The 115,343-nt window shown below is 53.7% G+C and carries 94 protein-coding genes, 2 tRNA genes, 1 pseudogene, 1 CRISPR repeat array and 1 riboswitch (2 of these 99 cut by a window edge); of the genes and pseudogenes, 23 read left to right on the top strand and 74 right to left on the bottom strand.

What is annotated here, in order from left to right; all coding sequences use genetic code 11:
* The 21 genes from DESAC_RS06725 to DESAC_RS06605 form a co-directional block, all read right to left on the bottom strand.
* Positions 1-1,227, bottom strand: the beginning of a protein-coding gene (locus tag DESAC_RS06725; protein ID WP_013706317.1) for a helicase-related protein. 2,703 nt of this gene lie to the left of the window's left edge; 1,227 of the gene's 3,930 nt are visible here — the first part of the coding sequence; the start codon lies at positions 1,225-1,227; the stop codon falls past the left edge of the window.
* Positions 1,228-1,385: 158 nt separating this feature from the next.
* Entirely contained in the window at positions 1,386-1,715 is a 330-nt protein-coding gene (locus DESAC_RS06720; RefSeq protein WP_013706315.1) for a hypothetical protein, read from the bottom strand.
* Between the two features lie 119 nt (positions 1,716-1,834).
* Complete coding sequence (locus tag DESAC_RS06715; RefSeq protein WP_013706314.1) at positions 1,835-5,059, bottom strand: DUF1156 domain-containing protein; 3,225 nt, start codon at positions 5,057-5,059, stop codon at positions 1,835-1,837.
* Positions 5,060-5,138: 79 nt separating this feature from the next.
* Positions 5,139-5,375 (bottom strand): hypothetical protein, encoded by a 237-nt coding sequence (locus tag DESAC_RS06710; protein WP_013706313.1) that lies wholly within the window; start codon positions 5,373-5,375, stop codon positions 5,139-5,141.
* A 24-nt stretch (positions 5,376-5,399) separates the two neighbouring features.
* Positions 5,400-6,017, bottom strand: a complete 618-nt coding sequence (locus DESAC_RS06705; RefSeq protein ID WP_013706312.1) for a DUF7680 family protein — start codon at positions 6,015-6,017, stop codon at positions 5,400-5,402.
* An 11-nt stretch (positions 6,018-6,028) separates the two neighbouring features.
* Positions 6,029-9,283, bottom strand: a complete 3,255-nt coding sequence (locus DESAC_RS06700) for an ATP-binding protein (RefSeq protein WP_013706311.1) — start codon at positions 9,281-9,283, stop codon at positions 6,029-6,031.
* Between the two features lie 306 nt (positions 9,284-9,589).
* Entirely contained in the window at positions 9,590-12,766 is a 3,177-nt protein-coding gene (locus DESAC_RS06695; RefSeq protein ID WP_013706310.1) for a cation-translocating P-type ATPase, read from the bottom strand.
* A 562-nt stretch (positions 12,767-13,328) separates the two neighbouring features.
* Positions 13,329-15,209: an alpha-L-arabinofuranosidase family protein gene (locus DESAC_RS06690; RefSeq protein WP_013706309.1), complete on the bottom strand. Its 1,881-nt coding sequence runs from the start codon at positions 15,207-15,209 to the stop codon at positions 13,329-13,331.
* Entirely contained in the window at positions 15,206-17,521 is a 2,316-nt protein-coding gene (locus DESAC_RS15180) for an alginate lyase family protein (protein ID WP_013706308.1), read from the bottom strand. Before DESAC_RS15180 ends, DESAC_RS06690 begins: the two co-directional genes overlap by 4 nt.
* A complete protein-coding gene (locus DESAC_RS06660; protein ID WP_013706307.1) occupies positions 17,518-18,696 on the bottom strand; it encodes a glycosyltransferase family 4 protein in 1,179 nt (392 codons plus the stop codon). The genes DESAC_RS15180 and DESAC_RS06660 overlap by 4 nt, the downstream gene beginning before the upstream one ends.
* Entirely contained in the window at positions 18,693-19,466 is a 774-nt protein-coding gene (locus DESAC_RS06655; protein ID WP_013706306.1) for a WecB/TagA/CpsF family glycosyltransferase, read from the bottom strand. The genes DESAC_RS06660 and DESAC_RS06655 overlap by 4 nt, the downstream gene beginning before the upstream one ends.
* A gap of 6 nt (positions 19,467-19,472) precedes the next feature.
* On the bottom strand, positions 19,473-20,348 hold the full coding sequence (locus DESAC_RS06650; protein ID WP_013706305.1) for a glycosyltransferase family 2 protein: 876 nt from the start codon (positions 20,346-20,348) through the stop codon (positions 19,473-19,475).
* Positions 20,345-22,246 (bottom strand): asparagine synthase (glutamine-hydrolyzing), encoded by a 1,902-nt coding sequence (gene asnB / locus DESAC_RS06645; RefSeq protein WP_013706304.1) that lies wholly within the window; start codon positions 22,244-22,246, stop codon positions 20,345-20,347. Before asnB ends, DESAC_RS06650 begins: the two co-directional genes overlap by 4 nt.
* Before the next feature lie 159 nt (positions 22,247-22,405).
* Positions 22,406-23,647 carry a glycosyltransferase family 4 protein gene (locus tag DESAC_RS06640; protein ID WP_013706303.1) on the bottom strand — a complete coding sequence of 414 codons (1,242 nt, stop codon included), beginning with the start codon at positions 23,645-23,647 and terminating at the stop codon, positions 22,406-22,408.
* Positions 23,648-23,675: 28 nt separating this feature from the next.
* Positions 23,676-25,244 carry a flippase gene (locus tag DESAC_RS06635; RefSeq protein ID WP_013706302.1) on the bottom strand — a complete coding sequence of 523 codons (1,569 nt, stop codon included), beginning with the start codon at positions 25,242-25,244 and terminating at the stop codon, positions 23,676-23,678.
* 7 nt (positions 25,245-25,251) lie between these two features.
* A complete protein-coding gene (locus DESAC_RS06630; RefSeq protein WP_013706301.1) occupies positions 25,252-26,721 on the bottom strand; it encodes an O-antigen ligase family protein in 1,470 nt (489 codons plus the stop codon).
* A gap of 1 nt (position 26,722) precedes the next feature.
* Positions 26,723-28,192, bottom strand: a complete 1,470-nt coding sequence (locus DESAC_RS06625) for a GumC family protein (protein WP_013706300.1) — start codon at positions 28,190-28,192, stop codon at positions 26,723-26,725.
* 41 nt (positions 28,193-28,233) lie between these two features.
* On the bottom strand, positions 28,234-28,836 hold the full coding sequence (locus DESAC_RS06620; protein ID WP_013706299.1) for a hypothetical protein: 603 nt from the start codon (positions 28,834-28,836) through the stop codon (positions 28,234-28,236).
* Between the two features lie 43 nt (positions 28,837-28,879).
* Positions 28,880-29,869: a polysaccharide biosynthesis/export family protein gene (locus tag DESAC_RS16270; protein WP_013706298.1), complete on the bottom strand. Its 990-nt coding sequence runs from the start codon at positions 29,867-29,869 to the stop codon at positions 28,880-28,882.
* Between the two features lie 121 nt (positions 29,870-29,990).
* Entirely contained in the window at positions 29,991-30,782 is a 792-nt protein-coding gene (locus DESAC_RS06610; protein ID WP_013706297.1) for a tyrosine-protein kinase family protein, read from the bottom strand.
* 188 nt (positions 30,783-30,970) lie between these two features.
* Positions 30,971-32,377 (bottom strand): sugar transferase, encoded by a 1,407-nt coding sequence (locus DESAC_RS06605; RefSeq protein ID WP_169311512.1) that lies wholly within the window; start codon positions 32,375-32,377, stop codon positions 30,971-30,973.
* Positions 32,378-32,999: 622 nt separating this feature from the next.
* Here DESAC_RS06605 and DESAC_RS06600 point away from each other — a divergent pair.
* Positions 33,000-33,503: an OmpH/Skp family outer membrane protein gene (locus DESAC_RS06600; protein ID WP_013706295.1), complete on the top strand. Its 504-nt coding sequence runs from the start codon at positions 33,000-33,002 to the stop codon at positions 33,501-33,503.
* On the opposite strand, the gene DESAC_RS06595 is transcribed toward DESAC_RS06600, so the two are convergent.
* The 8 genes from DESAC_RS06595 to DESAC_RS06560 all read right to left on the bottom strand — a co-directional run bounded on the left by DESAC_RS06595 (position 33,491) and on the right by DESAC_RS06560 (position 45,004).
* Positions 33,491-34,219: a response regulator gene (locus DESAC_RS06595; RefSeq protein WP_013706294.1), complete on the bottom strand. Its 729-nt coding sequence runs from the start codon at positions 34,217-34,219 to the stop codon at positions 33,491-33,493. The two genes, DESAC_RS06600 and DESAC_RS06595, sit on opposite strands and share 13 nt — an antisense overlap.
* The gene (locus DESAC_RS06590) at positions 34,209-36,242 is read right to left on the bottom strand and encodes a DUF4118 domain-containing protein (protein WP_013706293.1); all 2,034 of its coding nucleotides are present in this window, start codon (positions 36,240-36,242) and stop codon (positions 34,209-34,211) included. Before DESAC_RS06590 ends, DESAC_RS06595 begins: the two co-directional genes overlap by 11 nt.
* Before the next feature lie 102 nt (positions 36,243-36,344).
* Entirely contained in the window at positions 36,345-38,105 is a 1,761-nt protein-coding gene (locus DESAC_RS06585; protein WP_013706292.1) for an ArsB/NhaD family transporter, read from the bottom strand.
* Positions 38,106-38,393: 288 nt separating this feature from the next.
* Complete coding sequence (locus tag DESAC_RS06580) at positions 38,394-40,157, bottom strand: ArsB/NhaD family transporter (RefSeq protein WP_013706291.1); 1,764 nt, start codon at positions 40,155-40,157, stop codon at positions 38,394-38,396.
* 86 nt (positions 40,158-40,243) lie between these two features.
* Complete coding sequence (locus tag DESAC_RS06575) at positions 40,244-41,761, bottom strand: SLC13 family permease (protein WP_013706290.1); 1,518 nt, start codon at positions 41,759-41,761, stop codon at positions 40,244-40,246.
* A gap of 40 nt (positions 41,762-41,801) precedes the next feature.
* Positions 41,802-42,308, bottom strand: coding sequence for a CBS domain-containing protein (locus DESAC_RS15175; RefSeq protein WP_013706289.1), 507 nt, complete (start codon positions 42,306-42,308; stop codon positions 41,802-41,804).
* A 544-nt stretch (positions 42,309-42,852) separates the two neighbouring features.
* Positions 42,853-43,686, bottom strand: coding sequence for a hypothetical protein (locus tag DESAC_RS06565; RefSeq protein ID WP_013706288.1), 834 nt, complete (start codon positions 43,684-43,686; stop codon positions 42,853-42,855).
* 634 nt (positions 43,687-44,320) lie between these two features.
* Complete coding sequence (locus DESAC_RS06560) at positions 44,321-45,004, bottom strand: Crp/Fnr family transcriptional regulator (RefSeq protein WP_013706287.1); 684 nt, start codon at positions 45,002-45,004, stop codon at positions 44,321-44,323.
* A gap of 364 nt (positions 45,005-45,368) precedes the next feature.
* Here DESAC_RS06560 and hcp point away from each other — a divergent pair, with 364 nt between their 5' ends.
* The 3 genes from hcp (at position 45,369) to DESAC_RS06545 (ending at position 49,081) form a co-directional block, all read left to right on the top strand.
* Entirely contained in the window at positions 45,369-46,997 is a 1,629-nt protein-coding gene (gene hcp / locus DESAC_RS06555) for a hydroxylamine reductase (protein ID WP_013706286.1), read from the top strand.
* 468 nt (positions 46,998-47,465) lie between these two features.
* A complete protein-coding gene (locus DESAC_RS06550) occupies positions 47,466-48,224 on the top strand; it encodes an HD domain-containing protein (protein ID WP_013706285.1) in 759 nt (252 codons plus the stop codon).
* A 110-nt stretch (positions 48,225-48,334) separates the two neighbouring features.
* Positions 48,335-49,081 (top strand): 4Fe-4S binding protein, encoded by a 747-nt coding sequence (locus tag DESAC_RS06545; protein ID WP_013706284.1) that lies wholly within the window; start codon positions 48,335-48,337, stop codon positions 49,079-49,081.
* A gap of 12 nt (positions 49,082-49,093) precedes the next feature.
* Here DESAC_RS06545 and DESAC_RS06540 read toward each other — a convergent pair whose 3' ends face one another.
* From DESAC_RS06540 to DESAC_RS06530, 3 genes are all read right to left on the bottom strand, one after another.
* Positions 49,094-50,272, bottom strand: a complete 1,179-nt coding sequence (locus DESAC_RS06540; protein ID WP_013706283.1) for an MFS transporter — start codon at positions 50,270-50,272, stop codon at positions 49,094-49,096.
* A gap of 42 nt (positions 50,273-50,314) precedes the next feature.
* Complete coding sequence (locus DESAC_RS06535; protein WP_013706282.1) at positions 50,315-50,737, bottom strand: NIL domain-containing protein; 423 nt, start codon at positions 50,735-50,737, stop codon at positions 50,315-50,317.
* Between the two features lie 107 nt (positions 50,738-50,844).
* On the bottom strand, positions 50,845-53,826 hold the full coding sequence (locus tag DESAC_RS06530; protein WP_013706281.1) for an AIR synthase-related protein: 2,982 nt from the start codon (positions 53,824-53,826) through the stop codon (positions 50,845-50,847).
* A 451-nt stretch (positions 53,827-54,277) separates the two neighbouring features.
* Here DESAC_RS06530 and DESAC_RS06525 point away from each other — a divergent pair, with 451 nt between their 5' ends.
* Both DESAC_RS06525 and DESAC_RS06515 read left to right on the top strand, forming a co-directional pair.
* Positions 54,278-55,798 carry a tetratricopeptide repeat protein gene (locus DESAC_RS06525; RefSeq protein WP_013706280.1) on the top strand — a complete coding sequence of 507 codons (1,521 nt, stop codon included), beginning with the start codon at positions 54,278-54,280 and terminating at the stop codon, positions 55,796-55,798.
* 534 nt (positions 55,799-56,332) lie between these two features.
* On the top strand, positions 56,333-57,643 hold the full coding sequence (locus DESAC_RS06515) for a FecR family protein (RefSeq protein ID WP_013706279.1): 1,311 nt from the start codon (positions 56,333-56,335) through the stop codon (positions 57,641-57,643).
* A gap of 87 nt (positions 57,644-57,730) precedes the next feature.
* Here the strand turns inward: DESAC_RS06515 and DESAC_RS06510 are convergent, their stop codons facing one another.
* The 6 genes from DESAC_RS06510 to DESAC_RS06490 form a co-directional block, all read right to left on the bottom strand.
* Entirely contained in the window at positions 57,731-58,060 is a 330-nt protein-coding gene (locus DESAC_RS06510; RefSeq protein WP_013706278.1) for an RNA recognition motif domain-containing protein, read from the bottom strand.
* A 78-nt stretch (positions 58,061-58,138) separates the two neighbouring features.
* Complete coding sequence (locus tag DESAC_RS16265; RefSeq protein ID WP_013706277.1) at positions 58,139-58,285, bottom strand: hypothetical protein; 147 nt, start codon at positions 58,283-58,285, stop codon at positions 58,139-58,141.
* 76 nt (positions 58,286-58,361) lie between these two features.
* A complete protein-coding gene (locus tag DESAC_RS06505) occupies positions 58,362-58,568 on the bottom strand; it encodes a cold-shock protein (protein WP_013706276.1) in 207 nt (68 codons plus the stop codon).
* 230 nt (positions 58,569-58,798) lie between these two features.
* Positions 58,799-59,038: a hypothetical protein gene (locus DESAC_RS06500; RefSeq protein ID WP_013706275.1), complete on the bottom strand. Its 240-nt coding sequence runs from the start codon at positions 59,036-59,038 to the stop codon at positions 58,799-58,801.
* Between the two features lie 2 nt (positions 59,039-59,040).
* A complete protein-coding gene (locus DESAC_RS06495; protein ID WP_013706274.1) occupies positions 59,041-59,352 on the bottom strand; it encodes a hypothetical protein in 312 nt (103 codons plus the stop codon).
* A 2-nt stretch (positions 59,353-59,354) separates the two neighbouring features.
* Entirely contained in the window at positions 59,355-60,617 is a 1,263-nt protein-coding gene (locus DESAC_RS06490) for an MFS transporter (RefSeq protein ID WP_041283838.1), read from the bottom strand.
* 158 nt (positions 60,618-60,775) lie between these two features.
* Between DESAC_RS06490 and DESAC_RS06485 the strand changes: the two genes are divergently transcribed.
* Positions 60,776-60,852 (top strand) — tRNA-Met (locus DESAC_RS06485).
* 138 nt (positions 60,853-60,990) lie between these two features.
* Positions 60,991-61,800 carry a DUF3786 domain-containing protein gene (locus DESAC_RS06480; protein WP_041284317.1) on the top strand — a complete coding sequence of 270 codons (810 nt, stop codon included), beginning with the start codon at positions 60,991-60,993 and terminating at the stop codon, positions 61,798-61,800.
* A gap of 25 nt (positions 61,801-61,825) precedes the next feature.
* On the opposite strand, the gene DESAC_RS06475 is transcribed toward DESAC_RS06480, so the two are convergent.
* Entirely contained in the window at positions 61,826-62,662 is an 837-nt protein-coding gene (locus DESAC_RS06475; protein ID WP_013706271.1) for an adenylate/guanylate cyclase domain-containing protein, read from the bottom strand.
* A gap of 207 nt (positions 62,663-62,869) precedes the next feature.
* Here DESAC_RS06475 and rfaE1 point away from each other — a divergent pair, with 207 nt between their 5' ends.
* From rfaE1 to DESAC_RS06455, 4 genes are all read left to right on the top strand, one after another.
* Positions 62,870-64,309, top strand: coding sequence for a D-glycero-beta-D-manno-heptose-7-phosphate kinase (rfaE1, locus tag DESAC_RS06470; protein ID WP_013706270.1), 1,440 nt, complete (start codon positions 62,870-62,872; stop codon positions 64,307-64,309).
* A gap of 194 nt (positions 64,310-64,503) precedes the next feature.
* Positions 64,504-65,754 (top strand): isocitrate dehydrogenase (NADP(+)), encoded by a 1,251-nt coding sequence (icd, locus tag DESAC_RS06465; RefSeq protein ID WP_013706269.1) that lies wholly within the window; start codon positions 64,504-64,506, stop codon positions 65,752-65,754.
* A gap of 239 nt (positions 65,755-65,993) precedes the next feature.
* On the top strand, positions 65,994-66,257 hold the full coding sequence (locus tag DESAC_RS06460; protein ID WP_013706268.1) for a coiled-coil domain-containing protein: 264 nt from the start codon (positions 65,994-65,996) through the stop codon (positions 66,255-66,257).
* Between the two features lie 14 nt (positions 66,258-66,271).
* On the top strand, positions 66,272-66,457 hold the full coding sequence (locus DESAC_RS06455) for a hypothetical protein (protein ID WP_013706267.1): 186 nt from the start codon (positions 66,272-66,274) through the stop codon (positions 66,455-66,457).
* A 444-nt stretch (positions 66,458-66,901) separates the two neighbouring features.
* Positions 66,902-68,138: direct repeats of the CRISPR family, unit length 37 nt; unit sequence GTCGCAATCGTCCGAAGACTCTTCTTATCGTTGTAAG.
* A 413-nt stretch (positions 68,139-68,551) separates the two neighbouring features.
* Here the strand turns inward: DESAC_RS06455 and cas2 are convergent.
* The 10 genes from cas2 to cas6 form a co-directional block, all read right to left on the bottom strand.
* On the bottom strand, positions 68,552-68,830 hold the full coding sequence (cas2, locus tag DESAC_RS06450; protein WP_013706266.1) for a CRISPR-associated endonuclease Cas2: 279 nt from the start codon (positions 68,828-68,830) through the stop codon (positions 68,552-68,554).
* A gap of 3 nt (positions 68,831-68,833) precedes the next feature.
* The gene (cas1, locus tag DESAC_RS06445; RefSeq protein ID WP_013706265.1) at positions 68,834-69,835 is read right to left on the bottom strand and encodes a CRISPR-associated endonuclease Cas1; all 1,002 of its coding nucleotides are present in this window, start codon (positions 69,833-69,835) and stop codon (positions 68,834-68,836) included.
* A gap of 114 nt (positions 69,836-69,949) precedes the next feature.
* Complete coding sequence (locus DESAC_RS16970; protein ID WP_013706264.1) at positions 69,950-70,210, bottom strand: type II toxin-antitoxin system RelE family toxin; 261 nt, start codon at positions 70,208-70,210, stop codon at positions 69,950-69,952.
* Positions 70,197-70,397 carry a hypothetical protein gene (locus DESAC_RS06435; protein ID WP_013706263.1) on the bottom strand — a complete coding sequence of 67 codons (201 nt, stop codon included), beginning with the start codon at positions 70,395-70,397 and terminating at the stop codon, positions 70,197-70,199. Before DESAC_RS06435 ends, DESAC_RS16970 begins: the two co-directional genes overlap by 14 nt.
* A 76-nt stretch (positions 70,398-70,473) precedes the next feature.
* Entirely contained in the window at positions 70,474-71,433 is a 960-nt protein-coding gene (locus DESAC_RS06430; protein ID WP_013706262.1) for a reverse transcriptase domain-containing protein, read from the bottom strand.
* The gene (locus DESAC_RS06425; protein ID WP_013706261.1) at positions 71,423-72,457 is read right to left on the bottom strand and encodes a hypothetical protein; all 1,035 of its coding nucleotides are present in this window, start codon (positions 72,455-72,457) and stop codon (positions 71,423-71,425) included. Before DESAC_RS06425 ends, DESAC_RS06430 begins: the two co-directional genes overlap by 11 nt.
* 338 nt (positions 72,458-72,795) lie before the next feature.
* Positions 72,796-73,185 carry a hypothetical protein gene (locus DESAC_RS06420; RefSeq protein WP_013706260.1) on the bottom strand — a complete coding sequence of 130 codons (390 nt, stop codon included), beginning with the start codon at positions 73,183-73,185 and terminating at the stop codon, positions 72,796-72,798.
* 256 nt (positions 73,186-73,441) lie between these two features.
* On the bottom strand, positions 73,442-73,678 hold the full coding sequence (locus DESAC_RS06415; protein ID WP_013706258.1) for a DUF4926 domain-containing protein: 237 nt from the start codon (positions 73,676-73,678) through the stop codon (positions 73,442-73,444).
* A 20-nt stretch (positions 73,679-73,698) separates the two neighbouring features.
* Positions 73,699-74,031, bottom strand: coding sequence for a DUF6883 domain-containing protein (locus DESAC_RS06410; RefSeq protein WP_013706257.1), 333 nt, complete (start codon positions 74,029-74,031; stop codon positions 73,699-73,701).
* Positions 74,028-75,017 (bottom strand): CRISPR system precrRNA processing endoribonuclease RAMP protein Cas6, encoded by a 990-nt coding sequence (gene cas6, locus DESAC_RS06405; RefSeq protein ID WP_013706256.1) that lies wholly within the window; start codon positions 75,015-75,017, stop codon positions 74,028-74,030. Before cas6 ends, DESAC_RS06410 begins: the two co-directional genes overlap by 4 nt.
* Before the next feature lie 499 nt (positions 75,018-75,516).
* On the opposite strand from cas6, the gene DESAC_RS06400 reads away from it, so the two are divergent.
* Positions 75,517-75,591, top strand: a tRNA-Val gene (locus DESAC_RS06400).
* Between the two features lie 193 nt (positions 75,592-75,784).
* On the opposite strand, the gene DESAC_RS06395 is transcribed toward DESAC_RS06400, so the two are convergent.
* The 10 genes from DESAC_RS06395 to DESAC_RS06350 form a co-directional block, all read right to left on the bottom strand.
* The gene (locus tag DESAC_RS06395) at positions 75,785-76,450 is read right to left on the bottom strand and encodes a potassium channel family protein (protein WP_013706255.1); all 666 of its coding nucleotides are present in this window, start codon (positions 76,448-76,450) and stop codon (positions 75,785-75,787) included.
* Complete coding sequence (locus DESAC_RS06390) at positions 76,447-77,850, bottom strand: TrkH family potassium uptake protein (protein WP_013706254.1); 1,404 nt, start codon at positions 77,848-77,850, stop codon at positions 76,447-76,449. Before DESAC_RS06390 ends, DESAC_RS06395 begins: the two co-directional genes overlap by 4 nt.
* A 7-nt stretch (positions 77,851-77,857) precedes the next feature.
* On the bottom strand, positions 77,858-79,828 hold the full coding sequence (locus DESAC_RS06385) for a potassium transporter Kup (protein WP_013706253.1): 1,971 nt from the start codon (positions 79,826-79,828) through the stop codon (positions 77,858-77,860).
* Between the two features lie 58 nt (positions 79,829-79,886).
* A riboswitch (cyclic di-AMP (ydaO/yuaA leader) is annotated at positions 79,887-80,025 on the bottom strand.
* Positions 80,026-80,121: 96 nt separating this feature from the next.
* A complete protein-coding gene (locus DESAC_RS06380; protein WP_013706252.1) occupies positions 80,122-80,610 on the bottom strand; it encodes a hypothetical protein in 489 nt (162 codons plus the stop codon).
* A 192-nt stretch (positions 80,611-80,802) separates the two neighbouring features.
* The gene (gene pth / locus DESAC_RS06375; protein WP_013706251.1) at positions 80,803-81,402 is read right to left on the bottom strand and encodes an aminoacyl-tRNA hydrolase; all 600 of its coding nucleotides are present in this window, start codon (positions 81,400-81,402) and stop codon (positions 80,803-80,805) included.
* A gap of 261 nt (positions 81,403-81,663) precedes the next feature.
* Complete coding sequence (locus DESAC_RS06370) at positions 81,664-82,602, bottom strand: ribose-phosphate diphosphokinase (RefSeq protein ID WP_041284312.1); 939 nt, start codon at positions 82,600-82,602, stop codon at positions 81,664-81,666.
* Entirely contained in the window at positions 82,599-83,471 is an 873-nt protein-coding gene (locus DESAC_RS15725; protein WP_013706249.1) for a 4-(cytidine 5'-diphospho)-2-C-methyl-D-erythritol kinase, read from the bottom strand. The genes DESAC_RS06370 and DESAC_RS15725 overlap by 4 nt, the downstream gene beginning before the upstream one ends.
* Positions 83,471-83,908, bottom strand: a complete 438-nt coding sequence (locus tag DESAC_RS15720) for a DUF1844 domain-containing protein (RefSeq protein ID WP_013706248.1) — start codon at positions 83,906-83,908, stop codon at positions 83,471-83,473. Before DESAC_RS15720 ends, DESAC_RS15725 begins: the two co-directional genes overlap by 1 nt.
* Before the next feature lie 60 nt (positions 83,909-83,968).
* Positions 83,969-85,549, bottom strand: coding sequence for a phosphoglycerate dehydrogenase (gene serA / locus DESAC_RS06355; RefSeq protein ID WP_013706247.1), 1,581 nt, complete (start codon positions 85,547-85,549; stop codon positions 83,969-83,971).
* 3 nt (positions 85,550-85,552) lie between these two features.
* On the bottom strand, positions 85,553-86,698 hold the full coding sequence (locus DESAC_RS06350) for a pyridoxal-phosphate-dependent aminotransferase family protein (protein ID WP_013706246.1): 1,146 nt from the start codon (positions 86,696-86,698) through the stop codon (positions 85,553-85,555).
* Positions 86,699-87,108: 410 nt separating this feature from the next.
* Between DESAC_RS06350 and DESAC_RS16385 the strand changes: the two genes are divergently transcribed.
* A complete protein-coding gene (locus DESAC_RS16385; RefSeq protein ID WP_013706245.1) occupies positions 87,109-87,612 on the top strand; it encodes a class I SAM-dependent methyltransferase in 504 nt (167 codons plus the stop codon).
* A gap of 418 nt (positions 87,613-88,030) precedes the next feature.
* Here DESAC_RS16385 and DESAC_RS16255 read toward each other — a convergent pair.
* From DESAC_RS16255 to DESAC_RS15170, 4 genes and pseudogenes are all read right to left on the bottom strand, one after another.
* A pseudogene (locus DESAC_RS16255) lies at positions 88,031-88,444 on the bottom strand (efflux RND transporter permease subunit); the annotation flags it as partial.
* Between the two features lie 176 nt (positions 88,445-88,620).
* Positions 88,621-88,971, bottom strand: a complete 351-nt coding sequence (locus tag DESAC_RS16250) for a hypothetical protein (RefSeq protein ID WP_041283836.1) — start codon at positions 88,969-88,971, stop codon at positions 88,621-88,623.
* 142 nt (positions 88,972-89,113) lie between these two features.
* Complete coding sequence (gene tkt, locus DESAC_RS06330) at positions 89,114-91,168, bottom strand: transketolase (protein ID WP_013706244.1); 2,055 nt, start codon at positions 91,166-91,168, stop codon at positions 89,114-89,116.
* Between the two features lie 87 nt (positions 91,169-91,255).
* Positions 91,256-92,434: a GGDEF domain-containing response regulator gene (locus tag DESAC_RS15170; RefSeq protein ID WP_013706243.1), complete on the bottom strand. Its 1,179-nt coding sequence runs from the start codon at positions 92,432-92,434 to the stop codon at positions 91,256-91,258.
* Between the two features lie 629 nt (positions 92,435-93,063).
* On the opposite strand from DESAC_RS15170, the gene DESAC_RS06320 reads away from it, so the two are divergent.
* Together DESAC_RS06320 and DESAC_RS15165 are read left to right on the top strand one after the other, a co-directional pair.
* Positions 93,064-93,555, top strand: a complete 492-nt coding sequence (locus DESAC_RS06320) for a hypothetical protein (RefSeq protein ID WP_013706242.1) — start codon at positions 93,064-93,066, stop codon at positions 93,553-93,555.
* Complete coding sequence (locus tag DESAC_RS15165; RefSeq protein ID WP_013706241.1) at positions 93,530-94,930, top strand: terminase large subunit domain-containing protein; 1,401 nt, start codon at positions 93,530-93,532, stop codon at positions 94,928-94,930. Before DESAC_RS06320 ends, DESAC_RS15165 begins: the two co-directional genes overlap by 26 nt.
* 373 nt (positions 94,931-95,303) lie before the next feature.
* Here DESAC_RS15165 and DESAC_RS06305 read toward each other — a convergent pair whose 3' ends face one another.
* From DESAC_RS06305 to DESAC_RS06285, 5 genes are all read right to left on the bottom strand, one after another.
* The gene (locus DESAC_RS06305; RefSeq protein WP_013706240.1) at positions 95,304-96,059 is read right to left on the bottom strand and encodes a DUF3108 domain-containing protein; all 756 of its coding nucleotides are present in this window, start codon (positions 96,057-96,059) and stop codon (positions 95,304-95,306) included.
* Positions 96,060-96,062: 3 nt separating this feature from the next.
* The gene (locus tag DESAC_RS15160; protein ID WP_013706239.1) at positions 96,063-96,380 is read right to left on the bottom strand and encodes a DnaJ domain-containing protein; all 318 of its coding nucleotides are present in this window, start codon (positions 96,378-96,380) and stop codon (positions 96,063-96,065) included.
* 146 nt (positions 96,381-96,526) lie between these two features.
* Positions 96,527-97,018: a universal stress protein gene (locus DESAC_RS06295; RefSeq protein ID WP_013706238.1), complete on the bottom strand. Its 492-nt coding sequence runs from the start codon at positions 97,016-97,018 to the stop codon at positions 96,527-96,529.
* Positions 97,018-97,839 (bottom strand): TIGR02186 family protein, encoded by an 822-nt coding sequence (locus tag DESAC_RS06290; protein WP_013706237.1) that lies wholly within the window; start codon positions 97,837-97,839, stop codon positions 97,018-97,020. Before DESAC_RS06290 ends, DESAC_RS06295 begins: the two co-directional genes overlap by 1 nt.
* Positions 97,839-98,774, bottom strand: a complete 936-nt coding sequence (locus DESAC_RS06285; RefSeq protein WP_013706236.1) for a sulfite exporter TauE/SafE family protein — start codon at positions 98,772-98,774, stop codon at positions 97,839-97,841. Before DESAC_RS06285 ends, DESAC_RS06290 begins: the two co-directional genes overlap by 1 nt.
* A 142-nt stretch (positions 98,775-98,916) precedes the next feature.
* Between DESAC_RS06285 and DESAC_RS15155 the strand changes: the two genes are divergently transcribed.
* Together DESAC_RS15155 and DESAC_RS06275 are read left to right on the top strand one after the other, a co-directional pair.
* Complete coding sequence (locus DESAC_RS15155; protein WP_013706235.1) at positions 98,917-101,511, top strand: diguanylate cyclase; 2,595 nt, start codon at positions 98,917-98,919, stop codon at positions 101,509-101,511.
* A 769-nt stretch (positions 101,512-102,280) separates the two neighbouring features.
* Positions 102,281-103,960, top strand: coding sequence for an acetate--CoA ligase (locus DESAC_RS06275; RefSeq protein WP_013706234.1), 1,680 nt, complete (start codon positions 102,281-102,283; stop codon positions 103,958-103,960).
* A gap of 71 nt (positions 103,961-104,031) precedes the next feature.
* Here the strand turns inward: DESAC_RS06275 and DESAC_RS06270 are convergent, their stop codons facing one another.
* The 4 genes from DESAC_RS06270 to DESAC_RS06255 all read right to left on the bottom strand — a co-directional run bounded on the left by DESAC_RS06270 (position 104,032) and on the right by DESAC_RS06255 (position 107,895).
* The gene (locus tag DESAC_RS06270; protein WP_013706233.1) at positions 104,032-105,084 is read right to left on the bottom strand and encodes a class I fructose-bisphosphate aldolase; all 1,053 of its coding nucleotides are present in this window, start codon (positions 105,082-105,084) and stop codon (positions 104,032-104,034) included.
* A 280-nt stretch (positions 105,085-105,364) separates the two neighbouring features.
* Positions 105,365-106,504, bottom strand: a complete 1,140-nt coding sequence (lpxB, locus tag DESAC_RS06265; RefSeq protein WP_013706232.1) for a lipid-A-disaccharide synthase — start codon at positions 106,502-106,504, stop codon at positions 105,365-105,367.
* The gene (locus tag DESAC_RS06260; protein ID WP_013706231.1) at positions 106,501-107,445 is read right to left on the bottom strand and encodes a Gfo/Idh/MocA family protein; all 945 of its coding nucleotides are present in this window, start codon (positions 107,443-107,445) and stop codon (positions 106,501-106,503) included. Before DESAC_RS06260 ends, lpxB begins: the two co-directional genes overlap by 4 nt.
* Before the next feature lie 45 nt (positions 107,446-107,490).
* Positions 107,491-107,895: a DUF3568 family protein gene (locus DESAC_RS06255; RefSeq protein WP_013706230.1), complete on the bottom strand. Its 405-nt coding sequence runs from the start codon at positions 107,893-107,895 to the stop codon at positions 107,491-107,493.
* A gap of 425 nt (positions 107,896-108,320) precedes the next feature.
* Here DESAC_RS06255 and DESAC_RS06250 point away from each other — a divergent pair, with 425 nt between their 5' ends.
* Both DESAC_RS06250 and DESAC_RS06245 read left to right on the top strand, forming a co-directional pair.
* Positions 108,321-108,965, top strand: a complete 645-nt coding sequence (locus DESAC_RS06250; protein WP_013706229.1) for a nitroreductase — start codon at positions 108,321-108,323, stop codon at positions 108,963-108,965.
* Positions 108,966-108,976: 11 nt separating this feature from the next.
* Positions 108,977-110,101, top strand: coding sequence for a Clp1/GlmU family protein (locus DESAC_RS06245; RefSeq protein ID WP_013706228.1), 1,125 nt, complete (start codon positions 108,977-108,979; stop codon positions 110,099-110,101).
* A gap of 27 nt (positions 110,102-110,128) precedes the next feature.
* On the opposite strand, the gene DESAC_RS06240 is transcribed toward DESAC_RS06245, so the two are convergent.
* The gene (locus DESAC_RS06240; protein WP_013706227.1) at positions 110,129-111,157 is read right to left on the bottom strand and encodes a hypothetical protein; all 1,029 of its coding nucleotides are present in this window, start codon (positions 111,155-111,157) and stop codon (positions 110,129-110,131) included.
* A 283-nt stretch (positions 111,158-111,440) separates the two neighbouring features.
* Entirely contained in the window at positions 111,441-113,162 is a 1,722-nt protein-coding gene (locus DESAC_RS06235) for a YcaO-like family protein (protein ID WP_013706226.1), read from the bottom strand.
* A gap of 721 nt (positions 113,163-113,883) precedes the next feature.
* Here DESAC_RS06235 and DESAC_RS06230 point away from each other — a divergent pair.
* The 3 genes from DESAC_RS06230 to DESAC_RS06220 all read left to right on the top strand — a co-directional run.
* A complete protein-coding gene (locus DESAC_RS06230; RefSeq protein WP_148231199.1) occupies positions 113,884-114,720 on the top strand; it encodes a class I SAM-dependent methyltransferase in 837 nt (278 codons plus the stop codon).
* 4 nt (positions 114,721-114,724) lie between these two features.
* Positions 114,725-114,916: a ferredoxin gene (locus tag DESAC_RS06225; protein ID WP_013706224.1), complete on the top strand. Its 192-nt coding sequence runs from the start codon at positions 114,725-114,727 to the stop codon at positions 114,914-114,916.
* 169 nt (positions 114,917-115,085) lie between these two features.
* A protein-coding gene (locus DESAC_RS06220) for a phosphatase domain-containing putative toxin (RefSeq protein ID WP_148231197.1) crosses the window boundary here: on the top strand, positions 115,086-115,343 show its 5' portion. Its footprint extends 819 nt past the window's final position; the window shows 258 of its 1,077 coding nt (coding positions 1-258); its start codon is at positions 115,086-115,088; its stop codon lies off the right edge, out of view.

Here is a 115,343-nt window from a genome sequence, read left to right as displayed (position 1 = left end):
CGGTAAAAGATATTCATGGGTCAGAGGCGTTCCTCCCACGGCTCGGCCAAAGGGGAGAAAAAACTTGCTGGCCATTTCTCGGTGCCATTGTCTGGTTAAACTCGCCGGGGCGGCAATGAGGACCCGTTTCGCCAAACCGGACAGATAGAGGGAACGGATAATCAGCCCCGCTTCAATGGTCTTTCCCAAACCGACCTCATCGCAGAGGAGATAGCTAAAGGGCCAGGTGGAAATGACCCGCCTCGCCACGATTTGCTGATGCGGCCAGGGAGTAATGGGAGCAGTCTCCAGTCCGACAAACCTGCCTCCCGGTAAAAGAGGGCCATCCTTGATGAGGGCAAATTGGAGCCTTTCCAGAGCTGAAGGAGGAGAGATTTCCAGCGGCGCGGCGCTGGCGCCGTCAATTTCCCGGGGGCGGGACATGCCTGCGGAAATGTTAATCAAGCGTTGCTGGACGGCTTCTGGGAGGCTGAGCACCCGCAACCCGCCCGCCTGATCTTGCCAGAGATTTTGAAACTCCCGATCTGCTTCCTCCACTCTTTGCTGTTCCGTTTCCCCTCGCCATTCACAGTGGACATCAATGTTTTCGGCATTCAGGGTGAGGGCTGTCTTTGATTCGTTCAGGGAGCCACTGATATACATCCGATTACCCAGGGCATCGGCAAACACGCCCCATTTCATATGGACATAGCCATCTTCCACCGAATCAAAGGGCAGTGGCACACCGCTGCGGGCATGAACCCGCAGGGCCACCTTGATCTCCAAAACCTGCCTGGCGATAAGCCACCCCAAAAGCTGTACTCCGTGGCAGACATTTTCCGGCCAAGCTTCAGGGTGATCAAGGCTGCCATGGAGAGCCTGCTCCAACAAGTTGTCAGTTGGTGACCCATCAGTCCCCTGTTGGGCATAGGCATTGAGAATAGCCTGGACATCTTTGGGGTCTAAATCTGCCCCCACAATCAAACGGATTTTCCCCTTCCGGCCAGCAAAAGCGCTAAAGCCCTGGGAAGCCGCAGCCAGGGAGGTAGAACGAAAGTATCCCGCCACCCGGTCGTAGCGGACGGCCCACTGTAACACTGGAATATAGAAATCGTGGAGAATATTGATCGGTTTGCCGCCCGGGCCAGTGGCGGAACTGCGATAGGAAAGGCGCCAGGGATGGTCGCGAAAGTCGGTAGGGTGGGCGCTGCCCACCATAAAACGTTCAGTTCCAGGCTGATCGGTCATAATTGCATCATTCGCAGCACAGTGGATTCAAAGAGTTTATCATAGGGATGACCAAGTTATGAAAATCTAATAGATCAGCAAGGATTTGTGCCTCATCGTGGTAGCGATCTCTGCTATCATAGAGAGCGAACCAGAATCCGGAGTCCAGCAAGAGATTTTTAGCCATGCTGTTCCACTTCTTCGTCAATTTGTGGTTCTTGGGCGCCATAACCGAACCAGGGCGCGGCTTTGCGCTTACCAACAATAAATTTACCCTTGATCTTGCCACCTTCCCGCCAGATCAGATATATTCGATCCTGCTTACTTAAAGTAACGTTTTCGATTATGTCCTTTTGTAATTCCTCGATAAGATTTTGCTTAACGTCATATTCCAGAACTGCAATATTATGGCCGCACTCATTGGCCCCGTGATTATCAAGCCAAGAATAGAGACCCTCGTAATCACCTTTTACCCCTAAATCATAGGCAATCCAGACTGTTTTTTTCATAAGGACTCCTTTTTGACAATACCAACTTCAGATCTATTCTGGGACTCCAAGGAAATCTCAACAGAGCGTCCGGGCCATTTCGGCGCCATAGACAATGCCGGTCAGGATGTCGCCAACAATTATCTCAGCCCGAAAAGAATCGCTTCCCCTTCTTGCCGCAAAGCTTGATCATCCACCTCCGCGGCCCAGACCTGAAGCAGGTCTTTGATCTTGCCTTTCTTATCCGCGGCGCGCCTGTCCAGATAATCCCGCACCAGGGGGATGTCCCCCTGGCGGTAAGCCATGACGACTCCCTGCACCACATCCCAGTCAGTCAAGGGATCGGCCAGCCGCTGCGGGCTGCGCTCTTCCGGTTGGGCCAGCCGCAACTTAGAGCCTTTTTTTACCAAGGGGGCGCTGTAGCCGCTGGCCTCCTGGTGTTCTTGGCCCCGCGGCCTTTTGGCCCTTCCCGCCGCGGTTTCCTGATTGACGCCCGCCATGCGGCCTTCCAGACGATAACCGCCCGCTTTGGTTACCAGGGCGATATTCAGCGACTTGGAAAGGTTCAGGGCCTCGTCAAAGGCAAAGTCATGCAGACCCCAGATGCCGAAGGCGGTGAGCCCCAAGGCGGTTTCCGGGTCCAGGTCGTCGACGCTCAACCGCCCCTCGGTGAGCCGCCCTATCTGATGCTCCGCCACGACCCGGCTGGCTTCGTTCATGGCCCGCAACGGCGATACCGGCTCATCGCCGTCCATAACCGGCCACTGCTCCGACAACACCCGCAGGGCCCGGCCATAGCAGGCCACCATCTGATCCACCGGATTGAGCTGCAGCGGGGCGAACTCCTGCAACCCGGCCTCCACTGCCTGCCGGATCTGCACCTGCACCCCCTGTCCCCCCAAACCGGTCCACATGGCTGGTAAGGCCGGCTCCTCCTCCCGCTTGCGGCAGGAGAGAAAAATGGAGCTGGCGGCAGAAGAAAGGTTTTTTTGGTGCATTGATTCAGCGGCTTCCGATTCCACCGGAAATGAGGCGGAGATTATCCAGCCCGATTCTATCAGTGACCGGATGAGCGCCTCCCAGGCATCCTGACTCTTATGGGTGAACATGAGGGTCAGCAGCCCCTCATCTTTCAAAACCCGGCGGCATTCAGCGAAGATCTCTCCCATCATGCGTTCATACGCCGTCTTGGCACCCTTAGCGGAGCCGTCCCGGGCCGGGTTGGCCACTGCCTCCTCCTGCTTGTTGGTGAGGCGGCGGTTGAAAAGCTCAGGATAGAGGTCTTTCAGGGTGCGTTTCTGCCAGACATAGAAATAATCCGAAAGCTCGGCATACTGCACATTATTGTAATAGGGCGGGTCCATGCACACCAGGTCCACGGATCGGTCAGGTACCTGCGGCATATGGGCCGCGGTGCCGTGCAGAATGGTCAAGGGCAGCGAGTTAGAGTTATGGCGGTGAACCGGCTCCACCAGGGCGGCAATCCCGGCGTAGGCATCCAACACCTGTGACAAACCCCAAGATGCACCGGAATTGGGGCCGGTGAAAATCATTTCCCCAAAGGTCCATTTCAGGGAAAAATCATGGCGACCAAAGTTTCCTTTTACTATCCCTCTCGTATATTCCCACCTTGTCTGCCGACTATTATAATCCACTCCCTTATCAATGGCGAATTGCAGATAGGTCACCACGGCCCGGCCTTTCTCAAAGCCCAATGCCTCAATAATCTGAGGCTTGAGCGCATTCAGCCCCTCCACCAGGGTGAGGTGGCCCAGGAGCTGCCGGGGGGTGAACATGTCGCACCAGCGGGGCATGCCATAGGAAATAGGCCGGTTATCGTTGCCCTCAGGAAATTTCTCTGTGGGGATAAGCCCCTGAGCCTCCCACCGGGGCCATTTTTCCCTTAATCGCCGTTCGGCCTCCTTGAGGGCCTCCAGGTCCCCCTCGTTGGGGGGCCGAAAGAAGCGCACCTTGCGGGTCTTGATCTCGCCTTTTTTCCCGCCACTGGCATAACGCACCGGTTGGCCGGTTTTGTCCAACACCGGCTCCAGACGCTGGGCCACTACGCAATACAGCCGATCCTGCCATTGCCCCAAAGGCGACTCGCCCCGGGCCTGGGCCTTGATTTCATCGCCGTCAATGGCCTGGCGGCAGTGCACGCAAGTTCCCACCGCGTCCTTCACTGTGGCCAGGTTGGGGTCTTCGCCGTTGGGGCCTTTTCCCTTCTGTACCCGGTAGGTGGCAAAGCGAACCCTACCCTGTTTAAGACTGCCATCGGGAATAACCTGCACCCCCCAGGCATCGCCGGCTTCTTTGGACAGCCAACAGGAATTTAAGAGCGGCGCTTCCCCCCGGCAGTGGGGGCAGGTGACTTGCCGGGTGTAGAGGAAAGTTGTAACTTCTTCTTTATCGAACTTTAGTGAATATTCAGGGCAGTGCCATAGATAATTTTCTAATTCATTCTTTTCTTGTTTTGGCAATTTCCCTATTTTAGGAAAAATATTAGATAGTTGATCGTCCAAAGCTTCTAATAATATCTTTCCATAATTTTCGATCTTATCTAACAAACCAATGCCGTATTTGGCTGGATAATCTAATGTGCCGTAAAGAATTGTTGCTGCTATAGCATTGAGTTCGTTAGCAAAAACTTTATAGCCCAGTCGCAAAGCTTCAAAGGGTATCGAGCCACCTCCCGCAGTTGGGTCTAATATAATGATATCACGAGGTTCTAAATCGGTTGGATTGGTTGGATTGGCAAATGCTCTATCGTATCCATAGAGGTTAGGTATCCTCGTATTATATACTTTACAAATAGCAAGCAATTGTTTATACCACGCCGGGTCCCCCATCACCCTTTGCACCGGTAGTTCTTCTCCTTCCTCAGGCCATAGGTTGGCCAGAGGCTGACTTTCCCTATGCCACCGCTGCACCACCGGATCGCTGGCTATTCCTGGGTCTTTGGCCTGCAACTGGGCTATCAACGCCCGGTTTTCCAACCGTTGTTGGTTCTCTCGCGCCAAGGCCCGCACCACCGCGGCATCCACGGCGAGGAATTCCCGTCCTGCCCCGTCGCGTTGGATTTTTCCCAGAAGGCCCCCCGTCAACGTCCACGCCTGGCCGCGCACCAGGACCTGAACTTTTTCAATGCCCAGACGGCGGATGAACCTCTCCGGGTCGGTGTCCGCCGGGAGAAGGGACGCCAGGATGGCCGCCCGGCTGGGGGTCAAAGGCCGGCGGGCCCACCAGACATGCAAATAATAGAGAGGTGGCAAAGCAGAACTGGCTCCCCGTTCCCGTTGGGTCTCCGCCCCCACCTGGTGGCAGGGGAAGCCGTGTTCGATGAGGCGCTTGTCAGAAAAATTCATGTGATGATTCCCGTAGGGTGGGCAATGCCCACCCTACATTTTGCTACATTTTGCTCATCACCCTGAGAAACGGCGTATTTCATAGCCGCTTACCACTCCGGTAATCCTCCAAAGAAAGAAAGCGGCCGCCCTGCATATCTTCCTGACCGCGTCTAATGGCCTCTAAATCATCGGGGGATAGATATTGATCATCATTCTCTTGATCGGCAATTCTGGCATAGAGGATATCCAAGAGATTGATTAAAAGATCGCCATCCGGCCCTTGTGCTACTGCTTGAAATTTATTAAGTAATTCGATATTCAAGACGCTTTTCATAATAATTGCCTCCTTTGGCGAATGTTACCCCGAGATCCGCAACCTTGCCAGCATCTTTTCCACGGCCGGGTCGCCTGGCTGGCCGCCCAGCATCAGGCGCAGGCCGGAAATGGCCCAGCGGTTGGCGTCGGGGCCGAACCTCAGGGTGCGGGAGAGGAGATAAGCGGCCTCTTCCCGGCTGCAATTGGCCACCCGCCGGGCAATCAATTCCACCCGATCCAGTTCTTTCAGGCGCACCTGTAATCGGAAGATCAGTCCCAATTTCGCTCCGGCCTCTTCATCCAAAGGCAGGCTGAGCCGCAGCCGCAGGCCCTCGTTGGACAGAAAGCGGTGCAATTCCAGCGGAACATCCGCCTTATCCCGGACTTTCGCCACCAGATGACGGATGATGGGCAGACAGCGCCGTTGGGCGGCTCCCGCCAGATGACCGATTTCCAACAGTATCTTTCTAGTGGACCCATGGAGCGATGATTGATTTTTGCCATTGCCGTCGCTGATGAATTCACGCCGTTCTTTCACCACCAGGATGGGCACCGGATAATCCTTCCATTCCGCGAGGCGCAGAACAAAAGGATACGTTGTCACCAAAGAGGCCAGGTGCTTCTGGTAATAGGCTAACAGATCGGAATGGTGGTTTGCCATGCGCTTATGTTTCAACCGGAAATGGTCATGTTATGGAATCTTTTTTTCAACTCCTGCACCAGCGGACATGAGTCGTCCGGGTCCTCAATTTCTAAATATATCTCAGAGTCCTGGCCAGGGCTAATAATTCCTCCCAGCACCTCAAAGAATTCCTCGAGCCGCTTCATCCCTTCGGGCGGGATATTTTCCAGAGTCAAGCGCAAGGCGCCGCCGCCGGGAGTTTCATAATCCACCAGTTCCAAAGATTTTATGGTTGATTGGGCTCCCCTGGCATACAGACTGCCCAATCGCCCCAGTAACGGAAAGAAACGGTGCGCCCCGTCAGTTCCGGCTAATTTGAACGCATTCGGTCCTGCCGTCACCCAGCCCTTGACCGCCACAGCCGCCGGAGTGGTTAATACCAGGTCAGGCGTAATGGGCGGCGTTAGCGGAGTTTTGCCTAAATATAAACCCGGCGGTTTTTCCTGCTGATCGGCAACCCCAGGATAAGCCGCCAGTTTGCCATGGCGCAACTGGTCTTTAATAACATCGTAGAGGATTTCCTCCGGGACCTCACCAAAGTTTTTCAGGGTCTCAGCCTGGACGTCTTTAACAGTGACGGCTTCTTTCTCTTCAATCTGGTGAATCACTAAGTGTTCGAGCTTCTTTTTGTCTATAGCCGCCGGCCCCCAGCCCCGCTTCTTGGCCCCGGGCAGGGTAACCAGAGACCAACCTTCCTGGGTGAGGTCTAAATCAAAAGGGAGTTCGCCGGTGTCCCGACTAAAAAATTCTTCCGGTTTTACACTCTCACTACTGGCCAGGCGGAAGAGACACCAAACACCCCGATTGACGCCCGCCCGGATGATCTGCGGCAACAGCGCGGTCTGTTCCAGCACCGGCCAATGCCGTTGGCGGGTAAAATTGTCCTTCACAACGATTAAAGAGCTTGTGTCCTGGTTCTCAAAGAAGAGTTTTCCCAAAGCCAACAAATGCTCCTGGGTAACGGCCGCTTCCGCCGTCAGGAGTTCGCCCTCCGATATTAAGATCCGTTTGATCTCCTCGGCGATGGAAGCCCCACCTTCACCGACGCCGGCCTTGATTTCCCGGCGGATAATCTGTCGGGACGCCGAAGGAAACCACAGTCCATCATATGCCTGAGTCACGGTGGTAACCAAGCCTAATTCTTTTTCCTTGAGTTTTTTATCAAATTCCGCCTCCACCAGCTTGGCGGCGCTGATGCCAAAATTCTCCGGTTGGGCTTTTAGGGTTCGCATCGACAGCACTGTGGCCGCCATTGCCTCCATACGATTGAGCATTTCTTGGGACCGGGTAACCTTTTCCTCCCCCCAAGGTTCGGTGGCCTCTCTTACGGTTTGCGGCAACAGCAGAAAGACAACATTTTGATGAAAGCGAGGTTTGTTGGCACCGGCGGAGAGAATAAAATCTTCGGCTTTAACGTGGTCGGCATCCAGAGACACCACCGCCAGGATCGGCTGTTTATCAGTATCCGGGATATGCTCTGGCAACGTCACATCGTGAACGACGTGGAACACTGACTGGCTGCTGGTAATAATCTTTCGAGCTGTCGCATCCAATAAGCCCTGTATGTGCTCGGTTTTCAAAGAACGACGCACCGCGTTCAAAGTGGTGTTGATGGAAGGGTCTAAACTGGCATAATATCGGCCCTGATGAAAGCGCAAATAAAGGGCGCCATCCTCAATGTCTTCGATCTTATCCAAGGCCATCTTTACCTGTGGCGGGGTCAGACCAGGAAAGGTCACCGCCAGAGTCGCCTCTGCTTCCGTGATGCCGAAAAGATTGGAATTAAGTTGTTCCGTCCGTCCCACCAGACTGTGCAAAAAAACGGTCTTCCAGGTATATTCGTACAAAGGATAACCCAGAGGATGCGGATTCTTCTGATCAGCCATCTGGGCGTAACTCTTTCCTAAAGAAAGACTGGCCGAATCAGGTCCGCCCACGTCGGCATTGAGCACCGGCAAAAGATCGCCGCCTCCCGTCCGTCCCATAATTTCATTAACCACCCCGGGATCGTCAAGGGGAACATGACAGGTATGGATCAGCGGCGTCTCTAGTCTTTTTTGCCACAGACTTCGTATGACTAAAGCCAATACTCGCAGCACTCCTCTGGTGCCCTGAAACGTCTCCACCGTGGCCAGTTTTTCATTCAAAAAACGGATAAACGTGGGATGGAAGGGATAATGCGCCGTGATGAGGTCGTGAAAATCGTGCTGCGAGGCCCGAGGCGGCAGCACCGCCGCATGAGTGCCATACAGTTTAAGGTAGGCTTGGGCCGTTGCCGCCGCCGCTTCGGCATCCACCTGGTCAAATAATCTTTTGGCCAGAATACGGGAAATTTCCCCGGCCTGAATGGGGACCACCGTCGTGGCGTCCCGGGCAATTACACTGCGGATATCTTTCTCCGCTTTTTGCGCCAATTCCCACGCTTGGATCTCATCAACGTCTTCCCCCTTTACCGTCGCAATCAGTTCCCGAAGCTTTTCTGTGTTTTTGGCAAAGGCATCCGCGGCGCTGGCCAGCGTCAGCACCACCGCTACCCCGGCATGCGTTCTGGCATAACTATGGAGGGCCATGAGAAAAGCGGCCAACATTTCGGCCCCGTCCGGTCGGGCGGCCTGTAGCCTGGCGGCATATTGAGCCAGTTCATCCAGCATAATGAGAACCTTGCGCCCCCCGAAGACCTGTTCCAAGAAGTTCCTCCCCGGCGCGGCATAAGACCGGACTTCGGTTTCCCTCTCCCGGTATAAGGCTTCCCCGCCGATCTGAAAGGCCAACTCTCCCCAGAGGGTGTAAGGCGAGAGGACTGCCCCTTGGGGCTGATGAACCGGCAGTTCATCACCGGCTATGCCCACCACCTGTACCTGCCCCGGCGGAGGCAAGATCGTGGGATCAATAATGTCCTGCACCGCATCAACCAGTTCCTGCCCTCGAAAACTTAGATGCGCCAGGGCGATAAGCATGTGGGTCTTTCCACCCCCAAAGGCGGTTTCCAGTCGATGGATCGCCGGCAACGAATTGTCTCCGGCCAATCGTCCCAGGACATCCGCAAGCATCAATTTCAGGCTTTCGGTGGGATAGGTGGCGTCTTTAAAAAATTGCCTGGCGTCAGTATACAGAGAGTGAATAATGCTGCTTTTGCCTCGATAACTGTCCATTACCTGACTGAGATTAGCCGTGAAAATCTCCGGATTAAACGTCCCGGTGAGGATGTCATGGCGAGGCTTGCATGTCTGTAAGATTGATCTCATAGCACTTCTCCTTAACCGGATTAACGCTAACCAGTCTCCATCCAGGAAGTCCTTTTTTTGGGCTTATCCATTGTAGAGGCAGGGTAACCCCACTTCCACAAACAAGATTTCCGCTTTTCCCTTTGTGCTGCAAGGGGCACCGCCACAGTTTCCGGATGAACACTAACTAGTTAATATTTTAGCAATTAAAAGTGACGTTTTCCTAACATCATTATCATATTCTACCGAATCATATCCTGCCGAGGCTTTTTTTTAAACGTATATCAGTCAAATGCTAGACGGGTTAAAAACTCCTTCGCTCTGCTTCTAATGAGATTGATGCTGGCGGCGCCCCCAGGCCTTGCGCAGCTCATCGGCCAGCAGCATTACTGGGGGAAAGCTGAGAAGGAACATTAAGTCCTTTCCGGTGAGGGGAGCGGTGCCGAAGATACCCTGTAGAAGGGGTAGGTAGCTCAAGGCCAGGAGAATAAGGACCTCACTGACGATGCCGCCGATGAGCAGCCGGTTGGAAAACAGGCCTACTTTAAAGACGGATTCCCGGTCGGTGCGAATAGCCAGGCCATTGCCGATCTGGGAGGCGATAATCCCTGCCAGGCACATAGTAGTGGCGCGTTCGTAGAGGGGACCGCTGGCCGCCATCTCTAATCCCGGCCGCCAACCGGCCGACAGGTACACAAAGAAAAAGGCACAGAGGGCGGCGGCGGCGTTCAACAGCCCTAAAAAGGTGAAGCGCCGGGCCAGGGGCCAATCTATGAGGCGATCCCGGCGGGAACGGGGCGGACGGTTCATGATCCCCGGCTCCGGCGGTTCGACCCCCAGGGCCAGACCTGGCAGGAGGTCGGTCCCCAGATCCACCGCCAGGATTTGCATGATATTTAAAGGCAGCGGGATGCCAAGAAGCACGAACAGGACAAAGGGCACCGCCTCTGGAATATTGCTGTTGAAAATGTAAGTGATGAACTTCTTGATATTGGCATAAACGGCTCGCCCCTCTTCAATGGCAGCGACAATGGTAGCGAAGTTATCGTCCGTCAGTACGATACTGGCGGCCTCTTTGCTCACCTCGGTGCCCCGCTGGCCCATGGCCACCCCGATGTCCGCAGCCTTCAAAGCCGGGCCGTCATTAACCCCATCGCCGGTAACGGCTACAATCTCCCCCAGATTGAGCAGGGCCACAACGATTCGAAGTTTCTCCTGCGGGGAGATACGGGCAAACACCTTGTCGCCACTTCGCTTGAGCAACCCTCGGAGTTGGACTTCGGACAGGCGGGAGACTTCCTCACCGGTGAGAATGGCAGCTTTCCCCAGTCGCATACCGATCTCGGAAGCCACGGCGCCGGCGGTGCCGCCAAAATCTCCCGTGATCATCACAATGCGGATGCCAGCCTTATGACACCTGTCAATAGCTTCTGAAACCTCCGGCCGCGGCGGGTCCTCCATCCCGGTTATTGCCAGAAAGGAAAGGTTGCTCTCGGCTTCTTCCAGACCCAGATCCAAGGTTTCCACCGGTTTGTAGGCCAGGGTCAGGAGCCGGAGACCCTTTTGGGCCATCTCGCTTAATTCCTGACTCAGCCTGGCCCTATCCTGTTGGGTGAGCGGGCGGGTCTGCCCATCCCATTCAGTTATGGTGGTGCACAGGGGGATCACCGATTCCGGGGCCCCTTTCACCCAGCAACTCACCCCGCCGTCTGGCGCAGCGTGGAGGACGCTCATACGCTTGCGGACAGACTCAAACGGAAAGACCTTGAGGCGCGGCTGGCTGCGGCGGATTGCTTCAAAATCCTTTCCGATCTTGGCAGCCAGTACCAAAAGGGCGGCCTCGGTGGGGTCACCCGATACCTTCTCGTCCCCGGCGCTAAGCGAAGCGTTATTGCACAGGATGGCGCAATGGCTGATCCTGGTCAGGAGCGGCGATCCGAGCTTAGGAGGAGAAAGGGGACTGTTGTCTTGTTCCAGTCTTCCAGGAAGTTTAAAGCCGCTGCCGGTAACGGTTAAATGGTTGCCTGCCAGCCAGAGATGGGCCACCATAACCTCGTTGGTGGTGAGGGTGCCGGTTTTGTCGGTGCAGATAACCGTGGCCGCCCCCAGCGTTTCCACCGCTGACAGTCTTTTGACCAGGGCATTCTTACGGGCCATGCGCTGCACGCCCATAGCCAGGGCCAGGGTGAGGGTGGGCAGCAATCCCTCGGGTACGAAGGCGACGATCAGGCCGATGGCAAAGATCAGGCTGTTAAAGAAGGCGAGTTTGCCGGTCAGAACCGCCACCAGAAAAAAAAGCAGGCCAATGGTGACAGCCACTACCGCCTGAACTTTGACTACAAACTGCATCTCCCGCTGCAAGGGGCTGGGTTTTTCCTTCACTTCCTGGGTAAGGGCAGCGATGTTGCCCAACTGGGTGTCCATACCGGTGGCTAACACCACCCCGCGGGCGACGCCGGAGAGGGCAGCGGTACCGGCAAAAACCAGGTTGGGCATCTCGGTCCAGAGAAATTCCTGGCCATCCTCCACGGACTCCGCAGTTTTATAGGCCGGACGCGACTCTCCGGTCAGGGCGCTGTTGTCCACCCGGAAATCCTGGGCTTCGATGAGCCGGGAATCCGCCGGAACCTGGTCTCCCGCTTCCAGAACAATGATGTCACCCGGGACGAGTTCGGCTGCCTCCACTTCCCTGACCTCCCCACCCCTGCAAACCCGAGTCCTGGAGGGAAGCAATTTTCCCAGGACCTCGATGGCCTTCTCAGCTCGATATTCCTGCCAGAAACTGAAAATGGCATTGATCAGAATCACCAGAGGTATAGCCGCAGCCAACTCCTTTATCCCCGCCAGGTAGGCAAAGCCGGATGCGGCCCAGAGCAGGATAGCAAAAAGATTGACGAAATTAGTTCCAAAACGCAGGAAGAGAGGGCGGCGGCGGACTCGGGCGATGCGATTGGGACCGATTTCTTCCAGACGGTGCCGGGCTTCCTCCGGGGAAAGACCTTGGAAGCCGGTGGTGAGTTCCTTCAGGATTTCTTCCCGGGACAACACCCAGTAATTTTCGTAGCCTGATTCTTCCTCACGCCTGATGGCCCGCCAGATCTCCGTGGCGCTCTCTTTGGCCATCAATTCCTCGCGTAAGCGGCGGTTGCGCAACAGGGCAGTGAGCCTGGCAAGCAGTTGGAAGTGGGAACCGCTTTCTTTCAGGGGCGTGATCAGCACCGCCAGCACTTGACAGCTCTGCCCGTTCAATCCAACCCCCGCGGGAGACAGGACCAGTATTAGAAGTGTTTGCGCCACGGCCTCGGAAAGGTTATGAAGAATCGCCAGACCTTCGCCCAGATAGCTATGGAGCAGGTGCAATTCCTCTTCTTCGAAGGTCCCGGAATCGACCGCAAGTTTCGCTCGTGAGTAGACCAACCTGACGAGAGCCTTGAGTATTTTTTCTGGTGGGGGATTAAAATTCAGCTCGATATTTTCCGGCAATAAAAGCTTATGAACTAACATGGCTTCATAGAATCAGATAACCCCAAAGAGGACTGGGATATGGTTAAGGCGGAAAGATGTATCGTGAAACGTGCCGGTAGATATCCGAGAAGGATGAGTTGGATGTATTTGTATATCAGCATTAGGGATATGTGTTCCAACATAACCCGATTCTCAAGATATTGCAACAGTTCAGTTTTCTGAGGATTTAGGTACGCTACTATGTTTACCCCCTTTATCCCCCTATAAACGGGGGGGGGAAAGTTCCCTCCCGTTTACGGGGGGGGGAGGTAGGGTCAATACTGTTGAGTTAAGATTGTCATTCTGAACGGAGCTAAGCGGAGTAAAGAATATAACCTGCTATATTCCATGAGATTCTTCGCCGCCGGAGGCAGCTCAGAATGACCGAAGAAAAGTTGGCAGTCTTATTTCAACGGCATTGAGGGTTAGGGTGGGGTTGTCTTTCATATTTTCCTCAACCCGCTGCATTGTTATTTAATTATATAATGGCTCTAGAAGATGTGTTATATCTAATAAATTGATGAACTTGCGTTTTTTAAGGAATTATTGCAGCAATCCCGAACTATTTCTGTGCGGATTGACGTTGCAGATGAATGATAGTCAAGGAATGTGGGGGAAAATGATATTGAAAATTCTCGGCCACGTGGGAATAATCCCGAGTCTGCACCCTTACCCGACATGGTTCTCTTTCATTATGGGCGGCAGGAGAGTCTCCGTGGCAGGATTGAACCGTGGCAAGGGGTAGTGGCTGATACTCCCGGATGGTGATGTCGGCCTCCAGGCCGCTGACCAGGGAACGATTCAAGACCGCAAGAGCCAGGTGCCCCTGCAGGTCAAGGGTAGCCATAGCTTGTAGCTCGGGAACCGCCAACAAAGGACCGACGTTGCCCAGCCGTCCGATGGCTAACGTCGGGCAGGTCACCTGAACCGGCAAAATCCAGTTCCCTAAGGAATTCCGGAGTAGTTGCTGGGCCCAGAAATGCGGCCGCAAGGTTCTGGATTCAGTGTTAAAATCAAAGCGAATGGCTGCGGTTGGGTTATTGCCATGAATATTCCAGGCCGCCGCCAGGTCAACCCCGAGGTCCGATCCCTCGGTCATGAGCCCCATGAGCAGATCGGCGTCATACAATGCCCGAGCCAGATTTGCATAATCGCCTCCGGATTTTGATTCCGCCGGCCACACCCCGTATTCGGACACGACAATTGGAATCGTCTCCGAAGGCCCATAGATCGTATCGATCAAACGCCGGATTTCCTTCAGATCGGCCATCGCTTGCGAGGCCGCTCCCATCACGGCCATGAACCAGCACTGACTCTGGTAAGAATGCGGACAGGCCGAGGCGCTGGGATAATAGAGATGCACCGACAGAAAATCGAGATGGTTTTTTGCCCCTTGTAGGATAGTTTCATTCCAGGGTAATTCCTGGTCGGCATCCCCCCGGCCATGAGGCTCGGCCAATCCCACCGCTCCGATTTTTATTGTGGGGTCCACGGTTTTCATGGCCCGGACAAATTCGAGATAATCTGCCGCATAGGTTTGGGCCGAACAAAAACCTATGGCCTGGCGGTTAAAAACCTCGTTGCCAATCTCCCAATAGGTAACGCCGTATGGCGCCGGTCGCCCCCGAGCCACTCGCAGTCCGGCCCAATACCCGATGGTACGCCAGTCGCGGCCTTCTTCATCAATGCCGAGCAGCCGTTGATCTTCCGGGTTACCGTTCACCAAGGCCACCCAGGCAGCGGCGCGCTTAACTTTTTGGGATAAGGAAACGTAAGTACTCACCCTACCGTCTTTATTCAGGCCACTGCCATAGTTGACCGTGATTATGGGTTCGGCGCCCAGCAATTCGCACAACTGCAGATGCTCCATGATACCATAACTATGAGAATACCATTCCGGCTGGCCCAGGCGCTTTTCCGGACGTACCGAAGCGCCGGGAGGGTGCGTCGCCTTGAGGCCGACTACACCCCTCAAGAGAACCCCATCCTGAAAACTGAAGCATCCGAGATCCCCGTATTTACCATCGTGGCGATCCAGTATCCGGATATTCCGCACGCCGGTCCAATCCGGCTCGGCTTCGAGAGCAATATCAGTATCCTGCGGAGTTACCAGGGATGTATTGGACACCCCCAAACCATCTTCCCAGATATAAAGGTCGGAAATATCGCCCCCCGGGAACCGCAGGACCGAAGGTTGAAGCATCTTGATCAGGCATTCCGCCTCGGTCTCGAGATAATTCCGCCTGGCATCCCACATACCGTTGCCGGCAAACAGGACATTATGGCCAAACAACTTCTGGTTAATTATCTTCTTCGGGTCAACCGCTGCCGATACGATGATCTGTGCCTGAGTGCCGCCATGAACCGGACTGGCAGTCAACCACACCACCACCAGCATGATCAAATTTCGGCAGACAATCCGATAAAGCCGCAATAATTTCATCCCGACACCTGCAGCATCCGCCTCCTCCGGTCAAAGCGCGCCGCCACCGCCTCACCATTGATCGCAACCGGAAGTTCAATCGGACAGAAGAGCTCGAGGGGCAAGGGAACATCTCCATATATCGTAATGCCCCCCTTTTCTCGATTCACCAACAAACCGCCGCTTTCCCGTGGAAGTGAGAGCGTTAGGCTGTTCTTTCGGCTGACGGCTGCGCCGCCTGAAAGAATCATCGCTTCGCAATCCGGCGTTTGCTGGCAGACTAATACCCGCCCCGTGGCTGACCAAGGCGGATAGTCCAACACCGCCGCATTATCCGGACTAAACAACGCAATACCTGAGTTTGCCCCTATTTTGGCCTCCAGCGCCCAACTTCCGGCAAGTTCTTTCAACTGCAGGGATATTTTCTTTTTTGTTCTGCCGGGGACGAAAAGTGTGGCGACTAGGAGAGGCAGATTTCCTGTCCCGGAGGATACTAGAACCGGAGCGGGAATTTTCTGGCCTGCCTCTTCCGCCAGCCATCCCAAGGGCGGATCATAGATACCACATCCGACCATTGAGAGTGTTTCGAATGAAGACCGTTGATATATCTGGCATACCTCTCTGTCGCCGATACAGGCCGCAATCTGAGAGGACTTGATTCGCAGCAGGATATCAGGGTGAAAGTGCCAAAGCTCCTCCACCTCATGCCTCCCTTGACCGGTCACAAGATCGATTACCAGCCAACCCATATCCGGCAGGTCCAGAAGAAGGCGCCGGTGCTGAACCGATCCCCCGCAGCGCTGATAACCATCGTGACTGGCGTCAAAAAATCGCAGTCCGCCGCTGAGGATGGCGCTGTTAAGGCGGGGACGGGCGAACCGGCCAGCGCCGAACAGCCCGGGGATGTAGGTCTGATCGCAGCTATCGATAACCATGGTGTTGTGCGCCCGAGTGCCGCGAAATCCCTGCCGCCAATGCAGATCTTGGAAGGAGTAGGTCCCTGGATCAATCAAAATGGGGCGATCCGCTAGATCGAGGGTTATTCCGAGGCAATCAGCGTGGCCATGACCGGGCGCCGCGGCTAATCCGAAATCGCCGCAGTCAAAGATGAGCCGGTTCAACCCGCCACGATAGGGACGGTTCAGAACGGCATATCCCGCCTGCGGCCAGAAATGCGCCGCGGACGGCCGGGAGGCGTTGGTCTGCGGCCAGACGCCGTTCAGGAGCCATATTGTCCTTTCGTTCGGCCCCCCGCCTGAATAACCGTTACCGAGCAAAGTTGCCCCCACCACCTCAAGATCATAGCGCAGCAGGATATCTGATTGAAAACCATCGCCCAGAAGGGGATAGGTGCCATCCGGGCGGCGCAGCCGGGAAAGCGTCAGGACCATCTGGGCGGTGCGTTCCGGAATAATCTCCGGAAGCGACATATTATTCCTGTGGGCCAGAGCAATCATTTCGAGCAGGGCCTCGAGGACCAGACGGTGATAAAAAACCGACAGCTCACAATGGAACCCATCCGATAATACCTGACGCTCAACTTCCTGAGCCAGAAGGTTCACACTTAACTGCTGCCATTGCGCGGCTGCCGGGTATTCCGGCAGTAGTATGCTTAATTGATATAGTCGGATAATTTCGATAAGAAGATGATTATTGGGAGTTTGAAACTCCAAGGTGGTTTCCAGCCAGATGCCGCTGGCCAGGATGGCGCAGAGGGTGCATTCCAAAGCGGCGGCGGGAAAACACGGTGACCGAAGCCCCAAAAAGAGGAGCCAGCTTAAGGTATTAGCCCGCTGCGACACTTCGAAAGGTTCGGACCAGGGTCCGGTGCCGGGGGGATTTGTCTGCCACCAATGGCAGATAGCCTGACCGGCGGCGGCGGCATAGCGTTCTTCCCCGGTGTAATACGATGCCAACAGGGCGTCAACCAGCCAGTCCAGGCGATGCAAGTCCCGGTTCCAGTCCAGGTCGCGGTCAATTGCATACCACCAGTCAAACCCTTCCAAAAAAATTACCGGCTTGCTGCCGCGAAAACGAAAAATCTTCTCGACGGCCTGTCGCTTGGCCCGTTTAATGGTCCGCTGCCTCTGATTGTCCGGAATAGCGTCAATAATCTTGGGAATGTTGTCGAAGTCGAAGTAAAAAGCGGGGTGGCGGCGTTCCCGAAGATATGAGACCGAACTGCCGCTGCTCCGCAACACCTGATCCAACGTTGCCGGAGTGAGGTTTTTAAGGTGGCGCCGTGCCCGCTTTTGACGATGGTTGCCGGCCAGCAATGCCTTAAGGACGTGCAGTTTATAGGGATTGGCCAGAAAACGGCGCCAGCGGCTCATGATGAGACTAAAACTTGGGTGAGGGCCTTTGCCAGACGTTTAGCCTGATGCTCCCAGGTCCACCCTGCCTCGATAGTGCGGCGGGCGTTGGCTCCCAAATACTGGCGAAGTTGGGAATCCCGGATGAGCAGCTTCAATTTCTCGGCCATCCCCACCCAGTCATCCGGCTCATGGAGCATGCCGTTATAGCCGTCCTGCACCACCTCCTTGATCTGTCCCAGGGCCGGCGCTAACACCGCCTTGCCGGCGGCCAGGTATTCCAACAACTTCATAGATGAGCCATAAAAAAGGTAATCGCCCCGGTAGGGACTGACCACGATATCCATCAGACTTAAATACCTGGGGATCAAACCATGAGCCACCAGGCCAACAAACTGAAAGCGCGGCGCCGGCTGGACTGTCTGGTTGAGCCGCTGCAAAGTCTGGGCGGTTTCTCCGCCGCCGACAAACAAGAAGACCACCTCGGGATAGTCATTACATATGGTTTGAGCCAGTTTAACAAAATTATCCAACTGAGCAAAGAACTGAAACGAGCCCACGAACCCGATGACAAGTTTTTTTTGCAGTCCCAGGGCAAGTTGCAGCTCTTGATCAGGAGTTTGCGGCCTGATGCGGTGGTGGTCCACCCCGTTTGGTATAACGGCAAACTTCACTGCCGGGGCGCCATAGCGCATCAGGTAACCCTTTAAGACTTCGGAGATACAGACAACCCGTCGCGCCTGGCGGACTGTAACGCCTTCCAGCCAGCGCCCCAGACAGGGATAGGAATAATACTGCCTTAGGAAGAGGGAGTACTCATATTCCAAAGGCGCTTCACAAAAGAGGACCAGGGGAAGTCCCAACCGACGGGACGAGGACGCCATTGAAATCGTGCCATACGAGCTTACTGCAAGAACCACATCAGGCCGGAATTTCCTTAGATAGTCGAGCTCGCGCCGGTAGAAGGAGATGTTGCGGGCCAACAACCGGGGGACATGGCCATAGCGCCGCAGCCAGCGAATGTTTTTCAGGGTCGGCGGGGCGGCGGTTTCTCCCTGATGATACGCCGCCAGAAATCGCAGGTCCACCTGGTGGCCTAATTGCTCCAACCCCTTTGTTAGGGCCTGAATCTGTACCGCCGCACCCTGGGTCATACCCTGGATGTCGTGATGATAATTAAAGTAGGAGATCCTCATCGATGTCGCTCACCGGAACCCGGCAACCGGTTCGACGCCTGGGTAAGTCTCTGGGAGAGCACCCTCAGGCCAAAAAGCGGCAGACCCACGAGGTAACGCCGCCAGGCCTGGGGCTCCTGCCAGAGCCGATACAGCCATTCAAAGCCGCGTTCTCGCCAGGATCGGGGAAGACGCTTGAGCTCGCCAGACACAATCTTGAACATCCCCCCGCAGGTGATGATCACTTTCACCTGAAGCTGCGGCCGCATAACCTTGGCCCAATACCCTTGGAGCGGGTCTCCCATCCCCACCCAGAGGACATCCGGCTGCGCCGCGTTGATGGCCGCTGCCGTCTGTGGGCTGAAAATATCCGTATAGCCATCATGGGTGCCGACAATCTGTAAACCGGGGAATTGCTGACCGGCCTGGAGTCCGGCCCGCCGCGCCAATCCGGGCTCTCCTCCCAAAAGATAGAATTTCCAGTCTTTTTCGACGGCCAACTGGCACATCTCGGGCCACAGATCGGTGGTGGTGATCTTTGCCGGCAGGTGCCGACCCAATACCCGGGCTGCCAGCCGCAGGGAAGCACCGTCGGCGTATACCGCTTCGGCCCCGGCAACTATCTGCAGGAACTCGCGATCTACGGCTGCAAGGTTTAACGTGTGGGCGTTGACGCCGTAGATATAACTGCAGCCGGAGGCCTGAAGCAGCTCCTGCACCCGGGTCAGGAGAGTTGTCAGGGTGTAGCATCCCACCTCTACACCAAGGATAGAAACCGCAGGTCCTGTCATAGTTCCTCAAACGGGGTTAGGGGGAAGGCGGTTCCCATGCGTCAGTCGATAAAGTTGCTCCCGCCTCAGGTAACGGATGAACTCCTGATCTTGCACCCTTTTGATCTGCTTATTGAAATAACTGGAATAATATCCCCAGATAAAGGCCAGTCCACCGATGATCCAGGGTCGCTCCCACAACCTGAAGAGACCCCGGGCCAGGGCAAAGAGGGGATGGCTGCCGATGACATACGCCCCCCGTCCCCAGATAACCTTGCCCTGAACCGCCCCGAAGGAGGAGCCTTGCAGGCGATGGTGCATAAATACAATGCCGGGATCGCTTATGGTAGTCCAACCATGACGCCGGGCATCGGTCTCATCGAGGATATCCCAGCCATACACAGGCTGCAGACCACCGATATCCACAAAACATTCCCGACGGTAGAACTTGACGGCGCCTGGGACATGATACGTGACATAACGCTCTGATACGAGGCGGCCATCTACCTTAAGAAAGGTAGTGCCTCCCGCTATCCCAACCCTGGAGTCATCAAAATGTTTGAGAATCATCGCAAAACATTCCGGCCCGAACTCCAGATCACAGTCTAATTTAGCAATTACCTCGTAATCGGTCTCACTTAAAACTGCCAATCCGGCCCGGAAGGCGTTGACCACACCGGGTCCAAGCTGCCTCTGGCCGCTCCGTTCCCGGCGGACGGGCCTGATCCAGGGATGCAGGGCGGCATGGCGGGAAATGATCTTGAAGGAGTCATCCTGACTGCCGTCATCCACCACAATCCAGGCAACCGGCCGGATGCTTTGATTGATTACCGAGCGCACCATCCCCTCAAGAAATCTGGCCTCATCCCGGCAGGGACTAATGACTACCAGACGGCGGTTCATACCGGACATTCTCCTTTCCCCCTGATCCGGCGCCACCAGAGGGCGAACACAAGGATCGACCACAACTGGCGGGCGTAGTTGCGCCGGCCACTTACATGGGCGTCAATGAGCAGTTGTATGTAATCGGGGTTAAAATAGCCGCAGGCCGCCACGGTCGCCATCATCTCCTGCTCCCGGGCGTATTCTACCAGGCCTTTTTGCAGCCAGAATTCCAGGGGTGGATTAAATCCCCGTTTGCGCCGCTGTAAAATGCTCGCCGGCAGCCAGGGTTGCAGAGCCCGGCGCAAGATATATTTGGTCTCCAACCCCTTCATTTTGAAAGAGAACGGCAGGCTCAGGGCAAACTCCACCAGGGTATGATCCAGGATAGGAACCCGGACTTCAAGAGAACCGGCCATGCTCATGCGGTCGACTTTGACCAACATGTCCTCCGGAAGATAAATGAGGAGATCCGTTAGGTTGGCTTGGCTGACGGCATCCAGCTCCGGGTGATCTTGGGGTATCCGCCGGACTGCGCTCAAATAAGGAAAGTGGGCCATCTTTTCTTGAAAGGCCGGTGAAAACAGAAGCTGCTGCTCTTCAGGACTGAAAAACGCCACCTTCCGGGTATAACCCTCGAATAAAGGAAAAAAGGAACTCGAAACAATCCGGGCCAGGCGGTCCAGAAAATAGCCGGTTCGAGCTGAACCGCCGTAAGGGAGATGCTTCAGCCATGCCACCCCCAGACGCCGCCAGCTAACGGGAAAAAACTGCAAGAGGCGGTTGAGCTTCATCCCCTGATAGTGTGTATAACCGGCGAACAGCTCATCCCCCCCTTCCCCGCTCAGGGCAACAGTGACGTGGCGCCTGGTCATTAAGGACAGGATGTAGGTAGGAATGATAGTAGCGTCTGCCATCGGTTCGTCCAGGTGCCAGAGCAGTTTCGGCAGGATGCTGGTAGGCCATTCGTTCAGGCGAAAACTCTCGTGCCTGGTTCCCAGGTGTTGGCTCACCTGGAGGGCAAAATCGGTTTCGTCATAGCGCTTGACATCGAAACCGATATTAAAGGAACGAATTTCCTGCACCCCCGCCTGGCCCATGGCAGCCGTCACCGCGCTCGAGTCAAGCCCTCCGGAGAGGAAGACTCCCAAGGGGACATCGGCCACCAACTGCATCTTGACCGCGGCTAGAAGCCGCTGGCGCAATTCGTCAACGGCATCAGCCACAGATTGTTTAGCGTTGGGGATGACTTGAGGATGCCAGTATTTCCTGAGCCTGACGTCACCATCGGCCAAACGCAGCATCTCGGCAGGCTGCAGTTTATGAATATGGGAATAGAAAGTCTCGGACCCTGGGACAAAATGTTGGGAAAAATATTCAAACACCCCGCGGTCGTTGATGGCCGGGTCTAATTGCGGCCAGAGCAGGAGACTTTTGATTTCCGAGGCAAAGGCCAGGGAGCCGTCAATCAGGGAGTAGAACAGAGGCTTGATGCCTAAGCGATCACGGGCCAACAGGAGCCGCCGGGAACGACTGTCCCAGGCGGCGAAGGCGAACATGCCGTTTAAATGGTGCACGACGTCCTCGCCCCATTGCTCAAACCCATGCACAATGACTTCAGTGTCCGAAGCGGTGCGGAAGACATGGCCATAGGTTTGCAGCAGGAGGCGTAATTCTTTGAAATTATAAATCTCCCCGTTAAAAACCACCCAAACGGTCTGATCTTCATTGGTCATCGGTTGCCGACCGCCGCTCAGATCAATGATGCTTAACCGCCGAAAACCCAGACCGACGCCAGGCTCGTAATGGTAGCCCTCATCATCGGGACCGCGATGGCGCAGTACTGAGCTCAGGCGTTGCAGCACCCCCTTTTCCACCGGCTGGCCGTCCCGATTTATGATCCCACAGATGCCGCACATCACCCGCTCCAGTCAGCCCCTTGGGCGGAAAAGTGAAGCTCCTCCCGCCGCAGTTCCAAGTTCCAAGTTAACAAAAAAATATCTTCTGAACAGGTTAGAAAACCTGTGCTACCGGCAAATGATTTTCATGGTTCGCGGGCAACCGATCGGCAGTGAGCATTAGTCGAATAACTCCAGCAAGCTGGCGGCACTGTGATAAATATTAAACTCCCTTTCCACCAGCACCCGCCCCTGGCATGCCATTTTTTGAGCCAGACCAGGATCGGCCAACAGGGTTTTTATGGCTGCGGCCAGCGCCACCGGATCATCTGGCGGCACCAGCAGGCCGGTTTCTTGATGACGCACCAATTCCGGGATACCTGAGACATATGTGGATATCACCGGAATACCCATCGCCATGGCCTCTAACAACACATTGGGAATGCCGTCGCGGTCGTTGTGGCGTACACAACTGGGCATGATCAGGATATCCGTTTCGGCATAATACCCTTTCACCTCCTGAGGCAACCGTTTGCCCAGGAGGGTGACCCTGTCGGATACCTGGCGGGCTTTAATCATCTGCCTTAATCGCGGTAATTCAGGGCCCTCCCCGATGATGCGGCAGTCTACTGCCACTCCCTCATCGCGCAACCGGGCACAGGCTTCAATCAGGGTGTGAAATCCCTTGGTCTCAACCAACCGACCCACTCCCAAAAGCAACGGTATCCGGTTTTTCGGTTGTTCCCGCAGTGGGAAAGCAACCGGATCCAGGCCATAACGGATTACCTCCAGACGGGCCGCCGGCGCTGCCGGAAAATGAGCCTTGAGGTAGTTGACGTTGAAAAAACTGCACGTGGCGGCGAACTTGGCCGCTTTCAGCTTTTCCGGCAACAGCAGCGTGTCAACGAAGACATCATAGGCATGCGCCATGAAACTGAATGGCAGATCGGCCAGGTGAGCCGCCATCAACGCCAGGCTGGCGGGAGAGTTGGCAAAATGCGCGTGGATATGAGTCACCCTCCGGCAATGCAGACTCCAGGCGGCATACGGCGCCGCCACAAAATAGAGCAGGCTCCTGAGGCGGTCCCGCCAGGAAACTCTAACGACCAGGACGTAACGCCAGAAACAACCCCAGTAGCGGCGAGGGTGGACAACCGCGTACCATACCTGCGCCAGCCAGAAGAAGGGACACCTGGGACAGAAAATCGTCGTGACGTTTAGATTGAGACCCCTGGTTTCCGGGTGAACGGCCAACGATTCCGGCGGGTAGAGACTGAAGAGCTCAACCGTCGCTCCTAATCTCACTAGGGCGGCAATCTCGCGTACGACAAAGGTCTCCGACAGAGTGGGCAAAATTCGCCCTACATAGGCGATCACCCGAGGAGGTCTGGAGAGGGCCTTTTTTTTGTCAGCGGAGCACACAGGACATTTCCTTCAATGAAGCGGCTGATTATCCCACGATGCCGGTTTTCATCCGGCGAAACCGCCAGATTTCCTTAAAGCTGGCCAGTTCACCGGCAGTTATCGTCTTGGAAATCAACAATATGAGCATGTACACCACTATGCCGATCGGCACCACCACTCCAAGATACAGGTCCTGCAGCCATAGAACCGAGGCTCCCATGGTTGCCGCCGCCAGGCTGGGGCCCCAAATAAGCCGGATCAGGCCGGCAATGCTCAGATAACGCCTTATAAATCTAAATAATACAATAAAATAGAGTAATTGCGTTGCCAGGGTGGCCAATCCGGCTCCAAGATAACCGAATAACGGAATGAGAAGCAGATTGGCGGTTATATGGATAAGCGCCCCCAACCAGGTCAGTCGCAGCAACCTTTTTTCCCGGTTCCGGGCGATGAGCATATTGTCTCCCAAATAATTCCAGAAGCTGAAAATCAAAGCCAGACTCAGTATTTTAAATACCGCTGCGGTCGGCAAAAAGCTCTCGCCAAAGAGGGATACGGTAAGTTGCGGGGCAAGGCAATACATGCCGACTGCTAACGGCGCTGATAAAATAAATAAATATTTAACCGTAAAGCGCAGCGTGGTTGTGAAGGCGCCGATAGAGGTGCGATAATAGCGGCTCACCACCGGCAGAAAGGCGCCCATCACGGCTGCCGGAATGAGCGTCAGGTTGTCAAACAGACGCAACCCCGCCGATAAATAACCCACAGATGTCTTATCGGCAAAAAAGGACAACATCAAAATCCCCATCTGGTTACTGAAATACAGAGCCGTTACAATACCGGCAAAAGGAGCCGCCTTGATCAGATACTCCCGGAAGCCGTTGCCGAGACCGGCTGTCATGCATCCGGCCCAGTTTTCTGCGGGAAGAGAACCAGATGCGCCCGAAACATTGTTTCTGAAAACCGCCCCCATTCCCCTCCTGGGCTGGCAAGGCACATAAGCAATGCGACGTAAGACCGCCATAGCCAACACCAAGGCCGACAGCACGCATACTAACTGGCCTAAGACAACGGTACTCAGCCCCCAACCGGCGGCAAGGAGATAGACCCCCACCGCCAGATTGAGCAGAGAAAACCAGAGCCGCACCAATACTTCAAACTCCGACCGCTCCAAGGCCCGGAAAAAGGAATCGACATACTCTAAAAAGGAATACGAAAAAACGAAGCAGCCGACCAACAGCACCACGAAGCGCTCGGCTCTGGGAAGGACTAAAAACAACACGAGTGCCAACGCCAGCAGAGCGGTTAAGGACAGAATCAATTTCAGCATACTAATCAGGCGAAAATACTCCCAGGCTGTCCCCTTCTCTCGCCCCACCTCCCGTTGCACCAAACTTTCAAAGCCAAACTTCGGCAACAGGACAAACAGATTGGCCAAAGTACCGGCATAAGCGTATAAGCCCAGCTCCCTGGCGCCCAGATAACGCGCCAACATGACGAAGAAAAACAGTCCTAATACCTTGCTCCCCAGCTCGATGCTAATCAGGAAGACGCCGTTGCGGACCAGGCGGGACGATCTGGAAAAATCATCGGTTAACTCATCAGATGGTTTCAAATGAGGCTCAGACGGACTCAATCACTTCATCCCGGGCGCCAAAACGGCCCAGGGCCGCCGCCACACCGAACATAAACCAGAGTGTCGAGAAATGGGTCCAGTTGGCATAATCAAATTGACCATGAATGAAGAAGGCTATCAGCCCCAGCAATACCCCGAGGCTCAGACATCGGACAAATGAGTCTGGCGATCTGAGGGATGGCCAGAGGGCTTTAACTACGGCGAAAGTAAAGACAACGACCCATATCAAACCCACCAAACCTATTTCGCTGGCGATAAACAGATATAAATTGTGAGCCGGTGCCTGCCAGTAGGCCATGATCTGTTGCGGGGTGTTGTCGAATTCCGGCGCCGCTTCGCAATAATTGTTCAAACCGACGCCGAAGAGGGGATTGGCCCGGATAACATTTATTGCCACCAGAAGATGAGGAATGCGCCCGTAGGCAGTACCGTAATCGTGTTGAAAAAGTCGCCTTTCGATCGGATTGGAAGTTCCCAGAATCAGTCCCGAGGCCACCACTAATACTAACACCACATAAACCACGGCTTGGGCTAGCCCAAAGCGACGGAAGAAGTGAATCAGCAACAGGGTAATGCTGGCGAGACCGACCGCCAGGATGCCGCCACGCGACAGGGTAGCGGTTAATCCCGCCAGCCCAGCAGTAAAAGCCAGCAACAACAGGAACTTCCGCCCGAATTTCATGGGGTGGAAAAGCAGGCTGAAGGTTAAAGGCAGGGTTAAATCAAAAAACAAGGCCAGAGAATTGGGATGACCCAGAGTACCCCCGGCTCGGGAGAGCGCCGCCAGACTGGTGTAATCCCTTAATGCCTTCGTAGCCCCGAAAAAATCCAAACCGAGATTGGAATCGGTCAGATACTGCAGTAAGGCAAGAATCCCCTGGACGGCGACATTTATCACTGTTACCACGGCGACTAAGACCAACTCCTGCCTTTTCCGCACCTGATTGGCGACGTATATATAGAGCAGCACCGATGAGAAGAGCGCCCAGAGATCAAAAACTCCATACAGCCGGTTCGATGAGAACCACACGGAGACAGCACAGGAACACCACAAAAAGGCAAGGGCCAATAGTCCAGGGGAAGCAATGTCCGGGGACTCCCTCCCCTCAATAGCCCGCATTATCCAGATGAGATAAAGGACACAGAGCGGAATGGTAAACAGAATGACCTGAAAGCCATAGGTTGAGTGGCTGACGGCGCTCGGCTGATAATAAAGATTTATGTCTATAATTATAGGGAGGGAAATTACTAGGATAATAAGCGAGAATTGCTTCTTGTCATGAAAAGCTAAAGAAATGAAACCGATAAGCAGGCCTAAAAATAAAACGGTGAACCAGGCAAACTCCAACTCCGAAATCGCCAAAAAAACAGCCCCGAGGATCATTCCCAACCAGAACTGCCATCGTCCGGAAAACTGCCGAAAACCCGTTAATTTCTGACCTAACACCGAGTCCATACTAGAGTTCGGGAATAGAAGCGCATACCGGCAGATTCAGGTAGCGCTCCACGTCTTCCGGCAGGTTTATGGTATCGTCCCAATAGGTCAGGAAAAAGGCGACGCTTAAACTCACTACCACTGACAGAACCAGTCCCAGAATGGTGTTCAACACCAGATTGGGACTCACCGGCTTCAAAGGAGTGGCGGCGAAACTGACCACCTTGACGTTATCCAGGCGCTCGTCAGTATTTTGGGCAATAAGACTGTCTTGATATTTTTTCCACAGGATTGCCAGAGTCTCTTGTTTCGTATCGATTTCTCTGTTGAGATTGCTCAGCGCCACTTCTTGGGCCGGAAGCCGTTCAATCTCCTTCTTGAGCGAGGCAACCGTTTCCTCCACTGCCTGTTTTTCGGCTTCGAGGGCTTTGAGTTTGGCCAACTCCCGGTCCAAGATCTGATTCACCTGCTGGCGTATCTGTTTATCCAACTCTTTGATCTGAGATGACGCGGTCTCAACCTGCCGGCTGGCGCCAGTGTAGCGCTGATTGACCGAATTCAATTGATATTGCATATTAATAAGCTTGTTCTCCAGATCCTGCACCTGGACATCTTGGGCAATTTCCGGTAGTGGAATTAACAGCTTCGGATTCGTTCGGCGCAGATCCTGAATCTTTTCAATCTTCGCTTTAATGTTAATAATTTCCTTCTGAATGCTGGTGCGCGCCGTCTCATAGGTATCTAACTGCTTCAAAATCAGCCGGCTCTGCTCCTCAAACGCCAGGAGGCCGGTTTTCTCCTTAAGTTGAACGAGCTGGTCCTGCAATTTTTTCAAATCTGCCTTGACGATGTCGATCTGTTCGGCGAAAAATGAACACTGCGCCTTATTTAAATTGATCATCATGTGTTGCCGGAGATAATCCGAGGTCACCGTATTGACCACTTTCTTTGCCATGACCGGATCCCGGTCGCGATATTTCAGGCGAACAATCTGAGATTCAGCAGCAGGCTCGGCTCTTAAAGCTTTCTGTAATTTCAACACCGCCATTTCAATGGCCTGCTCCTCCGTCGGAGCGGAAACGAGACCGATTTTCGTCAAAACCCAGGTAAAGGCGCTGCGGACCTTCCGTATAATGGTGCGCACGGTTCCGAAAAAGCCGGTTTCCTGAATGATCGGCCGGTCATACAGCTTGAGTGTTTTGACCACCTTTTCCATCACCGGACGGCTTTTGACGATCTCGATTTCGGTATTCACCTCCTCCTTGGGGTTCATCATCACCGTACGGCTGCTGTCGGCCCGCGGCAAGGGCATCAGGATTTCCTGATTGATCCGACCCTGCACCATCACCGCCGTCGCCGCTTCGTAGGTAGGTGGCAGAAAGAGACTCCCCAAAATGATCGTCAGCAGCATGATGAGAATGAGGTGCAGGATCATTTTTTGCCGTTTGAAAAGGCTAAAGATAAGCAGACGTCCGGTAATTTTTACATCCATAGTACGATCTCCATCATGCTAACCACCTGCCTCCGATGCCATTAATCCCAAAATTCCCGCCGCGGATACGGTAAGGCGTCTCTCCATAAAACGATTTGCGTCGGCGCCATAGTGAAGAGAAATTTCTTACTCAGCCTAAAGGTCTGCTCTATGGACGAGATCTGAATATCCAACAGACCATGCGGAGGAACGTAGCAGTACTGGATGATATCCGGTTTGAGTATGGCCCCAAAAATCGGTTCTCGATATTTATCTGCATACGTCGCTGTGATCCTGATCCGCCATTGACCGTGCACCGGAGGAGCCTCCAGCCAGAACCAGACAGTTTCCACATTACCCAGTAGGATCTGAAACCTGGCTTCCTTGCGGTTCGACAACCGCATGGCATGCGGTGACCGCACAATCCGGATACGCTGCTCGGGCGCCGCGTCGGCTCTGACTTCCACGGGAACGTGGTTGGCCAAACCATAGTAGCCTCCCCCGATCTGGTCGGCAAAATCAGGCAAGGCGACATTAATCACGCCGGGCGGCAGATTCATCTCCTGCGGCGGCAGCCAATCCTGCCCCCAGCAACAGACTGCCGTCAGGCCTAAGCCACACAGGCAGCCTAACAATCCTTTCCCGATCCGGCTCAATTGATACATAGAAAATAAAGTTTCTGGTTACCGGTTTCAGGTTGTTGGCCAGCTAGGGTGCCCATACCGGATATTCAATATAATATTGTAGGCTTACACCAAAACTGCCGGGTATCGGCAACAGATCGCGGATATATTCCCGAACGTATTGGTTCAGCTTGGCAATGCCGGTTTTCGGAACAATGACTACATCGCCCCCCCGCAATTCTACGTCGTTTAAGATACTGTTGCCTTTCAGCGGTTCGGCCAGATTAGTCTGAATCCACTCCGGCTTCTCAAAATATCCCCGGCGCAAGATAACCACTCGGGAGAGATCGCCGCTATCTTTGATCCCCCCACCTTTCATAATCCCCTGAATTGCTGTCAGGCGGCCTTCTAACTTAATCAATTTGGGGGCGTTAATTTCTCCTCCGACGAATACTTCCTGGGCCGTTGCTTTGGTAAGGGCAATCGTTAGATAACTCTTCTTGAAATGAATCTTTTTGGCCGTTGTATCGCCCACCAACAAGGCAATGTCGGGTTTTTTGATATATTTCCGGTAAGAGGCGATTAACTGCTGCCGCAATTCCTCCGGCTGCCGTCCGGCTGCTTTTACCTCCCCCACCATCGGCAGCGACACCGAGCCGTCAGACGGGATTCTTACTCCGATATTCAGTTCCGGATTATAGATAAAACGCAGGTCGAAGTAATCGCCTTCCTTTAATACTTCCCCATAACGACTCTGATTTACAAAGTTCTGATATTTTGTGCTGGCGGTTTGCCGCAATTCCTCCAGGGTCAAACCACTCACCGCGACCTCGCCGATCAGCGGCAGGACGACCTTGCCGTCCGGACGGACGGTGACTTCGGTATTGAGTTCGGGATTGAGCAGAAACTTAATGGCTAAGGCATCCCCCAAACCGATGCGGTACGATTCTTCCACTACCGCACCTGGAGGTGGTGCGGATAAATCCGGATAGCTCCTTCTCTCTATCCGGTCCGGACCCGAACAACCTGATAATAATATCCCCAGAAACAACATCAATAGTATTCGATGCCGCATCGTAAAACCCCTCGCCCCGGATCGCCGTTTTTCTCCGCCTCCAACCCGGTATTATGAGAGTTCAACCTGATGGTGGTATTTCAAAAAACTGTCGGCAACAATCCCTTAAATAATAATATCCTTAATATTTCCACAACTTGCGATAAATAAAACCTGGTATGGGATATTTCCGGCGGTTTAATACCAATTCCAATTTTTCCCGCACCTGGGGAGAAAATTTGGCAATGGCATTGCTCACCACCGGCGCCCGAGATATTCCGGCAGCAATGATCAACAGAACGTTATGGACATAATGGGCAAACAGATTTGATTCCAGGTATTCATTGATCGCCGGACCATCGATAACGATGAATGAATAGTGCGTTGCCAATTTTCGGAAGACGGTATGCAGACGATCATGCTCCAATTCTCTGCTCCGTTCCTCTTTATCGCCGCCCGCCCCTATGACCCACACATTAGACAAATCGGTCGGCTGGGCAACCTCTGCACTATCTCGGGCTCCCGTCAGCAGATCAATGAAACCGATATCCTGTCGCAGCCCCCATGCCTGGCTGAGACAGGGATAATGAAAGTTGCCATCGATTAAAAGAATCTTTTCCTGTTTATTTCGAGCGGCAACATTAGCCAGTCCCAACGCCACCGTAGTGGCGCCTTCTCCTTTCGTAGCAGAACAGACCAGCACCAGGCCAGGTGTCTTTTTGACCTCTTTTACCATTAAGTATTCATATAAGTTGGCAAAATATCTCTGGGCTGGCGGTTTCCGGACGAGGCGCAATGTCCCGGTATAATCTATGACTTCTGTGTCTGTCCGGGGTGATTGGGGAGCCTCCAGTCCGGCGGGAAGGGTCCGGGGACGGCTAAAAATATCCTGCCAACCTGAAAAGAACTTTCTGCTTTTGATATTTAGACCCATATTAAGCCCTTACTCGTAATGAGAAATTCTAAGATTTAGAGTTCCGAGTTGCTAAGAAAATAACTGCTGCCCGGACTAGAAAGCATGTGGTGCCAGTGAACCATTGAATGGTCTGCGGCTGATATAAAAAGCATGACAACTACAAGAATATCTTAGCCGGACACCCGGCGCGATATAACTCAGTTAACCTAATACGCCCCTCTCTTCTTAAGCACCGCGGCAACAGTCAGCAACAAGATCTGCAAGTCTAGCCAAAAGGACCAATGATCGATATATTGCATATCGAGTCTCATCCATTCCTTAAAAGAAAGAGAGCTGCGACCTTGAATCTGCCAGAAACAGGTTAAACCGGGTCTGACGCTGAAGCGCCGTCGATGCCAGTCCTCATTAAAACCTTTGTAATCGCGCACCGGCAGGGGTCTCGGACCTACCAGACTCATGTCGCCAGCCAAAACGTTAAAGAGCTGCGGCAGTTCATCAATGCTGGTCCGACGCAGGATGTTGCCGAGAGGGGTCACCCGGGGATCATCCTTTATTTTGAAGACCGGACCATCGGCCTCATTGAATTTCTTTAATTCATCCTGTCGCTTCTCCGCGTCAGGAATCATGGTACGAAACTTGTACATCTTAAAAAGCCGCTTATTAAAGCCCAGTCTCTCCTGGACAAAGAAAACCGGTCCCGGGGATGTGAGTCTGATCAGAAAAGCCACCACGAGAAATAATGGTGAGAGAAACACGATTAACATGAGTGATGCGATAAAATCAAACAGTCGTTTCCCAGCCAGCGGCAATCCCCCTAGAATGCCGTTGTAGACAGAAATCACCGTGTTGTCAGCAAACTGCTCAAACTTGGAGCGGGCCAACTTAAGATTGCGCAGGAGATAGAAACTGTCTGAAATAAACCGGACCATCACCCCCTGCTCCAAACATTGTTGCACAATCCTGGAGACCTCCCGATAAAACGTATTTAAAGGAAGATCAATGATGACCTCATCAACCACATGACCCCTCAAATACTCAGGAAAATCTTTAAAATCCGATACTAATTCGTAATCGGAATCCCGAAATTTTTTCATTCCCGGCCATTCCCGATCGACAAAACCAATGACCCGATAGCCCAATTCAAGCTTATTTTCGATTGATCGGGCAAAATCTACCGCCCGCGAGTTTGTGCCCACAATCAGGACGTAGGTTATTTGCAGACCGCGACGCCGTAAAAATTCCAAAAAAATTCTCAAGGAAATCCGGATTATTATTTTCGCCACGGTAAGATAAAGCCAGAAGAGAAAGAGGAATATCGGGGTGGCAATGGCGACTTGAAAGATTACGCTCATCAGATAAAGCACCAGAGTGCAGGAAGTGGTGGCATGCACAACGTCGATCAAATCCGTTTTCCAGGATTCAAAACGCCGCGCCTGATAGAGATTAAACAGGTTGAGCAGCGCATACCAGATCGCCATTAAGATCAATATTATCAAAAAATTGCTGAATTTGAGGCGAATGGAAAGAAAATCCCTGAAACCCAGACCCTCTAACTGTTTCGATACCGACGAAGCGGCCAGCACAAAACAGACCAGCAGAGTGATCTGATCCAAAATCTTTATTGATCCAATAATTAACTGGCGATTTATACTATTCACTTTAATATCCGCGTCCGGAGACTCCTAAATCTGGAAACTTTTTCGCTCCGGACATTGTCTGACGCCACCTTTTTAAGGATTTATCGGTAATTAGGCGTCAAAAGGTTAAAAAAATAATATGAAAGTTCTATACGATTTAAATACCTGCGAATCAAACTAGACAATGCACTTTAGTTGCTCGGGGCCAATACCAGATTCGCTCCTATGGATAAGCCTGCCGGTACTGCAAGGTTGTAGAGCGAAAAAGCGGATTCCGTCCCGCCGCAGTTGGAAAACGATTGCTGCACAGGCTGGAAGCCTGTGCCACCGGGATCTGAGAAAACAGCACACTAGTGCTAATTCGCCCGCACATGATATACTCAATTTTATAAGGGTTCCCCCCAGGCATAACGGGGAAGAGAGGATATGGCAAAGATATATATTCTACTATTTAATATCAACTACTTTTAGATAATAAATCTGGCTAATGATAGATTTTTAGAGCCGCGGCGATCCTTCGTGTTCGCCCTGACTATCTTTTTTGTGCACAACAGTCCGATACTTCGTAATAAATGAAGTCGCAAGGGGAATGGGGAAAATGCACAGACCTGTTTTAGTGCTCATGGGAGTCTTGCTGCTGGCGGTTATGGGATGTAATGCCGAGCCGCCCAAGATCGGGGTGGTGGACGTGATCAGGGTAACCAATAATTCCGTTGCCGGCAAAATGGCCAACGCAGAACTCAATGTCCTGATCAAAGCCAAACAGGCGCTGGTGAAGGAAAAGGCTGAGGCTTTCGAGAAGCTGAAAAAAAGTCCCAGGAAGGAAAATGCTGCGGCCAAAAACTTGAAAGAGGTCGAATTGAATAAGGCAGCCGTCGAATATCAGAAACTGGTTGCCGCCTCTGATGAAGAAATCAAAAAGAAAGCGGCGGAATTGCGAGGCAAAATATTTGAGCAGATAAGAAAGGTTTTGGAAACCATCGGCAAGGAAGATAATTTTCTCCTGATCCTGACAACCGAAAATGCCCCGTATTTCCAGAAGACCATAGACATCAGCGAGAGGGTCATAAAAAAATATGACGAAATGAATCAGGCCAAATAGGAACCCCGACTGAATTCAGGGGGCTGCCCCTCGATCTTTAACCGATAGCCCACCCCCGGTTCGGTTATCAGGAAAACCGGCCGCGCCGGGTCATCTTCCAGTTTTCGGCGCAGATTGAGAATGAAAACGCGCAGATAAATATTCTGTGCAGTCGCGCCCGGTCCCCACACCTCTTTTAAGAGTTGCCGGTGAGTGACCACCTTATCGCGGTATTTTATGAGCGTACCGAGCAGCTTGTATTCGATGGGGGATAGGCGGATTTCCTCCTGGTCGCGCCAGATCTGGCGGCGCTCGAAGTCGATGGTGATCTTTCCAAACCTGACCGTGGTTTCGCTGGCGCCCTCTTCGGTCGGCACCGCCCGTCTGAGGACCACCCTGATCCGGGCCAGCAACTCCCCCATACCGAAGGGTTTGGTAAGATAGTCGTCGGCTCCGGCGTCCAGATTGATGATTTTCTCCCTCTCCTGGCCTCGGGCCGACAGAACGATGACGGGCACCTGGGACCATTCCCTGATCTGCTTAATAATATCGATGCCGTCCATATCCGGCAGCCCCAGATCCAATAAGATCAGGTCAGGCACCCTGGCGAAGGCCTGGGCCAACCCCTCCTGGCCCGTTTCTGCTTCAATGAGTTCGTATCCCTGGGTCACCAGCGTGAGGCGCAGAAAGCGCCTGATGTTGGCATCGTCTTCAATCAACAGGATACTAGGCTTCATTTCGAGTCTCCTGCTCCAGGTCTAACATCGGTTCCTGCCAATCGGGCTGGTCTCCCGTAAAGGGCAGCGTAAAATGAAACGCCGCTCCTCCTTCCGGCCGGTTGATGGCGTTGATCTGACCGTCATGCGCCTCAATAATACAACGGCAGATGGCCAGACCCAGCCCGGCCCCGCGGATCGCGCCCGGCCGCGCCTGATAAAACTTTTCAAAAATCCTTTCTTCCTGGCCGGGAGGCAGACCCGGTCCCTGATCCGCAACCACCAGGTGCAGGGCTTCGGGCTCCAAAGCACCGGAAATTTCTATCTTTGTCCCTGGTGGGGTATATTTGCTGGCATTTTCTAACAGATTGATGAAAACCCGCTCTATCAGTAAGGCGTCCATCTGCACGAGCGGCAGGTCTTGAGGCAGGTTGATGGTCACCGAATGCTGCTTGAGCTGACCCTCCAATTGGCTCAAAGCACAGCCGATCACTTCTTCCAGGACATGCCATTCCTTGTTGATCCTGATCTCCCCGCTCTGCAGCCGGCTGATTTCCAGCAGGTTTTGGACGACCAGATCAAGTCGTTTGGCTTCCTCATAAATCGTCTGAATGAGTTCCAGGCGGATTTTGTCATCCAGATTCTCCTGCGCCTCCAGCAGGCTGCTGGCGGACCCGGCAATAACCGTCAGGGGAGTGCGCAGGTCGTGGGAGACGGAACTCAGCAGGGTGTTGCGGAAGCGTTCCGCTTCGACCTGCAACTGCGCCCGGCGGGTTTGCTGACTTAAGCTTTCCCGTTCCAGGGCCAGGGCGATCTGATGGCCCAAGGCCTCCAAAAGGCGGAGATATTCCACCTCTACATACTTACCCGTCGACGGCGACCGCCGCTCCAACCGCAGAACCCCGAGAACCTGTCGGTTGGCAGTCTTCAGGGGCATATACAGACCTTTAACCTGGGGAAGGGTTTGGGTTCCGGCTCCAGCCAGGCAGTTATTTTTAAAAACCCATTGGGCTACCATACCCTCCCGCACATCGTCTTGGGGCAACGGCTCACCGGCCCGCACCTCCAGATCATCCATATGCGGCAGGAGTATGCTTACCCGGCTGTCGAACAGACGGCTGATCTGCTCAACGGCAGCCGCCAGCAGTTCTTCCAGACCGGATTTCCCCAGCAATCCCTGGTTCATGTCGTACAGGGCGGTCGTCTGCCATTCCTGTTGGCGCGCCACTTTGGCCTGGTAGCGAGCCCGCGCCGTCAGGCCACTGATCAGGGTGGCAACTACTAACATCATCACGAGAGTGACGGTGTATTCGACATTCTCCACCCAGAAAGAGAAGTAGCGCGTAACAAAAAAGAAAGCGAACAACCCGATACTGAGTAAAGACGCCAAAATCGTCGGGCCGCGTTCAGACACCGTGGCGATGATCACCATGGTCAGCAGGTAGAACATCACCAGATTACTGAGGGGCAGATAATAAAATACTCCGAAGGCTAGAACAGTACAAAGTATTACGCCGGCCACCGCCAGGAAATAACCCTTCAGCCGCCTGGGTAGTTGCAGCGTTCGCCTCTTCCCCGGCTGCGGAGCCGTACTTTCCGGCGCCACCAGGTAGATATCCACTCCCTCCAGACCTCGGAGTAATTTTGTCGCCAGGGATGTTGTCAACCGGGAATACCATTTTTTCTGCTTCGATCTTCCCAGAAATATGGTGGTGATGCCATTCTGGCGGGCAAAGTTGATAATCTCCGCAGCAACCACCAGACCGGAAACCTTGAAGGTTTTGGCCCCCCAGGATTCGGCCGCCTGGAGACTGTGGACCGCATGTTCTCTATCACTCCTGGTTCCATCAGTATGGGAGGGGGTATCGACGAACAGGGCATACCATTCTGCCTTCACTCCCTCCGCCATCCTCCGGGCAGTCTGCACTAACTCGAGGGCGTTAGAGTCGGGACCCAGGCAGACCAGGAAGCGTTGTCCGGCCGGATGGCTGGCTGAATCCGGGGAGGTGATTCCTTCGACAGGGTCTCGATGGTTCGGGGGCATAGGGCCATCTGCTCCTGATAACAATAATTTTCCTAGTATACCCGATTATTAACCCATTTCCCATTCCCTTTTCCCCCTTCCCTCTTCCCTCCTCCCTGCTTCTCAGCGGCTCATGGTCAAAGGCCGGACAAAGGTGGCGATGAGCAGGAAGGCATTGCTCAAGACCACGGTAATAAGCATGGGCACGAAACAGGCCTTGATATAGCCCAGGAAGGAAATATGGTAGCCGGCCTTTTCCGCCAGACCCACGGTAACCACATTGGCGCTAGCCCCGATCATAGTGCCGTTGCCGCCCAGACAGGCCCCCAGGGCCAGGGACCACCACAGGATGCCGGTTTCAGCCCCCGGGATGGTGGTATTCAAAAAGGCCACTATGGGCAGCATGGTCGCCGTGAAGGGAATGTTGTCAATGAAGGCGCTGGCAATGGCGCTGACCCACAGGACCATGATCACTGCCAGGGTCAGATTCCCCCGGGAAACATCTAAGACCCATTCGGCAATGATCTGAATCAATCCGGTTTCCTCGGCGCCCGCGATGACCATAAACAGAGCGATAAAAAAGACCAAAGTGGGCCACTCCACTTCTTGTTCCAGCATCTCTACAATGTCTGCCCGGGAGATGGCCAGGAGGACCATGGCCCCGGTGAGCGCCGCAATCGACGGCTCCATGTGCAGCACGCCATGAATCACAAACAAAAAGATAGTAAACCCTAACATGACCAATCCCATCACTGTCAGTTTCATATCTTTGATGCGGTATTCCGATTTCATAAAATCAATGGTGCGTCCCACATCCTTCACGTCCGCCTTCAGGTAATCCCTTTTGTACCAGTATATATAGCACGTCACAGTAATGACCATGCAGATGGCAATAATGATAACCAAGTTCGTCACGAAATCCATAAAGGTCAGGTTGGCATAGGAACCGATAAGGATATTAGGCGGATCGCCGATCAGGGTGGCGGTGCCGCCGACGTTGGAGGCAAAGACCTCGGGAATCAACAAAGTCACAGGATTGATCTTCAACGTAACGGCAATTTCGATGGTCACCGGGATCATCAGCAGCATAGTGGTGACATTGTCCAGGAAGGCGGAACAGACCGCAGTCACTACCATGAGAATACCTGACAGGATAAAAATATTTCCCCTTGCCAGGGCATAGGATTTATAGGCCAGCCACTGGAACATGCCGGTCTTTTTCAGCACCCCGACGATGATCATCATGCCCATGAGCAGGAAGATGACATTCATATCGATAGCGGCAATGGCATCTTCAAAGGAAAGGATAAAGTAATTTTTGTCAAAAGTTCCAGCCGTATAGCTGATGAATAACACCAGTGCCGCCCCTAAGAGCGCCGCCAGAGTCCGGTGCATCAGTTCGGCCGCGATGATGATATAGACCAGCAGCAAAATAGCCGTCGCAAGCCAAAAAGCCGGCGTAATGGTTCTGGCCAAGCCAAAATCACCCTGGGCTTGAAACAGTCTGTTGCCGTCTTTATCAACCCCCGTTTGCAGCACTTGCACCGCTGTTGGGGCCAGCTTTTTCCAGGAAGGTTTGTAGGCCGCCACTTCCACCTTGGCCTCGGGCAGAGTCCCGGCGGGAAAAATAAATTCCGATAGAAAACTCCCTGATTTGTCGGTGGAAATCTTTTCGCCAGTGACGGTCCGGACATGTTGGCCGTTTACCAGCACTGCCACTTCCACTTCTTTCACCCCTTGTCCCTGGGGATTTTGCATCGCTCCAGCCAACGACAGCCTGTCCCCGGCCTGTGGCACCGCCGCCAGAACGGTCTGAAATCCTGCAAAGACCATAAGAGAAATCACCAGAACTACCGCAATAGCCGGATACCGTGCTTTTATCATATTAATACTCCTTATTTCGAATAGTTAGCAATAGTGCCAACAAAATATAAAAGGCCTCCCAGGTGACAGACTCCTCCTGGAAGGCCTTTCTGCTTACCGCCCTAAGGGGTGTCTTACGCACCCCTCAGCCTGAACTGCTTCCCTCAAGACATGAAGGAAATACACAGTGCAGGTCTGTTGGCCAGCGTTATCTATCGGCCGAATATGAACGTCTCATCCCCAACTTGGTGTCGGCAGGATGGTTTTTTCCTCTAAGGCTATTCCTCCCTTTTCTCTCTTCCCTGCTTCTCAGCGGCTCATGGCCAAAGGCCGGACAAACGTGGCGATGAGCAGGAAGGCGTTGCACAAGGCCACGGTAATGAGCATGGGAACGAAACAGGCTTTCATGTAGCCCAGAAAGGTTATGCGGTAACCGGCCTTCTCTGCCAGACCAACAGTGACCACGTTAGCCGATGCTCCGATCATGGTGCCGTTGCCGCCCAGGCAGGCCCCCAAGGCCAGGGACCACCAGAGGATGCCGGTTTCAGCACCGGGAATGGTAGTATTTAAAAAGGCCACGATAGGCATCATCGTCGCCGTGAAAGGAATGTTGTCGATAAAGGCGCTGGCGATAGCGCTGACCCACAGAACCATAATCACTGCCAGGGTCAGATTGCCCTGGGAGACATCCCGAACCCATTCGGCAATGATCTGGATCAGTCCGGTTTCCTCTGCCCCGGAGATCACCATAAACAGGGCGATAAAAAAAATCAGGGTGGGCCACTCCACCTCATGTTCTAACATCTCCACGATGTCCACCCGGGAGATGGCCAGCAGGAACATGGCCCCGGTCAGCGCCGCAATGGAAGGTTCCATGTGCAGCACGCCGTGAATAATGAACAGGAAAATGGTAAAAGCCAGCAAGGCCAGGCCCATGACTGTCAGTTTGACGTTGGTGATGCGATACTCTTCCTTCAAATATTCGATGGTACGGCCTACATCTTTGACCTCGGCTTTGAGGAAATCCTTTTTATACCAAAAGACATAGTAAATTACGGCAATTACCAAACATATGGCGCAAATTATGGTAAGATTTACCACAAAATCCGCAAAGGTCAAGTTGGCATAGGAGCCGATGAGGATGTTGGGCGGGTCGCCGATCAGGGTGGCAGTGCCGCCGACGTTGGAGGCGAAGACCTCAGAGATCAGCAGACTGATGGGGTTAATCTTCAAAGTGACGGCAATTTCAATGGTCACCGGGATCATCAATAGCATTGTGGTAACATTATCTAAAAAAGCCGACACTACTGCGGTGACTACCATGAGAATGCTCGCCAATACAAATATGTTACCCTTGGCCAGGGCGTAGGATTTGTAGGCCAACCATTGGAACATGCCGGTTTTTTTCAGAACGCCGACAATGATCATCATACCCATGAGCAGGAAGATGACATTCATGTCGATGGCGGCAATGGCGTCCTCAAAGGACAAAATAAAGTAGCTTTTGTCAAAGGTCCCGGCGGTGTAACTGATAAACAAGATAATCGCGGCTCCCAGCAGGGCCGCCAAGGTGCGATGCATCCACTCCGCCGCAATAATGACATACACCAGCAGCAAGATAAAGGTAGCAATCCAGAAAGCCGGGGTTATCTGGCGCTTAATATTGAAGTTCTGCTGGGCCTGGAAAAGCTTATTGCCCGCGGCATCCGTACCCGATTCCACCACTTGCACCGCGGTGGGCTCCAAAGGAACCCAGGAAGGTTTGAAGGCCTTAACCTCAACTTTGGCTGCCGGCAGAGTCCCCGCCGGCAACACAAATTCACCCAGAAAAGCCCCGGATTTGCCAGTGGCAACGTCTTCATCCTTCATGGTCTGGACATGCTGGCCGTTGACCAGCACTTCCACTTCCACCTCTTTGACGCCCCGCCCCTGGGGGTTCTTCATAGTTCCCGCCACGCTTAGCCGGTCGCCGGCCTGGTTCGACGGGACGGCCATGGCCGTCGTTCCGGCCAGAAGTCCGGCCAGGAATATCAAGGATAGCATAATTATAGAAATTTTTACGTTTTTCAGCATGAGCAATAATCCTTGGTCGATCAAGTCAGTTTAACTATCTTGCAGGTGCGGTTCGTGAACCGCACCTACGTACGGGGTGTCATAATTTATTTGGTCAACACCGGCATTCCTTGAAGCGGCCAGATCAAATAGACAAACACCATCAGTACGACCATCAGGATAGCATTGGCAATCCAGCCGTAGCCAAAAAATTCACCGGTAGTAAACTGCTTACTCTCATAAGCAATGGCGTTGGGAGCCGCGCCAATAAGCAGATTGAAAGGCATCCCGGCCGTGACCAGGGAGGCAAACAGAATAACATGGGGAGCAACGCCCAAGTACTTAGCAATAACCAGGGAAACTGGTAAAGAGATGGCGATGGCAGCCACATTCATAATAAAGTTGGTCATCATCAGGACAAAGAAGGCGATGCCCAGGACAAAGACCAGCCAATTAGCGTTGAGGAACATGGTAAGCCAGTGCACTGCCATCCACTCTGCGGCCTTGGTCTGCCAGAGACAAAAGCCGATGGACATGGCGCCGCCGAAGAGCAGGATGATGTTCCAGGGTATGGCTTCCAAATCTTCGACGGTGAGGGTCTTGGACATAAAAAAAGCCAGGGTGGCGATTAAAACAATACCGGCCCGGCTGAAAGGTTTAGGGATAAAGGAATTAATCATGAACAGAGCCACAACCACTGTCACGGTAACGATGACGAAGTATTCCTTGCCGCTCATTGGACCCAGTTCCCGGGACAGTTCCTTGGCCTTTTCCCGCAGGCCGACGATACGCTCCTTTTCGGGACGGAAGCAGAAGACGATAACCAGATAAATCAGGAATACCATCAGCCAACCGATGGGGAACATGTACCAGGTGAGTTCGAAGAAACCGATGTCCGAACCGGTGAACTCTTTGAACATACCCGCTGCGGCCACACCCCGGGCTGCGCCCAGGAAGGTGACGATGGACCCGGCGCCGGCCACCCAGGCCATGCCGATAAAGAGGCCCTTGCCAAACTTGGTGGGCTGATCGGAATCAGTATAAAGGGCATTAATGGCCAGCAGCAATGGGAAGACGGCGGCGGCCACTGCGGTGTGGGCCATAAGGTGTGTCATGGCGGCCGTAACAATAAAAGAACCCAGATAAATCATGGTGGTTCTCTCGCCCACCACATCCAGCATTTTATAGGCCATCCGCTTAGTTAACCCCGAAGCCGTGAATGCCATGCCAATGACCACGGAGCCAAAGATAAACCAGACGGATGGATCCAAAAAATCCCCCAAGGCTTGTTTGGCGGTACGGATAGAGAACAGGGTCTGAAAAACGCCGATAGCGATGGCCGTTGCCCCGATTGGCATGACCTCAAAGACCCACCAGATGCCTGCCATGAGAAAGAGTCCGATTGATAGCTTGCCAGTTGGGGAAAGCCTGAAAATCTTACCCGAAGGGTCTGTTGCATCCGGTAACCCTGGTAAAAAATAGAAAAGGACAAAAATACCGAAACCCAGGAGAATGAAAAAAATCCGTTTCCAATCAACAACCTTTTTGGGTGGTGCCAGAATGATCTCTTCAGGCATTTCCGGCAGGCCGGCGCTCATAGGAACTTTTTTGGTTTCCTCTGCCATAGTAGTTACTCCTTACCGATCTTTCAAATTGCGCTGAGGTTCAATCGCCCAGAACTACTTGTGAAATCTCTTGGAATAAGTCGCTCAAGCGCACCATGCCAGCTACCTTCTTCTCCAGAATGACCGGCATCATGCCAACGTCTTCGCGAATCATCAGAAACAGGGCCTTGGTGATGGGGTCGTTGCCGTCCACCGTAACCTTTATGGGACTCATCACCTCGCTCACCGCCTTTTGGGAGGCCTCCCTCATACCGGGGCCGAACATATCTCCCATGAGCACGGCCAGATTGGGGTCGGCCTTGATAAGACCAGAATCTTTGGCAAACCGGGGCTCCAGGCCGCGCAGGATATCGCGCAGGGTTAGCATACCCATGAGCTGATACTTTTCGTCGAAGACCAATACGGCCCGGGGTTCGAAACTGCCTTCAAACTTTATGGTTGCTTCCCGGATAATAGCCATAGCCTGGCGCAGGGTGAACCAGTACGGGATGTGAGGATAATCTTCCAAGGGGATCATCACATCTTTAACCTTTTTGGTGTATGGCATAATGACAGCCTCCTTATTAGGGAATGTTGGTTGAAAGTTAATGCGGTTCTTTTCGGTAATTCCTTATCTAATGGCAATTCGCTGACAAACGCAGCTTCGGGATAAAGGGAAAAATTTTCTGCTCGCCCTAAACGCTCGCCGTTGCACGCCATGGATATTTTTTAGCAAGGGGGAAGTTAAAAGGGGGTTAAAAAAGGGGATGGGGGTGTAAAAATTATGTTAAAACGAAAAAACCTCGGGCACAATAGCCGTTTTCGCTATCCCGCCCGAGGTAAAGGATCTTAACCTTGTAAAAACATCAGATCCTCGCTACGCTCAGCATGCCAAAATGGAATGATATGATACCTATAACATGAAACACCTCTGCCGGTAGAAAAGTAACCCTGCCTGCAACCGGTATTACAGCGACTTGCTGTCAAACAGAGACTATCTGTAGAGGCGAATCTGGTATTCGCCCAAAACGACTCAGGATGGCGGTTTCACCGCCATCCTGGGCCATTTGCAAAAGGTCATACTTGTTATACGAACCAGAGTTTGCTTCCGGTTAGCTTCTTTTCCGCAGGCCGACCAACCGCAACAGGCCGCTGCCGAGGAGCAGCAAGCTGCCGGGGAGAGGAACGGCATGAACAATGTCATTGCCGCACAGGGCGGTGCCCCAGAGGAATTCGGCATTGGAAAAGGGTGCAGCCATATTGGGGAAGACGATGTCGATCTGCCAATCCGGGATGAGATTATTGATATCGTTGTCCAGTTGTTTCCAGGTCATATTGCCGACGAAACCCATGTATTCCTCATAACTCGTCATGAGGACTTCCACTGGCGAAATCTCGGTTCCGGCCGCATCACTGCTGGATTTGTAAGCGCCGCCGAAATTTACCTTGGGGATCGGGTTGGCTTGGGCAAAACTGGTATCCCATTGATACACATAGGCCAGAAAGACATTGCCGGCGTTTTGATTATTATTGGCATACGCCTGCATATTGATGCCTAATTCAAAGGGGCTGACGGCGCCGGGGAAATGGGCCTGGGTAACACTATCATAGGCGGCAGTGGCTGAAGCAGCGTTGATGGCCAGATCCGCCACACCCCAGTTTTTGCCGGCAATATTCCAGCCGCCGGGCTTATTGTTGGTCAAGATCGTGATGCTAAAGGGGTTATAGTTGATGGTGATGGAGTCAGTAGAAAATTGTTTGCCGATAATATCCCGGAAGACACCGGTACCGGCATAGCCCCCCCCGACCGTCTGCCCACTAACCCAAACCTCGGCGTCGGTATACGGCGGATTTGAAGCTACATCATTAATGGTTAAAGCCGAGGCGGCTGCCGGCATCATCACCAACAGCGCCAGGCTAAGAAAAACAAGGCTTTTTTTTCTCATTTCGATTCGTCCTCCTTGGGTACAACCATGAGATGGATGCGGATTTAAACACGCTATTTAACAATATCCTGACATGCCAAGCTGGGCTTGCCTGTTCGTTCCGCCCTGACAACCCTCCCTTCAAAAGAATAGCTGTATTAAAGCAATCCAAATTTTTTATTTGTATCTCTTACCCGTGCAAATATCCTGCCAATAACCTTCACACTCCTTTTCAGCGTCGGTTACCGGAACCCTCTATAATTATGCTCCAAGGTTCCTGCCGCGATGAAAGAAATAAAATCCAGAAGTTAGCCGAGTTCAAGGGTCTTGGCAGTTAAAAATGAGGAAGGGAAAAATTATCCGAACGGAATATGTTTTTTCTTAAAAAACGCTTAGAAAGGTATAATCAGGCAGGCAGATTGTTCAGTTGGATAAACATGATGTTCAATCTAATGAACGGTTTAATTACCAAGCTCTAAGTAATCATTATCATTATAATAAATAGAATATAATTAAACAATTATCGTATATTCTTAATTCCAGATAGAGCGCTGTAAGTCAAATAATTATAGTCAGATAGAATGGTTAGACCTGCCGTGGCATGGTGTTGTGAACGTCAAACGCGAAGAGCGCGGCGAGATTTCCTCCGGCGTCGTTATAACCGCCTGGTTCCCACTGCCAGTTGCCGTAGTCCCGCTTTATTGAGGATCGTGATCATAGGTCCTTTGCTTTCAATCAGACCTTCCCGCGCCATCCTGCCGAGGACGCGGGAGAGGGTCTCGGGGCTGGAACCCAGCAGGCCGGCAAGCTGACCCTTGGAGATGTCCAACTCATATTCGGTCGCTCCCTGTTTCTGATCGCTCTGAAAGAGGACGTAGGCCGCCAGTCGCCCGGACACTTCTTTTAAAGATAAATCCTCTATTAAAGCCGCCAACTGATAGAGCCTTTTAGATAAAACAGCAAGCATATTCATAGCCAGAGAGGGGTGCCGCCGGATGAGCTCCAAAAATCTGGTCCGGGGGAAAAAGAAGATGCGGCTCTCCTCCAGGGCCTCGGCATTGGCCGGGAAGCGTTGACCGGCGAAGACCGGTGCCTCGGCAAACGGTTCGCCCGGTCCGAAAATATGTATGATCTGTTCTCTGCCCTCGGGAGAAAATTTGTAAACCTTCACCTTACCGCTGATCAGGACAAATAAACCTTTACCCTCATCTCCCTCCATAAAGATGATCTGCCCTCGATTGTAGGTTTGATCGATGACGATCAGGGCCAGATCCTGCAACTGGGTTGCCGAGAGATTACTGAACAGCGGGATGGCAGCGATGTGGGACAGAACACTCATTGGTTAGAAACCTCCAAGAAAATTTTGGCAAAAAATTGCCTTCTTGACTTAAATCAAGGCGACGCGAAGTTGGCGGTATTATTTTAATTTGTAACACTTCAGTTGCTTGGGGCGAATACAAGATTCGCCCCGACAGACGGGTCTGTCGATGCTTTGGTGCTGTAGGGTGGGCACCGCCAACCATGCTCCTGATCTATTATCTCAGATAGCTGAAGTATTATTTTAATTTTAATTTCAAGTCTGGGCAGTAGATAGCTTTTACCGATAATTTTTGCGCAGCGTTTCCTGGTTGTAATCAGATCTCCGGGTGAAGCCCTCGCTTACAGGTGTAAGTTAGAAAATATATTTTTCAGGAGGAGAAACCATGTTTTGTTATCAATGCGAACAGACCGCCAAAGGCGAAGCCTGCACCGTACTGGGAGTTTGTGGCAAGAAGCCCGATGTTGCCGCCTTGCAGGATCTTTTGATCTATGCCCTCGTCGGCCTGTCCCAGGTGGCTCTAGAGGGTCGCAGGGTGGGCGTCAGCGACAAGGGGGTTAACGTCTTCACGCAGCAGGCCACCTTTGCCACCCTGACCAATGTGGACTTTGATCCGTCCCGTTTTGTTGCCTGGATCAATGAGTGCGTCAAACACCGGGAGGCCTTGAAAGCCAAAGTCAAAGCCTCCGGCGGTAACGCGGAATTCTCTGGCGGTCCAGCCACCTTCCAACCGGCCTCCGGTCTGGCGGATTTGGTGAAGCAGGGGGAGGAAGTGGCCATTACCACCTATCCGGCCCCGGACGCGGATGCCTTGTCCTTGAAGCACACTCTGCTCTTCGGTCTCAAAGGGGTGGCCGCCTATGCCGACCATGCCGAGATTTTAGGGCAGGAGGATGAAAAAGTCTATGCCTTTGTGCACGAAGGTCTGGCCGCGATGCTGGACCCGAAACTGGCCGTTCCCGATTTATTGTCGCTGGTCTTAAAATGCGGTGAAATCAACCTGCGGGCCATGGAGCTCCTGGACGCCGGCAACACCGGCCGTTATGGCCATCCGGTTCCCACCAAGGTTCCTCTCGGGGCCAAAAAGGGAAAGGCCATCTTAGTTTCCGGCCATGACCTGGTCGATATGGAGTTGATCCTGCAACAGAGCGAGGGCAAAGGCATCTATGTCTATACCCACGGTGAGATGCTACCCACCCACGGCTACCCCGGCCTGAAGAAATATCCCCATTTTTATGGCCACTATGGCACGGCCTGGCAGAACCAAGGCAAGGAATTTCCTCAATTCCCCGGCGCTATCCTCATGACCACCAACTGTATCCAGAAACCGGCCGAAACCTATATGGACCATATCTTTACTACCGGATTGGTGGGATGGCCGGGAGTCAGGCATATCGCCGATAAAGACTTCACCCCGGTAATTGAGAAGGCCCTAAAATTACCCGGTTTTACCGAAGACAGCAACGGCCGCAGCGTCATGGTGGGCTTTGCTCATAACACCGTCCTGGGCGTGGCCGGGCAGATCATCGAGGCGGTAAAAAACAAGCAGATTCGCCACTTCTTCCTGGTGGGCGGCTGCGATGGGGCCAAAGCCTCCCGCAACTATTACACCGAGTTTGTCGAGAAGGCTCCCAAGGATACAGTCGTGCTTACCCTGGCCTGCGGCAAATTCAAGTTTTTTGACAAAGACCTGGGCGACATCGGGGGTATTCCCCGCCTCCTGGACGTCGGCCAGTGCAATGACGCCTATTCCGCCATTCAGATTGCTGCAGCCCTGGCCAAGGCCTTTGGTATCGGAATCAACGACCTGCCATTATCGATGATCCTTTCCTGGTATGAGCAGAAGGCCGTTGCCATTCTGTTGACCCTGCTTTATCTTGGGGTTAAGGACATCCGTTTAGGTCCCAGTCTACCGGCCTTTGTTACGCCCAACGTCCTGGACGCCCTGGTAAAGAATTTTGATCTTAAACCGATTACCAGCGCCGAGGAGGACCTGAAGGCGATTTTGGGTTAATCATCAGGTTCTGGGTAACACAACGAAATATGAGGATGTTGATTAAGGCGGGATGCGCTGTGAGATATGAATTAAGAGATCGGCCTGCCAAAAAAGGGATTCTCATATAAGTGCTCATGTTCTGCCGAACACAACGAAGCATAAAAACAGAATCGTGGCGGCTGCTCACAATAATGTTTTTGCTGCTCACGGCTCACGGCTCACGGCTCACTGTTTTTATACAAGTTCACATGTTCTCAAGAACACAACGAAGCATAAAAACAGAATCGTGGCGGCTGCTCACAATAATGTTTTTGCTGCTCACGGCTCACGGCTCACGGCTCACTGTTTTTATACAAGTTCACATGTTCTCAAGAACACAACGAAGTATGAAAGAATGATTGGTAGCATAGGCCTCCTGGCCTGTGCATGGGTATGGCGGCGGCCCACTGCCCACGGCCCACTGTTTTTATGCAAGGGAGTCAGCATATGCAATGCCCCGGACAAGATACGCGCTACTGGAAGCCAGGCGCCGTTTTTGAAGCTAAATGCCCCCACTGTGGCAGCGAAATAGAGTTTTTTAAAGATGAAGTCAGCCGGCGCTGCAAGAAGTGCGGCGAGCGTATGATTAATCCCAAGCTGGATTTCGGCTGCGCTTCTTACTGTAAATACGCCGAACAATGTCTGGGCGTCCTGCCGCCGGAACTTCTGGCCGGCCGGGAGGACCTGTTTAAAGATCGAGTGGCTATTGCCGTTAAGCGATATCTGGGAAAAGATTTCCGGCGCGTCGGCCACGCTACCCGGGTAGCGCGGTACGCCGAGCAGATCGGCAAGCAGGAGCGAGGCAACCTGGCGGTTATTCTCAGCGCGGCTTATCTGCACAGCGTTGGCGCTAAGGAGGCGTGGGAAAAATATCAGAGCGACGAACCGCGCTTGCAGGAGATAGAGGCACCGGCTGCAGCCAGAGAAATCCTGACAAATTTAGGGGCCAACCCCAAGCTGATTGATGAGGTCTGCGATATCATCAGCTATGTAGACGCCCCCGGCGCCAACGAAAACCAGAATTTCAAGATATATTATGATGCCAAGATGCTGGCTGACCTGGAAGAGAGTGCCAAGGAGCATCCCTTGAGCCCGGAGGAGCTGGAAGGCCTTCTGGCCAACAGGTTCCTCACCCCGAGCGGACGGGAATTGGCCTCCCAAGAGTTGGCCAAACACTGCCGGAAGCCTCAGGCTTCGCAGTCGTAGGAGAGGAAAGTGATGGTCATTATCTAAAAATCACACATAATCCGTAAACTTAATTTCTATCTGTACGGGCGAATCTTGTCTTTGCCCCAAATAACCCTGGAGATCAACCCATGAAGATAATGCGGAAGATTATCGAAATAGATCCGGAGAAATGTGACGGCTGCGGCCAATGCGTGCCCTCCTGCGCCGAAGGGGCTATCCAGATCGTGGAGGGCAAAGCGCAGTTGGTAGCGGAGAAGTACTGCGATGGCCTGGGGGCCTGTCTGGGGGAGTGCCCCCGAGGCGCCTTGCGGATCATTGAACGTGAAGCAGATGATTTTGACGAACATGCCGTGGAAGAATATCTAAAGAACCGGGAGCAGACAGAACCACCGGTTTCATCCCTGGCCTGCGGTTGTCCCTCGATCCAGGTACAGAGTTTCGCGCCCCTTCGTCCTTCCTCTCCTCAAGGGGTTGAGCCGATGGACCGGGTGTCGGCCCTGAGTAATTGGCCGGTGAAGATCAAACTGGTACCTCCCGACGCCCCCTTTCTCAAACATGCCGATCTTTTGGTCTTGGCCGACTGTAGTGCCCTCGCCTATCCGGGTGTTCATCAGGAACTGTTGCCGGGCAAAGTGGTGTTGATCGGCTGCCCCAAATTCGATGATATCCAGGAGTACATCGAGAAATTTGCCGCCATTTTTCAGAAGGCGGAAATCCGGCATGTCACCACGGTCATCATGGAGGTACCCTGTTGCGCCGGTCTGGGCCATATCGTGGAGAAGGGCATGGCTGCCGCCGGGAAAAGAATTCCCCACGAACAGGTGGTCATCGGGGCTCAGGGCCAGATTGTCAGCCGGGAGAAATTGGCCGCCTGAAGAAGGGGATAATCAGGAAAACCGGTGGAGAGAGGATTTGTTTCTTAAACCCCAAAAGGCCAGGGGGATAAGGGCCAGGGTGAAAATCCCGGAGACGATGAGCGGCCATTGATACCCGTAGCCGGCCCCCAAGGGCCCGAATATTAATGCTCCGACAAAACTGCCGGAGACGCTCACCAGGTTGATCAGACTGGAATTGCCGCCGATGCGGTCCACCTGAAAAAGTCGGGCGATAGTGGTGTAGCTTTCCATCAGGATCAGGGCGTCGCCAAAGCCGTGAACTACCCGCCAACCCAACGAGATGCCGACCTGGGGAATGGTCATGAAGATATGACCCAGGCCGGAGGTGAGCAGGGCCAGGCTGAGAAATAGGAGAGGGGACAGGCGGCCATACCAAAAGCGGCCATAGACATAGGCGGTGATGGCCAGGACAGCGAATTCCACCGCCATATAGAGACCCATCCCCTGGAGGTCGAGACCTAAGCGTTCCCGCAGGAAAAGTCCATAGCTGGTGGTTTCGGCTCCCCAATGCAGGCAGAAGAGAAAGAGCCAGGTGGAGAAGAAGAGTACCGGGCGGGTGAGGAAATCACGGCCATATTGCCGCAAAGGACTATAGTGCATCTTTAGACGGGGCAGCCGATAGGTCGGCGCCAGGAGCAGCAGCGGTGCCAGGGCCAATAGCTGTAGAGAGACATCAAACCCCAGCCGGTGGAAGAGCAGGCCCCCCAACAGGGTGCCGGTCATCATGCCAGCCATGCGCCAGGAGTTGTAGCGGGCCAGGCTGCGGATGGCATCAGCCCCGGCAGATTTAAAGAGCAGGGTGTCCAGAGCGATCCGAAAGGCCTGCAGACCCAGACCAAAACCCCAAAATGCCGCCAGATACGGGAAATAATCGGTGAGATAACCCAGACCCCAGAGACAGAGGGCGCTGAGGATGAGTGCCCCTCGCAAGATCTGGAGCAGGGGATAGCGGTCGCCAGCCACCCCTAAAGGGAAGGTGACCAGCAGGGCGTTCAGGCTGGCGGCGGCATAGAGTACTCCGATCTGGAGGCCGCTGAAGTGAAGATTGTTCTTCAGGTACAGGGGGAGGAAGAAATAGACTCCCGACATCAACAACGACAGGGCGTAAATAAAAAAAGACGGTAGCCGGTCAAGGGCAGAGGAAGCCTGGGGGCGGGATATGCTGCTCATCAAAGGAAATAATCTCTCAAAAAAAACCTTGCCTCGCACCGCTCAGACGACATTGCGATTGATCTCCACTTCCATGGCCCGGGCCGGGCAGACCGGGCAACACAGTTCGCAGGCACTGCATTTGCTCGGATCAAAAACTATCTCCATTTCCGGCCGCTTCACATACAAGGCCCCGGTAGGACAGACCGCAGTGCAGACGCCGCATTGGTAACACCGCTCTTCGTTGCGCCGCACGTCGCTGGCCACCCGCTGGACCTTGACGCCGGAATCTTTTAGATACTTTACCCCTTGCCGGAAGTTTTTGGGGTGGCCTCTCAGTTCCAGCACAATAATGCCTTCTCGGCGGGGGGAGATCGTCGCTTTGAGCAGATTGAATTCCAGATCAAAGTCCTTGACCAGACGATAAATGATGGGTCGATCGACGATATCTTTGGGAAAATGCAGCACCAGAATCTCAGCGTGCATCACAACTCCTTATAATCCTAAAACAGATTGTCATTATTGATAAATAACCACAGACCCTGAAAACAACTTATCATTTTCTTGGGCTTCCTGGCCTGTGCCGGACCGGATCAGATCAGCTCGGCGAACCGCTGCCGCCAATCAGCCTTCAGTTCTCTTACATCGGCCTGGATCAGCAGTTGGCCGTTCCAGGTTACCAGAAAGTGATCATCGCTTCGCACCCGTCCCAATTGCAGAAGCGGCGATCCCTGCATCAGGGCCTCGAATCTCGCCTGATCCCCAGGGGCGACGCTAACCAAAAACCGACCGGTAGACTCAGAATAGAGCGCCGCTATCGCAGACCCGGCCGCCGCCGCTAATTCAACCTCGAGACCCAGTTCTCCCGCCATGGCCGCCATGGCTAAATGCACTGCCAGCCCCCCCCGATAAATGCCATGGCACGAGGCCAGCAACCCAGCTTCGATACAGGCTTCCACTTTTTGATAGTAGGTGAGGAAATCACCGGCTTGGGTTTGCGGAACCCTGAGTCCGACATAGCCCAGAAGCTCATAAAACTCCGATCCACCCAATTCCGGCCGGGTTTCTCCCAACAGATAGATATAATCCCCCGGTTCTTTTAGGTCCAGAGTAAGACATTGTGTCGCATCGGGGATAACGCTCACCGCGGTGAACAGCAGGGTCGGGAATCCGGAAATCTTATGGGTTTCACCGAACTTTCCCGGCAGATGGCCGTCGATGTACATGCTGTCTTTGCCGGAAAGCAAGGGGATGCCATAGGCCAGACAATAATCCCTCAATGCCCAGTTGGCCCGCACCAGTTGGGCCGCCTTGAATCGGCCGTCGGGATTCTTCTCCGGATCGAACCGGATGCTGGGCCAACAGAAGTTGTCGACGCCGCCGAGGTGATCCAGTCTGCCACCCACCGCCAGGAGACGCCGGACTGCCTCGTCAATGCTGGCGGCGGTCATATGGTAGGCGTCGACCTGGCCGTAGGCCGGATGCAGGGCCATGCTGACGGCCAAGGCGCGGTTGGAGTCCGGACGGGGGCGGATGACCACGGCGTCGCTCGGGATATCAGCGGATTTGCCCACCAGTGGTTTGATGACACTGTTTCCTTGCACCTCATGATCGTACTGGCGGACAATCCACTCGCGGGAGCAGATATTGGGGCGGGCCAACAGGGTGCGGAGTATCCGGGTGTGATCCGTCGGTTCGCCCAGAACCGGCTCTGTCAGACCGCGCTGCTCCGGCGGTGTCCAATCGGCCTCAAAGCGCCAGGGGGGGAAATCGCTCTCTAAAAACTTCAGGTCGATATAGGCGCAGGATTGACCGGCATAGAGCAGATGCAGCACTCCCGTATCGGTGTAGCGGCCGATATTGGTAACCTCCACCGCCTGTTTAGCCGCGAGCCTCTGGAAGTCCGGGGCATGCTCCGGGCGCACCGCCACCACCATCCGTTCCTGAGACTCTGAGATCCAGATCTCCCATTGATCCAAACCCTGATATTTGAGGGGCACTTTATCCAACCAGACCTCACAGCCGCCAGCAAACCGGGCCGACTCGCCGACAGCCGAAGATAGGCCGCCGCCGCCGCAGTCAGTAATGAAGGCAATATAGCCCAGATCCCGGGCCTCCAGCAAAAAATCGTGCATCTTCTTCTGGGTATAAGGATCTCCGATCTGCACATGACCGGCCGGGGTGTGAGCCCCGAACACCTCTGAGGAGGCGGTTACCCCATGGATGCCGTCTTTGCCCACCCGACCGCCGCACATAAAGATCAGATCGCCGGGGCTGGTGGTCTTCTGCGTGGCGTCCGTCCCTTTGACCTGTTTCGGCATGAACCCGATCGCTGCCACAAAGACCAGGCATTTTCCTAAATAGCACTCATTAAAGTAAACAGTCCCCAAAGGGGTGGGAATGCCGCTCTTATTGCCGCCGTCCTTTACTCCTTCGATGACCCCGTCCAGCAATCGCCGGGGATGCAGATGGGGCCGCAAGGGTCCTTGATAATCCCGCGGCCCGACACAGAAGCCGTACAGGCCGGCGATCAGTTTGGCAGCCCGCCCCGTGCCCAAGGGGTCCCGATAAACGCCGACGATGCCGGTCAAAGAACCGCCGTAGGCCTCCATATTGGAAGGTGAATTGTGGGTTTCACCGGTGATAACGTAGTTCCACTCCTCATCAAAAGAGCCGGCGCCGGCATTATCCCATAACACTGAAGCCACCCAGGGCTTCTGCTGGGCCAAAGCCAAGGTCGGTTGTTCAATGCAGGTTTTAAAGAGATTATTGACCGTCAGCCGCTCGCCGCTGGCCAGGTCATGGTAGTCAAACATCCCCCGAAAGGTGTTATGGTTGCAGTGGTCGCTCCTGGCCTGGGCCAGGTATTCCAACTCCACGTCAGTGGGCGGCCCCAGGCCCAAGGCCGCACGCCGAACCTGTACCTCCGGTCGCAGGTAGTACTCCCGGATGATGGGTGCGTCCTGCTCCTGCAAGGCCAGATGGCGTTCGGCGCTCAGCCGCTTCAAGGTTTCCAGACTGTCAATAGACAGTGTGGTCACTGTCGGTTGATGATCAAGCTGCACCTTGGGAATGATGATGCCCAGGCCAACCTCTGAATCCCACCCGGACGGGGAAAATATCCGAAATTGCTGGATGATGTCATTGGCCAGCAACTGCTGGGCGATAGTGGCCATGTCTGCCTGGGAGATGCCGTTGCCAACAAAAAGAATGAGTTTGGAGGCATACACCGCCGCCTCTGGGGCCAGCAACCGCCCGATAAATGCCTGAATGGCCTCCACTGCGGTAGCACCGGGATTGTCCCGAACCCCCGGACGTAGTCCTACCCAGACGGCCCAATCAAAGCTGCCGGCCAGGGGCCGGTAACTCGATAGCTCGGTTACCGGGTTGGTAAAGACTTCGCAGCGGATAGCCTCTAACTCTTGCTGGCTCAGGTCGGTATCCAGAGTCAATACCTGAATCACCCGCACCTGGGAAAATTCCAGGCCGAAATACTCCTTCGCCTTCCGTCGAATGCTTTCCCCTTCCGCATCCGGCAATTCCGGCCGCAACATGATCTCTAATCGGGCAGGCATGAGGTTCCTTTGATCTGTTTCAGCTTGTTAAAAAAGTTCACAGATATATTACCATGGATTTTTCGCTTGTGAACCAAAAAGCTCAAAACCGGGTGGATGCCCGGTGCTTAAGGATTTAATGACGCAATCAGCGCAAGTTAGAAGAATTACTCCGCAGCGTATGGTTAAGTTTTTCTAGTTGCTGCGCAAATTAGGCAAGCTAAGGGAGTGCTGGGCAGTCCCCGTCTATTTGATTGCGAGGCTCATTGTTCGATAAAGGGTTTATTTTTACACGTGGCGGTTTATCAAAACTGAAAGGCTTGCAAAAAAACCTTGACAAAAAAAACGACCTCATACCATTATGAAAATATTGCGGGGGGAGATAAGGTATACTATTTCGTAAACGGTGTTCCTTAGGTAAGGAAATACTCAACAAGAATACTGCGTTGCTTTCTGATGGGGAGTTGGGGAAATGGTAAAGAGGGGTTTTTGGTTGCTCGGGGTCCTGCTAACCGTCTGTTTGGCCGCCGCAGCCGCTTCGGCACAATCGCCTTATGACGATGTGTTGGTAGCCCAGGGGTTGAAAAACCTACAGTTGGAAAATTACGATGAGGCCCTGGCTGATTTAAAAATCGCCTGGGAGAAGGGCGCCAAGACGGCTGAAAAAGCCTTCTATCTTGGTGTTGTCAGCTACCGCCTGGCGGACTATCCCCAATCCCTTGAATTTATGGAAGAGGCCCTGCGGCTAGATCCGCAATTTAATGAAGCGCGTCTGCAATTGGCCGCCATTTTCCTGGCTCTCAACCGGCCTGAAGAAGCCCTGCCACACCTGCAGGAACTGGAGGCAGTGCCATATAAGCTTCCCCAAACATCGATGTATTTGGGCCAGGCCGCCTTAAAACGCAAGCAGTATGAGCCGGCGGTGCGCTACTTCCGGCAGGCCGAAGAAGATCCGAACCTGGCCCAGGAAGCCAAGCTTCAGGCCAGCACCGCCATGGCAGCTCAGAATCAGTTTAAGGATGCCAAACAGGTCCTCACGGAGGCCATCTCCCTAAACCCTGGAACTCGGGAAGCGGGATTTGCCCAACGTTATATGGAGGCGATGGACCGCCGGATCAAAGAGACCAAACCGCTGCGACTGCACCTGGGTGCCAGCTTTGATTATGACTCCAATGTCTCCCTGGAGCCGGGGGACCTGAATGTGGCCAACATTGTGCCTCTGGGTCGGGGAGACACGGTTTTTACTCAATTTGGCACTGTTGAATACGAATTCCTCCCCACCGGGCCGATCGGGGTGATGGCCAGCTATAATCTCTTTGAGACCTTCCATCGCCGCCTGACCATCTACGACGTAATGAGCCATACTCTGGGTATTACCCCCTGCTATCGGGGGACGACCGGCACTTTCTGGCTGCCTTTCCGGTATAATTATACCGACCTGGCGTCTGACAAATATTGGACTTCTTATATCCTGACCCCGACGTATCTTCATATGCTGAAACCCAATCTCGGGTTGGAAGCCGGCCTGCGGTGGACCCGGAACTACTATTGGTGGTTTCAACCCTTTCCCCAAGAAGACCGCAGTTCGCAAAACTACGGCGGCAGCCTCGGACTCTATTATTTCTTAAAAAAGAAAGAAGGCTACCTGCAAGCCCGCTTTAGTTACGAATACTACGACGCTTCCGGCAGTAACTGGACCAGCTCCATCTACCGCCTGCTGTTGGGCGGGTTCTATCCGGTCACCGAAAAATTCCGCATCAACCCCACCTTGGAATTTGTTTACCAACCCTTCGACCACCAATGGTTTAACGGGGTGGATTATCTGGCTAAACGGCGAGATAAGACCATGATTTTCGGACTGCAGATGTTTTATAAAATTTATGCCGGTCTGGATTTAAACCTGCACTACTATTATATCCGGGACGACTCCAACATCCCGCTGTATGATTACGACAGATCGATTGTCGGTGCCATGATCGAATATCGTTATTAATCTGTTATTGATCAGAATGCCAGGAGCTCAAAGTTTCGTGTGCCGCATTTTGCAAAGAGATGATATTATTTATAGATAACAACGAATAGTGAAAGAATAATTGGCGGCCGAGGCCTCCTGGTCTGTGCCTCAGCGTGCCGGCTGGAAAGCCTGCACCACCTTCTTTCATATAAATCATCATATTCTGAGGGACACAATGAAGCATGAAGACAGAACCGTGGCGGCTGCTCCCAATAATGCTTTTTCCGGCCACCGCCCACTGTTTTTATATAAATTTTTTCTCATCGACCATGTTCAAGATAAGCGGCGGCCACGGGCCGCCCTATGCCATTATCGATAATTTATTGGCAATTTACTCATAGGGCGGGCCGCGCCCGCCGTCTTTAAGAGCACTGTTTTCATATAACCGGGATTACAGCAATTAGCCGTCAAACAGAAATTCTTTTCTGAGGAGCAAATTTTGTATCCGCTCGCAATAACTGTAGGAGCAAATCTTGTATTCGCCCCAAACAACCGAAAAAGAGGAGTATTCACATGAGGCGCCTGTTTTGGACCGTTATCCCGATGTTGTTGGCCATACTCATAGCGCCTGAGGGTTTTGCCGCCCAGGAGGTTGGTGGCGTTTCCGAGGTACTTGGCCGCGTTGATATCCTGAGGGAAGGCAAGCTCCCGGCTCTGCCGGCGGAAGTAGGGGGCAAAATTTATCAGGGGGATATCATTCGCACCAAGTCCGAAAGCAAGGTCAAGCTTCATTTCGCAGATGATTCCATACTTTCTATTGCTCCCAACAGCAGAGTGGCAATCAATGAATACCTCTATGCCCCGGATCAGAACCAACGGCGTGCCGGTATCAAGATCTTTTACGGTTTGGTTCATACCTTGGTGACGAAAATCTTCAAAAAAGAAGCGCCTGACTTCGTTGTAGAAACCCAAACCGCGGTTATCGGTGTGCGCGGTACCGACTATTACACCGTGGTGGCCCCCGACGCTTCAGACATCTACAATAATACCGGTATTACCGAAGTTACCAATATCTTTCCAGAAATCGTTGGCAAGGCCAGATTGGAGGGCAAGGCCTACACCCGGGTAGCGACCAATCTTCCTCCCACCCTGCCATTACCCTTGACCCAAGATGATCTAAGATGGCTCGAAGGTCAGATGAGCCCAAAAGTCATCAGCATGCGCTCACAACCCGGCTCCGAGCAGATGTTCAGCAAGGCGGCGGCAAGTACCGTCCAGGCCGCCAGCCTTCCCACTACCGTCGCCAGCCAGTTGGCCGGTCAGCTTAATCCGGTGCAGAATCTCCAAAGCGCCGTGTATGTACCGCCGCAGCCGGCGCCCACCCCCATATCAACGCCTTACTACATCCTGGCCTACTGGGGTACGGGAGCAACCGATCTGGACCTGCATCTTACCGGGCCGGTCGCTTCCCGGTTCCATGTCTATTATGCCGAGGTTGGCAGTTCAACCGCTCAACCCTATTCCTTATACCATTATGACGCAGTAGTCGCCAACGGCAGCGAAGTCATTTCGATTGCCAAATTCAATCAGGGCGATGTCTATCGGGCTTCGGTCTATAATTATTCGGATCCGTCCTATACCAGCACCAATCTCTCCACCACTTCCGGGGTAACGATGCAGCTTATCGAAGGTGGGAAGGTAGTTACAGCCACCACACCTTATAACGGAGTCACTGTCGAAGGCGGGAAAGTGCTGCAAACGATTACTCCGGTCTCCGGCCAGGCTGGCAATACCTGGAGGGCCGCAGAAATCAACCCGTCAACCGGACAGATTAATACCGTTAATCAGATCTTGAACTCTGCGAATTCCGCCAGCGTCCAATAAAACTGCCCCCGCAGCCGGCTGCCGAAAATATTTGGGGCGAGGTAAACCTCGCCCCAATTTACAATTTTATGACCAACGTATCGTAGCTTAGCGCCGCCGCCCCCCGCGACCGCCGGAACCGCCGCCCCGACCGCCGAAACCACCGCTCCGACCGCCGCCAAAACCGCTCTTTTGCGGTCTGGCCTCATTAACCGTTAAAAAACGGCCTTCCACAGTCCGACCATTTATCATTGATATGGCCTTGGCGCCTTCTGCTTTGGTCTCCATTTCGACGAAGCCAAAACCTCTTGGTAGCCCGGTCTGGCGATCAGTGATAATCTTTGCTGATACTACGTAACCGGCTTCGGAAAAAAGGTCTTGCAATTCACTCTCGCTCATTTGATGAGGCAGATTGCCTACATACAGTTTCATGCTCATGAGGTATCCTTGAATGGCAGGTTGCCGCCATTACAGAAAAAAATATCTAATTAGATCTTAAAAAGGGACATACATCCCTTACATTCTCTCGTCATCAACTTCGGATTCCGGTGATTCGAGTTTTGGTTGAACTCTATTCTGGCGGCGCAAGAGTTTCTCTTCCTGTTTTTTCTGTCGGGCAATTTCCTTAGCTCGCTTCTCCTGGTTAAATCTGTTTCTCACCATGGAACACCTCCATGTGGATAAAACACAGAACTCCGGGGCCAAATCGATCACACCGGAGTTCTTTAACTGAATGTGGTTAACCTATCTTTACAACGTTTTGCGCCTGTAGGCCTTTTTGACCCTGAACCACCTCGAATTCAACTTCATCATTCTCCGACAGCGACCGAAAGCCCTTGCTTTGGATAGAGCTATGATGCACAAATACATCGGGCCCATTTTCACGTGAAATGAAGCCAAAGCCCTTGGAATCGTTAAACCACTTCACCCTGCCTGTTTCCTTCATTAATAACCTTCTCCTACAAGTGTTAATTGTTCTCCTGTCATCAGGACAGGAGGAAACTGCATGCAAAAAAAAGGAAGGGCAACTGCACACCCTCCCTCATTCTCCCCAAAGCCCACCGCCCTGGTTCCAGTCTGACATGCAATCTACTGGTCAGAATTTACTAAAAATAGGAGATGCCTGTCAAGTAAAATTATGCATCTGCTCTGCGATATAAAAGATTTTCAGTTCATTTAGGGTTTACTTCTTCGACCCAACCTAACCTGAACTCCTTGAGGACCGATCTCGATCTGAAATGCTACCGGCAGTGGACAAGAAAGATCGCCAAGCCGACGTTTGACCTCCTGGCGCAAACGATGTTCGATATCCCGGCGGAGCTCCCGCAGGCGCTGCTCCATATAACGCCGGCCCGCATCCTCTCCTAAAAGATTGACTGCGGCAGCCAGGCGTTTTTGATATTCCTGCACTTCCACGATCAGGGCTCAAAGAGGTTGTTTTTCTTGGCCGCCGCGTGTCTCTCTTTCTTGGTCGAAGTTTTTGCCTCCGACGAAACTGCTGCGAGGCCGGGAAGCCGCACCCCCTGGGAGTCAACCATAATTTTTAAGGTGACCGGGACGATAGAATTCAGACCGTCCAGCCGACGGCTGACTTCGGCGATGATCTGCGCCTCAAAATCGGCCCGGTTTTTTTGGAGCCACTTGTCCAGAGTAGTCTTGGCATACACTGCATCGCCTTGGAAAATGTCGGTCAACTGTGCCAGTTTGGCTTCATAGGAACTCTGTTCCATATTCAGGCATCCTCCGCAATCTCCTCAATAACGGCTTCCCTCTGACGGACCACCGGCAAAATCCAGGGTAAAAGAGCAAAAGCTGGCAGGGCAGCAAGAAAAGTATAGAGGAAAAACGGCTCATAGCCGAAGCGGGCGGCGCTTAAACCCCCTAAATAACCTGCCAGGGACCTGGTTAACCCAAATAGCATACTATAGAAAGCGTAATGCGTGGCACTATGCCTTTTATCGCACAGACTCATGAGAAAGGCCATAAATGCCGCTGAGCCCATGCCGCCGGTGAAGCTCTCCCCCAACGAGGCCAGATATGTCGTATACCGCCATACTCCCGGCCAGGCCGCCAGCCAGTAACCCAGATTAGAAAGGGCCTGGAAGGCGCCCAAAACAAACAGCGCCGGGGCAATACCCCAACGGCTGGTGCAGCAGCCGCCGACCAGCGAACCTACAATAGTGGCAACGGCTCCGAAAGAACCTGAAATCAGACCAATTTCAGTCCGACTGAAGCCCATGTCCACCCAGAAAGGACTGACCATGGAGCCCATCCAGGAATCGCCCAATTTAAAGAGCAGAATGAACAATATCACGGCCCAGACATGCGGGAGTTGCCGAACGCCTTGAACGGCTTCTACCAGTTGCCGCCACACCTGAGGCGCTTGTGGCTTGCTTGCAGAAGGATAAAGACGCGGGCGCTGAAAATCGGGACAACAGAAAACAACCAAGGCCATGACCCCCATCAGCAGAGCTGCCCCTACAAAGCTGGCCCGCCAACCTACGGCCTCGCTGAGCATGATCAAGCCGCCACCGGCCGCAATCAGAGCAACGCGATAGGCCCCCATACGCACGCCGTTGGCAATGCCCAACTCCTTGGTCTCCAAAAGATCTATGGTATAGGCATCGATGGCGATATCCTGGGTAGCCGAAGCCAGACACAAACAGCCGATCAAGACCCAGAAACCCCAGGGGGCGGGCGACACAGAATAATAGGGCACTAGCGCCATACACATGGCGCACAGTACCTGCGCCGGGACTATCCAGGCCGCCCGCCGACCGAAGCGGTCCACCAAGGGGGCCCATAACAGTTTAAGACTCCAGGCTAATCCGAGAATACTCAGAAAACCGATCTGCTCCAGCGGCATCCCTTGGGAGCGGAAATAAACCGATAGAGTTATATTAATAAATCCATATGGCGCTCCCTCGGCAAAATACAGCGCCCCTACTACCCAAAGCTTGCGCGACAACGATTGCGGAATCTTAGACCCGGACATTGCTCTTTCTGCTGTCATAAACTGCGCTAGCATACCACAAATTAAGCCAATATTCTCTTATTTTTCCGAAAGCCGTATGTTTTTTATGCACGGCTCTGAGAAGCAACTAGCCCTTGACAATTTTATTGGAAACCTTTATATTAAATTATTGTGATTGACGCGGGGTGGAGCAGTCAGGTAGCTCGTCGGGCTCATAACCCGAAGGTCCAGGGTTCAAATCCCTGCCCCGCTACCAAGTACATTCAAGGGGTTAGATAGATATTTAACCCCTTTTTTATTTCTGCTAAAATAATTTCCAACCCTATTTCCGACCTTGGCAACCTACCTAAAGCCTCGGAAGACTGAACTGTTGCCCGCCATAAAAGAGGAAGCCTTGAACTCCAAACCCAAAAATGTCTTAGAAATATTGCAGTTGCTGGACAAATCGAACTGCAGAAAGTGTGGTGAAAAAACCTGCCTCGCTTTTGCCCGGGCGGTCTTTCAGGATCAGAGAAAGCTCAACGAATGCCCCCGGTTGGCCAAAGACATTGCTGAGAAGGTTTCGGAAGAAATCGAAACCCGTCCTCCCTTTGATCCGGGTATAGAATACCTGGAAGGGTTGAAGGCTGAGGTAGCCCGCCTCGATCTCGCCGCCGCCACCGCCGGAACCGGAGGCAGCTTCTCGGATAACCGACTGACTATAAAGGTTCTCGGCAAAGACTTTAGTGTCGATGTGCGGGGAAATCTGAGCGCCGATATTCACATCAATCCCTGGATTGCCGTGCCGTTTCTCAACTATATCCTCCACGGACAGGGGCTTCCGCTGGCGCATAAGTGGGTATCGCTGCGCGAGTTGAGCAATGGCCGGGAACGATATCCACTTTTTCAACGGCAATGCGAAGAGCCTTTAAAACGGGTGGCCGATAGCTATACCGAACTCTTTGACAATATTATTCAGCTTTTCAGCGGCAGGCAGGTGGCACAGCAATTTGAGTCCGATATTTCTGTGGTCTTATACCCGCTCCCCAAGGTTCCTATCCTGATCTGCTATTGGTTGCCGGAAGACGGCCTGGAATCCGGCCTCAAGGTATTTTTTGATGAAACCGCCGACCGGAATCTCGGTACGGATTCGGTCTTCACCCTGGGTGTCGGACTGGCACAGATGATCAAGAAGCTTACCTTCAAACATGGTTTTGCCGTGTAGGTTCTTAAATTTTGAGGTTTGAGCTTTAGACTTCGCCCAACAGCCGATAGGTTAGCAACGGTTCGCTGCGGCCTCGCAGGACAACCGGGGCGCAGGGCTCCAGGCGGCAATACGGAGCAATCTCCTGATAGGTTTCAGGTCCGATAATAATATCGGCGTCCAGTTCTCGGGTCAGGCTCTCCAGTCTGGCGGCAATGTTGACCACATCGCCGATGACGGTAAAGTCCATATGGCGATGGGAGCCGATATTGCCAGCGATGACCTCCCCCGTGTTGATGCCGATGCCGATGCGCTTGATCTGGCACAGATCAGTTTGCATCTGCCGCAGCCGCCGATGCATTGCCAGGGCACAGCGCGCGGCTTTTAAGGCCGGTTGGGCAATCTCCAAAGGGGTGCCAAAAACGGCCATGATATTGTCCCCGATAAATTTGTCCAGGGTGCCCTCATGCTCAAAGACAATATCAACCATGGCAGTGAAAAAGTGGTTAAGCATCTCCACCACGGTCTCCGGCGTTAATTTTTCCGACATGCTGGTAAAGCCCCAGATATCGGCAAAGAGTACTGTCACCCGCTGGCGTTTTCCACCCAACTGCAAGAGCTGAGGGTTTTTTAAGATCTCCTCGCAGACGTTGGGGCTGACATAACGGGAAATAGTATCGCGCAGAAGGTGTTTTTCCTGATACAGACGCAGCCGGCTGCGCAAGGAGGCCTCATGCCCGGCTTCTTCCTGGGCAATCTCCTGCAGTAACCTCTTCAACTCCAAATCATCGGCCTGATCGCTCAGTTCGAGATAAGACCGCCGAGCTTCCAGTTCATGTGAGATGGCCAGTTCAATAGCCTGAATAATGTCTATTTCTGACATAGTGCACTCCTGACCTGCCGGTCAATTTTGCATTTTCCATTTAAGGGCTTGCGCCGGAGTTTTTGATAGCCGTTGAAATCTTTACCGTCCATATGCTATCATAATCAAGCAGAAATCTCACCTAAAGGTTAAATATCGTCACATTGGCATGAGGGCCGGCATTGCTTGCATTGCAGCCGATTGATTTCTCCTGGTGGACCTCGAACTGTGAACTGTGAACTGTCTCAACCAGATTTAAGCCGCATTGATCTCAACGCCTTGAGTGGCCTAAGAGTATTGGTGGCCGGCGATTTTATGCTGGACGAGTACGTCTGGGGGCAGGTGGAGCGGATTTCACCGGAAGCGCCGGTGCTGGTGGTCAAGGTTGAACGGGAAACCCGGGTCTTGGGCGGGGCCGGCAATGTTGTCAACAATCTGGTGGGCCTGGGGGCCCAGGTAGCAGTGCTCGGTCTGGTGGGCGAAGACAATGCAGGAGCGGTTCTCAAAACAGAGGTTCGCAGGTTGGGAGTAGACCCCAGCGGCCTTTTCACTGATCCTGAGCGTCAGACCACCCGCAAGACCAGGGTGGTGGGCGGCAATCAACAGATCGTGCGCATCGACCGGGAGAACCAACACCTGGCGGCAGGGTGGTTCGAACAGCAGGCGCGCCATTACTTTACCGATATCCTTCCAGATTTACATGCCATAGTTATCTCTGACTACGGCAAGGGCGTCTTAGTCGATTCGCTGCTGGCGGAGCTTATCCATCGGGGCCGGGAGCAGCACCTACCCGTGGTAGTCGATCCTAAAGGGAGGGATTTTTCCCGCTATCGCCGGGCCGCCGTCATCACCCCCAACCGCAAGGAAGCTGAACTGGCCGTGGGATATCCCCTGTCGCGAGGCGATGAAGTGCTGCGGGCCGGCCGGGAGCTCTGCACCGCCTGCGAAACGGACGCCATCCTGATTACCCGCGGCGCAGAGGGTATGACCCTCTTCCCGCAGGCAGCGCCGCCGGTTGAGATTCCGGCTCTGGCCCGCGAAGTGTTCGACGTTTCCGGAGCGGGGGATACCGTGGTGGCGGTCATGGCCCTGGGGTTGGCCTGCTGGCGTGACTTCCTGGTGGCGGCGCATCTGGCCAACACCGCCGCCGGCATCGTCGTCGGTAAAGTCGGCACCGCGCCGGTTCTGCGCTCGGAATTGGCCAAAGCCCTGCAGTCAGACGGCACGGCCAGCTCCGAGAAGATCGTCGGTTTATCGGAATTAAAGCTGCTGGTCCCAAGACTCAGGGCTCAAGGAAAACGGCTGGTGCTTACCAACGGCTGCTTTGATCTGCTGCACTGGGGGCATATCAGATTCCTGGAGGAGTCCCGGCGTCTGGGGGACATATTGATCGTCGCCCTGGATTCGGATGATTCTGTCCGTCAGGTAAAGGGCCCCGGCCGCCCGGTAATCCGCGCCAGTCAACGCGGGCGTATGTTGGCGGCCTTGGAGGCGGTAGATTTTGTTACAGTCTTCTCTTCCGAACAACTTCCCGAGATTCTCCGGACCCTGCAGCCCGAGGTATTGACCAAAGGCAGCAACTATCCGGAAGCCGAGGTTGCCGGAGGAGATCTCGTGCGCAGCTATGGCGGTGATGTAATATTATTGGCCACAACTGATCCAGAGTGATCCGGGATCAGCGGCCAAGGGTGAGCGAAGAAAGACCAATCCCCGGCCCCTGGCTGCTTATATAAAAACAGTGGGCCGTGAGCCGTGAGCCGTGAGCAGCAAAAACATTATTGTGAGCAGCCGCCACGATTCTGTTTTTATGCTTCGTTGTGATCAGCAGAACATGACACTTTATAAGAGGCGATAGGCAATCTATGACTGACACCACATCTTTAACAGGCGAGAAAATTACCTTTGATGGGACCGGCAAGCTCCGGGTTCCGGATAATCCCATCATCCTCTATATTGAAGGCGACGGGACCGGCCCCGACATCTGGCGGGCAACGGTGCGGGTTTTGGACGGGGCGGTAGCCCGGGCCTACGGCGGCCGACGGCGGATTGTCTGGCGGGAGGCCCTGGCCGGAGAAAAGGCTTATGAGGCCGTCGGCAGCCACCTGCCGGAAGAGACTCTGAAGGCCATCAAAGAGTATCTGGTAGCGTTGAAAGGCCCCCTCACCACACCGGTGGGGGGAGGCTTTCGGTCGATCAACGTGACGCTGCGCCAGGTCTTGGATCTCTATGCCTGCATCCGCCCGGTGCGCTACTATGCTGGAACTCCCAGCCCTTTAAGAGAACCGGAAAAAACCAATATGGTGATCTTTCGGGAAAATACCGAAGATGTCTACGCCGGCATCGAATGGCCGGCCCAGAGTTCGGAGGCCCGTAAGGTAGTAAACTTCCTGAACACCCAGATGGGTTGCCATATCTCTCCGGAGGCCGGCATCGGCATTAAACCCATGAGCGCTGCCGGTTCCCAGCGGCTGGTGCGGAAAGCCATCATCTTTGCCCTGCAGACGGGCCGGCCCAGCGTCACCCTGATGCACAAAGGCAACATCATGAAGTATACCGAAGGAGCTTTTAAAACCTGGGGCTATGAGCTGGCGGCGGCGGAATTCAAAGACCGGGTGATTACCGAGGAGCAACTCTGGCGTGAGTTTGACGGCCGCGCTCCGGCCGATCGAATTATTATCAAGGACCGCATCGCCGACTCCATCTTCCAGCAGGTGCTGCTGCGCCCCGAGGAATACAGCGTCATTGCCACCCCCAACCTGAACGGCGACTACCTCTCGGATGCCCTGGCGGCCCAGGTAGGCGGTCTGGGCATGGCCCCCGGCGCCAACATCGGCGACCGCTACGCCGTCTTTGAGGCCACCCACGGCAGCGCCCCGAAATACGCCAACCTGGACAAGATCAACCCGAGCTCCCTCATCCTGTCGGGAACCATGATGCTAGAATATCTCGACTGGACCGAAGCCGCCAATCTCATCCACGAGGGCTTGGCGCGGACCATCCAGGCCAGGACCGTTACCTACGACTTGGCCCGCCTCATGCCCGGAGCCCGAGAACTATCCTGTTCCGGATTTGCCTCGGCGCTGCTTGATAATCTCTCGTGCGGGCCATCTTAGGTTTCTTGACAGGAGAACGGACGGCGGTCTTATTATAACAGCCTCGACCCTATCCCCGCAATCGTCCGAAGACTCTTCTTGTCGTTTCGATTTAACGGTCGGGGAGCCGTCTAAGCTTTAGCCCCGCCGTTATTCCCCGCAAGGGACAGGTTGTCAAGATAAATTGACTAAACGACAAAATGTAATTACAATCAATCCATGCTCTTCGAATATGATATTCTTTTGTGGGGTGAGATATTATGAGAGCAATCGCCTTTGATACCTTAAATTTTGCCAAAAAACTAAAATCGGCCAATTTCAGCCAAGAGCAGGCTGAGGCTATGGCTGAAGCTATGGCCGGGGTAGTAGAAGAACAGTTAGCCACTAAACAAGACTTGAGAGAAATGGAAATGCGTCTTGAGGTCAAGCTATCTGAACTAAAATCAGACCTGATCAAATGGATTTTCGGGCTGGTCATCGGCCAAGGGGCCTTCATTGCTTTTATCGTTAAGTTCCTCAAATAAGCCATACGTATCAGATGTACTTTCTGCAAAGCGACATCGCCCTGGTGCAAGGGGAAATGGCTTCCCAAACAGATATTGCCCTCCTGCAATGCGATATGAAAAAGCCTGCACTCCGCCTGAAGCATGACCTCACCCTACGCCTTGGCGGGATGCTGGCCGCGTCCGTGCCCCTAGTCGCCGCACTGGTGAAAATGCTTTAATCCCCTCCATTCGCCTTGCGCGCCAATCCGCTCCACAGGAAAATTTTAGCAGGCGTATGCCGGTGCAAATTCTTTCAAGGCTTCCGGAAGTTACAGGATGTTGACGTTTCTCAGGGCTTTGAGGGGCTTATCCTTGCTGCCCTGCTCCCCCCATTAGTAGGTATCCTCATCATAAACCTCCACCCTGGTGTAAACCTCCCTATGTGCCGGGCGGGGATGTTCTTTCAGGAAAGATAATACTTCTGATATGCTGAAAAACGCCTCAAACGGAGAAACCCCGCTCCCATCTTCTGCCCCATAATCCCGAATAATCCGCCAAAATCCCCTATACCCAGTAGCACAGGCTTTCCAGCCTGTGCCAAAACAGTCTGATTTCCTAATATGTCCGAAGACTCTTCTTATCGTTGTAACCGGCGTAGGGGCGGGGTAACCCCGCCCCTACGGGTCGCAATCGCCCGAAGGCTCTTCTTATCGTTGTAAGGAAACCACAGCCTTCACAGATACCGCGACCGCTGTAATAGTCGCAATCGTCCGAAGACTCTTCTTATCGTTGTAAGGATGAAGTCCTTGACTTACTGGATAACGCCGACCAGGAGTCGCAATCGTCCGAAGACTCTTCTTATCGTTGTAAGAATGTTGCCTTCTACAGCCTCTTCCAATCTGATCAAGGTCGCAATCGTCCGAAGACTCTTCTTATCGTTGTAAGTCAACGCATTTGACATGGAGACTCAGATATCGATTAGGTCGCAATCGTCCGAAGACTCTTCTTATCGTTGTAAGGCGACGTTGAATACATCAGAAGTTACAAACATGTCTTGTAGTCGCAATCGTCCGAAGACTCTTCTTATCGTTGTAAGTTTTCGCTCTCGCCGGCGATATTGAATGGGTAATGAAGCTGTCGCAATCGTCCGAAGACTCTTCTTATCGTTGTAAGGCGGCAACGCCACGGTGGTGCGCCCGCAGGACCTCTGTCGCAATCGTCCGAAGACTCTTCTTATCGTTGTAAGGAGCATGGCCTGGGCATGTGCCGAGCTGTAGCGGAACAGTCGCAATCGTCCGAAGACTCTTCTTATCGTTGTAAGATTGATGAAAAGCTTTCCTCTGTCATATGCAAGTTGGGTCGCAATCGTCCGAAGACTCTTCTTATCGTTGTAAGATTGATTAACAATCTTTTGAAGGCCTTGCCCCAGCTGGAAGGTCGCAATCGTCCGAAGACTCTTCTTATCGTTGTAAGAATATCTTTAGCTAATCCAGGAGTGGGTAATTCGCTTAGTCGCAATCGTCCGAAGACTCTTCTTATCGTTGTAAGTAAAAAATCTTAAAGCGTTCAAGGAACGACACAAAGAAGTCGCAATCGTCCGAAGACTCTTCTTATCGTTGTAAGTCTGAGGAACAAAGACAAGCCTTTCGATCTTATATGAGTCGCAATCGTCCGAAGACTCTTCTTATCGTTGTAAGGCGATTTCGATGAAAGATATGTGAGGAATCTTGCCAAGTCGCAATCGTCCGAAGACTCTTCTTATCGTTGTAAGGCAAGAGATCGTAGTTGGTCTGTGTGAAGCCGGAACCGTCGCAATCGTCCGAAGACTCTTCTTATCGTTGTAAGCAAAGACCTATAGAATTCTACGAAGCCTTTATAAATTAGTCGCAATCGTCCGAAGACTCTTCTTATCGTTGTAAGGCACCCTTATATTTCCTGTGAATTATCGATAGGATAGAACTCCCCTGCGTGTAACCCCTGTTTTTTCCAGCTTTGCTGCTCCCCGCCTATCCTGCCAAACCCCTTTTCCATCTCGAAATATGAGAAAAACCACTATGTTCCAAATTCCGTGTAACCTCCCCGTTATTTTTCTCCCCAGGTATAGTCTACTGCTTATATAAAAACAGTGAGCCGTGAGCCGTGAACAGCAAAAACATTATTGTGAGCAGCCGCACCGATTCTGTTTTTATGCTTCGTTGTGTTCGGCAGAACATGTGCACTTATATAAAAACAGGTTATAGGTAAGGGGTAAGAGGTTAGAGGTAATGACTCCTGGCAATCCGTTGGAAGTCGACTGTTTTTATGCTTCGTTGTGTTCGGGAGAACATGGGAACTTATAAAATAATATAATCAGGATCTTGCGAAACCACTCCCTGTCCCATTATCTCTATCCGGGGCCGACAGGCGCCGCAGAGGGGATACAGCCTGAGGCCGTCTGCCGTTAAGTCCAGGCATTTCTCCAACCGCTTTTTCAACCTGGCCAAAGATTTTTCATCCAGATCGGCCTCGAACACCGAGAGCTGCACCCGCTCGCCGTAATCCTTCAGAATCTTGGCAACCCGCAAACGCCTCCGGTTGTCGCGGATATCATAACTGATAGCATAAAACATCATCGTTTACCAGAAAAATGTATAGGGTTGGTAGGTTCCTTTAAGCAGCACAGCCCGCATGAGCCGTTCCGCCTGCCGCCGGAAAAGCCGCCGGAAATCAGTTTCTCCCCCGTTCTCGGGGCAGTGATGCACGTTGGTGAGATACCGTTCATATTCCTGGAAATAACGCTTGCGGGGCTCATCCCCAAGATACATCCCGCCGGAGGGTTCATGGCGGAAAAAATCCTGTTCCCCAAACACCCGATTGTTAATCAGACTCAGGGTAAGGCGGTCCACCAATAAAGCTCGAAATTCTTCCAGCAGGTCAGAGGCCAGAGTGGCATGGCCGTAGCGCGGCTGATGGTAAAAGCCCATATAGGGATCAAACCCCATGCCGTCCAGCAGAGAGGAAATTTCATTATACACCAGGGTATATCCTAGGGAGAGCAAAGCGTTCACCGGGTCCGGGGCCGGGTGATGCTGCCGCCCGCTAAAACCGAAACCGTGCCGCACCATCCGGGCCAATCCCTGGAAATACGTGTGGGCTGCCGCGCCCTCCAGACCCAGAAGGGCCGCTAGGTTGGGGCTCCCGCCGATCTGGAGGATAAGCTCGGTTAATCGCTCAATCTCTCCCTTGAGTCCGCTCTCCGGGTGGTTGCGGGCAAACTCCTGCAGCAGCCCCCGGCTGTTGGTGAGTTTGGCGCCGACGATTATTTTTGCCAGGTCCAGGGCGAATTCCGGATCCGCGGCCCGATCATACTGGGCCTGGCGCAAAGTAACATTCTTGGTAAACGGCGACGTCAGCTGCCCCACCAGTCGGCCCCGCCGGGTAAACAGGGCCATCTCCACGCCCTGCTGCAGCAGCAGGTGTGCTGCCTGGGTAGTAAACTGCACATTGCCGAAAATCAGCACCGCCTCAACCTTGCCCACCGGCAGGTCCAGGAGAGTCTCCCCCTCCTTGGCCACCACCAGCCGCTCCCCCGTCTTCTGCAGACAGGCGCCCTGTTCACTCAAGTAAAGAAAAGCCATGATTTTCCTTCATATGACCATTTGCCGGTTTTATCTCTTTCCCGGTCCCCCGTCTCCGGTCTGTTTTTACCTCAGTCCTCAGCACTCAGTCCTGTCTTTTCTCCCGGCCCCCGTCTAGTTATAGACTTCCCGACGGTGTCCAACCCTGATTATCTCAATGGTAAGAACAGAAGAACTTACCTTATATACTACCCGATAATTTCCCATCTTGAGCCTGTAACTATATTTACTGCCCCTGAGCTTTTTACTCCCGATAGGATGGGGGTTATTCGCAAGCTTCTCCACTTCTGCCAGAATTTTTCTAATAATACTCTTTTCGAGCCCTCTAAGTTCCCTGATCGCCGAACTTTTCCACTCGATCTTATATAAGGCCATCTTCCTTCAACTCGGTTAATAATTGCTCATGAGGAATCGTTGGCTCATCGCGTCTTTCCGCTACAATGGCCAGATCTTCGATATCCTCCATGAGTTCCTGAAAGGCGGCTAGAGACAGGATAACCGAGGTTTTCTCTCCTGCTTCATTGATAATATACTGTGGCTGTAAATCCTCTGTTTTTATCATTGCTTCCTCCTCTAAGGACCCGCGGCTTTGTTGCCCAGGAGATTTTTCCCATGCATGAAAATCTCCAATTTTTCTATTATACATCAATGTTATCATTACCCTTTACCTTTAATTTCTCCCTCCCCGCAAAATACTTCTCCAAATCAAAAGGCGGCGGCATATACAAAACCTTCCGCTCCCTCTTTGGCCGGTCAAAGGGAGCCAGAATCGCCTCCCCCGCGAAAATCAGCCCCAGATACGTAAATCCCCGCTTAAAATCTGTAATCTCCGTATCCTCCATATCCAGGGCCAGATTCATCTTCTCCAGGATTTCTTCGGTAAACGCCATGGCCGCTTCGGCCTCCGGCCGGGTCCGGGCCAAAATCACGAAGTCGTCCGCATACCGCACCAGTGCGTAGCCTTTTCGGATGAGCCCCTCATCCAGTTCATCCAGAAACAGATTTGCCAAAACCGGAGAGATGACCGCCCCCTGGGGTATGCCTTTTTCCATCATATATATCTTCTCGCCGTCATACACCTCGGCCTGGACCCAGAGACCGATCAATCTCAGGATGTCCGGATCTGTTATTATGTTGGCAACCTTGGCCAGCAACAGTTCATGGTTAATGTTGTCGAAAAAGGCGTCCAGATCGGCATCCACCACAAACCGATACCCCTGGTCCCGCAATTCTTTGATTCGATACGCCGCCTGCCTCACCGACCGACCTTTCCGGTAGGCGAAGCTGACCTCCTCAAATTGAGCCTCGAAAATCGGCTCAATACTATTCAATACCGCCGCCTGGGCCACCCGGTCCCGCACGGTAGGGACAGACAAAGGCCGAGGGGACCCATCCCGCTTGGCCACCAGAAAGCGCAACAGCGGCAGGGGCGCATACTCCCCGCTTCTCAGCTCCTCCCCCAATATCGCCAGATTAACCGCCAAATCCTCCTTAAATCCCCCCAAACTCACCCCATCCACCCCGGGCATGCCCTGGGAGGCCTCGACCCGGGTGAAGGCGTGATGGAGGTTGGAGGTGACTGTTATTTCAGAGATCATTGCCACATTCCCGATTAATCCCTAAAAAATTTCCCCAACTAAAATAATGGCAGGCGGCGTCGCGCAGTTTTTTAAGCCAGAGATAGTGGTAAATTGTGATTGCCTGGCGCTTCAATAAACTCCCTTGGAAAATCAGACGCGTCTCGATGGGTATGGCCAAAAAACAGATTTTTTCAGGTTCCTGAGGATCAAAGATTTTTATGGCCGGTTCGATCTCGCGCAGGGTAATCCAGTAGGGGGAGATGGAAAACGTCAGAGAACCGTGTTTAATACTTACCGTCAGGTCCCGGCGGCCTGGTGGTTCATTAGGATGAACCGAAGGTTCCGTCGAAGTAAGAAGCGCTCCTACGGGAAGGAAAAGTTTTTCCGCGGTAATAAACTTATTTTCCTGAAGTGCTTGGGGCCATTGGGTCCGTTCCAGCGTACCTCTCGTCAGACCGCCAACGGCCAGTCGCAGAAATCGTGTATGATAGCGTACTTGTTGAGTAAGGGTCAGTTCTCCATATTTCTTCAATTCCTGGAAAAGTAAAGCCTGAACGATGTGCGCCAGGACGCCCCAGCAATAATTGGCCGGGCCGAAAACTTGGGGTCTTATGAACTTACATCCCGGCCAGTCTTGAAGAAATTGGGTTTTCCAAGAGTTTTTGACACTCTCAGAAAACTGGCGGGCCTGCTTGGCGGGTTTGTAATGATCATGATGCAGAATCTCGACGTTGTTATTCCCCGGATCGATTAATATGGGCAAAACCAGTGTAAAATAGCTGGACTCAATATCTTTCTGACAGCGTATTTTATAAGTCACCAATAGAATGGCAAAAAGAAGCCAAGAAAGAAATACTAATGTCCACCCCCAACCTTCACCCCAAGAGCTTTTTTTATAACTATCAGTTATATACACGAAGAGGGCGCTGGCAAAGAGGTTAACAAGAAGACCTATCCCTATGGCGACGAGAAGCAAATCGTCCAGAAAAAGTCGGCGCTGCCGCAGCCTTTCCAGACCCTGGCCTAATCTGGCGTCAGGCATAGTTTGACCTCAAAATTATATCAATCAGGAGATGGAGTTATTTCTCCTTTTTTTCCTGATTTTTTTCTTCCACCTCAATCTTTACTCTGCCACAACCTTTTGATTTATAAAGCCTGTTAAAAAGTATCTCCAGAAATAAGGTTCAAAATTGAGCGGCGTGTTTTTTAAAGCAAATTTTGGCAACTCAACGAGTTGGCATCAATCTTTTGGTATGAAAAAACCCAGACTTAAATTTTTCATGGCTTTTTTTATCAGGTTATCAAAGCCCAAGAATATAGGTTTCCACCAAGAGGTCATGCCAGCTCTTTTGAATGCTTTATTTTGATTGGTTTGGCGTCTTAGGCCGCCAACTGCAATTGCTTGGGTCGATGCTCCTTTTCTGACGATTGGTGGTGCCTGGCAATTTCCATGAGTCCGGTGGCCAATTGCGCAAAAGTTACGGCAGCCATCACACTCTGCTGCGATTTCAGACGTAAGCGTTCTAAGCCAGCGACATGCTTGAACAGATTGTACGATCTTTCCATATTCTTGCGAAGCTTACAGATTTTGTCGACTTCCTCTAACATATCCGGAAGTTGGCCAAATTGTCCGGAATCAAAAGGTATTTCTCGGCATTGGGGGCAAAGCGGAGCCCGAAAACATTCGTTAGTCTGGGCGTCACAGCCAAACTCGTGCCCGGTGTCGGTGGTTCCCAGATAACGCATGGGGGTTTCACAATATTCGTCCATCCAGTGCAGCCGGCTCTCCCCAGGGAAAGACAAAAGAACCGAGGCCGCTCAAAAGGGGAACAGCAGGGACATGATTATGGGGAGTGCCCAATCTGCTCGACCTTGCCCTCTGACCTTTTTTTGCCCCTCCCAAAGGCGGGAGGCGCTCCGCTTTTCCACCCTACGGGTCATCTTTTTCCGCATCTTGAAAATCGATCATGCCGTTATCCCTGACAACCCGGAAACGTTCAAGTGTTTCTATTGAACATCCCTTCCCTCAAGCCGCCGCCTTCTCCAAACCCCGGACGTGTAAAATCTCTGAACCATCCATAGCTCTGATATCGGCCGCGCCCAATGTCAACAAGGCCACAGTTTTTCCCCCGGCGTCCACAAATTCAACCTCATACATCTCCCCGACGTCATAGCAGTGTACTATGGCACCAATATCTCCTGATTTGAGGTCGTGTTCCGGCACGTCCCGCCTAAGCACGGCAATGTCCAATTCTTTAAACATGTTGATCTCCTGCTCCTCTCTTATAAGGGGTAGGCGGTGACAAAACGGGGATAATTCCCGCCTGCATCGATTATCCAAATAGTCCGGATCTGGGCCACCGCCTCCCCCTTTCTCTCCAGTACACCGTCCACGATAAATTTTATCCCGTAAGGAGAGATTATTTGAGCTATAACATCTTCGTTATGGGCGATTTTTAAAAATTGTCCCTCCAATTCAGTTATATCACTGGTATCGAAACCTATGGACCGAAAAAAGTGGGCCTTTAATCTCCCCACTGGATGAGTAGGCGATAGGAGGTATGCAATAATTTTATCCCGAGGAATGTACGCCCCATCTCGGTTTGGAAGCTTCATTCCTGTCTCCCATCACACCCCCGGGAAATTGTATTTCCCCGGCCCAACCCATACCTCCCCAACCCGAACGTTGTTCCCTGGCCCAGGTTCACCTGCTCCCCCAAGCGTAGGTAGGGCATGAACGGCCCCAACTCCCCGGCAAAGGTGATCGTCCCTTTCAGGCCCCCCAGCTTCATCAGTTCTTTCTGGCTGAAGGAATAGCGCTCCCAGTCGTACCAGTGCAGCCGGCTCTCCCTGGTTGTTATACCCGCGGCCTTGTCTGACAGGCCGTCCCAATCCGGCTCCCGGCCCTCCCCGTAAAACGCCGCCAGCAGCCCCAGACGTCGGCTCAGGTTCTCCCACCACAAGCCAAAGCTTAAATCCGTGGCCAGGTCCCCCCGAACCTTCAACCGCAGCGGCGTCAGCAATTCCAGGGTAACCTCCCGCACCGCAGCATCCCCCGGCCGCGTCACCGGCCCGGTCTCCGCGTGCAGCCGGTCGGCGAAGATTGTCTCCTTCTCATAGATCACCGCCCTTTGCCCCTCCCGGACCGACTCCACCCGCATGAGGTCATACCGGCTCCGCTCCCGCCCCAACCCCTTCTTGCCCACCTCCTGAAAAATATAGATAAAATAGGGGAGGGCCTCGATGGCCGGTCCGATCAACACCAGGTCGAAATTCAGGCTGTCGCCGGCATGAAAGGATTGCCGGTTGGTTAACGGCGGGTTCAGAACGAAGGGCCGGGGGGCCTTTAGGTATTTCCGGGCCTCAGGCGCGCCCGGCGGCGGCGACGGCTCAAAAATGGCAACGTATAAACACTTGGCGGCAAAGGCGCACTCCCGGCATTCCGCCTGGGGGGCGATGCAGACCAGCTTCCGTAACGTCTTTCCAAAGACGCCCCGAAAAATGGCTCCTTTATACGGGGGAAGAATGGCATTGTCCCTGAAACGTACCAGAAAACGAAACCGGGCAAAACGCCAGGGTGGAAAGGCGGAATCTGCCATCATTTGTTATCCGATCGGGACCTCAGTTCATTATGTATTTTTCATCATAATAGAACCAGATAAACTTATGCAAGAGAATTTATGATTCGAATACCACCTAAAAAAAACCGGCATTTTCAAAAACCGCATTTTTGGCGGTTTTTTATAATAAGCAGAGACAATCGGAACAAGCTGCAAATATGCCTTAATTAATTGTTATTGCATGATAATATTATGATGCAGCAATTATAATCCGTGTGCCGCCAACTCTAGTCGGGCCGGGGTACCAATGATGACAGTTTTTGAAGGTTTCTGATCATAGCAACGAATGGTTTGCTGACTTCGCCGGGACGCAATATTTCTCCTGCCCCTTGTAGGTATGCAGCCCAATCTGCCATATGTAATGTGGTTTAATTCAGTTAGGAATAGATTCAGAGCGGTTGGCCGAATCCTGAGGACCGAAAAAGATGGCAAAAAATCTTGACGCCGTGGAGGAAACAGGATACAAAGACAACATACATCAAGGCACGTAGCTCAGGGGGAGAGCGCTACCCTGACACGGTAGAGGTCAAGGGTTCAAATCCCTTCGTGCCTACCACGCAAAATCAAGGGGTTAGCCGTAACTGGCCAGCCCCTTTGGGTTTCTGGACCGGATAAAAGTATGCCACTCCTCCCCTGTTGGTTGCAGAATCGAAAACCTTGGGGTCACGCGGCGGCGCCCCCGGGTCGCGGTGGTGTAACAGGGAAAGTCCGTGCGAACCTACCTATGTCGAACTTCCTTAGGCTTACCGCTAGGCGGCTTTTTCCTGCAGGAGCGCCAGTTGTTCCTCGCGGCCGATCATGACCAGAATATCGCTGGGCTTTACCACGAAACTAGGTTCCGGCAGGAAGACAAAGCGCTGCGGCACCAGTTCCTTGACGGCAATGACGAAGACGCCGTATTGCTTCCGGAGACCCAATTCCATCAGGCTGCGGCCGTAGAAGCTGTTCGGCGGCGCCACGTCCATCACCCGGTACCCTGCCTCCAACGGGATATAATCCAATAAATTGGGATTCATGATCTGGACCGCCAGCCGCCAGGCGGTCTCCCGCTCCGGGAAGATGACTTCCTGCACCCCCAGGGAATGCAAGATCGCGGCGTGGTCTTCGCTCATCACCTTGGCGCGGATCATCTTGACGCCGATCTTTTTGAGGTGCAGGGTGCAGAGGATACTGGCTTCGAGGCTCTCACCCAAACTGACGATAACCTCATCAAAATCCGCCGTCACCACCTGCTTCAGACTGGCATAATCCCGCGCGTCCACCGCCATGGCCCGTTGCACATCGTCGGCAATGGCATAGACCAAGTCTTCATTTACATCCAAAGCCAGCACTTCACAGCTTTTCGACAGCTCCCGGGCCAGCTCCATACCGAACTGCCCCAACCCGATAACGCAGATATGTTTTTTCCACTTCATCCGATCATAATCCTGCCGCGAGGATAACGAATCATTACATGCCGTTCGGGAATGATCCACATCGCGACGGTGAGAGGCCCGACCCGGCCGATAAACATAGTCAAAATAATCCACAGGCGGCCGACCACGGAGAGTTTTTCGGTCAATCCGGTCGACAACCCCACCGTGCCAAAAGCTGAAATCTGTTCGAAGACCACGTCATGCATACCTACCCCCGGCGCGGTTTCGGTATACAACAATAAAAAGATGCCGAAGATATTCCAGGCCGCAGCCAGGCGGATGAGGATGGTATTGCGCCATAAGATCTCGGGGGGCACCTGCCGGTCTAAAATTTTTACCTCTTGAGAGCCCCGCAGTTTGGAGCGCATCTCGGCCAGCCAGATGGCGAAAGAGGTTGTCTTGATACCTCCGGCGCACGAACCAGGCGAGCCGCCGATAAACATCAACATGATAATCAACATGAGGGAACTCAACGGCAGGGCCCCGCAATTCACCGTGTTGAAACCTGCCGTCCGGGCGGTAACCGACTGGAATAGGGCCCCGGAAACCCTTTCCACCCATCCCACCTCATCTTTGGTTAAACCGAAAAACAATATCCCCAATGTTCCGATAACAATAAGACAACAGGTCATGCGCCAGACCACCCTGGCATGGGTCGACCAGAACCGCGACGGGGTCTGGTCATGGCCTTGATTCCAAACAGGCCGCAACCTCCTCCAGAACTCCAATAAAACCGCATGTCCCAGCCCACCGGCAATGATCAGCAGCATTATCGCCGCCAGGATAATCTGATTATCTCTGAGATCGACCAGGCTATCTTTATAAATGGAAAAACCGGCGTTGCAAAAGGCCGAGATTGAGTGAAAGAGGGCACTGTAGCATGATTGCCCCCAATTGCCGGTCCGCACAAACAACGCCAGGCCGATAACCATCATCCCCACGGCCTCAATGGCAACAGTTGTCATTAAGATGCGGAAAAACAGGTGACGGAAATCAGAGCCAATATCCTGCTGAAAGAAAGAATCGTGCAAGACCATCTGGGATTGGAGTGACAAGCGCCGCCCTAGCATCTGAAAGGTCAGCGCCGCAAAGGTCATGACCCCCAGCCCGCCGGTTTGAATGAGCAGGAGGATCACCACCTGACCAAAGGTGGTGTAGACCGTGCTCGTATCCACCACGATCAGGCCGGTGACGCAGACTGACGACGTAGAAGTGAACAGGGCATTTAAAAAACTTACCTTCCCCGGTTGGTGGCTCCAGGGCAGCCAGAGGAACACCGCTCCCACCCAGATAACCGCGCTAAAACCACTGATCAACAAAAACTGGGGCGATCGCAGGAAGGGCGCAAACCTATTGATGAGTAGGTAGAATGCGGCATTTCGAAAAAATCCACTGCTCATGATAATACTAAATTTCCACCTGGCTGCCCAATTCTACGACCCGACCGGGAGGAATGCCGAAAAAGGTGGAGACGTTCCAGGCGTTGCGGGACAAGAAAGCGAACAGGCCCTTGCGCCAGCGGGCCATCTTGCTGAAGCCGGTGGTAAGCAATGATTCCCTGCCTAAATAGAAGGATGTGGCGAAGATGTCAATATCCAGACCCCGCTCGTTCGCCAAGTCAATGATTTCAGGAACGTTGGGGGTTTCCATAAAGCCGTAGGAAGCTACAATGCGATAGAAACCATGACCCTTGTCGGTTATTTCCAGTCTTTGTTCCGGCAAGACGTAGGGAATATCAGTAGAAAGGATTGAGAGAATAAAAACTCTTTCAGGCAGGGCTTCGGTATGCTTCAAAAGGTGGAGCAAGACAATGGGAGTTCCGGTTGGCGATAAGGCCAGAAAAAAAGCGGTGCCGGGGGTACGCACCAACCTATAGGTAGTAATATCGTACATTAAGACATCAAAAGGGACCTGGGCCTCTTCAAAACGTTTTCGGAGGGCGGCTCGCCCGTCCCGCCAGGTGACCATGACCGTAAAGAGCAAAACCGCAACGCTTACCGCAAACCAACCACCATCCAGGAACTTGAGCAGATTGGCACTAAAAAAGGAGAAATCGAAGCATAGGAAGAGGGCAGCCAACGGCAAGGACTGCCAGAGCGGCCAACCCCAGTTAAAGCGGGTGATGTAATAATAAATAACGGTGCTGATACACATGGTACCGGTCACGGCAATACCGTAAGCGGCAGCTAAGTTGCTGGATTCCTTAAAAGCCAGGGCCAAACCGAGGCAGCCGATCATCATCACCGAGTTGACCCAAGGCATGTAAATCTGCCCCTTGGTTTCTCCCGAGGTGTGGACAATGCGTAACCGGGGGGCGTAGCCGATCTGAATGGCTTGCTGCATCAGCGAAAAGACGCCGGAGATCATGGCCTGGGAGGCAATCACGGTGGCAGTGGTGGCTAGCCCAACCATAGGATACAAAAGCACTTTAGGCACCAGTTCATAAAAGGGATGAACGGCGGCAAGGGGATTTTCCAGCAGGAGGGCAGTTTGGCCGAAATAATTGAGCAGGAGGGCTGGAAACACTAAGGCGATCCAGGAAAGGCGGATAGGACCGCGCCCGAAATGACCCATGTCGGCATACAGCGCCTCACATCCAGTAATACAGAGCACGACGGCACCTAGTACTATGGCGCCATGCAGGCGATTGACCAGAAAGAAGTTTACGGCGTAACGTGGATCCAGGGCCGCCAAAATCCCCGGCGTCCGAAAAACCTGCATGATTCCCAAGAGGCCCAGAGAAATGAACCAGAAGATCATTATGGGACCGAAGATCTTGCCGATCCGCTCCGTCCCCTGGCTCTGTACTAGAAACAGGCCGAACAAGACCCCACAAGAAAGTGGCAGGACAAAAGGTTCGGCCGCCTTGGTAGCTACGTTTAGGCCCTCCATGGCAGAGAGTACCGAGATGACCGGCGTAATCAGGCCTTCACCGCACAACAGGGCGGCGCCAAAAATTGCCAGGAGCACTAGCCGGTTTACCGTACCGGGCGACACACTCTGCTTTCCTTTTCCGAGAAACAGGGCGGCCAGGGCATAAATCCCGCCCTCACCATGGTTGTCGGCCCTCAAAATGAACATGACATATTTTACGGTCACTACCATCGTCAGCGACCAGAAAATTAGGGACATAACCCCTAGAATGTTATCCGGGGAGATGGCCATGGCGTGCTTGCCGTGGAAGCATTCCTTGACGGTGTAGAGCGGACTGGTGCCGATATCGCCATATACCACTCCCATAGCCCCCAGCGCCAGAAGCAGATTTTTCTTTTTATCTAAGCGAGCTTTAGGGCTGTTATGGCCGGAGGGGAAATCGGCGGCTGGTTCTGATGCGGATTGAAACGTCTGCTCCGCTCCTGAAGCGGAAGCCAAACTCATGAGAACTCTCCAAACTATTTTTCCGGGAGGTCACGCCTCCGGGCATCCAGTCCGGAAGGTCTCTCCCCATCGACGCCTACGAGGTTAGCTGCAGGGCTTGGACCGATGAGGTTGTCCTACGCCGGACGGCGATACGCCCCTAATACCCGGTTCCCCCGCACCCATAGTTTGACCATGGATTTCGGCTGTTAGTATAGCTTTTACTATAAGCCAGGCTGCAGTTTTGTCAAGCAGCATTTGAATAACATTTCGGTTAAGAAGAGACCGGAGAGTCGCTTGAAGGGGACAGAAGCCTAGAGTTTCGCCAGCGTTGCTTCCGCCTGCTCCCTTACCTCCGGAAAGGGGGATATCAGAGAGAGCGTACGCAGCTTGCCTTTAAACCCTTGTATCTCGGTCATGGTCTGGGTCGGCGCCAATTGCTGCAGGCGATGCACGGCTTCGACAATCACGGTAGACTCCGGATAATCTAAAAATAACATCAGGGCTCGCCAGTCTTCCGGCAACCCATAGGCCGCCAGAAACTTTGCTGCCAATGCCGAAAAGTGCGGCGTGGCCCGGTGGTCTGCTAGTTCAGCTGCTGCCTTTTTGTATTCCGGCCGCTGCTGTTTGCCTCCGAAAAGCGCTTCCGCCTGTTTGAGGACTTCCCGCCTGATTTTCTCCTCCTGCTTCCGACCTCCCGGCGGCTTTGGCTCTACCCGCCGATGCCGGGAACGATCCCGTATTCGATCAATGGCCCGCCAATCAGGCCGTTCCCGGTCATCATCATTTCTGCCAGAAATCATATCGTGCCTCTTCTGTAAAGATTTTGTAATTAAGTCCCATCCGGAAACTATGGCTGGTCTCCGGTAATATTGCAACTAAATGGAATAATGATGTTTTCACCCCGCTCCCTTATCCTCTCCCCGCAAGCGGGGCGAGGGGATAATTAACTTCCCAGTAAGCGGGGTGAGGCAATACCATGACTTTCCGGATGGCTACGAGCTAGTCGCCGAGCGGTTTTCGGCCGGCGGCATCCAACCATGGAAAAGACTCATAGCCTGGTTGAGGCCGACTTTTAAGACTGCTTCGAGAGCGTCAGCCGTTCGATCTATCATACTGGCATAGGTATCAATTTCGGCCGGATAACAGGGACTGAGCACATAGTTTTCCACCGTTTCACCGTATTGCGGACGGCCTATGCCGACTTTGAGGCGTAAAAATTCGGTGGTATGGATGGTGTTGATAATCGAGGCAACCCCCCGGTGACCGCCAGCGCCTCCCCTGAGGACAAACTTGAGCCTGCCGAGTGGCAGATCCAGATCATCATGGATAATCAGCAAGTCCGCGGCGCTCAACTGAAAAAAAGCCAACAAGCGAAAGACGGCCCGGCCGCTGAGGTTCATATAAGTTTCCGGCTGAGCCAAAACGACCTCCTGGCCGGCCCAGCCCCCCCGACCCCATTGGGCTGAACAAGTATGACGGTTGAGAGATATACCCCATCTCTGGCTGAGGACGTCAATTATTTGAAAACCGACGTTGTGGCGGGTTCTTTTATATCGAAATCCCGGATTTCCTAATCCAATGAAGAGTTGCAAAATCAACCTTCCTTAACTGCCTAGGGTCTTGCCGCACCCGGTTCAGGCCGAATACAAGATTCGCCCCTACGGCTACAGCCCGAATCATCGTTTGACAGTGAGTTGCTCTAACACCGGGTTCACTTTGAGAAGCAGCAAACTTTCGAAGATGGCGGGCCCGGAGGTCCACTCCACCCATCTGGTTAGTTTCGTTTCAAGGTGAATATTGCCAGCTTATCGATGACCACTGCCAACCGGTCGCAATGAACATTCTCTACGTCACTAAATAAATAAAGAGCTTACTGAATCTTGGGCGTGAATCCGCCTGATGGCTTCTCCCAGGAGCGGGGCCACGGAAAGGACTTGGATCTTTTCGCAGGCCTCGGCTTCGGCTGATAGGGGTATGGTATCGGTAACAATGAGGCTGCGCAGAAGGGAGTTTTTGATCGTGGAGATGGAATCTCGCGCCAGCACGGGATGCGTGACGCAGGCGTGGACAGAGCGGGCGCCGTGCCGCACCAGGATTTCCGCCGCCATATGCAACGTTCCCCCCGTATTGACCATATCATCAATAATGACGGTTTCTTTGCCCCAGACATTGCCGATAAGCGTCATAGCGGAAATGGCGGGTCCTTCCCGGCGTTTGTCGATAATCGCCAGGCTGCTTTTCAGACGTCGGGCAAAGGCGCGGGCACGCTCGACCCCGCCGGTGTCGGGCGAGACAATAGCCAGATCGGGAGCAAAATTATTCTTGATATATTCCAATAACACCGGCATCGCGAACAGATGATCCACCGGAATATTGAAAAATCCTTGGATCTGACCGGTATGGAGGTCCATAGTGAGAAGCCTCTGGGTCCCGGCCACGGTAAAGAGATCGGCCACCAACTTGGCCGAGATCGGCATCCGGGGCGCCGTCTTCCGATCCTGGCGGGCATAGGCGTAATACGGCGTCACCGCCGTAATGCAGCCGGCCGAGGCCCGCTTCAGGGCATCCACCATGATCAGCAGCTCCATCAGATTCTCATTAATCGGCGTACAGGTGGGCTGGACGACGAAAACATCTTTACCTCGGACATTTTCCTTGATTTCGACGATAATTTCTCCATCAGAAAAACGACCCACGAGGGCTTCCCCCAGAGGCAGATTCAGATAGCTGCAGATTTTCCCCGCTAAAGGGCGGTTGGCATTGCCCGCAAAAATACTGATCTCGTTCATCAGCCCAAGTCCTTTAAAAAGAGAGACGATGAGGTGGGAGAGAGCCCCAGCGCCGCAGCAGTCCAAAAACCGGTGGCGGTCCGCAGACGTTCGGCAGCCTCAGAAGCCGCCGCCTGATCAGCAAAGATGCCAAAAACCGTGGGACCGCTGCCGGACATCAATACCCCTTCCGCCCCCTCCTGCCACAAGGCCTGCTTCAGGGCAAGCAGATCAGGGTAGCTTGCCATGGCAACTGCCTCTAAATCGTTGTGTAACCAAGCAGCGGGAGGCTGCTCGGGCCAGCAATCCCACCGGGCCTCCGCCGGCGCCACAAACGGCGGTTGCAGCCGGGAATACGCCCAGGCGGTCGATATCTGATAGCCGGGATTCACCAAAACATAGCAATAGGTGGGCAGGACAACCGGAGTCAAGACATCGCCGATACCGCGCCCCCAAGCCGGTCCGTCCAGTAAAAAAAAAGGTACGTCCGCTCCCAGGCGGCGGGCCAGTTGATGGAGCTGACTAGCAGTCAAAGGTTTGCCGCTGATGGCATTCAACCCCTTTAAGACACCGGCGGCATCGCTGCTGCCACCTCCCAGCCCGGCAGCAAGAGGAATGTTTTTTTTTAACCGGATCCGAACCCCGAATCGGCGCGAGACGGCTGCTTGAAAAGCCATCGCCGCCCGCACGGCCAGGTTCCTTTCATCCACAGGTAAATCGGGATGGTCGCACTCTAACCCAATCCCTGCTGCAGCATGGCTGATGGCCAGCTCATCTGTTAAGGTGACGGGCTGCATCAGGGTGATCAGATCATGATAACCATCCGATCTCCGGCCGATGACTTTGAGATAGAGATTGACCTTGGCCGGGCAGTGCAGTGTCAGATGCCGCATCAGGCCCCGCCGGATTTGGTCACTTCCCTCACGTACCGCATCCGCAGATCGTACAAGAGATTGTCAAAGAGGTTTTCTTCTTCGGAAGTTAGATTATTTCTGGTTTTTTCCCTCAAAAGACCTAAAAGATCGATGGTCTGCTTGGCCAGGGACATATCCTTATCGCTCTTGCCGGTTTCGGGATGGGGCGCGTCACCCAGGTGGATAAACACCGACGTTCCCAGAGACATGATAAACGAGGCGAAATTGATCTCCGGCAGGGGCGTCCCGGTTTGAGATTTGGCAGCATCCGCGGGCTTGGCAGCCTCGGCTTCGTACGTGGCGCGCGCCTCCTCCCGCTGGCGGGATTCCTCCCGCAAACGCTCTTTTTCTTCTTCCGACTGCTGGAAAAAACGGCGGTCCTTGACGGTAAAGCCTTTTTCCTCGGTATCGGTCATGACACCCTCCAATGCCAAGGGATGGGAAGAGGAGGAGCCACGGCGTCCTCCTCCTTTGGATTACAGTTCAAGTGGATGAGCCGAGGCCACGTGCGGCAGGGCCCGCACATCAGCCAGACATTCGGGAGTAACCGACGTGTCGGTAGTCAGCAGGATAATGTTCTGCCCCCGCTCTTTTTCCTGACCCACGGTCATCCGGGCGATATTGATCTTGTGGTTGCCGATGGTGGTACCGATGGCGCCGATGACCCCCGGCCTGTCGGTATTGTAAATAAACAGCATGTGGCCTTCGGGCACGGCTTCTAAGCGGAAGGCATTAATGCGGACTAACCGGGGTTCGTAGCGGCCGAAAATGGTGCCTGCCAAAATGTTTTCCTTCTGAGCAGCCCGTACGGTCAGACGTATCAGGGTGGTAAAATCCTCCGCCGACTCCACTTTGGTTTCGGTCAGATGGATTCCCCGATCTTTGGCGATGGCAGGAGCATTGACGTAATTCACTTCGTCCCGCATCACCGGATAGAGCAACCCCTTCATGATGGAGTGCATGAGCGGGGTGGTGTCCAGCTTCGATATTTCACCGATGTACTCGATATTGACGCTGTCGATCGGGCCCTCGGCGATCTGGGCCTGAAAGGCGCCTAACGCCTCCGCCAACGTTAGGTAGGGCCGGAGTTGATTCAATACCTCTCCGCTCACCGAAGGGGCATTGACCGCATTTTTGACCGTACCGTTGAGCAGATAATCCACCATCTGCTCGGCAATGGCCACCGCCACGTTTTCCTGAGCCTCTTCGGTGGAGGCGCCCAGATGCGGGGTACAGACAACGTTGCCCATCAACAGCAGCGGTGAACCCACCGGCGGTTCCTGTTCGAAGACGTCCAACGCCGCCCCGGCGACGATGCCTTCCTCGAGGGCCTCTTTGAGGGCTTCCTCATCAATCAGCCCACCTCGGGCGCAGTTGATAAGCATCACCCCCCGTTTCATCTTGCGGAAGGCCTCCCGGCTGATAATGTGGGCGGTGTCCTTGGTTTTCGGGGTGTGCAGGGTGATAAAATCAGACCGGGCAAAAAGCTCATCCAGAGTAACCAACTCTACCCCGCACGAGGTCACCATCTCTTTCTTGACGAAAGGATCATACCCCAGGATGCGCATCTTCAGTCCCTGCGCCCGGCCAGCCACCACCGTGCCGATCCGGCCCAAACCGATAATGCCGAGAGTTTTATTATACACCTCCCGACCCTGAAACCGCTTCTTTTCCCAACGCCCCTCCCGCATGGAATGGGCGGCCTGGGGGATATTGCGCGCCAGGGCCAGCATCATGGAGATGGCATGTTCACCGGTGGTAACGGTGTTGCCGCCGGGGGTGTTCATGACCACGATACCCCGTTTGGTGGCTTCGGGAATATTGACATTGTCCAGACCGGTGCCGGCCCGCCCCACCACTTTGAGGCGACTGGCAACCTCCAATACCTTATCGGTCACTTTGGTGGCGCTGCGGATGACCAGGCCGTCCACATCCTGAACTACTTCCATGAACTCTTCCGGTGGCATACCCGGACGATTGATAACTTCGATATTGGGAGCCTGCTCGAAGATGGCCACCCCATGAGCATGAAGGTTGTCGCTGATCAGAACTTTCATGGCTTAGGCTCCCCCGAACAATACTTCCTCCGCCGCCTTAACCCCGGCGCCGTAAGGAGCTTTATACCCTAATTCATTCAATACCACTTCCAGGGCGGCAATAATCATGACGATATCAAAATTGCCGATATACCCCATATGGGCAATCCGGAAAATCTTGCCCTTGGCTTCGGCCTGCCCGCCGGCAATCATAATGCCATATTTATCCCGCAGCAATTTTACGACGTCCTGACCGTCGACGCCGGCCGGCGCCCTGACCGCGGTCAGGGCGTCGGAAGCACCTTCCTGACTGAACAGTTCCAACCCCAGAGCCTTGACGGCAGCTTTGGTAGCCTTGGACATCAGTTGATGTTCGGCAAAGATCTTCTCGAGAGTGGCTTCCTTGAAATACCGTAAGACATCGCGCAAACCCATAACCAACGAGACCGCCGAGGTATAGGCGCCGGTGTTTTTCTGGATGTTCTTCAGTTCCTTGGAGAAATTGAAATAATATTTGTTGCACGTGGCGGTCTTGGTAAATTCCCAGGCCTTTTCGGACAGACAGGCAAAGGCCAATCCCGGAGGCAGCATCATAGCCTTCTGCGACCCGGCCACCATGATGTCTATCCCCCAGGCGTCCATCGGCAGCTCAAAAGCTCCTAAAGCACTGATGGCATCCACCAGGAGCAGGGTGCCAGGCAAGGACTTGGTAAGCTCAGCCAGCTCCTTTACCGGATGATTAACGCCGGTGGAGGTTTCATGGGCCTGAATGCAGACGGCCTTAATAGCCGGGTTGGCCTTCAGTTTGGCAGCGACGTCAGCCACCTGCACCGCCCTGCCCCACTCCACATCGATGGCCTCGAAATTGACCCCATAGGCGGCGCAGATCTCGCCCCAACGCTCGCCAAACTTGCCGCCCCGCACCACTAAGGCGGTATCACCCGGAGAAAGGGTGTTGGTAATAGCTCCTTCCATAGCCCCGGTACCGGTAGAGGCCAAGATTAAGACTTCCTGTTTTGTCTGAAATAAATACTTCAGACCCACCCGGCATTCCGCCACTACCTCGGCAAACTGCGGCGAACGGTGGTGAATGATGGGCGTGGCCATGGCAAGCAGGGTTTCCGGAGACACCGGAGTGGGCCCGGGCGCTAAGAGATAATGTTTCTTCATCTTACTTATTTTCCTTTAAAAAGTGTATTTTGGCCCCACGACGCGGGGAAATGGTAAGCCTCGGCTATTCTAAAATTTAAAAAGTTATTTTATTATCCCCGCAACCTCTTGTCAATAAACTTGTGAAAAATATCTTATAGCTTCTGTTCTGCTCTTGATCATTGCCATATTTTTTATATCGTGAGATAGTTGCCATAGCCAACTTAGGCCAGCCGAACATTGATCTTTAGTAACACTTCAGTTGTTTGGGGCGAATACCAGATTCGCCCCTACAGACGGGTCTGTCGATGCTGTGGTGCTGTAGGGTGGGCACCGTCAACCATGTTCCTGATCTATTATCTCAGATAGCCGAAGTATTACGATTTTTATTTTATCCCCGGAGGCATTACCTTTAGCTTGGAGGAAGCGCCATGAGTCCAGCCTGGAAAAACAAACTTTTTTTCGGGGACAATCTCGATATCTTGCGCAATCAGATCGACACTGCTAGTGTGGATTTAATTTACCTGGACCCTCCCTTCAACAGTCAAGCAACCTATAATATTCTCTTTGCTGAAAAAAGTGGGGAACTAGCAGCGGCCCAAATAACCGCCTTTGAAGACACCTGGCACTGGAACCTGGAGGCAGAAAAAGCTTATCGCGAGGTGGTTACCTTTGGCTCAAAGAAGGTGGCGGACCTCGTCCAAGCCTTCCGAACCCATCTGGCTATCTCACTTATAAAACACAGGCTTACAGATGTATTCGGCGCGGAACTTTCCGCTTATGAGGAATTCGGGCTGCCGCAGGATTACGCCAGCGCAGAGGCCTTGGCGCCTATTGCCACCTTTAAAAAAGCTTCCCGGCGGCGAAAGGACCCCATGGTTCAGGAACAGCAGAACGATATTAACTGGCAGGCCGGCCATCTCACTAAAGAGTAAAGAAGACCGCATCATCCGGCTTGCGGCCGATATAATACATTAGCCTTGAATTGCCAATTGGAGCTTCTGGAACTTCAGTATGTTCGACCGGGAGGTCCGGGGCATCCCCAAGGGGATGCGGCGGAACTAAATGAAACCGGCGGCCATGGGCCGCTCTATCCCATTATCGATAATTTACTCATAGGGCGGGCCGCGCCCGCCGTCCTATGGCAGCATTCACACCATAAGAGCGGATGATATCTGGAAACCAGAAGATGAATACCCTAAAGGTTATTTTGATGATACTTGCCCATTCCCTGATTACCGAGAAAAAGACGAGGTAGTTTCACATTTATACCAACCCAATCTTGGCAGCAATGTAATAAGAAAGCCACCCCCTTCCTCTTCGGTCAGGTGACGCATTTCAAACATATCCCTCCTAATGCTCCGGCAGGCGTTCGGCGAACCTGCCATACAGCACCGGCAAAACAATCAAGGTCAGCAGGGTGGAGGTGAAAAGACCGCTCACCACCACCACCGCCAGGGGCCGCTGCACCTCCGACCCGGGTCCGGTGGCAAAGAGCAAGGGGACCAGCCCCAGAATGGCAACCAGGGCAGTCATCAAGACCGGCTGCAGCCGCCGCTCGCATCCCTGCCGCACCGCCTCCTCCACTTCCAGTCCCTCCCGCCGGAGCAGATTTATCTGTGAAACCAGGACTACCCCGTTGAGCACTGCCACCCCAAACAGGGCAATAAACCCCACCGAGGCCGGCACACTTAAGTAGAGGCCGGAGATAAGCAGACCCAGGATGCCGCCGATGAGGGCCAGGGGGAGGTTCAGAATGATCAGGGCGCCTTTTAGCCCGCCTTCCCACCCACTCGATGGGCTGGGTGACCGTAAGATTGTAACCGGTGCCGGTTAAAGGCCCTTCCCCGCCCTTGGTCTTCTGGGAACTTACTCCAATATCTAATTCCGGATTAGGATACTGTCGGGTGATCCGCCAGTCGGCGTCAGCCTGACGCGTGGCTTCAAATGCAGCCTTCAGTGACGGATGGACTTGGAGGGCAATCTCCTCCAATTCCTTGAGGGTATAGACCCGCCCGGGCGCCGCAGCCGCCTGGAGGGTCAACAATACCCATATAATCAGGAAAAAAACAAGTCTGCGCACCAGCACGATATCCTCCCTGCAGCAAGGTCGAATCGGTGGGATAATGAATATTGGCGTCAACAGCGATGGAATCGAAACGGACGGTGCGACCCTTCTCGGCATCCTGGCAGGCCGCATGCTGGACGAGAACCAGGTTCACCACTTCCCTGGTCAATGGACTGATGGGCTTAATGTTTTCTTGCAAGGTGGTGTCGCTGGGATGCTGCCCCATCTTCAACCTGGAAAAAACACGGAAGGAGGCCGAATCCTCCGGATGAAAGGCTAACTCCTCATAGGTCAGTTGCCGATACTGTTTGAGGACTGATGGATGCCATCTTGAATCATAAAGATTCCTGTAATGAGATCATCCTCTCTTACCTTCCCTCCCGCCCTAATAAATTTAATGCCCGCTGGCAGACATTTTCGACGCTAAAACCATACTCCCGCATCACTACGTTGCCGGGGGCGGAGGCGCCAAAGCGATCTATGCCGATGACCTCGAGCGGCCCGCCCGTAGTTACATAGGGCCGCCAGCCTAAAGAAACCCCGGTTTCAAGGGTAACCAGCGGTTTGCCGGGTGGGAGCACCTGTTCGCGGTAGGTTGGCGGCTGCGCCTGAAACAGTTGCCCGCATGGCAGACTCACCACGCGCGCTGCCACTCCGGCGGCAGCCAAAGCCCCCTGAGCCTCAAGGGCCAGGTGTACTTCCGAGCCGGTGGCGACCAGGATAAGCTCGGGAATGGCACCGCCGGGCGGCTCCGCCAGAATATAGCCGCCGCGCCCTACTCCCTCCTGGATATACGGGTACTTCTGGAGATCCAGCACCGGCAGATTCTGTCGGGACAGCGCCAGGGCTGTCGGTCCATCCTGGCGGCTCAGGGCAATCCGCCAGGCCGCAGCGGTTTCATTGGCGTCGGCGGGGCGGATAACGGAAAGATTGGGGATAGCCCGCAGGCTCAAGAGCTGCTCCACCGCCTGGTGGGTAGGGCCGTCTTCACCCAGGCCGATGCTGTCATGGGTGAACACATAGATCACCTTAAGACCGCCCATGGCCGCCAGGCGTATGGCAGGAATCATGTAATCGCTAAATATCAGGAAGGTAGCGCCATACGGGATAAACCCGCCGTGGTAGGCTAACCCGTTCAAAATGGCCCCCATACCGTGCTCCCGGACGCCGAAATGCAGATTGCGGCCCTCTCGGCACCCGGCCTGAAACGACCCGGCTCCGGCAATGATGGTCTTGGTGCTGGGCGCCAGATCGGCCGAGCCGCCCATCAACTCGGGGAGCTTGGGGGCCAGGGCATTGAGGATTTTGCCCGAGGCGCTCCGGGTGGCCACAGGCCCCTGGGCTGGACTGAAAACGGGCGTTTCCTGGTCCCAACCCGTGGGCAACTCCCGGTTTATCCGGCGCCTAAGCTCTGCCGCCAGCTCCGGATATTCCCGTTCATAGGACTGAAAACGCCGTTCCCACTCAGCCTGCCAAGCTGCACCTCGCGCTACGGCCGGCCGAAAATGCTCCAAGGCCTCTGCCGGAACATGAAAAGTCGGCTCCCTTGGCCACCCCAGCCGTTCTTTGGTCAGGGCCACTTCCTTTTCCCCCAGCGGTTCGCCGTGGGCCTCGGGCGTGTCTTGTTTGTGGGGACTGCCGTAGCCGATGTGGCTGCGGATGGCGATGAGAGAGGGGCGGCCGCTTTCCTGTTGGGCTGCGGCAATTGCCGCCGCCACTTCCCGGACCTCATTGCCGTCCTGGACACTGAGAACGTGCCAGCCGCAGGCCGCAAAACGCCCTTTGACGTCCTCAGTGAAGGCGATGGTGGTGTCGCCTTCGATGGAGATGTGATTATCGTCATAGAGAACGATGAGTTTTCCGAGACCGAGGTGACCGGCCAGAGAGATAGCCTCGGCGGCAACCCCTTCCATCAGATCTCCGTCCCCGGCCAGAACATAGGTAAAATGATCGATGATGGCGTGTTCGGGTCGATTGAAGCGAGCCGCCAGGGCCGCCTCGGCAATGGCCATGCCGACGGCATTGGCAATCCCTTGTCCCAAGGGGCCGGTGGTAGCTTCCACCCCCGGGGTCCTGCCATACTCGGGATGTCCTGGCGTCAGGGCACCCCACTGACGGAAGCTTTTGATTTCCGTCAGAGACAATTCGAAGCCATAGAGGTGCAGCAGGGCGTACAGCATAGCACAGCCGTGCCCGGCGGAAAGGACAAACCGGTCCCGATCGGGCCATTGCGGGTTGAGGGGGTTGAACTTGAGAAAGCGGTCCCAGAGAGCAAAGGCCATAGCGGCCGCCCCCATCGGCATGCCGGGATGTCCTGAACGCGCCTGCTGCACGGCATCCACCGCCAGGAATCGAATGGTATTAATGCAAAGTTCGTCTATGGCCGAAGCCGGACGGAGGCATTGCGAGTTCTCCGGAATCATGCTGAATCTCCTTCAAAGCAATTATTCATGGGCTGCTGACCCAATTAGGAACGATAACATTTCAGAAACGTTCCCCCTGGAACCTGCTTAATGCAACATTCCCTTCCCTGAGGGAGGCGTCGCCAGATCGGAAGGCGATGGATAACCCACACCTTGCTTTTTAGCTTTCTTTTGAGCATACATCATATCATCGGCTTCCTGTAAAAGCTCTTCCAGAGGTACGGGGCAGCCCGGATTATACCAGGCAAATCCGATACTGAGGGAAAGATTATTGGGATGCTCTTTGGGACAGGCATTGTATTGCCGCAGTCGCTTTTGCAGCCGCTCAACTACTGCTTCCGGGGCATCGGCATTACTGCAGAGATAAAGGACAACAAATTCATCTCCCCCGAGGCGGGCGACCAGGTCTGATTGGCGAAATACCGTTCCCAAGATGTTGGCGGTGGCGACCAAGACCCGATCCCCCATGGCGTGACCATAAAGATCATTGACAGCTTTTAAATCATCCAGGTCAATAAACATGAGTAGCAGCGAGGTCTCGGTGCGCTCGGCTACCTTGAGTTGATGCTCCGCCAAAGTCATAAAGGCCCGGCGGTTATAAAGTCCGGTAAGTCCGTCGCGTAGTGAGAGAGCCATTAGTTCTTCAGTCTGTCTCTGCAACAGGTCCCTGGCCTTGATCAATTCTCGGTTCGCCTCCTCCAGTGCCTTGTTTTTTTCGACGGCGCCTTCAAAGGTTGAGATTAATAGGTCCAAAATCTGCACCCGATCCGATTTGATAAAATGTTTCTGACCGTCGAAAAAGATTTCCATGCCCATCTGATGGGGTCGGGTCTTCCTTAGACCTTGATTCATCAGGACGTGTCTGATCCGAGACAACAGGAACTCCGCACTATAGGGTTTGCTGATAAAATTATCGGTACCACACTTCAAACCCTGCATAACATGACTTAGATCGTTTAAAGACGTAAGGATAATTACCGGCAGATCTTTAAACCGATCAACAGCTTTGATTCGCCGGCAGAGTTCGAACCCGTCCATTTCGGGCATGGCGATATCACTGATTACGAGGGTTGGCCGACGCTCTTCGAGTTTATCCAGAGCTTCCTGGCCGTTTCTGGCTATGGAGACCAGGTATTTCTGGTTTTCAAGGATATATCGGAGGAGTTCAGCCTGGACCGGGCAATCATCCACCACCAATATTTCCACCGGTTCTGCCAACAATTCTTTCACATGCTTTATGGCTTCCCGCCTCCGTTCTACTTCCATTTGAATCGATCTCCCCCATATTCCGAGTCAAAAATCCTTATTGGACGTAGCCAGCAGCAAATAGATAATCCCTACTGATATAGAACCGATCATAAAGAAATCAGGTAATCTTTACACTTGTCCTGCTGCTGACCCAAATCCAGTTTTATGAAAGTTCTTTCATTAGTGTTCGGAAGATCAGGCTGAATACTTGAATTAACGGTCTACGGCAGTAACGGATCGTCTGATTACCCCTATTAGCTCGAAGTGGCGCCTTGGCGATAGCTGTTGTCCACGATATACGGGGACAGAACGCTGCTTGCTTCGGAAAGCCTCTTGTCAAGAAACCCTCTGCCATCCCGAAACCCAGGTCTGATCTTAAGCCTAGCAAAACAAAAAGTCTTAGCAGCAGCTAGCGATTAGCCCCCTTGTTTGTCATATACTGCATGTGTCCTCGCTGTGCTGGAATAAAATACTGCATTTACTAAACTTATCTCCAAACCCACCACTGGGGCTAAATCGGTTTGATGAGATTTCCATGAGTTGTTATTGTACAGAAAAAGGGAGGCGTGGTGCCAGAATAAAAAAAGTTGGAGGGATTTTCACTGGAAATAAGTTCCCTAACCTGTCTTGGACAAGGAGTCTGCTATATGCCTAAAACCACCTCAAAAATCCTCTGCTCCGTCTGCCGCCATCCTGCCCGGGAGGCTATCGAGGCTGCTCTTTTACAAGGCGAGACCCGTAAATCAATATCACAAAGCTACGGCATAAGCCCTTGGACCCTCACCCGACATAAAAAACATATGGATCAGTACCAGCAACGAATTCATACATCCCCGGCGCATGATGCAGTTCAATCTCAGCGCCAATGTTTGTGCGACCTCCAGAATCTAGCCCTGGAGATTATCAAAAAGGCTAAAAAAGGGAAAGACCCGGCCGCAGCCCTGGCCGGTATCCGGGAGTTTGTCCGCCTCACCACATTGCTGGCCAAACTGCCCGAGGGCGGCGCTCAGACTCGGGAAAACGATTTCCTCCACTCCTCTACCTGGCGGGAACTGCGCACTGCTATCCTTGCCGCTTTGGAACCCTACCCCGAAAGCCGACTGGCGGTGATCCATGCCCTCCAATCCCTACATAAATGATTTAGAACTAGCCCTCCGACCGGACCTCCTTCTCCAGCTTTGCGGCCTCACCCCCGATCCCTGGCAGCAGGACTTCCTGGTCTCTCGGCCGGAGCAAGCCCTTTTACTCTGCTCCAGGCAGTCTGGCAAATCCACCTCCGCGGCGGCCCTGGCCCTACATGAGGCCCTCTTTCATCCCGGCGCCTTGATCCTGCTTCTCAGCCCCAGCCTGCGCCAGTCGCAGGAACTCTTTCGCAAAGCAGCCGGGCTCTATCAGAGGCTGCCTCACGCTCCGGCCGCCTGCCGAACCAGCGCCCTGCGTCTCGAATTTGACCACGGCAGTCGTATCATTTCACTCCCTGGCCAGGAAGAAACTATACGCGGTTTTTCTGAAGTACGCCTCCTGGTCATTGATGAGGCCGCCTTGGTACCCGATGAGCTCTATTACGCCGTACGCCCCATGCTGGCAGTGAGCCGGGGGCGATTAACCGCCCTATCCACTCCCGCCGGTAAACGTGGCTGGTTTTATCATTGCTATACCGAAGGCGGGGATCAATGGCAACGCTATACCATTCCCGCTACCCAGTGCCCTCGTATTTCGGCAGATTTCCTCGCCGCTGAACAACGCTCCCTTCCCGCAGCCTGGTTTCGGGCCGAGTATTTTTGCGAATTCGGTGAGGCTGCCAATCAACTCTTCCCAGCCCACCTACTCCAGACCGCCCAGTGCAGCCAGGTTTCTCCCCTCTTTGCCGAAATCACTCCCAGCCCACCGACGGGGACCTTTTTTATCGGCCTGGATCTGGGCCAGTCACAAGATTATTCCGCTCTGACCATTATCCACCGATCTCCAGCGCTTCCTGATCCCCCCTGCCATCTGCGCCATCTACAACGATTCCCTTTGCGAACCCCCTACCCGGATATTGTCCGTCAGGTTCGGGAACTTCTCCAACAACCGCAGATTGGACCCAACCCCCTCCTCATAGTTGATAAGACCGGCGTTGGTGCGCCAGTCGTGGATATGCTCACTCAGGCCGGAATGAATCCTTATGCCGTTACTATTCACGGCGGCGAAGCGGTTTCTCAGAACGGCCGAGACCTCCGTCTTCCCCAACGAGACCTGATCGCCAACCTCCAGGTAGCCCTACAGACCGGCAGTCTTAAACTGGCCCCGGCTCTCCCTCAACTCCCTCTCCTCATCCACGAATTGGAAAACTTCCACCTAACCATCAGCGCCTCGGGTCGGGAGCGCTATGCCGCCGGGCCAGACGGCCCTCACGACGACCTGGTCTTTAGCCTCGCCCTGGCCCTCTGGGGGGCAAAAAATCTATGCGCCGATACCGGCTGCGATTACACATCAGTCTACCGCCGCCGCCTCCACTCGCCTGGCGCCTACTGACACCCCCATGAGGTTTCTGATTATCGTTTTTTGGTCTCGTCATACTTCAGCTAGCCGAGAGATTAGATCAAAGAAGCGTGGGCGGTCCCCACTCTACATTGAAAAACCTCGATTTCTCGATAATTGCCAGTACCTGTGGGGCGCCCGCGCACCATTAAAATCATTTCCCGGCAGCATCGGAGAAATGCAGAAGGCGGGATGCGCTCCGCTTTCGCGTCCTACATTACTGCAGCACCAGCAGGCTCACCCGGAGGGGCGATTCTTGTATTCTCCGCGCTTGTACTCGCCCCAAGCAATGGAATGTGGCAGGTTAGATTCTTCAGGCCGCCTCGCTCCGTTTAGAATGACCATCTTAACTCAACAGTATTGAGGGTTAAGGGGTGGGGGCTTTGACTTCCACCAATCGCCCCACGAGTTTGCCGAACTTCAGCACCCTGGTCCAGGCCGACAGAGGCGTCAGGTGATCATCGAAGACGATGTGAACCAGGCCGCTCTCATTCTCAAAAGCTCGGTTGCGGATAGCGACGGTGGCCTTGCGATTACCGGCCTCCTGCGGGCCGAGGCGGATGACAATCTCTTCGGGCTCGGGGTAAGGAACACCGGCCACGGTAATAGTGTCGCCGCCTTTAATCTCCCCCAGGGCGCCAAGGCGGAAATTGAAGAAGGCGCTGATAGGATCGTAGAACGGCTCTGTCAACCCGGTCTGCCATTTTTTGGCCAGGGCACCGTTCTCCTCCTGCTGCCAGAGTTCTAGTCGGTGTTCCTCATAATCAAAGCGGTATTCTTTATAGTGATGCCGCCGCTTGCGCCAGGATTCCTCAATATAAATGAGAGGCTGTAGTTTACCCTGGTGAAAACGCATAGTGGTGCGATAGCGATCGCGACGGTGGGCAGTGAAAAAGGCAATAACCCCGGCAGTTTCCCCTTCGATCTCGCCCTCAAAATGCTCCTGGTCTATCTGGCGCAGGGAGATCGCGGCTCGACCGGCATCTTTAAACCATAGAGCATCTACGGTGTAGGACCAGGTCGTTGGCTGAGGTGGTGTGGCCAGACCGGAAGCGGGCGGCAACACGAAGAACACCAGCAATATCCATCTTAACAGCCGATAAACAACCGAGAGGCGGATCATGAATCAGGATTTTTTCTGGCGCCGCGGCCGCCTGGGCCGGTTCTCCCACCCCATGCTCTGGCCAAAATGCGTCTGCCACCAATGCTCGTAATCTTCCTTGGCCTCCGGCGTTTCTTCCAGGCGATAGCGATAGGTTTCCAAAAAGGCAAGAATATAGCGGTAGGCTTCGTTGATTTCCTGCATGCGGGTATGACGGTCGGTCTCGGCTGGTGCGGCGTCCGGGTGCCAGCGCCGGGCGGCCCGGCGATAGGCGGCGCGTATTTCCTGCCGGCTGGCCTCCAGGCCTAGTTCCAATAGTTGGCGGGCTTTTGCAAGATCCATGAATCAGGACGGTCTTCAATTAGTTACACATTAAGATTGTATCCGCCCTCGGTGGGCTGGTCAAGAGAGAAACCGGCAGGCACAGGTTATAGGAAAACGTTGTATGCGTGGGGGCACGAAGTCTCGTACCCCCATTATAAGAATAATTATTCTTCTTCAGGAATTGATTTGTAGGCCGGCACAACGAGTACCGGCACCGGGATCCGTCGGCGGGCGATTTCCCGGATCACCCGTTCGGTGGTGGAGCCGAGGATAGCCCGGTTATGGAATCCGTGGCCGTAACTTCCAAGGACCAGGAATTTAACGCCGCGGGATTCCTCCACAAAAGCAATAACTGCTTCAGCCGGATTGATACTGCTTTCCAAAAGATGGGTGCGAATGGATACCCCGGCCTTTTCAGCCCGGCGCTTGGCCTCTTCAAAAACCTTTTGGGCGGCAGACTCTTTATCTTCCTGCAAGTGCCGATCAATAAAGGCAAAATAACCCATTTTCTGGAGTTGCACCACATGCAGGACATCCAGGGGCAGGTCGAGCAGGCGGGCCATATTCAAGGCCCGACCCATGGCTTCCCAGCTGGGTTCGGAGCCGTCCACCGCAACGGCGATCGACTTAGCTGCTTCCTTATACAGGGTCTCCATTAATGGTGCCCTCCTTTCTTAAAGATCATGCCCACCAAAAGACCGGCGCCCAAGGCAATGAGGACGGCCCCGATGCCGTAGAATACCGCATACTCCTGGGAGGCGTGAGTAATCCAGCCCTCCAGTCCCACCTTGCGGATCTCAATGACATCCTTGCCATAGCCCACCATTTCGCCGTTTTGGAAAGAAAAGGACTCCACCTGATATTTACCTTCGGTAGCTGCCGGCGGAAAGGTAAAATAATGTTTGAACAGCTTCCCTTCGGTGATTTCCAGGCGGGGTGCCTCTTTCGTACTCTGAGGATCATCTTCGACGATTCTATACAGATTGGCGTCCTGCTTAATTTTCAAAAGCCCCTTGAATAACTCCTCCCCATCCTCCGGGGCGGCGTCTCCCCGCACCAGGTGCATCTTCATCTTGCTCTTGACAGCGTCGTAGCCTAGACCCAGTTCCTTAGCCTGATCCTCCGAGATAATCTGCTCTAAAGGCTTAGAGGCGTGGATTTTATAGATAAACGGGGCATTGGTGACTTCGTATTGTTTGACTGTCATCCAGAAAGGACCTACCTTGCCCTTCATGGAGAGCTTAATCTCTTCGGCCTTTTCGGCCGTCAGCCGGACCACCAGGTCACTTCCGGCAACCGGGTTGACCCCGAAAAAATAGACCCGATCACCTTTATAAAACAGGCTGATATCGATATCCCGTTTGGAAGCGGCAGTAAGAACCTTTTCGGAGCCTTCCGTGGAAACGGCCCAGGCCGGGATACCCGCCATAGCCATCCAGCCTACGGCAATCAGTATGATCAAGATACGTTTCATCATTAATGTCCTCCTCCCTTAGCCGGCGCCAGGCTGACAAGATAATCCGGCTCGATGACCAGATCCAGGAACAGCTTCGCCGTCATGGCCAGGACGATGACGGCCAACAGGATGCGGATCTGTTCACCCTTGAGGCGTTTGCCCACCAGGGCGCCGAACTGGGCGCCGATGGTAGAACCGGCCAGGAGGATTAGGGCCAAGAGAATATCAACTGTCTTATTGACAAAGGCCTGCTGCAACGTGACGTTGGCAGAGGTCAGGACGATCTGAAACAGGTCGGTGCCGATAGCCACAATGGTCGGCATGCCGATGATATAGATCATGGCCGGCACCATGATAAAGCCGCCGCCCACCCCTAATAACGCCGCCAACACCCCAACAACGGCGCCGATGCCAAAGGGGAAAATCGCCGAAGTATGCAGCCCGGAGCGATGGAAGTGCATCTTAAAGGGCAGTTTGCTAAAGACCTTGGTGAGCTTGGGCTGGGCCGAAGTGACCGGCTCTACGGTCTTGGCTTTGCTGCGCCGGATGGTGTTCAGGCTCTCGATGAACATGGCGCCGCCCACCAAACCCAGCATCAGGACGTAGACCACCTTCATCACAAACTCGAAGTTCCCCAGACTGCGCAACACCTTGACCAATTGGACGCCGATAGTGCCGCCGGTTATGCCGCCGATAAGAATGATCAGGCCCAGTTTGAAGTCAACATTCCCCAGGCGCCAGTGCGCAAAAGCCCCGGAACTAGCTGCCGCTACGATCTGATTGGAATCAGACGCCGCCGCCACCGCTGGCGGAATGCCTACCATCATCATGAGTGGAGTTAACAAAAAACCCCCGCCGACGCCGAACATGCCGGAGAGAAATCCGACCAAGACGCCTAAGCCGATGACCAGAAAAAAATTAATGCTCATACCCGCAATGGGGAGATAAATCTCCATCCTCGCGCCTACCTCCTCCAGAATAATGTTGTGAATTTTTACACATAAGCGGATTTCTTGTCAAGGTTTTTCTATTTTTAAGATTATGACTCATTGTTCCGAATAGATAATACATTGATTCGGTTAGGAAGGGTGTACAGAGATGGGAAGGAAAAAAACCCGTTGGATATTTGAAAAAGAGCTGAGTCTGGGTTTTTATGCCATCTTGCTAATCTGCTGCTGGACTCTGATAGTGCTGGGCTCCATTGTCTGGCGGTTAAACCAGATTACCCAAGAAAAAGTGAGTCTGGCTGAAGAAATAGCCCGGTCACATGTGGAACAAGACCTGGTTTTACGCGAATGGAACATCCGGCACGGCTGGATTTACACCCCGGTGACGCCAACCAACCCGCCGAATCAGTTGCTGAATCTGCCGGAAAGGGATATCGTCACCCCCTCAGGCAAGACCTTGACCGCAATGAATTCCGCCTCAATGTTCAGACAGATTTATGACTCGGCGCCCGAAAAGTCAGCCTATCGCAGCCGCCTTACTAGTTTGACGCCTCTCAGACCGGAAAACGCCCCCGACCCCTGGGAAAAGCAGGCGCTGAGGCAATTGCAGCAGGGAAAAGACGAAGTGGGGGGGATGTTCAACCTGAATGGGAAACTCTGTTTCCGGCTCATGAGACCGTTACGAGCAACGGCTAGATGTCTTTTATGCCATAATCAGGATACCTTTGTCCAGGGCGCGGTCGTCGGTGGTATCAGCGCCAGCCTGCTCATGGATTCCTTGGTGGGGACCTGGGAAAAAAACCGCTCGGCCATTCTTTTGGCCCATGGCTTCCTCTGGTTCCTGGGTGTGGTCGGCATCTCGGTGGGAGCCCAAAAGATGCACACAAGGATTCGGGCCAAGCAGGAGGTCGAAACCGCACTACGCCAGAGCGAGCTGAATTACCGGATTCTGGTGGGAAACATTCCGGCCTTGGTCTATCGCGGTTATGCCGACGGCAGGGTGGATTTTGTCGACGACAAAGTGGAAAAATTGACGGGTTACACCCAGGAGCAATTCTCTAGCGGTCAAATTAAGTGGCCGGAAATCATCCTGCCGGAGGACCGGGAGGAATGCAAACGGATACTTATTGAGGCATTAAAGAGCGACCGTTTCTACCGTCGGGAATACCGTCTCCGGAAAAAAGACGGCAACATCCTCTGGGTGGCGGAGAGAAGTCAGATTGTCTGCGACTCCCTTGGGAAGATCGACTTTGTCAGCGGGGTGATGTTTGATATCTCTCTCCAGAAAGAGATGGAACAATCACTGATAGAAAGCGAGCGCTTCTGGAAAACGTTGCTAAAAGCGGTAGGCGTCGGAGTGGTGCTGACCGACCAAGCCGATGGCAAGATCGCAGAAGTCAATCCCCAGGCGTTATCCATGTTGGGCTATAAACGGGAGCAGCTTTTGGGCCAACAGCACCTGCGGTTCTTTGTTGAGGATGAGGAGCAGATGACGCCTGGCGACAATAAAAAGGCGCGTACCAGACGTTCGGAAGGTCAATTAATTACCGCAAGCGGAAAACTGATCCCTATCTGGAAGGTGTCCGCACCTTTGGAGATCGGCGGTACACTTTATTTACTCGAAAGCTTTGTCGACCTTACCGACCAGCGCCGGGCGGAACTTGCCCTGACTAAGGCCAACACGAAACTGCAGGCAATGATTGTCGAAGTCCGTCAGACCAACAATGAAATCAATCTTATCAGTCAGATGGTGGAAATGTTGCAAGTCTGTTCGAATCTGGAGGAGGCCTTTCCTATTGTCGGACAATTTGTCCACCGACTTTTCCCCGAGGTTTCCGGGGCATTGTATCTTATAAATTCTTCCAGTAACCTGCTGACACCGGTAAGTCACTGGGGAGAGACACTGGCTGGGGAACAAATATTTAGTCCCGCAGACTGCTGGGCCTTACGCCAGGGGAAACAATATCTGAGCGGGACCGGGCAGTCACCCGGCTTCAACTTGAAGTGCCCTCACATCGCCGGTAGAGAGGAGGGCAGTCACTTCTGTCTGCCGCTTACGGGTCAGGGAGAAACCTTGGGTCTGCTTTATCTAGAAAAAGTCAGAACCGACTCGGGAAAGGCTTCGGAAGGAGGGAAGGATCAAAACCTTAACTTCAGCAAGCCACAGCAACGGTTGGCCAGCTCCCTGGCGGAACAGATATCCTTATCACTGGCGAACTTGAAGCTGCGGGAGACCCTGCGACATCAAGCTATTCGGGATCCCCTCACCGGCCTGTTCAACCGTCGCTATCTGCAGGAAACCCTGGACCGGGAAATCCATCGGGCCCAACGTAAAAATGCCAACTTGGGAGTGGTCATGTTGGATATAGATCATTTCAAGCAGTTTAACGACCTGAATGGACACGAGGCAGGGGATAAGCTATTGGCTGTCTTTGGAAGATACCTTAAAAATTCAATCAGGGCGGAAGATATCGCCTGCCGCTACGGCGGCGAGGAGTTCACCCTGATAATCCCGGAAATAACTTCGTCCTTCCTCCTGGAGCGGGCCGAAGCAATCAGAGAGGGAACCAAAGATCTGGTCGTTCATCACCAAGGCCGGGTTTTAGGAACTATCACCATCTCTATGGGTCTCTCCTTCTACCCGGAGCACGGAAATACCGGCGAGAAGCTGCTGGCAAAGGCAGATGAAGCGCTCTATCGGGCAAAAAATAGCGGCCGCAACCGCGTGGTCATGGCCAGCGGGTAAAGCAATCATTCCTCCCAAATCATAAGACCCGAGAATAACGAAAAAAATATTACAAGTTCACATGTCCTCAAGAACACAACGAAATATGAAAACAGAGCCATGGTAGAGAAGCGGCGGCCATGGGCCTCCCTATCCCATTATCGATTATTTATCGGCAATTTACTCGGGCGGGCCGCGCCCGCCGTCTTTAAGCCCATTAAGGCGGGATGCGCTGCGCTTTGGCTTACGCCGATCTGCGATTCCCGCTACGGGATCTGAACTAGGAGATCGACCTGTCAAAGAAGGCATTCTCAGACACAATCACTGAAAAATTCTCCACCCATCCTTCCAGCCTCAATCTTAGCCTGCTTTATTCATAACCTTTGGAAAAATAAAGCTAACTTATTGAAATGCCTTAGATTAAAAACATATTAGAAAATCAGACTGTTTTCGCACAGGCTGGAAAGCCTGTGCTACTGGGTATATGGGATTTTGACGAATTATTTGCGTTAGAACCCGCGGGAACCACCACTTCATTATCTCAATTAAAAGCCAATGGTTTGTAGCTAAGCGCTTACGATTTTTCAATATTAGGAAGTGGTATCGGTTTCAACAAAAAGACTGGCGGCCAGGAAGATATCTAAGAAAACTCAGCCGGACGCGCAAAGCTCTTGACAAATGTCTTGACATTGTTATACCATTCACAAGACATAGGGCAGAAAGAGTAATGTACATAATTTTTCTAGCAGCAAAGATCAACCAATAAAACATTGCAGGAGGTACAGGTTGTATGGGCAAGATTCCCGCTGATTATCTACCCCCCAAAGAACTTTGGCCCGATCTGATCGTGCCGGATGAGTTCAAAAGTTTAGTAGCCGGTCCGGTGAACATCGCCGAGGAATTTCTTGACAAGTGGGTCAAAGCTGGCAGAGGCGCTGAACCCGCCATTCTTTTCGGCGACCAGAAGATCTCCTTTGAACAGCTTATGAAGACCGCCAACAAGGTTGCTAATGCCCTGAAAATCCTCGGGATTGAGCCTCAAGACCGGGTGGGCATGCGCCTGACCAACACCCCCGATGCCGTAGCTATCAACTTCGGTCTGCAAAAGTTAGGTGCCATCCCGGTGCCGGTTTCTCCCCTGTGGGCCAAAGAAGAGATCGAATTTACTTTAAACAATGCCGAATTTGCCGCCTTTTTCGTCAGCGCCCCCCTTATGGCGGCGGTAGACGCGGGCAGGAAGGATTTTCAGTTCCCGACCAAGATCATCGTTGTGGGCGGCAAGGTCGACGAAGTCAAGGCCAAGGGCGACTATGATTATGCCGAACTGTTGTCCGAAGCTGCGGACACCTTCGAAAACGTCAAACTAAGCCCGGATGATATCGGCGTTATCCTCTATACCTCTGGCACCACCGGCCAGCCCAAGGGTTGCGTCCACTTTGTCAAAGAAGTGATCATCGAAGCGAACCTGGTCAACAAATACGTCTGGAAGCTCAAACCTGGCGAAGTTCTGGGCGGTTCTGCCCCTGTCTCCTTCGCCGCCGGCTACGGCACCTTCTGTCTCGTTCCCTTCGCCGCCGGGGCTACCATCTCTCTGTTGCCCAAGTTTTCTCCCGACGATATGATGAGCATCATCGGCAAACACAAGGTCAACGTTGTCACCGGTCTGCCCACCGCTTACCGGAAGTTGCTCGAAATGCCCAACTTTGGCGACTACGACATCAGCACCGTGCGGATGTACACTTCCGGCGGCGATGCCCTCACCGGCAAGACTCTGGCCCTGTGGCAGGCCAAAACCGGCAAGCCCATCTGGGAAGGTCTGGGCGGCACCGAAATGGTCCACTTGGTGACCTCAAACACCATGAGCGACGTGCCCATGCCCGATTCCATCGGCAAGGCCTTGCCGGGTTTCGAGGTTAAGGTCGTAAAAGAAGACGGCTCTACGGCTGCGGCGGGCGAAGTCGGTTCCATGTTGGTCAAAGGCCCCACCGGCACGGTCTACTGGAAACCGTACGTCCAGGATTCGAAACTTCTCAAGACCCAGAAGAAGGGCATGAAAGACGGCTATAACATGATGGGCGACGCTGTCCTCATGGATAAAGACGGCTTCATCTTCTTCCAGGCCCGGGAAGACGACATGATCAAGTCTTCCGGCTTCCGGTTGGCTCCCTCCGAGATCGAAGACGCCATCGTCCGCCATCCTATGGTCCGTGATACCGCCGTGGTCGGCATTCCTGATGAAATCCTGGGCCAGAAGGTGGTAGCCATGGTGGAGCTGGAGCCGCACCACACCCCGTCATTGGATTTGGCCAAAGATATCATTAATTCCACCACCGATCTGCTGGCCAAATACAAACTGCCTCGGGAAGTGGTATTCCTGCCCTCCATTCCGCGTACTCCTACCGGCAAGATGATCAAAAAAGAGATGCGGAAGAGCTATCCCGAATATAAGGATAAGTTCAAGCTGCTTTAACCCGATTGTTCGATAGTTATCGTTGAACCGAAGGCGGCCTGGTGCCGCCTTCGGCATTTTTGGCGTCTTCCTCAGGCCACTGTCACCTCCGGACATAGATAGACATCCTGAATGGTGTGCAGCAGCTCCGCGCCTTCTGCCATCGGCCGTTGGAAGGCCTTGCGCCCGGAGATGAGCCCCGTGCCCCCGGCCCGTTTGTTGATGACGGCAGTGCGGGCGGCCTGGGCCAGGTCATTTTCCCCGCTGGCCCCGCCGGAGTTGATCAGGCCGACGCGTCCCATGAAGCAGTTGGCCACCTGATAACGGGTCAGTTCAATCGGATGATCGGGTGCCAGATCGGAATATACCCTGGCGTGGGTCTTGCCAAACTTCAGGGCAGTATAGCCGCCGTTATTTTCCGGCAATTTCTGTTTGATGATATCGGCTTTGATGGTGGCACCGAGATAATTGGCCTGACCGGTCAGGTCTGCGGCTACGTGATAATCCTTCTCCTTTGTCTTAAAAGCCGGGTTCCTCAGATAGCACCACAAGATGGTAGCCAGCCCCAACTCGTGGGCCTGTTCAAAGGCGTCGCTTATTTCCAGAATCTGGCGCCGGCTCTCGGCAGACCCATAATAAATGGTGGCCCCGATGGCGGTGGCGCCCATATTGAAGGCCTGCTCCACCTGAGCAAAGAGCGTCTGGTCGTGGATAGCCGGATAGGTGAGCAGTTCATTGTGGTTGATCTTGACGATAAAGGGAATTCGGTAGGCATAGCGCCGGGCTACTGCCGCCAGCACCCCGAGGGTCGAGGCCACGGCGTTGCAGCCGCCTTCGATCGCTAACTTGATGATATTTTCCGGATCGAAGTAGATGGGATTGGGCGCAAATGATGCCCCGGCCGAATGTTCGATGCCCTGGTCCACCGGTAAAATGGAAAGGTAGCCCGTACCCGCCAACCGTCCGTGGTTAAACAACGCCGCTAAAGAGCGCAAGGCTTTGACCGGACGATCCGTCGGAACCATCACCCGCTCGATAAAATCCGGTCCGGGCAGGTGCAAGGTCTCCTTGGGAAAACCCTTACAGGTATAGGTTAACAGAGATTCCGCCTCGTTGCCTAATAAACTGTGGATTTTTTTTATCATAGGAACCTCCTGAGATATCAGCCCGACCGAAACTGGCGGCCAGGGAGAGAATGTGTGGTTAGTGGCAGAAATTTTTTCGGTAACGGATCTGAGCCCCGCTTCCAATGATTCTTTTAGGTCAAGGACATACTAGTTATTCTACCTGTATATACCAGAGAATCGGCGGAGAGGCAAAACCGGGAAGGTTTATTTTACAATACTTTTTGAATATCCGATGCCGGTGGCACCGGTTTCCAGCCTGAGCAGAAGATATTTTCTGATTAGCTCAAAAACTCAAAACTTATTTTCTTAGTAATTCCAAGGCCACTGCGGCAGCCCGCCCCGAGGCGCCCGGACCGCCGAGGCGGTGCCAGATTTTTCTAATACCGGTGCTGATCCGGGTTATCTGCTCCGGTTCGCAGATAAGCTTCAAAGCCGCAGCGGTTATATTTGCCGGGGTAACCTCGTGTTGGATTAATTCCGGGAACAGTCCCTCTGCGGCTAATAGATTCACTATGCCGATATGGGGCACCCGGATCAGGAGACGGCCGACATAATAGGTCAGTGGAGCCAAGCGGTACACGATGACCATGGGAGTCCCCGAGAGGGCCGTCTCGAGGGTGGCCGTACCCGAGGCGACCAGGGCAATATCAGCCGCAGCCAGTACTTCGAAGGTCCTCCCCTCGTGCAGATCTACCGGTATCTGGGCATGACAGAGCGGTTGCTGCACCAAGGCCGGCGGCACGGTAGGCGCCAGCGGCAGGAGGAATCGACAGCGGGGCAGTTTTTCTTGAAGCTGGAAAGCGCTGCTCAGCATGTCAGGCAGCAACTGGGCGATTTCTCCGGCCCGGCTTCCCGGCAGCAGCGCCACGGCCAGGTCCTGGGGATTGAGGCCGAGCAGCCGCCGACACTCCGCCCGAGGGGGGAGCTTCGGCAAAGTTTCAACCAAGGGGTGTCCGACATAACTCACCGATACCCCGTGCAGGCGGTAAAACTCTTCTTCAAAAGGAAAGATCACCACCATCCGGGAGACCAACCGGGAAATGGTGCGCACTCGAGATTGCCGCCAGGCCCAGACCTGGGGGCTGATGTAATACATCACCGGCACCCGGCACCACTTGGCCAGGCGGGCCACCAGAAAATTGAAATCCGGAAAATCTACCAGAATAACTAACTGGGGCCGCTCCTGCCGGAGATAGCGCCACAGGGTTCTGAGAGCCTGCCAAACAGCCGGAATCTTCTCAAAGACCTCGGTCAGACCGATAACTGCCAGGGTTTCGGCCCGGCAGGCCAGTTGCATTCCCTGTCCCGCCAAAGCCTCGCCACCGATGCCATAGAACTCGGCTTCGGGGCAGCGTTCCCGGATCGCCTGCACCAGGCGGGCGGCATGGCTGTCTCCCGACGCCTCCCCGGCCACGACCATGATCTTCGGAGCAGTCATCGCAGATGCGCCTGACGCATTGCTGTATTGATGTCCAGAGCCAGGGCCAGGGCCTCTTTCCCGGCCTCACCGCTGACCACCGGTTCCCGGCGCGTCACCACCGCCTCCAGAAAGGCCGCTATCTCCTTCATGAGTGGATCTGCCGGCGGAAATTTCAGCGTCTCCAGATGGATACCCGGCAAGATTCCGCCGGGTTGACCGGTCTGTTCCACCACCATCAGCTCCCGAGTCTCAAAATCTACCGATAGATAGGTATGCGGCTGAAAAAGGCGGAATTTCCGCATACTCTTGACAGAGATACGACTAGCCGTAAGATTGGCGATACAGCCGGAGTCAAACTCCAGCCGGGCGTTGGCCAGATCGATGGAATCGGTCAGCACCGAAACCCCCGCCGCCCGGATTTCTCTGACTTTCCCGGGGACCAGGGAGAGAATCAGGTCGAGATCATGAATCATCAGATCCCGGACCACGTCCACATCCGTCCCCCGCTCCTTGAAAAAGGCCAGCCGGTGGATTTCGATAAACCTGGGGTCGCGCACCCGCCGGGTCAGTTCCTCCGTGGCCGGATTAAACCGCTCCAGGTGGCCCACCTGGAGGATTCTCCCCTTTTGTCTGGCTAGTTGGACCAATTCTTCGGCTTCGGCAACGGTAGTGGCCAGCGGCTTCTCCGCCAAGACATCGATGTTATGACGCAAACACTCCTGCACTAGCTCGTAGTGCCTGATCGTCGGCGCCGCCACGCTTACCACCTGCACTAGAGGCAATAACTCCCGAAAGTCCGTGAATGCCTGCGTCTGGCATTCGTCAGCCACCTGCCAGGCCCGTCGAGCATCGAGGTCAACGACCCCGATTAGCTCGGCATCTTCCAGAGCTGCATATTTTTGGGCGTGAAAACGGCCTAAATACCCGACGCCGATTACGCCCGCCTTAATCTTTCCCATTTCCAGAAACACCGCCCAAGTCTGAGTTTTCTTTGAGTGACGGTCTTAGAGGCCGAGTTCTTTGGCTAGTTGGGTATGAAACATCTGCGAGGCTTCGGCATTGCCCATCATGCCGAAACGGACGCCGACGGTGGTGATATTATTGGGCTGGGCCGTGAGGTTAATCTTCACCTCGGTCCCATCCTGCTCCACGGCGCTGATATCCGCCGTCATGGGGGAGTATTTTTTTTCAGTCAACTTCATCCGAAAGTGTTGTACGGCAGTTTGACAAGCCTGCCACATCTCCGGCAATGACCGGGGGTAGTCCCGCACCATCGTGCCTTCAATCCATTTATAGCCACCCAGAGCGGCCGAAGCTCCAACCCCAAGCAGAGCGGTCTCAACGCAGCCGACCAAAAGCCCCAGACCGAGTATTAACCCCACAATCCCTTTTAAGCATCGTTTCGCCATAGCTTCCATACCTCACATGCTGGTCTATTTGCCGGATTTATCCCACGATTTCTCAGGTGTGTCAATATATTTCGCATCCGTCTGGATAACAATGACCCACCTCCGAATATGGTATAATTCGGAAGGTGAACAGCGGATTGTTTTTGAGTCAGAACTTGGTTAGCAAAATTCCTCCCGCGCCCCCTTTTAAAAAGTAAAATGTTACTGTATCTTAGTAGAGTTCCGAGTTTCAAGTCTCAAGTCTCAAGCTCTAGGTTTTAAGTTACGAGATTGAAAGGTAATATTTTTCTCCTTGGTCCAATAGATGCGGCTATCATGATTTTCTCTCAAAACCCCAAACTCGGAAGTCTCGTATATCCTATTGCTCGGGTGAAAACCCAACACCCCGGTTATGGTGCTGATTTCGTGAAACGAGGAGGTACAGCATGGAAGTGAAGGAGGTAATCTACCGCCGCCGCAGCATTCGGGCCTTCACCCCGGCGCCGATTCCCAAAAAGACGCTGATGCAGCTTATTGGCGCCGCCATTCAGGCCCCTTCGGCGCGCAATATCCAGCCCTGGCAGTTCATCGTAGTTACCGGCAAGGCCCGCGCCCGCCTGGCCCACAGTCTGCTGACCCGATACGAGCAGGACCTGGCTCAGGGGAGACAGCTTCCGGCCATCGAGCTTCCGGAGCCTTACCAGGCTCGGGCGCGCCGCTTTACTGAGTCCTTGGCACCTGCCGCCGTGCATGAGCCGACTTTCGATCTGATACGCGGCAGTCTTAATTTTTATGGCGCTCCGGCAGTCATCTTGCTTGCTCTGGATCGCCGGCTGTCGCCGGATCGTTTGTTTGACGTAGGGGCGGCGGCGCAAAATCTTCTCTTAATGGCCGAGGCGCAGGGGCTGAGCACCTGTGTCATCGGCCTCGTGCTGTGGTATCAGGACCTGATCCGGCAGGAACTGCAATTGCCCGAGAGCGTCAATCTCATAACAACCATAGCCTTGGGGATTCCGGACCGTACGAGTCCTTTATTTGACCACTCCGCCAGCCGGGAAGACGCAGCCGAATTTCTCACCTGGATCGATTAGGGCGTCCTTCCTTGAACACGAGTTCGACCCTCGCCATCGATCTGCCCTCGGGCTGGGAAACGGCCGCCGACCGGGCCTTGGCAATTGACGGCGTCATCATGATCTTGGGAGGCCCGGACCGGGGCAAGAGCACCTTCTGCCGCTATCTCCTCGGCCGGGCCCGGGCGGAAAGCAGACCGGCGGCCTTTATTGACGGCGATCTGGGCCAGTCTCATTTAGGTCCCCCCGCCACTCTGGGCCTCAACTTTTATCCTCCCCGCCCCCCTGATGACTCGGGTCTTTTTCCCGATGTTCTCTATTTTATCGGTCAGACCTCTCCGCCTGGTAGAATGATGGAACTAGTCGTTGGTCTGCGCCACTTGGCCGACATCGCCCGCCGGCGCGGGCAGTATCGCATCATTGTCAACACCAGCGGTTTCATTGGCGGTCCGGCGGCCCATCGGCTGAAGTTGGCCAAGGCAGAGTCCCTGACACCCCGTCTGGTCATAGGTCTGCAACAGGAACAGGAGTTGGCATCTATCCTGGCTCCCCTACAGCGTTTCCGGCCAGAGGCGGTACTAACCCTGCCGGTCTCCGCCCAGGCGCAGCCGAAGCCCTTTCAGCAGCGGCGTCTCTACCGCCAGGAACGATTTGCGGCATACTTCCAAACCGCCCGCCTCCGCCACTTCCCGCTTGAGCACCTGGCCTGGCTGGGTTTTCCTTTCGGCCAGGGACGCCTCCTGCCAGCCGCATCTCAGCAATGGCTCGGCCAGATTCTCAATCATACCCCGGTGCTCCGCGCCGAGGAGGTCGCCCAGGGTTTCATAGTGCTTGTGGACCGGAGGTTAACCGAGTCGGATCTGGCTGCGACCGAAGCAGAACTGGGCCAGAAAAAGATTTATTGGGCCCAGTGGCGGCAGTTGGAATATCGCCTGGTCGGGCTGCTGGATCGCCACCTGCTGACCCTGGCTTTGGGACTGCTCCCGCCATCCCCCTGGAATCACCAGTTCTTGGGAATAGTAACCCCTCTACCGGCCGACCGTCTCTCCCAAGTAAAGTTCTGTCGTTTGGGTAAGATGCGCTTATCTCCGGACGGCCAGGAGTTGTTTGGGGCGAATACACGATTCGCCCCTGCGGATGGGCCTGTCGGCGCGTAGGGTGGGCACTGCCCACCATTCCTTAAGTCACCCGGAATCGTTGCCGGCCTGTTCCAGGCGGTGGTGGATTTCCTGAAGAGCCTGTTTCTGCCTACTACCCGGCAGCACCCTCACAATAAACTTCTTCAGCCAGCGCTTGACCTGAGTCCGCTCCGACACCGTCAGACCCGCCAAATCCACCGGTTTTTTGGTTTCTGCACGGCTTAATTCTTCCACCAGGGCCAGTTTCACCGGCTCCGGCAGGTCCCGGCTGCTCAGGATAAACCGGAGGATAAATCTCATGGCCTCGGCGCCCGCGTGTCCGTTTGCCGACGCCAGATGCACCATCTCGTGCATAGCTAATTGATACGGCCGCCATTTTTCGGCCCCCGGAGTCCGGCCGCTGTAGAGGCGGATGGCCTCTACCCCGATAATGGTTGCCATACGGGCCAGAAAAAATCGGGCCAGGACCTCCTTGCCGCTGGCGTAGGCCGCCCGCCGGCCCCAATACCAGGGACTGGCAATGTTTTTCAGCATCCAGGCATAGCGGGCCACCTTGTCCAAATGATGGCGTTTTAAGAAGACATATCCCGGATGGCTCGCCATCTTTTTGTAGAGACCGTGATAAAACAGGATGGTCTGCAGTTCTACGCCTTTCATGGCCCTGAGGGGAAGGGTGTCTAGCAGAGATCGAAGCCGGTTGGCAATGCGGCTCTGCAAGCCGATGAGGTCATCCAAAGAGGCGTGGAGTTCCGGCCGCTCGTCCTCAGGATGATAGACCTGGGCAATCTCCTGGACCAGTTCCAACGCCATACCGGTGATACTCTTGAAGGAAAACTCGGTATCGGGCCAGATATTAAGGAAATAGCGACGGCGATAACGACGGACAACTTCCCTCGCTTCTCGGTCTTCGGGGCGATCAGCGGCAAACGGCAGGGAAACGTCATCCTTCTCTACCTCTTCCATTGCCAGGGTCTGCAGGAGCCTCTTTTTGGTCCAGGCGCGCACTGCCAGCAGCGACCCCAACCACAAGCAGACCACGCCCCCTATGAGCAACCACAACCAGTGTTCGGACATATATCGTTACCAAGAAAATAAGCTTCGAGTTGCTTGGGGCGAATACCAGATTCGCCCCTACAGACGGGTCTGTCGATGCTGTGGTGCTGTAGGGTGGGCACCGCCAACCATGTTCCTGATCTATTATCTCAGATAGCTGAAGTATTACGAATTTTTTTATTCCGGCTGGACGCCTGCACGCCAGGAAACCATTTCCGTGGTTCCCGGGTGGCCGCTAGGCAATGGCAATTACCAGAGAAATAGTGGAAACCAGGGCTGAGCCGGACCGGATCTTCCTGGCGGCTCATTCCGCCAGCTTTTCCAAAGCCAGACGGGCGAAATCCAGGGAAGGATCGAGATCCAAGGCCATTTGCAGCAGGTGGGCCGCCTCCTGGCGGAATCCCAGTTCCCGCAGGTTGATGCCTAGATTGGCATAGTCGATGCCGGAGCCGGGGTCTAGTTCGATCGCCTTTTCAAAACACTCTACCGCCCTTTGGTGCTCCTTCAGCTTGAAATAGCAAAATCCCAACAGGTGGTAGACTTCCTTCAGTTGATCATTGGCCGCCTGGGCCTGTTTTAAGGCAGTAACGGCCCCGGAATAGTCTCCGAGATCCTTGCGGCAGGAACCGATATGAACGTAGATGCTGGCAATCTCGTGGGCGGGCGGGTACGCCTGGAGCGATGCTGCAAAATATGACAGCGCCTCTGCGGTCCGACCCAAAGTATCCATGGTCAGACCGAGGAAGAACAGCACGTCAAAACGCCCTGGAAACCGCTCGTGCAAGCGGGTCAGAGCCTGCATCGCATCCTCAGGCTCAGCGTAGCGGCTGGCCAATTTGGCCAGATGAAAGATGACATTGGTCTGACGGGTGCGCTCCAGGAAATGAGCTCCGGGCGCAATGACATACACCACCGGGATGCGAATCTGCGGGTGGGTGACGTCCACCACCAGGACTTCCAATCCGAGCCTGGTCAAAGTGGCGACACAGCGTTCAATCTCAACTTTGATATTGTCATCTGCCAACTGCGGCAGGGAGCGGATAGGACGCATCGGCCCCGGCGCCGTAAGATAAGAGGCCTCGGTGAGATTCTCATACTTGGGCAGCGTCGGGCGGTAGGAGGTGCGTTTGTTAAAATCCCCGGCCAATTGCGCCACTTCGGTTAAGGCCCGAACGAGAGATTTTTCCGGATCAGGCGTGGTCCCGGCGGTAAAGATAATCTCACTGGCTTCGGGAAAGGTAGCCGGATCGTAGGCCAGCACCCCTACGGTGGGGATGCCGGTATCGAGGGAAAAATCCCTGAGGTGTATCACGATTCCCTGACGCCGGAATTTTTCCAGCAATTCCACCGCTGCCGGGTCCTGTACCGAGGCCGGATCAATGACCGGCGTAAACAACCGCCCATGGCTGATCACCGAACCGACGTGCCGCTCCACCACTTCACATAAACCCTGGAGCACGGCCTCCTCCAGGGTATTTCCAGCCGCCGGACCGTTGTATTCATTGATGAGATAAAACCAGTGGATTGGCAGCAACACCGGATGGCCATACGTCAGACTGACGGCAGAAGTAAAATGCAGGGGCCAGTCCCGGTAGATAGCTTTAACCTGTTCGGCTTCTTCACTGACATCAAACAATGACCTGGCCAAGGTTTTGAAGGAAACCGACTCCGGTCCTAAACTGTTAGGAGTGGCATAGAGGAAATCAGCCTGATGCATGAAAGAAAAAAAGCTGAAGCGCTCCACTAATTCCATCAGGGCGCTGGCTTCAGCCTGCTCCGGCGTGGAACCTTTGCCCATCTGTTTCTGGGTTCCGATCGTGCGCACGGCGTCGACGCCACAGAGGCTGACGTAGACTGGAATACCCAAACGGCCGCTGTCGATGCGCAGCGTATTTTTCAACAGGTCCAGGTTAAGCTGCTTGAACCGATACTTCACCCGGGCCACAGTTTCTTCCGGAGGACAGACCTTGTCCAGATCATAAGAGTACTGTTTATAGCAGTCTTGCAGCAGGAATGTCTCAGTCATGGCGTTGCTTTCCTCGTTTGGGCAATTATCTATTATACTTGATAATCATAACATGCCGCTTGCACGGGTTGATAGTTTTTTATGCCGGAATTTTCGGTTCTGCGGCTGATTGCTTATCTCAGATTATCCGATATTTCCTCAACCTGCCTTTTTTATCTCTTGGGCGCCGCGGCCGCCTGCAACATCGCCCGACGCGCTCTCAGAATATTAGTTTTCAGGTTTAAAAATCACCACGGAGCATAAAAACAATCGATTTTCACGGGATTGTCCTCACCTCTCACCTCTCACCTCTCACCTCTTACCTCTTACCTCTTACCTCTTACCCTATTTTTATAAAAATCGGCATGTTCTGAGGAACACCACGAAATATGAAAACAGAACCGTGGTAGTTAAACATCAGCGGCGGCCATGGGCCGCCCTATCCCATTATCGATATTTTACTGGCAATTTACTCAATAGGGCGGGCCGCGCCCGCCGTCTACGGGCAATTTACTTAATAGGGCCGGCCGCGCCCGCCGTCTACGGGCAACTTACTTAATAGGGCGGGCCGCGCCCGCCGTCTACGGGATATGAACTAGGAGAGCGGCCTGTCAAAGAAGGCATTCTCAGGGAAGGTATGAAACGTCTCTCCTCAGCACACAGCATTCGGGACTAAAAAGAAATATTCTGCCGGAAAAAATTTTTCTTTTGTGATTTGATCCACCAGACGCGAAAATTAACTATGCTACCAGTCCCGATGCCATCGGTTCAGAGTGTTCTGGACCCCCGATGGTGCTCCGCCCAAGCTACCTGGCGGGAGCGCCGCCGGTTTCAAGAGACCGCCCACACCCTCATCCGCCTCCCCGAATCAGGCGTGGACCCGTGGGATTGTCTGTTGACCGAGGAGACCTGGCGCCGCCTGGCACCACCCGGTGAACAGGAAGAAACAGTCCTAACTGCCCTGTCCCAGACGACGGGAATTTATTTTTTCCCCTCGCGGGAATGGGTTGGCACCTTTTGCCGTTTTGTGCAGCTCTTGCGGGTCCGGCGCGTCCTGGAGGCCGGGGCCGGCCGGGGCTACCTGGCAGCAGTCTTAGCACCGTGGTTATCCCGACAGGGGATCGACTTTCAGGCTATCGATTGCGCCCAGGGAGAATTCGAGAGCGGCCTGCCGCGCCATCCTGTGGTAGTGACCGGAGACGCCTTTGCCGAGGTTGAGGCCTTTTGGCCGGACCTGGTATTGTCTGCCTGGCCGCCGCCTGGCCAATCTATCGCTCCCTTCTGTCATTGCGCCTCGGTGCGGTATGTCGTGTTCATCGGAGAGGCGGGCGGCGGCTGCACCGGCGATCCGGCAGATTGGCATCGCTTCCGGCATCGCTCGACCCCTTTTCTGTCCCGCTTCGGGGTGGGACGCTCGGGACGCCAACGCCAGGACGTGACGGTGTTTTTCGGCGCCGCCAGCCAGATTTTTAGGAAAATTGCAGAAATAAGAGATCGTAGGGCGAGAAGACAGAGCGTCTCCCGCCTCTCGGATCTGCACGACAAGATGCCCCAAACTATTATGGCGTCAGAGAGATGACAATATGTCTCGCACACCCGTCATTCACGAGGAAGACTGCATTTTTTGCGGCGCCTGCGCCGAGGTCTGTCCAGGGGTCTTCGTCCTCAACGAATCCCTCGGTTGGGCCATGGTCATGCATCCGGAAGGGGCGTCGGAGGAAAAGATTCAGGAGGCCATCGACATCTGCCCGGTCCACTGCATCGACTGGGAGTAGATAAACGCCTCTGATTTCTCTTAGCGTAGACCCGGAGGTCTGCGCTACCGATCTTCTGATAAAACAGCCGCTGCATGGCAAAACGATATGATTCTCTCGCCAGTGCAGAACTTAATTTTTGGCCGGAAACCGAAAACCAGAAACTTATTTTCCAACTTACCATATGGCTATGAGCGTAAAACCGTATCTGATTGATTGGGTGACCAACAGCCTGGCCGTGGGGCAGGCCCCTATGTCGTACGAGGCCTTAGAACAGCTTAAAGGGCAGGGCATCGGCGCCATCATGAACCTCTGCGCCGAGTTCTGTGATCTGCACTGGATTGAGGCCAATGCCGGATTTGAGGTATATTATTTTCCTATCCCCGATGAAGAAACGCCAGACCTGCAAGAACTGGAAAAAGCCCTGGACTGGCTGGATGAGTGCCTC

This window comes from Desulfobacca acetoxidans DSM 11109 (assembly GCF_000195295.1).
Taxonomy (GTDB): Bacteria; Desulfobacterota; Desulfobaccia; order Desulfobaccales; family Desulfobaccaceae; genus Desulfobacca; species Desulfobacca acetoxidans.
This window is presented reverse-complemented; position numbering and strand designations above follow the sequence as displayed.

Coding starts and splice junctions, on each gene's coding strand:
- DESAC_RS06720 (WP_013706315.1), bottom strand. CDS start 1,715: ATGAAAAAAACAGTCTGGATTGCCTATGATTTAGGGGTAAAAGGTGAT.
- DESAC_RS06715 (WP_013706314.1), bottom strand. CDS start 5,059: ATGAATTTTTCTGACAAGCGCCTCATCGAACACGGCTTCCCCTGCCAC.
- DESAC_RS06710 (WP_013706313.1), bottom strand. CDS start 5,375: ATGAAAAGCGTCTTGAATATCGAATTACTTAATAAATTTCAAGCAGTA.
- DESAC_RS06705 (WP_013706312.1), bottom strand. CDS start 6,017: ATGGCAAACCACCATTCCGATCTGTTAGCCTATTACCAGAAGCACCTG.
- DESAC_RS06700 (WP_013706311.1), bottom strand. CDS start 9,283: ATGAGATCAATCTTACAGACATGCAAGCCTCGCCATGACATCCTCACC.
- DESAC_RS06695 (WP_013706310.1), bottom strand. CDS start 12,766: ATGTTAGTTCATAAGCTTTTATTGCCGGAAAATATCGAGCTGAATTTT.
- DESAC_RS06690 (WP_013706309.1), bottom strand. CDS start 15,209: ATGAAATTATTGCGGCTTTATCGGATTGTCTGCCGAAATTTGATCATG.
- DESAC_RS15180 (WP_013706308.1), bottom strand. CDS start 17,521: ATGAGCCGCTGGCGCCGTTTTCTGGCCAATCCCTATAAACTGCACGTC.
- DESAC_RS06660 (WP_013706307.1), bottom strand. CDS start 18,696: ATGAGGATCTCCTACTTTAATTATCATCACGACATCCAGGGTATGACC.
- DESAC_RS06655 (WP_013706306.1), bottom strand. CDS start 19,466: ATGACAGGACCTGCGGTTTCTATCCTTGGTGTAGAGGTGGGATGCTAC.
- DESAC_RS06650 (WP_013706305.1), bottom strand. CDS start 20,348: ATGAACCGCCGTCTGGTAGTCATTAGTCCCTGCCGGGATGAGGCCAGA.
- asnB (WP_013706304.1), bottom strand. CDS start 22,246: ATGTGCGGCATCTGTGGGATCATAAATCGGGACGGCCAGCCGGTGGAA.
- DESAC_RS06630 (WP_013706301.1), bottom strand. CDS start 26,721: ATGGACTCGGTGTTAGGTCAGAAATTAACGGGTTTTCGGCAGTTTTCC.
- DESAC_RS06625 (WP_013706300.1), bottom strand. CDS start 28,192: ATGGATGTAAAAATTACCGGACGTCTGCTTATCTTTAGCCTTTTCAAA.
- DESAC_RS06620 (WP_013706299.1), bottom strand. CDS start 28,836: ATGTATCAATTGAGCCGGATCGGGAAAGGATTGTTAGGCTGCCTGTGT.
- DESAC_RS16270 (WP_013706298.1), bottom strand. CDS start 29,869: ATGCGGCATCGAATACTATTGATGTTGTTTCTGGGGATATTATTATCA.
- DESAC_RS06610 (WP_013706297.1), bottom strand. CDS start 30,782: ATGGGTCTAAATATCAAAAGCAGAAAGTTCTTTTCAGGTTGGCAGGAT.
- DESAC_RS06600 (WP_013706295.1), top strand. CDS start 33,000: ATGCACAGACCTGTTTTAGTGCTCATGGGAGTCTTGCTGCTGGCGGTT.
- DESAC_RS06595 (WP_013706294.1), bottom strand. CDS start 34,219: ATGAAGCCTAGTATCCTGTTGATTGAAGACGATGCCAACATCAGGCGC.
- DESAC_RS06590 (WP_013706293.1), bottom strand. CDS start 36,242: ATGCCCCCGAACCATCGAGACCCTGTCGAAGGAATCACCTCCCCGGAT.
- DESAC_RS06585 (WP_013706292.1), bottom strand. CDS start 38,105: ATGATAAAAGCACGGTATCCGGCTATTGCGGTAGTTCTGGTGATTTCT.
- DESAC_RS06580 (WP_013706291.1), bottom strand. CDS start 40,157: ATGCTGAAAAACGTAAAAATTTCTATAATTATGCTATCCTTGATATTC.
- DESAC_RS06575 (WP_013706290.1), bottom strand. CDS start 41,761: ATGGCAGAGGAAACCAAAAAAGTTCCTATGAGCGCCGGCCTGCCGGAA.
- DESAC_RS15175 (WP_013706289.1), bottom strand. CDS start 42,308: ATGCCATACACCAAAAAGGTTAAAGATGTGATGATCCCCTTGGAAGAT.
- DESAC_RS06565 (WP_013706288.1), bottom strand. CDS start 43,686: ATGAGAAAAAAAAGCCTTGTTTTTCTTAGCCTGGCGCTGTTGGTGATG.
- DESAC_RS06560 (WP_013706287.1), bottom strand. CDS start 45,004: ATGAGTGTTCTGTCCCACATCGCTGCCATCCCGCTGTTCAGTAATCTC.
- hcp (WP_013706286.1), top strand. CDS start 45,369: ATGTTTTGTTATCAATGCGAACAGACCGCCAAAGGCGAAGCCTGCACC.
- DESAC_RS06550 (WP_013706285.1), top strand. CDS start 47,466: ATGCAATGCCCCGGACAAGATACGCGCTACTGGAAGCCAGGCGCCGTT.
- DESAC_RS06545 (WP_013706284.1), top strand. CDS start 48,335: ATGAAGATAATGCGGAAGATTATCGAAATAGATCCGGAGAAATGTGAC.
- DESAC_RS06540 (WP_013706283.1), bottom strand. CDS start 50,272: ATGAGCAGCATATCCCGCCCCCAGGCTTCCTCTGCCCTTGACCGGCTA.
- DESAC_RS06535 (WP_013706282.1), bottom strand. CDS start 50,737: ATGCACGCTGAGATTCTGGTGCTGCATTTTCCCAAAGATATCGTCGAT.
- DESAC_RS06530 (WP_013706281.1), bottom strand. CDS start 53,826: ATGCCTGCCCGATTAGAGATCATGTTGCGGCCGGAATTGCCGGATGCG.
- DESAC_RS06525 (WP_013706280.1), top strand. CDS start 54,278: ATGGTAAAGAGGGGTTTTTGGTTGCTCGGGGTCCTGCTAACCGTCTGT.
- DESAC_RS06515 (WP_013706279.1), top strand. CDS start 56,333: ATGAGGCGCCTGTTTTGGACCGTTATCCCGATGTTGTTGGCCATACTC.
- DESAC_RS06510 (WP_013706278.1), bottom strand. CDS start 58,060: ATGAGCATGAAACTGTATGTAGGCAATCTGCCTCATCAAATGAGCGAG.
- DESAC_RS16265 (WP_013706277.1), bottom strand. CDS start 58,285: ATGGTGAGAAACAGATTTAACCAGGAGAAGCGAGCTAAGGAAATTGCC.
- DESAC_RS06505 (WP_013706276.1), bottom strand. CDS start 58,568: ATGAAGGAAACAGGCAGGGTGAAGTGGTTTAACGATTCCAAGGGCTTT.
- DESAC_RS06495 (WP_013706274.1), bottom strand. CDS start 59,352: ATGGAACAGAGTTCCTATGAAGCCAAACTGGCACAGTTGACCGACATT.
- DESAC_RS06490 (WP_041283838.1), bottom strand. CDS start 60,617: ATGTCCGGGTCTAAGATTCCGCAATCGTTGTCGCGCAAGCTTTGGGTA.
- DESAC_RS06475 (WP_013706271.1), bottom strand. CDS start 62,662: ATGTCAGAAATAGACATTATTCAGGCTATTGAACTGGCCATCTCACAT.
- icd (WP_013706269.1), top strand. CDS start 64,504: ATGACTGACACCACATCTTTAACAGGCGAGAAAATTACCTTTGATGGG.
- DESAC_RS06460 (WP_013706268.1), top strand. CDS start 65,994: ATGAGAGCAATCGCCTTTGATACCTTAAATTTTGCCAAAAAACTAAAA.
- DESAC_RS06455 (WP_013706267.1), top strand. CDS start 66,272: ATGTACTTTCTGCAAAGCGACATCGCCCTGGTGCAAGGGGAAATGGCT.
- cas2 (WP_013706266.1), bottom strand. CDS start 68,830: ATGATGTTTTATGCTATCAGTTATGATATCCGCGACAACCGGAGGCGT.
- cas1 (WP_013706265.1), bottom strand. CDS start 69,835: ATGGCTTTTCTTTACTTGAGTGAACAGGGCGCCTGTCTGCAGAAGACG.
- DESAC_RS16970 (WP_013706264.1), bottom strand. CDS start 70,210: ATGGCCTTATATAAGATCGAGTGGAAAAGTTCGGCGATCAGGGAACTT.
- DESAC_RS06435 (WP_013706263.1), bottom strand. CDS start 70,397: ATGATAAAAACAGAGGATTTACAGCCACAGTATATTATCAATGAAGCA.
- DESAC_RS06430 (WP_013706262.1), bottom strand. CDS start 71,433: ATGATCTCTGAAATAACAGTCACCTCCAACCTCCATCACGCCTTCACC.
- DESAC_RS06425 (WP_013706261.1), bottom strand. CDS start 72,457: ATGCCTGACGCCAGATTAGGCCAGGGTCTGGAAAGGCTGCGGCAGCGC.
- DESAC_RS06420 (WP_013706260.1), bottom strand. CDS start 73,185: ATGGACGAATATTGTGAAACCCCCATGCGTTATCTGGGAACCACCGAC.
- DESAC_RS06415 (WP_013706258.1), bottom strand. CDS start 73,678: ATGTTTAAAGAATTGGACATTGCCGTGCTTAGGCGGGACGTGCCGGAA.
- DESAC_RS06410 (WP_013706257.1), bottom strand. CDS start 74,031: ATGAAGCTTCCAAACCGAGATGGGGCGTACATTCCTCGGGATAAAATT.
- cas6 (WP_013706256.1), bottom strand. CDS start 75,017: ATGATGGCAGATTCCGCCTTTCCACCCTGGCGTTTTGCCCGGTTTCGT.
- DESAC_RS06395 (WP_013706255.1), bottom strand. CDS start 76,450: ATGAAGTGGAAAAAACATATCTGCGTTATCGGGTTGGGGCAGTTCGGT.
- DESAC_RS06390 (WP_013706254.1), bottom strand. CDS start 77,850: ATGAGCAGTGGATTTTTTCGAAATGCCGCATTCTACCTACTCATCAAT.
- DESAC_RS06385 (WP_013706253.1), bottom strand. CDS start 79,828: ATGAGTTTGGCTTCCGCTTCAGGAGCGGAGCAGACGTTTCAATCCGCA.
- DESAC_RS06380 (WP_013706252.1), bottom strand. CDS start 80,610: ATGATTTCTGGCAGAAATGATGATGACCGGGAACGGCCTGATTGGCGG.
- DESAC_RS15725 (WP_013706249.1), bottom strand. CDS start 83,471: ATGCGGCATCTGACACTGCACTGCCCGGCCAAGGTCAATCTCTATCTC.
- DESAC_RS15720 (WP_013706248.1), bottom strand. CDS start 83,908: ATGACCGATACCGAGGAAAAAGGCTTTACCGTCAAGGACCGCCGTTTT.
- serA (WP_013706247.1), bottom strand. CDS start 85,549: ATGAAAGTTCTGATCAGCGACAACCTTCATGCTCATGGGGTGGCCATC.
- DESAC_RS06350 (WP_013706246.1), bottom strand. CDS start 86,698: ATGAAGAAACATTATCTCTTAGCGCCCGGGCCCACTCCGGTGTCTCCG.
- DESAC_RS16385 (WP_013706245.1), top strand. CDS start 87,109: ATGAGTCCAGCCTGGAAAAACAAACTTTTTTTCGGGGACAATCTCGAT.
- DESAC_RS16250 (WP_041283836.1), bottom strand. CDS start 88,971: ATGGGGCAGCATCCCAGCGACACCACCTTGCAAGAAAACATTAAGCCC.
- tkt (WP_013706244.1), bottom strand. CDS start 91,168: ATGATTCCGGAGAACTCGCAATGCCTCCGTCCGGCTTCGGCCATAGAC.
- DESAC_RS15170 (WP_013706243.1), bottom strand. CDS start 92,434: ATGGAAGTAGAACGGAGGCGGGAAGCCATAAAGCATGTGAAAGAATTG.
- DESAC_RS06320 (WP_013706242.1), top strand. CDS start 93,064: ATGCCTAAAACCACCTCAAAAATCCTCTGCTCCGTCTGCCGCCATCCT.
- DESAC_RS15165 (WP_013706241.1), top strand. CDS start 93,530: ATGCCCTCCAATCCCTACATAAATGATTTAGAACTAGCCCTCCGACCG.
- DESAC_RS06305 (WP_013706240.1), bottom strand. CDS start 96,059: ATGATCCGCCTCTCGGTTGTTTATCGGCTGTTAAGATGGATATTGCTG.
- DESAC_RS15160 (WP_013706239.1), bottom strand. CDS start 96,380: ATGGATCTTGCAAAAGCCCGCCAACTATTGGAACTAGGCCTGGAGGCC.
- DESAC_RS06295 (WP_013706238.1), bottom strand. CDS start 97,018: ATGGAGACCCTGTATAAGGAAGCAGCTAAGTCGATCGCCGTTGCGGTG.
- DESAC_RS06290 (WP_013706237.1), bottom strand. CDS start 97,839: ATGATGAAACGTATCTTGATCATACTGATTGCCGTAGGCTGGATGGCT.
- DESAC_RS06285 (WP_013706236.1), bottom strand. CDS start 98,774: ATGGAGATTTATCTCCCCATTGCGGGTATGAGCATTAATTTTTTTCTG.
- DESAC_RS15155 (WP_013706235.1), top strand. CDS start 98,917: ATGGGAAGGAAAAAAACCCGTTGGATATTTGAAAAAGAGCTGAGTCTG.
- DESAC_RS06275 (WP_013706234.1), top strand. CDS start 102,281: ATGGGCAAGATTCCCGCTGATTATCTACCCCCCAAAGAACTTTGGCCC.
- DESAC_RS06270 (WP_013706233.1), bottom strand. CDS start 105,084: ATGATAAAAAAAATCCACAGTTTATTAGGCAACGAGGCGGAATCTCTG.
- lpxB (WP_013706232.1), bottom strand. CDS start 106,504: ATGACTGCTCCGAAGATCATGGTCGTGGCCGGGGAGGCGTCGGGAGAC.
- DESAC_RS06260 (WP_013706231.1), bottom strand. CDS start 107,445: ATGGGAAAGATTAAGGCGGGCGTAATCGGCGTCGGGTATTTAGGCCGT.
- DESAC_RS06255 (WP_013706230.1), bottom strand. CDS start 107,895: ATGGCGAAACGATGCTTAAAAGGGATTGTGGGGTTAATACTCGGTCTG.
- DESAC_RS06250 (WP_013706229.1), top strand. CDS start 108,321: ATGGAAGTGAAGGAGGTAATCTACCGCCGCCGCAGCATTCGGGCCTTC.
- DESAC_RS06240 (WP_013706227.1), bottom strand. CDS start 111,157: ATGTCCGAACACTGGTTGTGGTTGCTCATAGGGGGCGTGGTCTGCTTG.
- DESAC_RS06235 (WP_013706226.1), bottom strand. CDS start 113,162: ATGACTGAGACATTCCTGCTGCAAGACTGCTATAAACAGTACTCTTAT.
- DESAC_RS06230 (WP_148231199.1), top strand. CDS start 113,884: ATGCTACCAGTCCCGATGCCATCGGTTCAGAGTGTTCTGGACCCCCGA.
- DESAC_RS06225 (WP_013706224.1), top strand. CDS start 114,725: ATGTCTCGCACACCCGTCATTCACGAGGAAGACTGCATTTTTTGCGGC.